The organism is Faecalibacterium sp. Marseille-Q4164 (assembly GCF_017377545.1).
GTDB lineage: Bacteria > Bacillota > Clostridia > Oscillospirales > Ruminococcaceae > Faecalibacterium > Faecalibacterium duncaniae.
Genome location: NZ_JAFREJ010000003.1, coordinates 1 through 115,343 on the forward strand (window position 1 = coordinate 1; position 115,343 = coordinate 115,343).

105 protein-coding genes, 1 other RNA gene, 2 pseudogenes and 2 riboswitches (1 of these 110 running past the window's edge) are annotated in these 115,343 nt (G+C 58.7%); of the genes and pseudogenes, 78 read left to right on the forward strand and 30 right to left on the reverse strand.

Features of this window, described 5'->3' with window-relative positions; translation table 11 throughout:
• Positions 1-749, reverse strand: a 749-nt coding sequence (locus J3352_RS05020; protein ID WP_207700493.1) for a relaxase/mobilization nuclease domain-containing protein, incomplete at its 3' end; no start/stop codon positions are given.
• Positions 721-1,155: a plasmid mobilization relaxosome protein MobC gene (gene mobC, locus J3352_RS05025; RefSeq protein WP_005935806.1), complete on the reverse strand. Its 435-nt coding sequence runs from the start codon at positions 1,153-1,155 to the stop codon at positions 721-723. The genes mobC and J3352_RS05020, both read right to left, overlap by 29 nt.
• A 1,340-nt stretch (positions 1,156-2,495) precedes the next feature.
• Between mobC and J3352_RS05030 the strand changes: the two genes are divergently transcribed.
• The 30 genes and pseudogenes from J3352_RS05030 to J3352_RS05180 all read left to right on the forward strand — a co-directional run bounded on the left by J3352_RS05030 (position 2,496) and on the right by J3352_RS05180 (position 33,302).
• Positions 2,496-3,263 carry an alpha/beta fold hydrolase gene (locus J3352_RS05030; protein WP_005935795.1) on the forward strand — a complete coding sequence of 256 codons (768 nt, stop codon included), beginning with the start codon at positions 2,496-2,498 and terminating at the stop codon, positions 3,261-3,263.
• Between the two features lie 101 nt (positions 3,264-3,364).
• Complete coding sequence (locus tag J3352_RS05035; protein ID WP_005935791.1) at positions 3,365-4,228, forward strand: MBL fold metallo-hydrolase; 864 nt, start codon at positions 3,365-3,367, stop codon at positions 4,226-4,228.
• A 90-nt stretch (positions 4,229-4,318) separates the two neighbouring features.
• On the forward strand, positions 4,319-5,116 hold the full coding sequence (locus J3352_RS05040) for an alpha/beta fold hydrolase (RefSeq protein ID WP_005935787.1): 798 nt from the start codon (positions 4,319-4,321) through the stop codon (positions 5,114-5,116).
• Between the two features lie 62 nt (positions 5,117-5,178).
• Entirely contained in the window at positions 5,179-5,673 is a 495-nt protein-coding gene (locus tag J3352_RS05045) for a hypothetical protein (RefSeq protein ID WP_005935784.1), read from the forward strand.
• Positions 5,674-5,783: 110 nt separating this feature from the next.
• Positions 5,784-6,275, forward strand: a complete 492-nt coding sequence (locus J3352_RS05050) for a hypothetical protein (RefSeq protein ID WP_005935781.1) — start codon at positions 5,784-5,786, stop codon at positions 6,273-6,275.
• A 44-nt stretch (positions 6,276-6,319) separates the two neighbouring features.
• Positions 6,320-6,472 (forward strand): hypothetical protein, encoded by a 153-nt coding sequence (locus J3352_RS05055; protein ID WP_005935779.1) that lies wholly within the window; start codon positions 6,320-6,322, stop codon positions 6,470-6,472.
• Positions 6,469-6,948: a hypothetical protein gene (locus J3352_RS05060; RefSeq protein ID WP_156060222.1), complete on the forward strand. Its 480-nt coding sequence runs from the start codon at positions 6,469-6,471 to the stop codon at positions 6,946-6,948. The genes J3352_RS05055 and J3352_RS05060 overlap by 4 nt, the downstream gene beginning before the upstream one ends.
• A 99-nt stretch (positions 6,949-7,047) precedes the next feature.
• A pseudogene (locus J3352_RS05065) lies at positions 7,048-7,265 on the forward strand (zinc transporter); the annotation flags it as partial.
• Between the two features lie 135 nt (positions 7,266-7,400).
• Entirely contained in the window at positions 7,401-8,378 is a 978-nt protein-coding gene (locus J3352_RS05070; RefSeq protein ID WP_005935772.1) for a helix-turn-helix transcriptional regulator, read from the forward strand.
• A 73-nt stretch (positions 8,379-8,451) separates the two neighbouring features.
• On the forward strand, positions 8,452-9,207 hold the full coding sequence (locus tag J3352_RS05075; protein ID WP_156066091.1) for a hypothetical protein: 756 nt from the start codon (positions 8,452-8,454) through the stop codon (positions 9,205-9,207).
• A gap of 69 nt (positions 9,208-9,276) precedes the next feature.
• Positions 9,277-11,046 carry an ABC transporter ATP-binding protein gene (locus J3352_RS05080; RefSeq protein ID WP_156066089.1) on the forward strand — a complete coding sequence of 590 codons (1,770 nt, stop codon included), beginning with the start codon at positions 9,277-9,279 and terminating at the stop codon, positions 11,044-11,046.
• Positions 11,047-11,049: 3 nt separating this feature from the next.
• On the forward strand, positions 11,050-12,777 hold the full coding sequence (locus tag J3352_RS05085; RefSeq protein ID WP_156059595.1) for an ABC transporter ATP-binding protein: 1,728 nt from the start codon (positions 11,050-11,052) through the stop codon (positions 12,775-12,777).
• A 19-nt stretch (positions 12,778-12,796) separates the two neighbouring features.
• Positions 12,797-14,321 (forward strand): annotated as a pseudogene (locus J3352_RS14480) (recombinase family protein); the annotation flags it as partial.
• A gap of 161 nt (positions 14,322-14,482) precedes the next feature.
• Positions 14,483-15,385 (forward strand): LysR family transcriptional regulator, encoded by a 903-nt coding sequence (locus J3352_RS05100; protein ID WP_097772697.1) that lies wholly within the window; start codon positions 14,483-14,485, stop codon positions 15,383-15,385.
• 166 nt (positions 15,386-15,551) lie between these two features.
• Positions 15,552-17,177: a nickel ABC transporter substrate-binding protein gene (nikA, locus tag J3352_RS05105; protein ID WP_082210804.1), complete on the forward strand. Its 1,626-nt coding sequence runs from the start codon at positions 15,552-15,554 to the stop codon at positions 17,175-17,177.
• Between the two features lie 60 nt (positions 17,178-17,237).
• Entirely contained in the window at positions 17,238-18,176 is a 939-nt protein-coding gene (opp1B, locus tag J3352_RS05110; RefSeq protein ID WP_035394948.1) for a nickel/cobalt ABC transporter permease, read from the forward strand.
• Between the two features lie 2 nt (positions 18,177-18,178).
• On the forward strand, positions 18,179-19,003 hold the full coding sequence (gene opp1C / locus J3352_RS05115) for a nickel/cobalt ABC transporter permease (RefSeq protein WP_005935744.1): 825 nt from the start codon (positions 18,179-18,181) through the stop codon (positions 19,001-19,003).
• Complete coding sequence (locus tag J3352_RS05120; RefSeq protein WP_005935743.1) at positions 19,000-19,833, forward strand: ABC transporter ATP-binding protein; 834 nt, start codon at positions 19,000-19,002, stop codon at positions 19,831-19,833. The genes opp1C and J3352_RS05120 overlap by 4 nt, the downstream gene beginning before the upstream one ends.
• The gene (locus J3352_RS05125) at positions 19,826-20,620 is read left to right on the forward strand and encodes an ABC transporter ATP-binding protein (protein ID WP_156066087.1); all 795 of its coding nucleotides are present in this window, start codon (positions 19,826-19,828) and stop codon (positions 20,618-20,620) included. The genes J3352_RS05120 and J3352_RS05125 overlap by 8 nt, the downstream gene beginning before the upstream one ends.
• A complete protein-coding gene (locus tag J3352_RS05130) occupies positions 20,617-21,549 on the forward strand; it encodes a M14 family metallopeptidase (protein WP_156066085.1) in 933 nt (310 codons plus the stop codon). The genes J3352_RS05125 and J3352_RS05130 overlap by 4 nt, the downstream gene beginning before the upstream one ends.
• Positions 21,550-22,086: 537 nt before the next feature.
• On the forward strand, positions 22,087-22,629 hold the full coding sequence (locus J3352_RS05135) for an RNA polymerase sigma factor (RefSeq protein WP_227622277.1): 543 nt from the start codon (positions 22,087-22,089) through the stop codon (positions 22,627-22,629).
• Positions 22,626-23,357, forward strand: a complete 732-nt coding sequence (locus J3352_RS05140) for a hypothetical protein (RefSeq protein WP_156066083.1) — start codon at positions 22,626-22,628, stop codon at positions 23,355-23,357. Before J3352_RS05135 ends, J3352_RS05140 begins: the two co-directional genes overlap by 4 nt.
• A 12-nt stretch (positions 23,358-23,369) precedes the next feature.
• Positions 23,370-24,251 (forward strand): ABC transporter ATP-binding protein, encoded by an 882-nt coding sequence (locus J3352_RS05145; RefSeq protein WP_156066081.1) that lies wholly within the window; start codon positions 23,370-23,372, stop codon positions 24,249-24,251.
• Positions 24,248-25,501, forward strand: a complete 1,254-nt coding sequence (locus J3352_RS05150; RefSeq protein WP_156066079.1) for an ABC transporter permease subunit — start codon at positions 24,248-24,250, stop codon at positions 25,499-25,501. Before J3352_RS05145 ends, J3352_RS05150 begins: the two co-directional genes overlap by 4 nt.
• Positions 25,502-25,750: 249 nt before the next feature.
• Positions 25,751-27,088, forward strand: a complete 1,338-nt coding sequence (locus tag J3352_RS05155) for a TrkH family potassium uptake protein (protein WP_156066077.1) — start codon at positions 25,751-25,753, stop codon at positions 27,086-27,088.
• Positions 27,089-27,099: 11 nt separating this feature from the next.
• Positions 27,100-27,747, forward strand: a complete 648-nt coding sequence (locus J3352_RS05160; protein ID WP_156066075.1) for a TrkA family potassium uptake protein — start codon at positions 27,100-27,102, stop codon at positions 27,745-27,747.
• Positions 27,748-28,026: 279 nt separating this feature from the next.
• Positions 28,027-29,910: a DUF4118 domain-containing protein gene (locus J3352_RS05165; protein WP_156066103.1), complete on the forward strand. Its 1,884-nt coding sequence runs from the start codon at positions 28,027-28,029 to the stop codon at positions 29,908-29,910.
• Positions 29,903-30,613: a response regulator gene (locus J3352_RS05170; protein ID WP_098923094.1), complete on the forward strand. Its 711-nt coding sequence runs from the start codon at positions 29,903-29,905 to the stop codon at positions 30,611-30,613. Before J3352_RS05165 ends, J3352_RS05170 begins: the two co-directional genes overlap by 8 nt.
• A 253-nt stretch (positions 30,614-30,866) precedes the next feature.
• Positions 30,867-31,151, forward strand: a complete 285-nt coding sequence (locus tag J3352_RS05175) for a DUF6110 family protein (protein ID WP_005935684.1) — start codon at positions 30,867-30,869, stop codon at positions 31,149-31,151.
• Positions 31,152-31,211: 60 nt separating this feature from the next.
• Positions 31,212-33,302 carry a heavy metal translocating P-type ATPase gene (locus tag J3352_RS05180; protein ID WP_242699885.1) on the forward strand — a complete coding sequence of 697 codons (2,091 nt, stop codon included), beginning with the start codon at positions 31,212-31,214 and terminating at the stop codon, positions 33,300-33,302.
• Between the two features lie 122 nt (positions 33,303-33,424).
• Here J3352_RS05180 and J3352_RS05185 read toward each other — a convergent pair whose 3' ends face one another.
• Complete coding sequence (locus J3352_RS05185; protein ID WP_156066073.1) at positions 33,425-35,686, reverse strand: glycogen/starch/alpha-glucan phosphorylase; 2,262 nt, start codon at positions 35,684-35,686, stop codon at positions 33,425-33,427.
• A 141-nt stretch (positions 35,687-35,827) separates the two neighbouring features.
• Here J3352_RS05185 and J3352_RS05190 point away from each other — a divergent pair, with 141 nt between their 5' ends.
• On the forward strand, positions 35,828-36,688 hold the full coding sequence (locus J3352_RS05190; protein ID WP_005935676.1) for an AraC family transcriptional regulator: 861 nt from the start codon (positions 35,828-35,830) through the stop codon (positions 36,686-36,688).
• 352 nt (positions 36,689-37,040) lie between these two features.
• Here J3352_RS05190 and J3352_RS05195 read toward each other — a convergent pair whose 3' ends face one another.
• From J3352_RS05195 to J3352_RS05205, 3 genes are all read right to left on the reverse strand, one after another.
• Complete coding sequence (locus J3352_RS05195; RefSeq protein ID WP_242699886.1) at positions 37,041-38,495, reverse strand: MATE family efflux transporter; 1,455 nt, start codon at positions 38,493-38,495, stop codon at positions 37,041-37,043.
• A 347-nt stretch (positions 38,496-38,842) separates the two neighbouring features.
• Positions 38,843-39,367: a nitroreductase family protein gene (locus J3352_RS05200; RefSeq protein ID WP_005935658.1), complete on the reverse strand. Its 525-nt coding sequence runs from the start codon at positions 39,365-39,367 to the stop codon at positions 38,843-38,845.
• A 45-nt stretch (positions 39,368-39,412) separates the two neighbouring features.
• The gene (locus J3352_RS05205) at positions 39,413-40,282 is read right to left on the reverse strand and encodes a patatin family protein (protein ID WP_005935655.1); all 870 of its coding nucleotides are present in this window, start codon (positions 40,280-40,282) and stop codon (positions 39,413-39,415) included.
• Positions 40,283-40,527: 245 nt separating this feature from the next.
• Between J3352_RS05205 and J3352_RS05210 the strand changes: the two genes are divergently transcribed.
• On the forward strand, positions 40,528-41,121 hold the full coding sequence (locus tag J3352_RS05210; RefSeq protein ID WP_035394911.1) for a xanthine phosphoribosyltransferase: 594 nt from the start codon (positions 40,528-40,530) through the stop codon (positions 41,119-41,121).
• A 48-nt stretch (positions 41,122-41,169) separates the two neighbouring features.
• Here J3352_RS05210 and J3352_RS05215 read toward each other — a convergent pair whose 3' ends face one another.
• A complete protein-coding gene (locus J3352_RS05215) occupies positions 41,170-43,041 on the reverse strand; it encodes a penicillin-binding protein 2 (protein WP_005935648.1) in 1,872 nt (623 codons plus the stop codon).
• 223 nt (positions 43,042-43,264) lie between these two features.
• Between J3352_RS05215 and J3352_RS05220 the strand changes: the two genes are divergently transcribed.
• The 4 genes from J3352_RS05220 to J3352_RS05235 all read left to right on the forward strand — a co-directional run bounded on the left by J3352_RS05220 (position 43,265) and on the right by J3352_RS05235 (position 47,994).
• Positions 43,265-44,413: an FtsW/RodA/SpoVE family cell cycle protein gene (locus tag J3352_RS05220; RefSeq protein WP_156066071.1), complete on the forward strand. Its 1,149-nt coding sequence runs from the start codon at positions 43,265-43,267 to the stop codon at positions 44,411-44,413.
• A 285-nt stretch (positions 44,414-44,698) separates the two neighbouring features.
• Positions 44,699-46,030 (forward strand): UDP-N-acetylglucosamine 1-carboxyvinyltransferase, encoded by a 1,332-nt coding sequence (locus J3352_RS05225; protein ID WP_156066069.1) that lies wholly within the window; start codon positions 44,699-44,701, stop codon positions 46,028-46,030.
• 89 nt (positions 46,031-46,119) lie between these two features.
• The gene (gene ftsZ, locus J3352_RS05230) at positions 46,120-47,292 is read left to right on the forward strand and encodes a cell division protein FtsZ (protein ID WP_005935636.1); all 1,173 of its coding nucleotides are present in this window, start codon (positions 46,120-46,122) and stop codon (positions 47,290-47,292) included.
• A gap of 72 nt (positions 47,293-47,364) precedes the next feature.
• A complete protein-coding gene (locus tag J3352_RS05235) occupies positions 47,365-47,994 on the forward strand; it encodes a hypothetical protein (protein ID WP_156066067.1) in 630 nt (209 codons plus the stop codon).
• Positions 47,995-48,047: 53 nt separating this feature from the next.
• On the opposite strand, the gene J3352_RS05240 is transcribed toward J3352_RS05235, so the two are convergent.
• The 10 genes from J3352_RS05240 to J3352_RS05285 form a co-directional block, all read right to left on the reverse strand.
• Positions 48,048-48,629 (reverse strand): hypothetical protein, encoded by a 582-nt coding sequence (locus J3352_RS05240; protein ID WP_005935632.1) that lies wholly within the window; start codon positions 48,627-48,629, stop codon positions 48,048-48,050.
• A 1-nt stretch (position 48,630) separates the two neighbouring features.
• Positions 48,631-48,852, reverse strand: a complete 222-nt coding sequence (locus J3352_RS05245; RefSeq protein WP_005935630.1) for a YdbC family protein — start codon at positions 48,850-48,852, stop codon at positions 48,631-48,633.
• Between the two features lie 193 nt (positions 48,853-49,045).
• The gene (locus J3352_RS05250) at positions 49,046-49,387 is read right to left on the reverse strand and encodes a hypothetical protein (RefSeq protein ID WP_156066065.1); all 342 of its coding nucleotides are present in this window, start codon (positions 49,385-49,387) and stop codon (positions 49,046-49,048) included.
• 222 nt (positions 49,388-49,609) lie between these two features.
• Entirely contained in the window at positions 49,610-52,066 is a 2,457-nt protein-coding gene (locus J3352_RS05255; RefSeq protein ID WP_156066063.1) for an AAA family ATPase, read from the reverse strand.
• Positions 52,063-53,202: an exonuclease SbcCD subunit D gene (locus J3352_RS05260; protein WP_156066061.1), complete on the reverse strand. Its 1,140-nt coding sequence runs from the start codon at positions 53,200-53,202 to the stop codon at positions 52,063-52,065. The genes J3352_RS05255 and J3352_RS05260 overlap by 4 nt, the downstream gene beginning before the upstream one ends.
• Positions 53,203-53,438: 236 nt before the next feature.
• Complete coding sequence (locus J3352_RS05265) at positions 53,439-53,918, reverse strand: peptidoglycan-binding protein (protein ID WP_097772679.1); 480 nt, start codon at positions 53,916-53,918, stop codon at positions 53,439-53,441.
• Positions 53,827-54,666, reverse strand: coding sequence for a stage II sporulation protein R (locus tag J3352_RS05270; RefSeq protein ID WP_242699887.1), 840 nt, complete (start codon positions 54,664-54,666; stop codon positions 53,827-53,829). The genes J3352_RS05265 and J3352_RS05270 overlap by 92 nt, the downstream gene beginning before the upstream one ends.
• 136 nt (positions 54,667-54,802) lie before the next feature.
• Positions 54,803-55,234: an endonuclease domain-containing protein gene (locus tag J3352_RS05275; RefSeq protein WP_242699888.1), complete on the reverse strand. Its 432-nt coding sequence runs from the start codon at positions 55,232-55,234 to the stop codon at positions 54,803-54,805.
• Between the two features lie 21 nt (positions 55,235-55,255).
• A complete protein-coding gene (locus tag J3352_RS05280; RefSeq protein ID WP_156066059.1) occupies positions 55,256-56,623 on the reverse strand; it encodes a PFL family protein in 1,368 nt (455 codons plus the stop codon).
• A 91-nt stretch (positions 56,624-56,714) separates the two neighbouring features.
• Entirely contained in the window at positions 56,715-56,984 is a 270-nt protein-coding gene (locus J3352_RS05285; protein WP_035394907.1) for an ACT domain-containing protein, read from the reverse strand.
• A 376-nt stretch (positions 56,985-57,360) separates the two neighbouring features.
• On the opposite strand from J3352_RS05285, the gene J3352_RS05290 reads away from it, so the two are divergent.
• Genes J3352_RS05290 through J3352_RS05305 form a run of 4 tightly spaced genes read left to right on the forward strand, consistent with a single transcriptional unit; the run spans position 57,361 to position 60,190 of the window.
• Positions 57,361-57,840, forward strand: coding sequence for an Lrp/AsnC family transcriptional regulator (locus J3352_RS05290; RefSeq protein ID WP_005935606.1), 480 nt, complete (start codon positions 57,361-57,363; stop codon positions 57,838-57,840).
• Entirely contained in the window at positions 57,840-59,027 is a 1,188-nt protein-coding gene (locus tag J3352_RS05295) for a pyridoxal phosphate-dependent aminotransferase (protein WP_005935603.1), read from the forward strand. The genes J3352_RS05290 and J3352_RS05295 overlap by 1 nt, the downstream gene beginning before the upstream one ends.
• Positions 59,028-59,039: 12 nt before the next feature.
• Positions 59,040-59,930 (forward strand): 4-(cytidine 5'-diphospho)-2-C-methyl-D-erythritol kinase, encoded by an 891-nt coding sequence (gene ispE, locus J3352_RS05300; protein ID WP_005935600.1) that lies wholly within the window; start codon positions 59,040-59,042, stop codon positions 59,928-59,930.
• Between the two features lie 56 nt (positions 59,931-59,986).
• Complete coding sequence (locus J3352_RS05305; RefSeq protein ID WP_227611521.1) at positions 59,987-60,190, forward strand: DUF378 domain-containing protein; 204 nt, start codon at positions 59,987-59,989, stop codon at positions 60,188-60,190.
• A gap of 49 nt (positions 60,191-60,239) precedes the next feature.
• Here the strand turns inward: J3352_RS05305 and J3352_RS05310 are convergent, their stop codons facing one another.
• From J3352_RS05310 to J3352_RS05320, 3 genes are all read right to left on the reverse strand, one after another.
• Positions 60,240-60,869, reverse strand: coding sequence for a hypothetical protein (locus J3352_RS05310; RefSeq protein WP_005935595.1), 630 nt, complete (start codon positions 60,867-60,869; stop codon positions 60,240-60,242).
• Between the two features lie 166 nt (positions 60,870-61,035).
• Positions 61,036-61,239, reverse strand: a non-coding RNA gene (ssrS, locus tag J3352_RS05315) — 6S RNA.
• 29 nt (positions 61,240-61,268) lie between these two features.
• Positions 61,269-61,583 (reverse strand): DUF1292 domain-containing protein, encoded by a 315-nt coding sequence (locus tag J3352_RS05320; protein WP_005935590.1) that lies wholly within the window; start codon positions 61,581-61,583, stop codon positions 61,269-61,271.
• 281 nt (positions 61,584-61,864) lie between these two features.
• On the opposite strand from J3352_RS05320, the gene J3352_RS05325 reads away from it, so the two are divergent.
• On the forward strand, positions 61,865-62,608 hold the full coding sequence (locus J3352_RS05325) for a peptidylprolyl isomerase (RefSeq protein WP_242699889.1): 744 nt from the start codon (positions 61,865-61,867) through the stop codon (positions 62,606-62,608).
• Positions 62,609-62,691: 83 nt separating this feature from the next.
• Here J3352_RS05325 and J3352_RS05330 read toward each other — a convergent pair whose 3' ends face one another.
• The 3 genes from J3352_RS05330 to J3352_RS05340 are packed head-to-tail and all read right to left on the reverse strand — an operon-like array spanning position 62,692 to position 64,835.
• Positions 62,692-63,516, reverse strand: a complete 825-nt coding sequence (locus tag J3352_RS05330; protein WP_156066057.1) for an SDR family oxidoreductase — start codon at positions 63,514-63,516, stop codon at positions 62,692-62,694.
• Between the two features lie 11 nt (positions 63,517-63,527).
• Entirely contained in the window at positions 63,528-64,550 is a 1,023-nt protein-coding gene (locus tag J3352_RS05335; RefSeq protein WP_347562987.1) for an NAD-dependent epimerase/dehydratase family protein, read from the reverse strand.
• A 42-nt stretch (positions 64,551-64,592) separates the two neighbouring features.
• On the reverse strand, positions 64,593-64,835 hold the full coding sequence (locus J3352_RS05340; RefSeq protein WP_156066054.1) for a hypothetical protein: 243 nt from the start codon (positions 64,833-64,835) through the stop codon (positions 64,593-64,595).
• A gap of 182 nt (positions 64,836-65,017) precedes the next feature.
• Between J3352_RS05340 and J3352_RS05345 the strand changes: the two genes are divergently transcribed.
• Together J3352_RS05345 and J3352_RS05350 are read left to right on the forward strand one after the other, a co-directional pair.
• Entirely contained in the window at positions 65,018-65,692 is a 675-nt protein-coding gene (locus J3352_RS05345; RefSeq protein ID WP_005935576.1) for a response regulator transcription factor, read from the forward strand.
• 4 nt (positions 65,693-65,696) lie between these two features.
• Positions 65,697-66,767: a HAMP domain-containing sensor histidine kinase gene (locus tag J3352_RS05350; protein WP_156066052.1), complete on the forward strand. Its 1,071-nt coding sequence runs from the start codon at positions 65,697-65,699 to the stop codon at positions 66,765-66,767.
• A 42-nt stretch (positions 66,768-66,809) separates the two neighbouring features.
• Here the strand turns inward: J3352_RS05350 and ruvX are convergent, their stop codons facing one another.
• Complete coding sequence (gene ruvX / locus J3352_RS05355; protein ID WP_005935569.1) at positions 66,810-67,241, reverse strand: Holliday junction resolvase RuvX; 432 nt, start codon at positions 67,239-67,241, stop codon at positions 66,810-66,812.
• 196 nt (positions 67,242-67,437) lie between these two features.
• Between ruvX and J3352_RS05360 the strand changes: the two genes are divergently transcribed.
• The 25 genes from J3352_RS05360 (at position 67,438) to J3352_RS05480 (ending at position 98,443) form a co-directional block, all read left to right on the forward strand.
• Positions 67,438-70,791, forward strand: a complete 3,354-nt coding sequence (locus J3352_RS05360) for a PD-(D/E)XK nuclease family protein (protein ID WP_156066050.1) — start codon at positions 67,438-67,440, stop codon at positions 70,789-70,791.
• The gene (locus J3352_RS05365; protein WP_156066048.1) at positions 70,788-74,489 is read left to right on the forward strand and encodes a UvrD-helicase domain-containing protein; all 3,702 of its coding nucleotides are present in this window, start codon (positions 70,788-70,790) and stop codon (positions 74,487-74,489) included. Before J3352_RS05360 ends, J3352_RS05365 begins: the two co-directional genes overlap by 4 nt.
• A gap of 242 nt (positions 74,490-74,731) precedes the next feature.
• Positions 74,732-75,283 (forward strand): translation initiation factor IF-3, encoded by a 552-nt coding sequence (gene infC, locus J3352_RS05370; RefSeq protein WP_005935558.1) that lies wholly within the window; start codon positions 74,732-74,734, stop codon positions 75,281-75,283.
• A gap of 18 nt (positions 75,284-75,301) precedes the next feature.
• A complete protein-coding gene (gene rpmI / locus J3352_RS05375; RefSeq protein WP_005935556.1) occupies positions 75,302-75,505 on the forward strand; it encodes a 50S ribosomal protein L35 in 204 nt (67 codons plus the stop codon).
• Positions 75,506-75,558: 53 nt separating this feature from the next.
• A complete protein-coding gene (gene rplT, locus J3352_RS05380; RefSeq protein ID WP_005935552.1) occupies positions 75,559-75,909 on the forward strand; it encodes a 50S ribosomal protein L20 in 351 nt (116 codons plus the stop codon).
• 80 nt (positions 75,910-75,989) lie between these two features.
• On the forward strand, positions 75,990-76,769 hold the full coding sequence (locus tag J3352_RS05385) for an RNA methyltransferase (RefSeq protein WP_005935549.1): 780 nt from the start codon (positions 75,990-75,992) through the stop codon (positions 76,767-76,769).
• On the forward strand, positions 76,766-77,911 hold the full coding sequence (gene dprA / locus J3352_RS05390) for a DNA-processing protein DprA (protein ID WP_156066046.1): 1,146 nt from the start codon (positions 76,766-76,768) through the stop codon (positions 77,909-77,911). The genes J3352_RS05385 and dprA overlap by 4 nt, the downstream gene beginning before the upstream one ends.
• A gap of 138 nt (positions 77,912-78,049) precedes the next feature.
• Positions 78,050-80,134 carry a type I DNA topoisomerase gene (gene topA / locus J3352_RS05395; RefSeq protein WP_097786436.1) on the forward strand — a complete coding sequence of 695 codons (2,085 nt, stop codon included), beginning with the start codon at positions 78,050-78,052 and terminating at the stop codon, positions 80,132-80,134.
• Between the two features lie 178 nt (positions 80,135-80,312).
• Positions 80,313-81,689 (forward strand): methylenetetrahydrofolate--tRNA-(uracil(54)-C(5))-methyltransferase (FADH(2)-oxidizing) TrmFO, encoded by a 1,377-nt coding sequence (trmFO, locus tag J3352_RS05400; protein ID WP_156066097.1) that lies wholly within the window; start codon positions 80,313-80,315, stop codon positions 81,687-81,689.
• 183 nt (positions 81,690-81,872) lie between these two features.
• Positions 81,873-82,874 carry a phosphate acyltransferase PlsX gene (gene plsX, locus J3352_RS05405; RefSeq protein ID WP_117476292.1) on the forward strand — a complete coding sequence of 334 codons (1,002 nt, stop codon included), beginning with the start codon at positions 81,873-81,875 and terminating at the stop codon, positions 82,872-82,874.
• 187 nt (positions 82,875-83,061) lie between these two features.
• The gene (gene rnc / locus J3352_RS05410) at positions 83,062-83,736 is read left to right on the forward strand and encodes a ribonuclease III (protein ID WP_005935533.1); all 675 of its coding nucleotides are present in this window, start codon (positions 83,062-83,064) and stop codon (positions 83,734-83,736) included.
• Positions 83,737-87,294, forward strand: a complete 3,558-nt coding sequence (gene smc, locus J3352_RS05415; protein WP_156066044.1) for a chromosome segregation protein SMC — start codon at positions 83,737-83,739, stop codon at positions 87,292-87,294. It begins immediately after the preceding gene.
• 149 nt (positions 87,295-87,443) lie between these two features.
• On the forward strand, positions 87,444-88,382 hold the full coding sequence (gene ftsY, locus J3352_RS05420; RefSeq protein WP_156066042.1) for a signal recognition particle-docking protein FtsY: 939 nt from the start codon (positions 87,444-87,446) through the stop codon (positions 88,380-88,382).
• Positions 88,383-88,395: 13 nt separating this feature from the next.
• Positions 88,396-89,028: an RdgB/HAM1 family non-canonical purine NTP pyrophosphatase gene (gene rdgB, locus J3352_RS05425; RefSeq protein WP_005932884.1), complete on the forward strand. Its 633-nt coding sequence runs from the start codon at positions 88,396-88,398 to the stop codon at positions 89,026-89,028.
• 14 nt (positions 89,029-89,042) lie between these two features.
• Positions 89,043-89,339 (forward strand): YhbY family RNA-binding protein, encoded by a 297-nt coding sequence (locus J3352_RS05430; RefSeq protein ID WP_005932885.1) that lies wholly within the window; start codon positions 89,043-89,045, stop codon positions 89,337-89,339.
• Entirely contained in the window at positions 89,336-90,022 is a 687-nt protein-coding gene (gene nadD / locus J3352_RS05435) for a nicotinate (nicotinamide) nucleotide adenylyltransferase (protein WP_005932886.1), read from the forward strand. The genes J3352_RS05430 and nadD overlap by 4 nt, the downstream gene beginning before the upstream one ends.
• Positions 89,976-90,563, forward strand: coding sequence for a bis(5'-nucleosyl)-tetraphosphatase (symmetrical) YqeK (gene yqeK, locus J3352_RS05440; protein WP_156066040.1), 588 nt, complete (start codon positions 89,976-89,978; stop codon positions 90,561-90,563). The genes nadD and yqeK overlap by 47 nt, the downstream gene beginning before the upstream one ends.
• A 126-nt stretch (positions 90,564-90,689) precedes the next feature.
• Entirely contained in the window at positions 90,690-92,120 is a 1,431-nt protein-coding gene (locus J3352_RS05445) for an LCP family protein (protein ID WP_227622307.1), read from the forward strand.
• Between the two features lie 21 nt (positions 92,121-92,141).
• Positions 92,142-92,522, forward strand: a complete 381-nt coding sequence (rsfS, locus tag J3352_RS05450) for a ribosome silencing factor (protein WP_005932891.1) — start codon at positions 92,142-92,144, stop codon at positions 92,520-92,522.
• 51 nt (positions 92,523-92,573) lie between these two features.
• A complete protein-coding gene (gene leuS, locus J3352_RS05455) occupies positions 92,574-95,120 on the forward strand; it encodes a leucine--tRNA ligase (RefSeq protein ID WP_005932892.1) in 2,547 nt (848 codons plus the stop codon).
• 247 nt (positions 95,121-95,367) lie between these two features.
• On the forward strand, positions 95,368-95,544 hold the full coding sequence (gene rpsU / locus J3352_RS05460) for a 30S ribosomal protein S21 (protein WP_005928271.1): 177 nt from the start codon (positions 95,368-95,370) through the stop codon (positions 95,542-95,544).
• Positions 95,545-95,768: 224 nt separating this feature from the next.
• Positions 95,769-96,272 (forward strand): YqeG family HAD IIIA-type phosphatase, encoded by a 504-nt coding sequence (locus J3352_RS05465; protein ID WP_035394104.1) that lies wholly within the window; start codon positions 95,769-95,771, stop codon positions 96,270-96,272.
• Entirely contained in the window at positions 96,269-97,123 is an 855-nt protein-coding gene (locus J3352_RS05470) for a TIM barrel protein (RefSeq protein ID WP_099357236.1), read from the forward strand. Before J3352_RS05465 ends, J3352_RS05470 begins: the two co-directional genes overlap by 4 nt.
• A 121-nt stretch (positions 97,124-97,244) precedes the next feature.
• A complete protein-coding gene (gene efp / locus J3352_RS05475) occupies positions 97,245-97,802 on the forward strand; it encodes an elongation factor P (RefSeq protein WP_005932902.1) in 558 nt (185 codons plus the stop codon).
• A gap of 68 nt (positions 97,803-97,870) precedes the next feature.
• The gene (locus J3352_RS05480) at positions 97,871-98,443 is read left to right on the forward strand and encodes a CD1247 N-terminal domain-containing protein (RefSeq protein WP_197036488.1); all 573 of its coding nucleotides are present in this window, start codon (positions 97,871-97,873) and stop codon (positions 98,441-98,443) included.
• Between the two features lie 54 nt (positions 98,444-98,497).
• Here J3352_RS05480 and J3352_RS05485 read toward each other — a convergent pair whose 3' ends face one another.
• Positions 98,498-98,785 carry a hypothetical protein gene (locus J3352_RS05485; protein ID WP_005932907.1) on the reverse strand — a complete coding sequence of 96 codons (288 nt, stop codon included), beginning with the start codon at positions 98,783-98,785 and terminating at the stop codon, positions 98,498-98,500.
• 150 nt (positions 98,786-98,935) lie between these two features.
• Positions 98,936-99,023, forward strand: a riboswitch (ZMP/ZTP riboswitch).
• A 51-nt stretch (positions 99,024-99,074) separates the two neighbouring features.
• Between J3352_RS05485 and J3352_RS05490 the strand changes: the two genes are divergently transcribed.
• Together J3352_RS05490 and J3352_RS05495 are read left to right on the forward strand one after the other, a co-directional pair.
• A complete protein-coding gene (locus tag J3352_RS05490; RefSeq protein WP_197036298.1) occupies positions 99,075-100,736 on the forward strand; it encodes a formate--tetrahydrofolate ligase in 1,662 nt (553 codons plus the stop codon).
• Between the two features lie 90 nt (positions 100,737-100,826).
• Positions 100,827-101,411, forward strand: coding sequence for a hypothetical protein (locus tag J3352_RS05495; protein ID WP_156066034.1), 585 nt, complete (start codon positions 100,827-100,829; stop codon positions 101,409-101,411).
• 479 nt (positions 101,412-101,890) lie between these two features.
• Here J3352_RS05495 and J3352_RS05500 read toward each other — a convergent pair whose 3' ends face one another.
• Positions 101,891-102,793, reverse strand: a complete 903-nt coding sequence (locus tag J3352_RS05500; protein WP_005932911.1) for a GDSL-type esterase/lipase family protein — start codon at positions 102,791-102,793, stop codon at positions 101,891-101,893.
• Positions 102,794-102,975: 182 nt separating this feature from the next.
• Between J3352_RS05500 and J3352_RS05505 the strand changes: the two genes are divergently transcribed.
• The 8 genes from J3352_RS05505 to J3352_RS05540 all read left to right on the forward strand — a co-directional run bounded on the left by J3352_RS05505 (position 102,976) and on the right by J3352_RS05540 (position 112,690).
• Positions 102,976-104,127, forward strand: a complete 1,152-nt coding sequence (locus tag J3352_RS05505) for a cysteine desulfurase family protein (RefSeq protein WP_156066032.1) — start codon at positions 102,976-102,978, stop codon at positions 104,125-104,127.
• Positions 104,128-104,302: 175 nt separating this feature from the next.
• Complete coding sequence (gene thiI, locus J3352_RS05510; protein WP_005932913.1) at positions 104,303-105,502, forward strand: tRNA uracil 4-sulfurtransferase ThiI; 1,200 nt, start codon at positions 104,303-104,305, stop codon at positions 105,500-105,502.
• A 5-nt stretch (positions 105,503-105,507) separates the two neighbouring features.
• Positions 105,508-106,827, forward strand: coding sequence for a competence/damage-inducible protein A (locus J3352_RS05515; RefSeq protein WP_156066028.1), 1,320 nt, complete (start codon positions 105,508-105,510; stop codon positions 106,825-106,827).
• 19 nt (positions 106,828-106,846) lie between these two features.
• Entirely contained in the window at positions 106,847-107,746 is a 900-nt protein-coding gene (locus J3352_RS05520; protein WP_156066026.1) for a CinA family protein, read from the forward strand.
• Positions 107,747-107,947: 201 nt separating this feature from the next.
• Positions 107,948-110,788 (forward strand): preprotein translocase subunit SecA, encoded by a 2,841-nt coding sequence (gene secA, locus J3352_RS05525; RefSeq protein ID WP_156066024.1) that lies wholly within the window; start codon positions 107,948-107,950, stop codon positions 110,786-110,788.
• 63 nt (positions 110,789-110,851) lie between these two features.
• On the forward strand, positions 110,852-111,106 hold the full coding sequence (locus tag J3352_RS05530) for a type II toxin-antitoxin system HicA family toxin (RefSeq protein ID WP_097770846.1): 255 nt from the start codon (positions 110,852-110,854) through the stop codon (positions 111,104-111,106).
• Positions 111,103-111,441, forward strand: coding sequence for a type II toxin-antitoxin system HicB family antitoxin (locus J3352_RS05535; protein ID WP_097772651.1), 339 nt, complete (start codon positions 111,103-111,105; stop codon positions 111,439-111,441). Before J3352_RS05530 ends, J3352_RS05535 begins: the two co-directional genes overlap by 4 nt.
• A 28-nt stretch (positions 111,442-111,469) precedes the next feature.
• Complete coding sequence (locus J3352_RS05540) at positions 111,470-112,690, forward strand: M20 family metallopeptidase (RefSeq protein WP_097772723.1); 1,221 nt, start codon at positions 111,470-111,472, stop codon at positions 112,688-112,690.
• Between the two features lie 122 nt (positions 112,691-112,812).
• On the opposite strand, the gene J3352_RS05545 is transcribed toward J3352_RS05540, so the two are convergent.
• The 4 genes from J3352_RS05545 to J3352_RS05560 form a co-directional block, all read right to left on the reverse strand.
• The gene (locus J3352_RS05545; protein ID WP_097772650.1) at positions 112,813-113,340 is read right to left on the reverse strand and encodes a QueT transporter family protein; all 528 of its coding nucleotides are present in this window, start codon (positions 113,338-113,340) and stop codon (positions 112,813-112,815) included.
• A gap of 7 nt (positions 113,341-113,347) precedes the next feature.
• Positions 113,348-113,448: riboswitch (PreQ1-III riboswitch) on the reverse strand.
• Positions 113,449-113,562: 114 nt separating this feature from the next.
• Positions 113,563-114,450, reverse strand: a complete 888-nt coding sequence (locus tag J3352_RS05550) for a DegV family protein (RefSeq protein ID WP_097772649.1) — start codon at positions 114,448-114,450, stop codon at positions 113,563-113,565.
• On the reverse strand, positions 114,441-114,947 hold the full coding sequence (locus tag J3352_RS05555) for a tRNA (cytidine(34)-2'-O)-methyltransferase (RefSeq protein ID WP_035394116.1): 507 nt from the start codon (positions 114,945-114,947) through the stop codon (positions 114,441-114,443). The genes J3352_RS05550 and J3352_RS05555 overlap by 10 nt, the downstream gene beginning before the upstream one ends.
• Positions 114,948-114,957: 10 nt before the next feature.
• Positions 114,958-115,343, reverse strand: partial view of a bifunctional hydroxymethylpyrimidine kinase/phosphomethylpyrimidine kinase gene (locus J3352_RS05560; RefSeq protein ID WP_242699891.1) — the end only. It continues 451 nt past the right edge of the window; 386 of the gene's 837 nt are visible here — the last part of the coding sequence; its start codon lies off the right edge, out of view; its stop codon occupies positions 114,958-114,960.

The following is a 115,343-nucleotide window of genomic DNA, read 5'->3' on the forward strand; positions in this document are numbered from 1 at the left end:
ACCGAAGAAATCTGTTTCCGCAAAGTGTCCTTCACGGTTTCAAACTTCTTCTGCTTGGGCGGCTGTCCGGTTGCGGCGAGGCCTGCGTTTTCACTGTCAAGTTTCAACTGGCCGCGCCTACGCGCCCAATACTCGGCTTCGCTCACACGCTCCTTCGAGCCGTTGAGCAGGTCGATCTGGTACAGACCAGCACCCTCACACATCTCCATGACCTCAACACGCAAGTGCCGCATGGTCTGGGCTGTGCTGGAGTGCTTCATACCCTCGCGCCAGTCGCGGGGCTTTTGCATATAGGGCTTACGTTCCACCTCTCGTGTGCGGATACTGCCGATCACAATGTGGACGTGGATGTTTCCCGAATGGTTATGCCCATCCGGGTGAGTGCAGACGATGGCGGGGTGACCGGAGAAGTTTTCTTCGCAGAATTTCAGGCCAAGTGCCTGTGCTTTTTCCATGGTCAAGCCGTTGTCGGCTGCATCTCTGGGGTCGAAGCTGATGATATACTGATGGCTCTTAATATCATCGCGTTGGGTGTTCTTGCCATACTTGCGGTTTGCCAGCAGACAGGCCGTTGCGAACGAGAAATCGCCGCACTCAAGGGTGTCGAGCAGGTACGAATCCCGCAGCTTCGGCTTGCCGTGCTCATCCAGAAGTTGCTTTCCGGTGAACGCGTTGTGCTGGTAAACGAGGTACGCTTCGATGGCGGTGTAGTCCGAATTCTTAGAGGCGATATGCTTGAGCGTTGCCATACAGTTCACCCAGAACTTTCTCGGCGCTGAGCCGGAATGCGGTCAGGTCTGCAAGTTCGTCAAGGAGTTTCGCCCGGATCTGCTCGGTGTCCGCACCGCCGGAATTGAAGTGCCTTGCAAGCTGGTTGAGATTGCTGCCCACCTTGCTGCACTGGGCAAGCAAAGTGGAAACAGCGGTCAGGGTTTCTTCTCCGCCGCCGGCAACGATGATTGTTTTCTCGATCTTGACGTTGTGGATGGCGCGGCGGATAAAAGTGGAGAGGGAGAGATTCAGGAGTTTGCAAGTGAGTTCCAGTGACGCTTTTTCCTCCGCTGTCACACGGAACTTGATGACGTGCGTTTTGTTGTTCGGCGTGTCGTGGTGCTGGGAATTGCTAGGGGTCGATTGAACATTCGTTTTGGTCATTGTACCTCCTGTCTGTTCGATAACTCCTCGGTGAAGTTATGTAAGCACGACACGCCGTTCCATTCGTGCCGCAAGGCACGAATGATGAGCAGGGTTTGGGGTGGGACCGCGTTTGCGAAGCGTAGCGGAGCAATGAAAGCCCCAGTGGGGCTTTTAAGCGGCAGCGCGGTCTGCGACAGCAGATGGAGGGGCGTTGCCCCGACAAGCGCTGCCCCAACAAGATCACTTAGAAAACTCGCAAGAGTTTGAGAAGTGAAGTCCCAGTGGAGCACAACATTTTCAAGAATTGAAAATTTGTGGCCACGGGACGGTTCTTGCCCTCTACCGCTGCGCTCAAAACCGTTTCTGGGTAATGGTTTCCGAATTGTTAAGACGCAAAAATAAGTAGAGAGTTCCGCTGCTTATGTAATGGGGTCACCGTTTGCTCCGAACGAAGTTCCTGCCCCTGTTTGTGCAGCGGCGTTGACGGAAAGTCGGTATCACGTCCGGTCGGCTCATGAAATTTTCAAGGTGCAGCTCCCGTAAAAGAAAAATACCGCCCATGCAGCATAGCGATGGATTTTGTCGGGTGAAACAGCGGCAAAATGAATCGGGTGTGTTGCGGGGCGGTAAATTCTTTCGTGGACTTTTCCTCACTGAAGTGGTGGGTCTCACGGTGATAACCAACCACTTTCTGTGGCTGTGTTCAAAATGAACACGACCACATCTTGTGGATGAATTTGAACCAATCCACAAAATCAATGGGATTTACAAGAAAAATACCACGGCATGTAGAATGCGTCAAGAGGGTTTTGAAAAATTTATTGAAGTGAAGCAAGAAAAGTATGACACATCTTGTAGCTTTAGGAAAAAATACGCTATGTGAATCAGAACAAACCCCATTTTCTGTCTGCGGTAGATCTTTCTATTGCCGGCAGCAACAGGATGTTGCTTTTTTGACCATTGTCTAACAATCGATGCAAAAAAATGCAGGGGAAAAACCCCTCAGATGGTTAGGCAAAACAAATTCACAAAGTAAAAATAGCACTCCCACCGGGCGTTGCCAAGCAGAAACAGACAAGTTTACAGGGACGAAATTTTTTCGATGCGGGAAACGTTTTGCCTCCTCTATGCCGCAGGGGAAGCTCCAATAACGAAATCTTTTTCAAAATCTCCGAAAATGCCTAAACTCCTTGACAGAGGAGACGGCAGGGCGTATTATTTTGGCAGAAGGACCGCTGAGAAGCGGCTTTTTATAGAACGAAAAGTTAGTTTTACCTAACTCAAAACTCTGCCCTATACGAAGAAATATATCTCTTCTATTTACAGGTGGAAAATAAATAGAGAAGGAACGTATCACGATGAAAATCTACACATTTGGTGCAGAGGATGCCCCGGTGCTGTTGCTGCTGCCGGGCACCTGTTGCCATTGGAAGAGCAATTTCGGTGCGGTGATCCCGCTTCTGGCTGACAGCTTCCGGGTGCTGTGCGTCAGCTACGATGGCTTTGATGAGACTGAACAGACCGAATTTCCCACCATGCTGGAGGAGACCGAAAAGATCGAGGCCTACCTCAAGACCCACTGCGGCGGTCACATCCGGGCGGCCTATGGCTGCTCTCTGGGCGGCTCGTTTGTGGGGCTGCTGGCGGCGCGGCAGAACATCCACATGGACTACGGCATTCTGGGCAGCTCCGATCTGGATCAGGCATCGCCGCTGGCGGCAAGATTGCAGACTGATTTTCTGCTGCCATTGATCTACCCTGTGGTGCGGGACGGAAAGTTTAAGGCAAAATTTCTCCAAAAGCGTCTGGATAAGCGTGCCAGAGAGTCGGGGGATTATGTCAAAGCCTTTCTGAAAATGTTCGGTGAGGCCCGCCCTTATGTGACCATGCAGAGCTGTAAAAATCAGTTCTACTCCGATCTTATCACTCCGCTGCCGGATAAGATCCATGTGCCCGGTACCGAGATCCATATCTTTTACGCCCTGAAGATGGGCAAAAAATACCGTGTCCGGTATCAGCAGCATTTTGCACATCCTGTTCTCCATGAGCAGAACTTGCAGCACGAGGAATTGCTGGCTTGTCACCCGGAGCAGTGGGCGCATCTGGTAAAAAGTATTGCATTGTGAACGGTAAAACGTATCTGGAGCAAGCAGGATTTTGTAAGATCCAGAACCACAAAAATAAAAAGGGCTGGCTGTGTATCACAGCACAGAAATGAGGTGCGATTATGTCAAAAAAGGCAACGGAATTCCAAAGAAAAGCAATGAGCCGGATGTACCGGGGCAAGGAAATCTTCAAGCCTTTGAACACCGGCTGGATCGATGAAAATGTCGCCTGTGTGCGGGAGTGGGTGGCAAATATCTTTTTCTACCGCAAGGGCGATACGACCATTATGATCGATGCCGGATACAACTATGACCGGCTGGCAGAGAAGATGAACTGGCTGGGAATCGACCCGTATTCCATCCGGCACATCCTCATCACCCATCAGGACACCGACCATGTAGGTGCGGTGGAAGCAGACAGTCCGGGGCTGTTCCAGAATGCGAAGCTGTACATTGGCGAGATCGAGAACCGGTATTTGACCGGAGAAGCACGCCGCAAGGTCATTTATCATCTCTATAAGCTGCCGCAGGTGACGATCAACAATGAAAAAGTGCTGCTGCACGATGGTGAGGTCTTTGATATTGACGGCATCAGGATCGAGTGTTTTCTCGTTCCCGGTCATACATGGGGGCACATGGTATACCTTGTGGACGGGAAATATCTCTTTACCGGCGATACCCTCTGGTTCGGTGCGGACGGCGGATACAGTTTTATTTCTTCGCTGGCAGAGGATAACAAGCTGGCGGTGAAGTCTTTGGCTTTGCTGGAGAAAAAGCTGAGAAAACGTGGGCTGCATCCGCTGTTCATTACCGGTCACACAGGTTGGACGGACAACATGGAGTTTGCCTTTGCGCACAAAAATGAGCTGTGCTCGCCTTTCAAGAAAAGAGCCCACGACCCCAATGCGCTTTACGATGCCTATGATGAATCCGATGATACTGAGGAAAACTCAAAAAGCGGGTACTTGAAGGGCGTGGGAAGATAAGGAAGTGCAGGCGGCGCACCGGCATTCTTTGGCGCGATGACGGAGCGTAATCCGAAAAAATAATGCTGCAAAAACCAAGGGGCGGATGGTATGAGAACTTTGGAATATGGAAAAGAACATGAAAAGACGCTGCTGTTTCTGCCGTGCACGGCGGAGCCGGAGTGGGCGTTCGCCGACTCGGTTGGCCTGCTTTCGCAGGATTACCATGTGATTCAGATCGTCTATGACGGTCACGGCGAAACGGGAGAAGACTTTATCTCTGTGGAGACGACAGTAGACGAGGTAACAGATTGGCTGCAAGCGCGCGGCATTACCCACTTGAACGCGGCATATGGCTGTTCTCTGGGCGGTGCGTGTCTGACACGCTTTCTCGCCTTGGGAAAAATCCCGGTCGAGCGCGCCGTTATTGATGCAGGCATTACGCCGTATCGGATGCCGCTGATTTTGCGCCGTCTCGCCTGCCTGCGTGACAATCTTGGTTTCAGGCTCATAGCGAAGAGCCGCAAGGTCCTTGAGACGGTCTATCCGCCAGAGCGCTGGACGATGCCGGGGCGCGATCCAGTGAAGGAGTATGATGCGCTGGCGGCGTATCTGAAAACCTATTCAAAACGCACCGTCCGCAACATTTTCTGGTCGGCGAACAATTATACTCTGCCGACGAAGCCGGCTGAAATGGGCTGCCAAATCACATATTGGTACGGCGAAGAGGAAAAGCAGGCGCGACACAGCAATATCTGCTTTATAAAGCAATATTTTCCACGGGCGCAACTGCATGAAATTCCGAAGATGGATCACGCGGAGCTTGTGATGATGTATCCGCAGGAATTTTACCGGAGAATCATGGCGTTCCTGACACAGGCACAGGCAGCTCAAAACGAAAGAGGCTGAAGAAAAGGAAGAATCAGAATGCTCTATCCGCAGCTTTTTGGATTCAACGGAGATATAGGCTTATGAAAATCATCGTTGCAATTGCTTTTTATTTTCTGTATTGGGGCGTATGTTTTCTTGGAACAGGCACGGACAAGAAAAATCTCATGGGGCTGCGTTCTTATCCCGAAGAAGTTCAAAACCGTGTGCGAAGCGACCATCAGCTTGGAAAGGCTGTTCCGAAGGGAAAATCCACCGCTGCCATTTTGCTCAGTAATCTTCTTTTGTTTACAGTGGTGTTTTCCGTTTTGGGGCTTGCGTTGAAAAGTGTGCTGGGCCTAAACAATTACCTGTCAGCATTTTGGTACTTCCTTGCATTCGGCGAGGGATTGGGCCTGTTCGATCTCCTTGTGATCGATCTGCTCTGGTGGCGCAGTACAAAACGCATCCGTTTCTCGTTTTTGCCGGAGAAGAAATACTATCAAAATCCGAAAAAGCATATCGAATCGTTTTGGCGCGGTATCCCGTTGTTTGCCGCAGCTGCCGCACTGGCAGCCTTGATCGTTACCGTGCTTTGAAACAATACATGGGAGATGCTCCTCGCTGTATGGCCTCATCAAATACCCCGACGCGGGAATGCAATGATCTGCCATATTTGCGGACGTGAAGGAGAGAAGGTAAAGTCGAAATGAAAATCACGGTTCTTGTAACGCTCATGGTATTTCTGGCATACTTTCTTGTTTTATACGGCGGGGTGGGTTTCATTCAGGACAAGCGTTTTTTCTCATCCGCACCAAAGGAAAATCTGGACGCAATCCCCGATACAAAGGAACGATTTCCCGGCGCACATAGTATCGGCTGGGTGATTGAGATCATTGCCATCCTGCTTTTTCTCGCTGCGGCGGCACTAAGCGTATGGGACGGCGTCAGAAACGGCTTCGGCTTCCTGGACTTCTTTGTGCGGTTTCTTACCGTGCTCTACGCCATGGAGATCTACGACATCATTTTCTTTGACTGGGTGCTGCTGTGTCACTCCAATTTCTTTCCGCATTTCTATCCGGAGCTGAAGGGCGTGGTCGGTCCGCATATGTTCGGCTATAACAAGCGAACACATATCCGGCACTTTGTAATCTACATTCCCGCCTCCGCTGTGGCAGCGTGGCTTTGCGCACTGCTTTGAGGACGTGTGACAGAAGCAATCGTTTTGGGAGGCAGAGATTTTCTATGCGTGTGATAAAAAAAGTCCTGCATGAAAAAAGAAAAACAACAGAAGCCCATATCCAGCAGCTTCAGCATAAGGGAAAACAAGGAATCCGCTACACCGCGATGATGCCAGATGCCCGATTCGCACGCAGACTGAGAGGAGAAAAACAATGATCGTACTGCAACTGCTGCTTTATTGTCTGCTGTTTACCGCAATGGTAAAAATCGCTGTGATCGGTGGTGCTGTCAATGGACTGTACTTTTATCCCAAGGAGGTGCAGGATCGCGCCATCGAACTGGGACTGATCGACCGCAATACGATGAACCGGAAACGAAAATGCTTTATGATACCGTTCTTTATCGTGATGCTTGCTGCTCTTGTGCTGATCATCGGTTTGTGGAACGAGGCTTCCTCCTTTGGTGAGGCCTATTGGCAGGCGCTGCTGTTTCTTGAGGTCATGAATATCTATGACGGCGTTGTAATCGACAAGCTATGGGTCGGGCACAGCCAGTTTTGGGTGCTGCCAGGGCTTGAAGATGCGCCGTTCGTGCAGACCTGGAGGCAGGTGCTGAAAAAGCGAAGCATACTGGCGCTGATCTGGGTTGCGGGAGCGGCAATTGTCGGCGGTATTGTCCATTTGATCTTCTAAGAAGTTGGAAATTGCCCAAATGAAAAGCAGAATCATGAACTGCAATCGGAGGCAAAAAAGATGAAGACGGAGAAACCGAAAAAGCTGATTCGATGGTACATTCTCGGTGCGATCGGGGCAGTACTGACGATCCTGGCGGCAGGCATTGTGGTGCCCGCTTTGTCCTATCTGCTCAGCTTTGCCGCCGGAGCCATGCTGTATGTGGTGGTGGAGGAGCTGATCCCGGAAATGTCGCAGGGGCAGCACTCTAACGTCGGCACGGTGTTTTTGCGGTAGGCTTCAGCGTGATGATGGTACTGGATGTGGCACTGGGATAGCGCATGGTTGAGAAAATTGCGATGCAAGGGGCGAAGAAAGGAAAAACATGAAAGACAGAGATCTGCCAGTTGACCACAGCTGCCATTCCAAGCCCTGCAAAAGACGGATTGTGGAGATCGGATTGAATAAACAGTATGATTGATATCATTTTTCATGACAAAACGGGGGTCACTCCCTATAATCCCGGACAAACAGGCGGCTTTGAAAATGCGGCCGGAAGTGGAGAAATTCACTATTACCGGCTGTTTGATGGCGTGGGGATCATGCTGCTGCGGCTGGAGATGGAGACCTATACGGAAATCCGCACGCAGATCGGTATGATAGAGATCAATTTCTGCATCAATGGCCGTTTTGAAACCAGCTTTTCCATGCGTGATAGCGTTCTGCTAAAGCCGGGGGATATGGCCGTCAGCTGCTACGACGGACGGCATGGAACACGTTCAGAGTCACGGTTCCCGCTGGGCTGTTACGAAGGGCTGTGTCTGGAAGTTGATCCAGCAGCCGCTCAGAACTGGCTTGAGAAGAACGCACCGGGCTTTTCGGTGGATTTTGCGGTACTGAAGCAGAATCTTCTGGGAAACCGATGGTTCATGTTCGGTACGGCAGGACCCCGCTGTGAGCACGTTTTCCGGGAATTGTACGAAAATGCGCCCTACATGGATCTCCGGTTCCTGCGGCTCAAGGTGGTGGAGCTGTTGATGCTGCTGAGCCGCATTCCGCAGGAGGAAGGAACGGACTTGTACTGTTCTACCGAACAGACCGAACTGGCACACCATCTCCGGGATCACCTTCTGACAAACCGGGAGGGGTATGTCTCCCTTGCGCAGCTGGCAGAAGAACACGGGATCTCGGTTTCGCACCTGCAAAAAATGTTCAAACAGGTCTACGGTGTGCCAGTATACCACTATATCAAGGAATACCGTCTGGAACAGGCTGCCGTAGAGCTTGTCCGGAGCGCAAAACCCATTACGCAGATCGCACAGAATGCAGGATATGACAACGCCAGCAAGTTTTCGGAGGCTTTCCGGAAACGATATGGAACGACCCCGTCGCAGTACCGCACCCACGCAAATGGACTCGCAAAACGGAGCAGGGAAATCAGAATGGAGTAGTCCACGGCCGAAAAATATGCTAAAGTACAGAGCGGTTAGAATAAACTTACTTTAAAACCGGAGGTACTTTCATATGATGATGAAAAAGAAATTTGTTGCAGTGGCCTTGTCTGCGGTCTGCCTGCTGTCTGCTGTCAGCTGCGGCCAGCAGAGCGCAAGCACAGCGTCTTCGGCATCCAGCGTTTCCTCCTCGGTGGCTTCTTCGGCTTCCGCAAGTCAGGTAATGGATGCGGAGGATTATCTGTCTGGTATCAGCGGGACTTATGTGGAACTGTTCCCGGAGATGGCAAAGAGTGAATACCGGAATTTGTGGATCGACGCTGCGACTCCACTGGTAGGCGAGGACAATGCGGAATCGGCTACGGATATGCTGCTGGGAATGTGCATGGCAGAGCCGTATGGCGAGGAGGCTGTTGAAAAATATGCAGCAGATCCGGACAGCACGGCGTTCAACTGCTATTTTCTGGGCGGCGTGGAAAAATTCGTGATGAATGGCGACACCATCACCGGTCTGGATGCGCAAGGACAGGAAGTGTTTGCACACACATACCAGAAACTGGATGTGGACAATGAAAACAGCTTCCTCTTCTACCAGAGCGAGGATGCGGATTCCGGGGAGTTTACCTACTTTGCCTTTGCGCCCGATACGATGGAAACGACGTATCATCTGGAATTCCGCTATGCAGAGGATCTCGACGACCTGCAGAGCTTGTATGAAGGAAATTATGCTTATTGGAATGCTGCCGCCATCGCAGAGGACTATGATCAGGCAACTATGGAAAATGTCATTGAACTTTTCGTCACGGAAAATTTGTCTGAGGCAGAATAAACGGCACATGCGCACCCGATCATGTCAGGCAGTTGCGCATGGCAATATTGCGGTAAGGATGTGATTTGATTGAAAAAACGATCGGACTTTTCCCGGCTGATGGGCTATGCAGGGAACTACCGATATTTCACCTACGCTTCGTGGGTGCTGTCTGCGGTCAGTGCGCTGGTGGCGCTGGTGCCTTTTGTGTACATCTGGAAGATCCTGCGGGATGTGCTGAACGCCGCGCCGGACTATGCGCAGGCGGTGAACATCCCCCATTACGGCTGGATGGCAGTGTTGTTTGCAGTGCTGTCTTACCTTATTTACATTGCAGCGCTGATGTGCTCCCACCTGTCGGCGTTCCGGGTGGCGACCAATCTGCGGCTGGCGGTGTCGGAGCATCTGGCGGTGCTGCCGCTGGGCTTTGCCGAGACCTTCGGCAGCGGTAAGCTGCGCAAGATCATCCACGAGAGCACCGGAGCCGCCGAGACCTATCTTGCCCACCAGCTGCCCGACCAGTACAACGCCATCGCCACCCCGGTGGGGCTGCTGGTTCTGCTGTTGGCGTTCGACTGGCGGCTGGGTCTGCTGAGCCTTGCGCCGGTGGTGCTGGCTTTCCTCATTATGACGACCATGACCGGCAAGCGGATGGCTGAAAAAATGCGGCAGTACGGCAACGCCTTGGAGGCTATGTCCAACGAGGCCGTGGAGTACGTCCGGGGCATCCCGGTGGTCAAGACCTTCGGGCAATCGGTATTTTCCTTCAAAAAGTTCAAGACCACCATTGATGAGTATGAAAAGTGGGTCATCTCCTACACCAAAGACCTGCGCCTGCCCATGATGTTCTACACCGCCGCCGTCAACGGCGTGTTCGCCTTTTTGATCGCGGGCGGGCTGCTGTTCACGACCCACGGTGTCACCCCGGAATTTCTGCTGAACCTGCTGTTCTATATCATCATCACGCCGGTGATCTCCCTGACTTTGACCCGCATAATGTACATGAGCGAGAACAAGATGGTGGTAGCGGATGCGCTGGCACGCATCGACTCGGTGCTGGAGGCAGCACCCATGCAGGTTCAGGCTGTTCCGCAGCACCCACAGGATGCATCTGTCGCGCTGCAGGACGTGCATTTCAGCTATGACGGAAAAACCGAGGTCATCAAGGGCGTTTCGCTGGAGATCCAACCGGGACGGACTGTGGCTTTTGTAGGCCCCTCCGGCGGCGGAAAATCCACGCTGGCAAACCTTGTCTGCCGGTTCTTTGATGTGCAGAGCGGCAGCGTCCGGGTGGGCGGAGCGGATGTGCGGGATATCCCCAAGGAAGAGCTGATGGATACCATCTCCTTTGTGTTTCAAAACAGCCGTCTGCTCAAGGGCAGCATTCTGGATAACGTCCGTCTGGGCAGACCGCAGGCCACCGAAGCTGAGGTGCTGGCAGCGTTGAAAGCAGCGCAGTGCATGGATATTATAGAAAAGTTCCCGGCGGGTATCCACACTGTTATTGGCACCAAGGGCGTGTATCTGTCCGGCGGCGAGCAGCAGCGCATTGCCATTGCCCGCGCCATGCTGAAAAATGCGCCCATCCTGATTCTGGACGAGGCCACCGCTTTTGCCGACCCGGACAATGAAGCTAAGGTGCAGGCAGCCTTTGCCCGGCTTGCCAAGGGCAAAACCGTGCTGATGATCGCGCACCGCCTGTCCACCGTCGCCAACGCCGACTGCATCTATGTGGTGCAGGATGGGCAGATTGCAGAATCCGGCACAAAGGACGAACTGTGCGCGCAGAACGGCCTGTTTGCCCGGATGTGGCAGGATTATCAGGCCTCGGTGCAGTGGAAGGTCGCAAAGGAGGGGTAAAGGATGATCGAAAAAATTCAACACGCCACGGCCAGCTCCCCGGAGGGCGCAAAGGGGCTTGTAAAGGGCGTTCTGGCCTGTGCGTTCCAGAATATAGCGTTCATGCTGCCCACCGGGCTGCTGTATCTCCTGGTAAAAGATCTGCTGGCAGGCTCCGCGAGCGGGAGAACCGCCTTTTATCTGCTGGGGTGTGCGGCCTGCTTTGCGCTGATCTTGCTGACCACATGGTTCCAGTACAACGGCACCTATTTTACGACCTATAAAGAGAGCGGCACCCGCCGCCTGACCCTTGCGGAGCGGCTGCGCAAGCTGCCCCTGTCCTTTTTCGGCAAGCGGGACCTTGCCGACCTGACCAGCACCATCATGGCGGACTGCGAGGTGTTGGAAAAGACCTGCTCTCACTTTATTCCCGGCCTGTTCGGTTCCTTGATCTCCACCGTGATTATTGCGCTGAGCCTGTTTGCGTTCGACTGGCGGATGGCACTGGCAGCTCTGTGGGTCATCCCGGTATCCGCTGCCATCGTGGTGGGCAGCTACCGGGTGCAGGACAAGGTGCAGGGCAGGACCATGGCGGCGAAAATGGCCTGTGCGGACGGCATTCAGGAGTACATCGAGACCCTCCGGGACCTGAAAGCCAGCAATGCGGAGCAGCGTTATCTGTCCGGCCTTTCCAAAAAGATTCGTGCGGTGGAAAAACAATCCGTTGCGGCAGAGCTGGAAACAGCGCTGTTCGTGTCCTCTGCGGGCATGGTGCTCAAGCTGGGCATTGCATCGGTGGCGCTCACTGGCTCGGTGTTGCTGGTACAGGGCAGCATCGACGTATTGACCCTGTTTCTGTTCCTGATGGCGGCATCCCGGATGTACGACCCCATGCAGGGCGCTTTGCAGAATCTGGCGGCGGTCATCGCCATGCGTACCAATGTGGGGCGGATGAATGAGATTCTGGACGCTCCCCTGCAGACCGGCAGCGAGCAGCTGACCAATCAGGGCTGCGATATCGTGTTCGACCATGTGGGCTTTGCCTATAACTCTGGCGAGACGGTTCTGCGGGATGTTTCCTTTACCGCAAAGCAGGGCGAGGTCACGGCACTGGTGGGACCCTCCGGCGGTGGCAAGACCACCGTTTCCCGACTGGCGGCACGGTTCTGGGACTACCAGAAGGGCAGCATCACCGTGGGCGGCATGGAGGTTTCCCAAATCGACCCGGAAAAGCTCATGAGCCTGTATTCCATCGTCTTTCAGGATGTGACCCTGTTTGACAACACGATCCTGGAAAACATCCGTCTGGGGCGCAAAGGTGCCACCGACGAGGAGGTTCTGGCAGCGGCAAAGCTGGCAAACTGCGAGGAATTTGCCGAAAAGCTGCCGGACAAATGGAACACGAACATCGGCGAGAATGGCTGTGCTCTTTCCGGCGGCGAGCGTCAGCGCATTTCCATTGCCCGTGCCTTCCTGAAGGATGCGCCCATCATCCTGCTGGACGAGGCCACAGCCAGCTTGGATGTGGAAAACGAAACTGCCATTCAGGAAGCACTGTCCCGGCTCATAAAAAACAAAACCGTCCTCATCATCGCCCACCGGATGCGCACCGTAGCTGGTGCGGATCAGGTGGTGGTGCTGTCGGGTGGCATCGTGGCCGAGCAGGGCAGCCCGGCAGAGCTGTACGCCCGGAAGGGACTGTATGCCCACATGGTGGATCTGCAGTCGGCAAGCCGGAATTGGACGATCTGAGAATGAGGGCGGCTTTTATAAAGATAGCGACAAAAAGCTGTTCGACATCGTTCTGGTCTGGAAGCTAGATCGCTTCGCCCGGAACCGCTACGACAGCGCACGGTACAAGACCCAGCTGAAACGCAATGGTGTGAAGCTGGTATCGGCTACGGAAGTCGTCATTTCGGCTGGCCCGGAGGGCATCATTCTGGAGTCTGTTCTGGAGGGCTATGCGGAATACTACTCGGCTGACCTGTCTGAAAAGGTCGTGCGTGGCATGACCGAGAATGCTCTCAAGGGTATTTATAATGGTGGCACGATTCCGTTCGGCTACATGATCGATGAGACCCGGCATTACCAGCCCGACCCGCTGCTGGCCCCGTATGTGGAGCAGACGTTCCAGAAGTATGCGGACGGTGCGACCATGACTGACCTGCGGGATTGGTTAAAGGCACACAACATCAAAAATTCAATGGACGGGGAGATGTCCTACAATACGATTCAGCGGATGCTGAGCAGCCGCCGGTACATCGGCGAATTGTGTTTGCGGGATGTGGTACAGCCCAATGCGATTTCGGCGTTGGTGTCAGGTGAACTTGTCGGGGCAAGGCCCCTCCATCTTGCTACGCAAGACCGTTCTGTCGCTTAAAAGCCCCACTGGGGCTTTCATTGCTCCGTTTCGCTGCGCAAACGCGAACCTGTTCAATAAGGTGCAGGAAAAGCTGGCGAAAAATAAAAAGGCCCCTGCCCGTCATAAGGCAGAGGAAAGCTATCTGCTCACCACTAAGCTGTACTGCGGTAAGTGCGGAGCGCTGATGTTCGGAGAAAGCGGTGTCAGCCACACCGGGAAAATGTATACCTATTACAAGTGTGCCGCCGCCAAGAAGAAAAAGACCTGCGATAAAAAGGCCGTGCGGAAACAGTGGCTGGAAGATCTGGTGGTCAACGAGACCATGAAGCTGGTGGAAGATGACGCTTCCATGAATGCCATCATTGCCAAAGTCATGGAATTGCAAAATCAGGAAAGCACGGATTTGCCCATCTATGAAAAGCAGTTGAAGGAAACGGGAGTCGGCATCACCAATATGCTGAACGCTATCCAGATGGGCATTCTGACCAGCTCCACCAAGGAGCGGCTGGAAGCGCTGGAAGAGCAGAGGAAGGAACTGCAAGCCCGCATTGCAGAGGAACGGCTGGCCAAGCCGAAGATGAAAGAAGAGTTCGTCCGGTTTTGGCTGCTTCGCTTCCGCAAGCTGGATATGACCCAGCCGGAGCAGCGGCAGGCACTGGTGGATACCTTCATCAATGCCATCTATCTCTACGATGATAAGGTTCTCATTACCTTTAATTATAAGGAAGGTACGGAAACGGTCGCTTTTGGGGAAGCCGTGAAAGCGGAGAAAAGTTCGGATATGAGTGCGCGAGGTGCACCACAACAACAAAATCCGAACTTTTTTCCGATAGGAGAAGGGTTCGGATTTTTTGTTTTCTTTGGAAAACAAAATGAATCCCTTGCTTCCATCGAAAAATGTAGCTGGAGGTCATGGACTAAAATCATAAGATAAATCAATAAACACCCAAAACGGAGACCTTTTATAAGGTGCTCCGTTTTTTAGGTTGCGTAACGGTGATTTTAATCTTGCACTGCACTGGAAAGAATGCTATACTAGGTAAGCTAAAACTAACTGCGGTATATTTGACCGGATTCAGGAGATCGCGAAAGAAGATGGAACTTAAACAGCTAGAGTATTTTACCATTGTATGTGAAAAAGGCAGCTTCAGCCAAGCGGCAGAATGCCTTTATACATCGCAGCCCAATGTCAGCAAGGTGATCTCCTCGCTGGAAAAAGAGCTGGGGCGAAAACTGGTGGAGCGGAGCAGCCGAGGGCTGCGAATCACGCCCTATGGGGAAACGGTGCGCGATTATGCAAAAGTCATTCTGAAACACGCTTCTCTGATCAGCTCGATGGCGACGCACCACAATGGCAAAAAATTTACGTTGGCAACTTACCCCAGCAATATGATCACGAATCTTCTGGTGGATTTTTATCGGCACTGGGGCAGAGAGTACATTGTCGAGCATCAGGAGGGCAGTGTCGAAGAGGTCAGCAACTGGGTGGCCAGCGGGCAGACGGAAATCGGCATCGTCTATATTGCACAGCGTCAACTGGCGGCGTTTCGGCATATCCTTGGACATAAGAATTTGGAATTTGAACCGCTCGATGTAAAAGAGGCTTGTGTCTATGTGGGACCCAATCACCCATATTACGAGAGAGACTGCGTGGATTTCTCGGAGCTGTCCAGCTTGCGCTTCATCGGGGCGGTACGGGACTACTTTTCTATGGAGCATCATCTGGACCGGGTCTCATTGGGTGCTATCAGCACCAAAGATTTGAATTATTCCATTTACTCGAATAGCGACCACATGACCATCAATGCGCTGATGCAGACCGACCTGTGCAGCCTTGGCATCAATTTTATGCACCAGCCGTATAAACACTATGACATTAAGAATCTGAAAATCAACGGATGTGAGCCATTTTTGCTGATTGGAATCGTTCGACCAGAAGGTGATGAACTAAGTGAAGCAGCACAATGGTTTATCGAAAATTTCAAAAAGTTGCTCTGAGAAAAGGCTTGATTTTCCATAACGATTTGTTATGGAAAACCATGCCGATTTCATCACTGGTCAGGCAGGACAAACTGTGGTATCCTATGGGAGCGCCGCGCAGCAAGCGTGGGGCTCCTTTTTCGTTATAACTGATGTTTTTTGATACCACAGGAGGAAACACACTATGAAAATCTCTCGCAGAAACTTCTGCCTGCTGATGGCAGGTGTCTGCTGCACCGGCGTGCTGGCTGCCTGCGGCTCCAGCTCTTCGTCTACTGCTTCGTCCAGCGCTGCATCTGCTTCCGCTGCGGCATCCGGGGAGGTCCGCGATGAGCTGATCTTTGTCAACTATCGTGATATTCGTGATCTGAACCCGCATCTGTATGCAGGCGAAATGTATGCCCAGAGCATCCTCTACGATACATTGGTCAGCATTACGGCAGATGGCTATGAAGGCTGTCTGGCGGAAAGCTGGGACATCAGCGAGGATGGCTGTACCTACACCTTCCACATTCGTCCCAATGTTCTGTTCTCGGATGGCGAAAAGTGCGATGCCAATGCCATTCTTGCCAACTTCAACGCCATTCTGGAAAACCGCGAACGCCACACTTGGCTGGAGATGATGAACCTGCTGGTGGGCGTGTCGGCTCCCGATGAAAACACTTTCGTCATTGAGATGAGTGAGCCTTACTACCCCATGCTGACGGAGCTGGGCTGCATCCGTCCCTTTGCCATGATCTCCCCCAACTGCATGATCAACGGCAGCACGAAGGATGGCGTCAATGGCCACATTGGCACCGGCCCCTATGTGCTGACGGATTTCGTGACCGATGAATACGCCGTGTTTGAGCGGAACGAGAATTACTGGGGCGAAGCGCCGGCCATCCGCAAGATCACGGTCAAGGTCATTCCCGACAACCAGACCCGTATTATGGCTCTGGAATCCGGCGAGATCGACCTGATTTTCGGCAAGAACATGATCGATGCCGATGCGATCAGCCAGTATCTGGACAGCGACAGATTCACGGTCGGTCTGTCTGACCCCACCTCTACCCGCCATATCGTTATGAACACCACCCATGAGATTCTGGGCGACCCGGCGGTTCGTAAGGCATTGCAGCACGCTACCGACCGTCAGACCATCTCTGATGGCATCTTCTACGGTCTGGAGCAGCCTGCGGATACGCTTTACGCCACCACGGTTCCCTACTGCAATGTCGGCCTGAAGCCGTATGAGTACAGCACGGAGACTGCGGCGCAGCTCCTTGACGAAGCTGGATGGGTCCTTGGCAGCGACAAGATGCGCGCCAAGAATGGCAAGCAGCTTGCACTCGACCTGCTCTACAACAGTGACAGCGTGACGGAAAAGACCATCGCCGAGTATCTCCAGAGCGAGTACCTCAAGCTTGGCATTTCCATGACCATTCACGGTGAGGAAGAGCAGTCCTACCGCGATAACATGAAGGCTGGCAACTTCGATATGGTGTTCAATATCTGCTGGGGTATGCCGTATGACCCGCAGTCTTCGCTGGCTGCAATGCGTGCCCCGGTCTATGGCGACTATGCCGCTCAGCAGGGTCTTGAGGACAAGGCGGAAATTGACGAAGCCATTACCAAGATCCTGACCTCTACGGACGATGCCGAGCGTCAGGAGCTGTATAAGTCGGTTCTGACCAACCTGCACGAGGACGCAATGTATCTGCCGCTGACCTATGAGTGCAACAAGGCTCTGTACACCTCTGCTCTGCACGGTGTCCACTTTGGCACCGACCAGTATGATGTGCCCTTTGCGGATATGTATTTTGAATAAGAATTGACAGGAAAAGCCGCTTCGGGTATGGAGCGGCTTTTCTTGAAGAAAGGACTGCCCATGAAACGCTATGTTGTACGCAGGCTGTTGATGGCGATTCCGCTGCTGCTGGCCATTTCGTTCGTCTGCTTCTGCTTTATCAATCTGATTCCCTCCAACCCGGCGGAGGTCGCACTGCGCATCCAGCAGACCCCCGTGATCACGGAGGAGATCATTGCTGCGATGGAAGAGCAGCTTGGTCTGAATAAACCCTTCTTTGTCCGTTATTTTGACTGGGTGCTGGGCTGTCTCCACGGTGACTTTGGTATCAGCTATGTCAACCCGAAACGCACCGTGGCGGGCGAGCTGCTGCGCTGCCTGCCTGCGACCCTCCAGCTGGCAGGAACTTCTTTTGTCATCGTGGCGGTGCTCAGTATCCCCATCGGCTTCCTCTGTGCAGTTTATAAGGGCGGCTGGTTTGACAAAATTATGCGCGGACTGGTCTTTGTAACGACTGCCATGCCTGCCTACTGGGTGGGTCTGCTGCTGATGTGGGGCATTGGCGTTCAATTGAACTGGCTTCCCACCAACGGTAACGGAACATGGCGGCATCTGATCTTGCCGTCCTTCACGGTGGCATTGAGCTATATTTCGACGTATATCCGTCTGATCCGCAACAATATGCTGGAAAACATGAAACAGGACTATGTGCTTTACGCCAATGTGCGCGGGCTGCCACAGAAGTCGATTCTGGTCAAGCACATTCTGAAAAACTCCATGCACACCTGCATCGTGGCGATGGGCATGAGCATCCCGCAGCTGATCTCCGGCACCATCGTGGTCGAAAATGTTTTTTCGTGGCCGGGACTTGGTACGCTCTGCATCAGTTCCATCTTCAATCGGGATTACCCGGTCATCCAGACCTATGTTTTGCTGATCGGGGTACTGTTTGTCCTGTTCAATCTGCTGTTTGATATTTTGCAGACCGTCTCCGATCCCCGTCTGCGCAAGGAGGACTGACCATGAAAGAACGATTCTTCCGCAACCGCACGGCAGTGTTTACCGTTGTATTTGTATTGCTGGTGGGTCTTGTAGGCATTCTGGCTCCTGTCATTGCGCCCAACGACCCCTATGAGACCAATATCCTGAACAAATTTGCATCCTACAGCCTGCAATATCCGCTGGGCACCGACCAGCTTGGCCGCTGTGTCCTTTCCCGCATGATCTATGGCATCCGTCCTACCCTCGGCCTTGCCCTGCTGACCATGTTCGGCACCATCAGTCTGGGTGCAATCCTTGGCATCATGGCGGGTTATTTCCGGGGCATTGTAGAAGAAGTTATCATGCGTGTGGTGGATGTGATGCTCTCTTTTCCCAGCCAGATCATGGTGTTCGCTGTGGTGGCACTGCTGGGTGTCAGCGTCCAGAACGTCATCATTGCAAATGTTTTCATCAAGTGGGCGTGGTATGCCCGCATGATCCGCACGGGCGTAATGCAGTACCGCGACCGCAACTTTGTCCAGTTTTCCCGCTGCGTAGGAATGCCGGAGCGGTTCATCCTGTTCCGTCATCTGCTGCCCTCCATCACTTCCGACCTGGTGGTTCTGGCTTCGCTGGATGTGGGCTGGGCAATCATCAATATTTCCACGCTGTCGTTCTTGGGACTGGGCGTACAGGCCCCCACGCCGGAATGGGGCGCAATGCTCAATGAGGCAAAAAATGTGATGACGTCGAACCCAGTGCAGATGATCGCTCCCGGTATCGCCATTGTGGTGCTGGTCTGTGTGTTCAACCTGATGGGCGACGCCCTGCGCGATGTGCTGGACCCCAAGGAGGTGCAGAAATGAACCCTGTTTTTGAATTGAACGATCTGCACGTTTCTTTGCAGAGCCACCATAAGGAAATCGAATTGGTGCGCGGGGTGTCCTTCGCAGTTGCTCCCGGCGAGTGCCTCGGCATTCTGGGGGAAAGTGGTTCCGGCAAGTCAATGTCGATGAAAGCGGCGATGGGCCTGCTAGACCACAGCTTCCATGTCAAGGGCAGCGCACAGTTTCAGGGGGAAGAACTTTTGGGTAAGAGTGCTGAGGAACTGCGCCGTCTGCGCGGCGGAAAGGTGGGCATCATTCTTCAGAACCCGATGACCTGCTTTGATCCGCTGTACCGCATTGGACAGCAGATCGCTGAGACGTTTTCGGCGCATAATAACTGGACAGCAGAGGAAATCCATATCCGCTCACTGGAACTGCTGGAAAAAATGCGCATCCGAAACCCGGAGGAAGTGCTGGAAAAATATCCGCATCAGCTTTCCGGCGGTATGCTCCAGCGCATCATGATCGGCATTGCAACGGCCATGAAACCAGCTCTTCTGATTGCAGACGAACCTACCACGGCGATCGATGCCATCACCCAGTATGAGATTCTGAACGAACTTCTGCATATCAAAGAAAATCATAACACGGCCATAATCTTTATTTCACATGACCTGAATGCCATTTCTCGCGTGGCAGACCGTATCGTGGTGCTGAATCACGGAGCAGTGGTGGACCGCGGCGATTTCCAGCATATCCTGCATCATGCACAAGACCCCTATACGAAACTGCTGGTGGAGAAGCGCGCGGATGTTATGCGCAGGTACACCGCTGTTTTGAATGGCAAAAAGGAGACTGCCCATGCTTGAACTCAAAAATATTAATGTAAGCTTCCGCAGTGAGCGGCAGGATAAAATTTTTGGTCATACCCGGCAGCAGGTGTTGTTTGATGTGTCACTTACCGTAAAAGAGGGCACCTGTCTCGGTATTCTGGGGGAAAGCGGCTCCGGCAAATCCACGATGGGCCGTGTGCTCTGCGGACTGCTCAAACCAGACAGCGGTGAAGCCGTTCTGGATGGCGTTTCGGTCTACGCTTCCCGTGCCGGACGACGAAATCTGCAAAACAAACTCAGTATCGTGTTTCAGGATTACACAACCTCCGCAAATCCCCGGTTCCGCATCCGGGATATTATTGGGGAAGGGCTGACCGTACAGGAACGCAGAGAGGGCAAAAAACTGGATCGGAAAGCCGAAACGAGCCGATTGCTGGAGTTGGTCGGCCTGCCTGCCGATTTTGCAGACCGGTTTCCCCATGAGCTTTCCGGCGGACAGCTGCAGCGTGTCTGCATCGCCCGCGCAGTGGCCTGCAAGCCGGAAATCATTCTGTTTGACGAAGCGATTTCCTCGCTGGATGCACACACGCAGGTACAGATCATGGACTTGCTGCGGGAACTGAAAGATCGCCTTGGCTTGACGTACATCTTTATCACCCATGACCTGACTTCCATTACCTATCTTTGTGATGATGTGTTGTTCCTGTATCAGGGCCGGGTAACAGAGAACCTGCCGGTAGAGCGCATCAGTGAAACGAAGGACGAGTATGCCCGTAAACTGCTGGAATCTATTGTCGTCTTTGATACGGAGGAATCGGCATGACACTGTGCGGCTTTGAGATCGCCCCCGGTGAAAAACGACAGGTGAAACTGCCTGTTCCTGGCGGTGTACCGCTGGAAGCATGGCTGCTGTGCGGGGCGCACCCCGGAAAGACGCTGGTGGTCACAGCTGGGGTGCATGGCTGTGAGTACGTCGGCATTCTGGCTCTGCAAAAATTAGTGGAAATGCTGGACTGTGCTACTCTTTTTGGACAGGTCATTTTGCTGCCGCTGGTCAATTCCAAAGGATTTTTTGCAGGGGTAAAACAACTGAATCCGGCAGATGGCAGGAATCTGAACCGGGAATTTCCCGGCAAGGAGGATGGAACGGAAACACAGCGGATGGCATGGACGATCGAAAAACTCCTTTACCCGGAAGCGGATTTTCTTCTGGACCTTCACGGCGGAGACTGGAATGAAGAACTGGCCCCGTTGGTATTCTTTCCCTGCGGAGCCGGGCAAACAGTGGAGCAGGAGACCCGCAGAGCGGCACAAGCTCTTTCTGTTTCCATGCGGGTCTGTTCAACAGCCCGAAATGGATTGTATAGCTGGGCAGCACAAAAAGGAATCCCTGCTTTGCTGTTGGAGCGAGGCGGAAATGGCCGCTGGACTTCCGAAGAGGTGGAAGCAGATTGCGAGGATGTACTCCGTCTGATGAACCATCTTGGAATCATAAAAGAAGATTTCAAAGTGATCCGTCAGACAGAAATCTCAAAAGCCGTCTACGAAGAAGCATCGGCAGATGGATACTGGTTTCCGCAAGTCTGTGCTGGGCAGGAAGTATTAAAGGATGCACTGCTGGGCAGGTGGAAAAGCTCCGATGGGATGCAGAACTGCGAGGTCCGTGCAAGATTTGCAGGGCGGGTTTTGTACGAGACCACTGCACTGGGCGTTCGCAGAAATGACCCGCTCGTTGCATATGGAACAGCATGAGTTTCCATAAAAACAAAAACAGGGTGCGCCCCGGAATAGGACACACCCTGCCACCGCAATTCACAATTTGATTTGTTGGCAACAACCGTGAATTGCATATCGCAAATACGTTGTTGAGAATTGCACTGCTTGAAAAACTTGCGATTAAATCCGCATACGACAGCGATATGTACAACAGGGCGTTCCTCGTCGGGAACGCTCTGTTTCTCTTTGCTGGGGGCATGATGAGCCTGTTCCGCCTGCCAAGGCAAGCTCGCGTTTGCGCAGCAACAAAAGCCCCACTGGGGCTTTCATTGCTCCGCTGCGCAAACGCGCACTTTTGAAAACATGACACTTTCAGCAGCATACAAGAAAAAACAATGAAAACTTTGGCGAAAAGAGAGAGGGCCGGACGGTGCCAGCCCTCTTGACAAGGAAAAACACAAGGCTCTTTATTATAATAAAGCTATAAGAACATAATAAAGGAAATTATTTGAAATTTTTGAAAAAACAGAAATCATTTTGATGATATGGGACGTTTTAATAGACAGGAAGGGGGTGAACCGTATCCAGACAGAATTATTGCTGCGGAAAGTGCAGAGCGGAGATACGGGTGCGCTGGACACTCTGATTACAGCGTACTATCCACAAATTCTGAACTATTGCCGTTGGCATACAGCGGACGAGCAGCAGGCGCAGGATGCAGCACAGGAAACCTTTTTGAAAGCGGTGCGCTGGCTGGATTCCTGTGGTGGATTTCAGGGGGCATTCCGTCCCTTTCTGTACAAAATCGCAAAAAACATTTGCATCGATCTGAACCGTACGATGGAGCGGACGGAGGTATCGCTGGAGAGCTTGCCGGGCGAACCCGCCTATCAGGAAAGCGGCTTTGCTGCGGCAGAGGAGAAAGCAAACCTGCGAGCGCTGACGGCCCAGCTGGAGCCGGAACAGCGGGAACTGGTATTGCTGCGGTTCGCACAACAGCTTAAATTGCGGGAGATCGCGCAGATTACAGGTCTGCCCCTGCGCACAGTGCAGTCCCGCCTGCGTGCCGCATTGAAAACCTTGAAAATGCAATTGGAAAAGGAGGACTGGAGATGAATCGAGCCTTTGAAAAAGAACTGTCCAGAGCACTGGCGACAGAGCTTGACACAGCCGCACCGAAAACGCTGCTGCGCCGCTGCCGGGCGGAATATGTCGTAAAACAACGGAGTGATTGGCGCAATTTGCTGCACTGCCAGTTCAAATTGCTGGGCTGGAAGGTCTGGGCGCTGGAAGCAATGGCGGCACTGGCGTTGTACAGTGTGGGGCGGGAACTTGCCCTGTGGGAGAAGGCATGGACATTACGCAATGCACTGTTTGGTCTGAGCACACTTGCCATGCTGACAGCTCTGCTCGGTCTGCCGTTTTTATACCGGGCAAGTCAATATAAGATGCTTGAACTGGAACGTGCCACATATGCAGGAATCGGTCGTCCGCTGGTGATGCGTTTTTTGCTGCTGCTGGCGGGGGAAACGATCCTGCTGGGAGTGCTGGTACTCAATGTGCGGGCAGCCGTGCCATGGAGCATCGGGCAACTGCTGGCGGTGTTGACCGTGCCATTCCTGACTGCAAACAATGAGCTGCTTCTGCTGCTGCGCTGGGTGCGCCCGGAATGGATGATGACCGGGGCTGTACCACTGTTTGCAGGGCAGCTGTGTTTGCTGCGGTTCGTGCAATTATCGGAACTGCCGAAAGGTCTGCCACTGGCGGCGGGCGTGCTGATGCTCTGTATGGTGTTGCAGTGCATCCAGCTTGCCGCCCGGTCAGAATATATTGCAGAAGCTTGAAAGGAACAAGTCATGGAACTGAAAATTCAGAATATTACAAAGCGATACCGGGATAAAACGGCAGTGGATGATGTGTCCATCACTCTCACGCCGGGTGTGTGGGGGCTGCTGGGGGCGAATGGTGCAGGCAAAACAACCTTAATGCGGATGCTGGCGGGCATTCTGCGGCCCAGCAGTGGCCGGATTTTGTGCGATGGGGTGGAGATTGGGACGCTTGGTGCGGCCTACCGGGAAAAGCTGGGGTATCTGCCGCAGGAATTCGGGTTTTACCCGGAATTCACGGTGCAGGACTATCTGGAATATATGGCGGCGCTCAAGGGCCTGCCGCGCACAGAGGCTGTCCGGCAGATCGACGCACTGCTGGAGCGGGTAAGCCTCACTGAGGTGCGCCGCAAAAAGATCATAAAGCTTTCCGGCGGTATGAAGCGCCGGGTAGGCATCGCACAGGCACTGCTCAACGACCCGGAAATTTTAATTCTAGATGAGCCCACGGCAGGGCTGGACCCCGGAGAACGGGTGCGCTTCCGCAATCTGCTGTCGGAGTTTGCGCAGGAACGGATCGTTCTTATTTCAACGCATATCGTTTCGGATGTGGAATACATTGCAGCTGAAAATGCCGTGATGAAAGCTGGCAAAATCATTGCACAGGACACCACCGAAGGGCTGGTAAAGCAGATCGAAGCCAAAGTCTGGCAGGGAAATATCCCGATGGAACAGCTTGCCCGGTGGGAATACCGGCTGCGGGTAGTAAACCTGCGCAACGAGCCGGACGGAACGGTAACATTGCGGTATCTGGCGGATGCACCGCAGCTGCCGGACAGCGTCCCGGCACAGCCCCGGCTGGAAGATCTGTATCTGTGGCTGTTCCCGGAGGAAATGGAGGAAGCAAAATGAACCTGTATCGTTTGGAATTGAAACGTGTGTGCAAAACTCGTATGACAGCTATTCTGCTGGCCATTGCGCTGGTGCTGGCTGTGGTCATGGCATATCTGCCGGTGACCTTTATCGGCTGGACGGAACTGGATGCCAGCGGAAACGAAGTGCGTTACACGGGTCTGAAAGCAATCCGGAAACGGCAGGAGCAGCAGGTATCCGGTACCATCACGCCGGATGTCATGCAGGAAGCACTGGAAGTCTATCAGCGGGTGTACCGGCAGTATGATGCAAGCTCCATCAACGATATCCCGGTCGAGGTATTTTATAAAGAACTTGCCCGGTATCAGCCTCTTGTGAACAACGCAAAGGAAGCCTTTGCAGACTCGAAAACCGGCATGGCACCGGGCGTGATGGGGCTGACCGCAGAGGATATGCAGAACTTTTACAGCCAGCTCCCCAAACGGTTGGAATCGGTGATCTGGCTGGAACAAAGCGGAAAGCCCGGCTATGAGCAGGCGCAGGCCATTGCACAGAAAAAGTTCGATGCTGTACAAAAACCGTTCACCTATTCATTTGGGGTCAGTTCAGACGCAATGGATTACCAAACCCTGTTGAGTTTGCTGCTCACCCTGCTGTGCGCGGTGATTGCGGCCCCGGTGTTTGCATCGGATGCACAGACCGGGGCGCAGGACATCCAACTGTGCACAAAAAACGGCGGTCTGCGGCTAGCAGCGGCAAAGCTAGCGGCGGCGTTTAGTATCACAGGGGCGGCGTATCTGCTCTGCGGCGTGGTGTGGATCCTGGTCACGAATGCTCTATTTGGCTGGGAAAGTACCCAAACTTCCGTGCAATGGCTATTTTCTGTGACCAGCCTGCTGCCGTATACCGTTGGCCAGATGGAGTGGGTCATGCTGGTGGCAAACTTCCTGCTCTTCTTTGCGGAGGTGGCCTTTGTGCTGATGGCATCCGTATGGGCCAAGAACAACCTGACCGCTTTGTCTGTGGCGCTGATCAGTGTGGTGGCACCGCTGATTGTTTATATGGTCGTGCCGGGCTCCTTTGGAGAATGGCTGTCCACCCTGATTCCGGCAGGGGGCATTGGGCTTTCCAATGCATTGCTGTATAAAATGATCAGCTTTGATTTTCTCTATGCAGGCGGGCATGCTTTCTTTCAGGCAGATGTACTGCTGGCATCGGCACCGATCAAGATCGTTCTGCTCGTTGGATTGGCAGCATGGGGGTATCTGCGAAAGACCAAGGTGGCTTAAGCTGGGCTATGCGGATTTGATTCTGAACGGTGACCCGGAGGAATATTAAAATGTAGCTGGGAGCCATGGGTTAGAAATCTGAATGAATGCTGGACATTACCGTTTTTTGCGCTGGTGATGTCCAGCATTTGTTATTTGGTGTTGATCGATCAATTTTAATGAAATCTTTATACCTCTACAATTTTCTTTACGGCTCTTTTATTTATTCCATGCTAATCTTTATGCACACGGATAGGTAAAGGAGCTTTTATGATTCAATATCCTCGTTACAGGCAGCACCGTTTTTCTTCTTTTCAGGTCATTATTGCAGGTTTTGCGGCAGTTGGTCTGGTGGGCGCATTACTTCTGATGCTCCCGATTGCTACACAACAGCGGTGCGTCACACCGTTCCATGAGGCACTGTTTACCTCCACTTCTGCCCTTTGCGTGACCGGCCTTGTGGTACAGGATACCGGCAGCTACTGGTCGGCATTCGGGCAGAGCGTGATTCTTCTTCTGATCCAGATTGGAGGATTGGGCGTCATTACAGTGGGCGCTGCCTTTGCGCTGCTTTCCGGGCGAAAGATTTCCCTCAAGCAGCGCAGCACGATGCAGGAAGCTACTGCTGCCCCACAGATGGGCGGCATCGTGCGGCTGACAGGCTTTATTCTGCGGATCACCGCCCTGTTTGAATTGGGCGGTGCTGCACTGCTGCTGCCGACGTTCTGCGCTGATTATGGTTTGCGCGGGATTTGGTACGCGCTGTTTCATTCCATTTCGGCGTTCTGCAATGCCGGCTTTGACCTGCTGGGAACAGAGGGGGCAAAATTTGTTTCGCTGACACGGTATGCAGGAAATCCATTGCTTACCACAGTGATCGCGGCCCTGATCGTCTTTGGCGGCCTTGGCTTTCTGACATGGGAGGATATTTGTACATATCGCCTTGATTTTCACCGTTACCGGATGCAGAGCAAGGTGATCCTTGTCACAACGGCATTTCTTCTGGTACTGCCGACGCTGTACTTTTATTGTTTCGAGTTCACGGCAGGCTCTGCCCGACAGCGCATTTTATTGTCGATGTTCCAATCCGTCACACCCCGTACTGCCGGTTTTAACACCGCGGATCTTGCTGCGATGGGCAGCGCTTCACAGGCGTTGATGGTGGTTCTGATGCTGTTGGGCGGTTCGCCCGGCTCTACGGCAGGCGGCATGAAAACCACAACATTTGCCGTTCTGCTGGCCAATATGTGGGCGACCTTCCGCCGCAGAGAAGATGCCGAATTTTTCGGGCGGCGCATAGATGGTTCCGCGGTCAAGAATGCTGCCACGATCGCAGGGATGTATTTGACGCTGTTCTTCCTCGGAGCTTTTGTCATTGCTGCGGCCGAGCAGCTGCCGATGTCGGTCTGTCTGTATGAGACCGCTTCGGCTGTGGCAACGGTAGGTCTGACATTGGGCATCACGCCGCAGTTGGGCATCCTTTCGCAGGGGGTGCTGATCGCACTGATGTTTTTGGGACGTGTTGGCGGATTGACGTTGATCTATGCGGCATTTGGCAGCAGCCCTGCCCACTCTCGTCTGCCGCAGGAGAAGATCGCAATCGGATAAAGGAGACAAGTATGAAATCGATTCTTTTGATCGGGCTTGGCCGTTTTGGCCGCCATATTGCGCAGGAACTGAATGAGCTGGGTCATCAGGTCATGGCGATCGACAGCAACGAGGACCGTGTAAACGCCGTGCTTTCCTATGTGACGAATGCACAGATCGGTGACAGCACCAGCGAATACTTTCTGCGCTCCCTTGGTGTCGGCAATTTTGATGTGTGTATCGTAACCATCGGCGGCAATTTTCAAAGCTCACTGGAAACAACATCACTGCTCAAGGAACTGGGTGCAAAGCTTGTGGTCTCGCGTGCAGAGCGGGATGTACAAGCCAAGTTCCTGCTGCGCAACGGTGCGGATGAAGTGGTCTATCCGGAAAAGCAGCTGGCAAAGTGGGCGGCGATCCGATATAGCTCCGAACACATTCTCGATTATATCGAGCTGCAGGACGACCACGCCATCATGGAAGTGACCATTCCGCCGGAATGGATGGATCGTACGATCGGTGAGATCAATATCCGAAAAAAGTATAACATCAATATTCTTGCGCTGAAAAAAGACGGAAAGCTTGATATGAACATCACGCCGGATACGCGGCTGTGCCGGGATGAAAGTATGCTGGTTTTGGGAAAATACGCATCGATCCAGAAGTGTTTCCGGCTCTGAAAAGATAGGACAGATCATATGGATGTCGCTTTGTTATTGATGGTTCTTGGAGTCATGTTGAGTGGTTTCCGGGCAGCAGATGCGCTGGATCACATGCGGAAGGAGATCATTCGACAAGAAGGAAAAAGACGTGGCTGGTGGTCGTGACCATCAAATTGTGCTATACTGTGGGCAAGGCAGGTGATCTTTATGAATCAGAACGACCCACCCACTGAACATATTCTGGCGTGTCTGTCGTCCTCTCCCTCCAATGCAAAGATCGTGAGGACGGCAGCAACGATGGCAAAGGCGTTCGGCGGGACCTTTACAGCCCTGTATGTCCGGACGCCTGACTCGGATCAGATGGGAAAAGAAGACTGTCGGCGCTTGCAGCAGCACATTCGTATGGCAGAGCAGGCAGGTGCCGACATTTCTACGATCTACGGGGATGACATTCCGCAGCAGATCGCAGAGTTTGCCCGCATCTCCGGCATTACAAAAATCGTGCTGGGGCGCTCCAGCGTACATCGCCGCCATTTCTGGAGTGGACCGTCACTGACTGAAAAATTGACGCTGACTGCGCCTAATCTGGATATTTACATCATCCCGGATGCTTCTGCAGAGAACGGCTACGGCTCAGGAAGAAAGCTGTTCATCCGTCCGTTTCTGCCTTCTGTTCGCGATTTACTGGTCACCGCAGGCATTTTGAGCTGCATCACGCTCATCGGCTTTCTTTTTTTACAATTGGACTTTGCGCGCTATAACATTATTACGTTCTATATGCTGGGGGTGCTGTTCACCGCATTGTGTACCAGCGGTTACACCTGCGGTGTGCTGGGCTCCATTGCCAGTGTTGCGCTATACAATTTTTTCTTGACGGAACCGCGCCTGACATTCCATGCGTATGATCCCGGTTATCAGGTTACATTTGCCCTGATGCTGACCTCTGCAATCATTACCTGCACCCTGACAACGCGGTTGAAGGATCATGCAAAAATGTCCGCGCAGGCAGCGTTCCGTACAAAAATACTGTTTGACACAAATCAGCTTTTACAGAGAGCAAAAAGCGAGGAAGAAATCCTCTCTCAGACAGCGTCCCAGTTGATGAAGCTGCTGAACCGGAGCCTGATCGTTTACCCGGAACAAAACGGAGGTCTTGGTTCAGAACAGATTTTTTCGGTTGACGGGGAAACGGCGCAAAACATCTTTTCTGTACCGGAAGAACGGAATGCAGCAAACTGGACGTTTGCCAACAAAAAGCGTTCCGGTGCAAGCACGGATAGCTACCCGGACGCAAAGGGGCTTTATCTTGCACTTCGGACCGGAGGCGGCGTGTTTGGAGTGATCGGAATCGACCTGTCTGAAAAACCGCTGGATGCCTTTGAAAACAGTGTGCTGCTTTCCATTCTGGGCGAAGGTGCGCTGGCCATCGAAAACCGCAGAAACGCGCTGGAAAAAGAGCAAGCTGCATTGCAGGCAAGGAATGAAGAATTGCGGGCAAACCTGCTGCGCACGATCTCCCATGATCTGCGCACCCCGCTGACCTCCATTTCCGGCAATGCCAGCAATCTGCTTTCCAACGGAGAAACGCTGGATACAGAGACCCGGAACAAGATCTGCACCGATATTTTTGACGATGCACAATGGCTGATCGGTCTGGTGGAAAATCTGCTTTCCATCACCCGCATTGAAGATGGGCGGATGAATCTGCAGATCTCACCGCAGCTGATGGATGAGATGATCGAAGAAGCACTGCATCATGTCAACCGGAAAAGCTGCGAACACACCATCACAACACAGTATGGGGACGAGATCCTCCTGGTCAATGTGGATGCACGGCTGATCATGCAGGTCGTTGTCAATCTGGTGGATAACGCCATCAAATACACCCCCGTGGGCTCGGTCATTCAGATCTCGGCTTACCGGAAAGACCATCAGGTCGTAGTGGAAGTTGCAGATAACGGTCCCGGCATTCCGGATCGCGCAAAAGCACAGGTGTTCGAGATGTTTTATACCGGGCAGAGCCGCATCGCAGACAGCCACCGCAGCCTTGGACTGGGCTTGCCCCTCTGCCGTGCGATCCTGACGGCTCACGGCGGAACATTGACCCTGCGTGACAACATTCCCAATGGCAGTGTCTTTTCCTTTGCATTGCCGCAAAGCGAGGTGAATATCCATGAATAAGCCGACCATTCTGGTCGTAGAGGATGATGTTCCTGTACGGTGTCTGATCACAACAACCCTGAAAACCCACGGCTATAAATATCTGACTGCTTCCAATGGGGAAACGGCAATCATGATGACTACCAGCCACAATCCGGACATCATGCTGCTGGATCTTGGGCTGCCCGATATAGACGGCATCGAGGTCATCCGCAGCGTCCGCACATGGTCGAACCTGCCCATCATCGTCCTGAGTGCCCGGAGCGAGGATTCTGATAAGATCGAAGCACTGGACAATGGCGCAGACGATTATCTGACGAAGCCGTTTTCCGTGGATGAGCTGCTGGCAAGACTGCGTGTAACGCAGCGCCGATTGAATCTGCTGGCTTCTGACGGCATAAACAGCCCGGTTTTTGTCAATGGTCCTTTGAAGATCGACTTCTCGGCAGGCTGCGTCTGGTTGAGCGAGAATGAATTGCACTTGACCCCCATCGAGTACAAACTGCTGTGTGTGCTGGCGCATAATGTGGGCAAAGTGCTGACGCATACCTCCCTCACGCAGAAAGTATGGGGCAGTACGCAGGAAAATGACATTGCCTCCTTGCGAGTTTACATGGCATCCCTGCGCAAAAAATTGGAACGATGCCCGGATGCGCCGCATCTGATCCAGACTCATGTTGGTGTAGGATACCGGATGCTGCGCGTGGAAAATGATGAATCATAGTAAAAAAACAGGGTGCGCCCCTGAATGAACACGACCACATCTTGTGGAGGGGTTCAAACCAATCCACAAGAACAAGTGAGCATGACGAAAATGGTCCTCCGTATCAAGCTTCTGCTAACAATGTTAATACGTCCTAACATCATCAAAAACCATTGAAAAAGTCCGAAAGCGTGCTACAATACAGAGATAAAGAGCCTGCCCCCGCTCAAGGGGATGGGCGCTCAGATAGGAAACACAGAAATGAGGGGTAAATATGTTTGATACAAAAAAGCTTGCACTGTTTTTGGGCGGTGTGGTGTTCGGCTCTGCCGGCTTCAAGGTGCTGTCCAGCAAGGATGCCAAAAAGGTCTACACCCAGACCACCGCTGCGGTGCTGCGGATGAAGGACTGCACCATGCAGACTGTGAACAAGGTGCAGGAAGAGGCCGGTGACATCCTTGCCGATGCAAAGGCCATCAACGAGAGCCGCGCCGCCGAGGCTGCACAGGAGGTCATCGAGGATACGGCTGAACAGCCCGCAGAGCAGACTGCACAGTGATACAACGCAGCGGAGCCGCCCTTGGGCGGCTCTTTTTTACGCAGAGGGGTAAGAAAAGCAATGAAATGTACGATCTTACATGAAGGTAAGGGACGGATGCGGGTGCACGTCTGCGCCGTGCGCATGACCCTGCACCGGGCAGATGTGCTGGAAGCCTACCTGAACGGGCAGGACAACATTCAAAAAGCCACCGTCTACGAGCGCACCGGAGATGTGGTGCTGACCTACCGGGGCAGCCGGAAGGATGCCGTCGCCCTGCTGGCGGCCTACCGCTTTGACAACGAAGAGTTAGAGGTGCTGGTCACTTCCCACGATAGCCGGAAAATCAATCAGGAATATCAGGAAAAGATGGTCAACCTTGTGGCGGGCCGGGTGTTCCGCAAGGTGTTCCTGCCCGCGCCCATCGCGGCGGCATATACGGTGTGGCGCTCCATCGCCTTTGTCTGGAAGGGCATCCGCTGCCTGCTGCACCGCAAGCTGGAGGTAGAGGTGCTGGATGCGCTCAGCATCACCGCCTCCCTCCTGCGGGGGGATTACAACACCGCAGGTTCGGTGATGTTCCTGCTGACTGTGGGCAGTCTGCTGGAGGAGTGGACGCGGAAAAAGAGCTTGGACGACCTTGCCCGCAGCATGGCGCTGAACGTGGATAAGGTCTGGGTGCGCACCCCGCAGGGCGAGGTGTTGGTGCCATTGACCCGCGTTCACGCCGGGGATGAAGTGGTGGTGCGCTCCGGCAACATGATCCCGCTGGACGGCACGGTGCTGGAAGGCGAAGCCATGGTGAACCAAGCTGCCCTGACCGGCGAGTCCATGCCGGTGCGCAAGACCACCGGTGCTACCGTTTACGCCGGAACAGTGGTGGAAGAGGGCGAATGCGTCCTTGTGGCCAAGGCAGAGGGCGGTGCCAACCGCTACGATAAGATCGTGGCCATGATCGAGGAATCGGAAAAGCTCAAGTCCGGCACCGAAAACCGGGCTTTGCAGCTGGCCGACCGTCTGGTGCCGTGGTGTCTTGCCGGTACGGTGGCTACCTATGCCTTTACCCGCAACGTCACCCGGGCCATCTCCATCTTGATGGTGGACTTCTCCTGTGCGCTGAAGCTTTCCATGCCGCTGGCGGTGCTCTCTGCCATGCGGGAGTGCGGGGAATATCACATCACTGTAAAGGGCGGCAAGTATCTGGAAGCGCTGGCAAAGGCGGACACCATCGTGTTCGATAAGACCGGCACCCTTACCCGTGCCACCCCACAGGTGGTGCAGGTAGTGCCTTTCTCCGGCTGCGGGGAGCAGGAGGTATTGCAGCTTGCCGCCTGTCTGGAAGAGCATTTCCCCCATTCCATGGCAAACGCCGTCGTCCGTGCTGCCAAGGAGCGGGGAATCTCTCACGAAGAGATGCACTCCGAGGTGGAGTACATCGTGGCCCATGGCATTGCCAGCCGGGTAGGGGGCAAGCGGGTGGTCATCGGCAGCGCTCACTTTATTTTCGAGGACGAGGGCTGCACCATCCCGGCAGGGGAACAGGCAAAGTTCGATGCGCTGGACCCCCAGTACTCCCACCTGTATCTGGCCGCATCCGGGGTGCTGGTGGGGGTCATCTGTATTGCAGACCCCCTGCGCCCGGAGGCGGCACAGGTGCTGCGCCAGCTCCAAAAGCTGGGCATCACTCAGACCGTCATGATGACCGGCGACAGCGATCGCACCGCCCGCGCCATTGCGGCGCAGGTGGGGGTAGACCGTTGCTTTGCGGAGGTGCTGCCGGAGGATAAGGCCGCCTTTGTCCGCGACGCCAAAGCCGAGGGACATACAGTTGTGATGATCGGCGACGGCATCAACGATTCGCCCGCTTTGTCGGCGGCAGATATCGGCATCGCCATCCATTCCGGTGCCGCCATCGCCCGGGAGATTGCCGATGTGACCATCCGCGCGGATAGTCTGGAAGAGCTGGTGACCTTAAAAGCCATTGCCAACGCCCTGCAAAAGCGGGTGGGCAGCAATTACCGCTTTGTGCTCAGCTTCAACTCGGCCCTCATCCTTCTGGGGGCTCTGGGCATCCTGCCCCCTGCCACCAGCGCCATGCTGCATAACCTTTCCACCCTTGGCATCAGCCTGCGCAGCATGACAGACCTGTTGGAGCAGAAGCCTTCCCTGTAAAAATGGCACGCCGGAGCGTCCGCAGATGCTCCGGCGTACCGAAATGATAGCTCTTCCCACAGAAAGCAGTGCATCTTCTACAAGAAACTGCTGGATGCTGGGATGACGTAAAGTAAAAACGATTACTTCCCCAGATGCCAGATGTCGCGGTCATACTCGGCAATGGTGCGGTCGGAGGAGAACATCCCGGCTTTGGCAATGTTCACCAGACACTTGCGCCGCCAGCCCATGGGGTCGCAGGCGTAATCGCTGAGGGCCTGCCCTTTGCGGACGACATAGGCGTTGAAGTCCGGCAGGGTCTGGAACCAGTCCTTGTGGATCAGCTCATTGTGCAGGCGGGTCAGATTTTCGGCATGGCCGGCAGCCAGCATCTCCGGGCCGGTGAGGAAGCTGATGGCGCGGCGGATGTTGGCATCGCCCTCCACCCACTGGGCCGGGTCGTAATCGCCCACGGCGTAGCGGTGGATGACCTGATCCGAGGTCTGGCCGAAGATATAAATGTTCTCTTCGCCCACCTGCTGGCTGATCTCCACATTGGCACCGTCCATGGTGCCAAGCGTCAGCGCACCGTTCAGCATGAACTTCATATTGCCGGTGCCGGAGGCCTCCTTGGAGGCAAGGCTGATCTGCTCAGACAGGTCACAGGCAGGGATGAGCTTTTCGGCAGCGGTGACGTTGTAATTTTCCACAAATACCACCTGCAGCCACTTGGACACCTCCGGGTCTGCGGCGATGACCTTGGAGAGGGTCAGCAGGGCATGGATGATGTCCTTGGCAATGGTGTAGGCAGGAGCAGCCTTGGCACCAAAGATGCTCACCAGTGGCATGGCAGGCAGATGCCCTGCCTTGATCTCGTAATACTGATGGATGAGATAAAGCAGGTTCAGCTGCTGACGCTTATACTCGTGCAGCCGCTTGGACTGGATATCGAACACGGCATCGGGATTCACTGCCACCTTCTGGGTGCGCAGCAGCCAGTCTGCCAGCGCTGCCTTGTTGGCCTTTTTTACGGCGGTCAGCTCGCCCAGCACGGCTTCGTCGTCGGCGAAGGCCAGCAGCTTCTCCAACTCGGCAGCGTCCTTGCGGAAGCCGGAACCGATGTGCTTTTCCAGCGTGGCGGTCAGGCGCGGGTCACATTCCAGCAGCCAGCGGCGGAAGGTGATGCCGTTGGTCTTGTTGTTGAACTTTTCCGGGTACAGCTCATAGAAGCCGTGCAGCTCGGAATTTTTCAGGATCTCGGTGTGCAGTGCTGCCACGCCGTTGGTGGAATGGGTGAAGTGGATGTCCATGTGGGCCATGTGTACCCGGTCATCCTTGTCGATGATGGCAAGGCTCTCGTCCTCGGTGCGGGTGCGGGCCAGTGCGTCCAGCTTTTCAATGATGGGCATCAGCTGGGGCACCACTGCATCCAGATAGGCGCGGGGCCACTTTTCCAGTGCCTCAGCCAGAATGGTGTGGTTGGTGTAGGCGCAGGTCTTGGTAACGATCTCCACAGCTTCCTCAAACTCAATGCCCCGCTGCCCCAGCAGCCGGATCAGCTCCGGGATGACCATGCTGGGATGGGTGTCGTTGATCTGGATGGCGGCGTAGTCGGCCAGATCGTGGTAATTGCAGCCCCGGGCGGCGCACTCTGCCAGAATGAGCTGGGCACCGGCAGAAACCATGAGGTACTGCTGATACACCCGCAGACGGCGGCCTGCCTCATCGGAGTCGTCCGGGTAGAGGAACAGGGTCAGGTTCTTGTCGATGGCGGTCTTGTCAAAGGCAATGCCGTCATGGACGATGCTCTCGTCGATGGTATCCAGATCGAACAGATTCAGGGTGTTGGTGCGGCCCTCGTAACCGGTGACAGCCAGCTTGTACAGCCGGGCAGTATATTCCTTGCCTGCCAGCTCCACCGGGTAGGTCACATCGGTCTTTTCGGCCCAGCTGTGGGCGGTGAGCCAGGGGTCGGGCTTTTCGTTCTGCACACCATCCTCAAAGGACTGGTGGAACAGGCCAAAGTGATACCGCAGGCCCACGCCGTCGCCGGGCAGGTTCAGCGTTGCCAGCGAATCCAGGAAGCAGGCTGCCAGACGGCCCAGACCACCGTTGCCGAGAGAGGGCTCCGGTTCCACCTCTTCAATATCGGAAAGGCGCTTTCCGGCAGCGGCCAGTGCATCCCGGGCTTCTTCGTACAGTCCCAGATTGATGAGGTTGTTAGACAGCAGCTTGCCGATAAGAAATTCGGCGCTGATATAGTACAGCTTGCGGCCGGTAACGGGCTGCACGCGGTCGGCACTCTTCTGCCGCACCAGCTCCAGCAGTGCCAGATACAGCTCCTGATCGGTGCAGTCCGCCAGCAGCTTTCCGGTGAGGCTCTGTAATGTTTCGGTAAAGCTCATAATGGATCCTCCTTTGTTTTCAGATACACACCTTACGGAAAACAGGTTTGACATTTATAATGCAAGATATACCAGATAAAACAATCGAAATCTTGCCTTAAAGGAGCAAATTATGGTACAATCCTATCATCTGGAGGTGAGATGATGCATAATCAGGCTTCTTTGCAGGAAACCAAGCAGCACGGTGCCGTGCGGTTCCCCTTCAATCTGTATCCCTGCACCATTCCGGGAGATTTTCCGCAGGTGGCACTGCACTGGCAGGAGAGCATGGAGCTGGTCTTTGTCAAGCGGGGCGCGGGGCTGGTGCAGGTGGGCGCTGCGTCCTGCCCGGCCTATCAGGGGGATATCTTTATTTTTACGCCCGGCACCCTCCACGCCCTGCGGCAGGCAGAGGGGCAGCGCATGGAATACGAGAACATCATCTTTGAGCTGGAGCTTCTGGGCGGTGCGGAGGACCTTTGCGCCGAAAAATACCTGCTTCCGCTCCAGAGCGGGCGGCTGCTGCTGCCTGCGCGGCTGACTCCCAACGACCTGTGTTATCTCCAGGCCGCCGCCTGCCTGCGGGAGGTGGAGGAAGCCAACCGTGCCAAGCTTCCCGGCTATGAGCTGCTGGTCAAAGGAGCGCTGCTGCGCTTTCTCTCCCTGCTCATTGCGCAGGGGAAACAGCAGCTCCCCGCGGAAACTGCCGATACCCGGCGGCTGAAAGCCGTTCTGCAATGGATCTCTGTCCATTATGCCGAGGGGCTTCGGGTCGCCGATGCCGCCGGGGTCTGCTCCTTCAGTTCCAGCCACTTCATGCGCTGGTTCCGGCAGATGACAGGGCAGAGCTTTGTTGCCTTTCTGAACGAATACCGGCTGAATGCCGCCGCCGAAGCGCTGCATGCTACGGACGAGACGGTGCTGACGATCGCTTCCCGGTGCGGGTTTGAAAACCTCTCCTATTTTAACCGGGCATTCAAGGCGCATTTTGGCATGACTCCGCGGGAGTACCGGAAAAAATAAACAAAATGAGGCCGTTCCGCTTCTCTGAGAAAGAGAGGGAACGGCCTCATTGTTTTGAGTAGCTTGAGCGAGCGACAACCACCAGCTCCGCTGGTGGAAAAGAAAATGCTTTAGCTATAAGATTCAAGCGAAGCGAGATGACAAAGAAATTGTCATCTTAGAAGATGCACTTTATGATACTGCTCGTTAGAGCAGTAGGGCAAGTAATGCAGATGAAAGATGCTTGCTCGTGGCCCCTTGCAGGGGCTTTGCTAGTAAGGAGCCCTTCTAGGGCTTACTCAAGCCACCGGCTCAGCCGGTGGTTTTGACTTCTGGATCAGTGGCAGCCGGATGGCGGCAGACTCCGATTCATTCAAACCAGGCTTTCCATGATCTCCGCGCACTTTTCAATGCCGATGACACCGCTATCCAATGCAATATGATAATTGAATTCATGGTAGGTCTTGTGAATCAGATAGCCTGCGATCAGGAAGGTCAGGATATCCGACAGCGGCATGGAGTACAGCACACCATCCAGCCCGAAAAACCGGGGCAGCAGCAGGGCAAAGCCCACGCCGAACACCACCTCACGCACCATGGAAAGGGCAGTGGATTCTGCTGCCTTGCCCATGGCCTGCAGGAAGATGAAGCAGGCTTTGTTGACACAGGCCAGAATGATCATGCACAGGTAGATGCGGAAGGACTTCACGGCAAAATCGGTGTAGTACACGCTCTCATTGGCGGCACCGAACAGGGCGATGAGCTGCCGGGGAAGCAGCTCCACCAGCACCAGTGCGACCACACCGACAGCGGCTTCTGCCAGCAGCAGTTTCGTGAACAACTCCTTCACACGGGCGGGCTTTTTTGCACCCATGTTGAAGCCCACCACGGGGATGCAGCCGGCTGCCATGCCCACCACGATGGAGATGACGATCTGGAAGAACTTCATCACGATGCCCACCACCGCCATGGGGATCTGGGCGTACTGTTCCTGCCCGAATACCGCATCCAGTGCGCCGTATTTGCGGATCATGTTGTTGATGGCTGCCATGGCTGCAACAAGGCTGATCTGAGAAAGAAAGCTGGTCATGCCAAGGGTCAGGGTGCGGCCGCAGATGGAACCCTTCAGCCGAAGGTCAGCCCACGCCGGGCGAATGATCTTCATGTGCAGCAGATACCACACTGCCAGCGCTGCGGTGACCACCTGACCGATCACAGTAGCCACCGCCGCGCCCATCATGCCCCAGCGGAAGCCGAAGATAAAGATGGGATCCAGAATGATGTTCAGCACCGCACCCGCAAGGGTGGACACCATGGCAAACCGGGGGCTGCCGTCGGCACGGATGATGGGGTTCATGGCCTGCCCGAACATATAAAAGGGGATACCCAGCGTGATGTAGAAGAAATATTCTTGGGAATGATGATAGGTCTCGGCGTTGACCGTTCCGCCGAACATGGCGAGAATGGTATTTGCAAAGATCAGATACACAGCGGTCAGAACGATGCTGCTGACCAGACACATCACCACCGCGTTGCCAACGCTCCGCCTTGCCTTGGGGACTTCGTTCTGGCCAAGGCTGATGCTGACAAAGGCGCAGCAGCCGTCACCGATCATCACGGCAATGGCCAGCGCCACCACCGTAAGCGGGAACACGACCGTATTGGCGGCGTTGCCGTAGGAGCCGAGGTAGCTGGCATTTGCAATAAAGATCTGGTCCACGATGTTGTACAGTGCGCCGACCAGCAGAGAAATAATGCACGGAATCGCATACTTTTGCATCAGCTTTCCGATGCGTTCCGTGCCGAGAAATTGATTGGAACTTTCCATGGGATTCACCTTACCTTTCCATTTTAGGACAAACAAAAAAACGAGTGGCACTCATGCAACCGGTCTTACGCATGAGTGCCACTCGTTGTACGAAATCATTATACCGATTCTCTGCCCAATTTGCAAAGGTACTTTTGCACAAGAAATCTGCGGGTCATTCTGCGCATATTGCACGATGCAAACTTTGTGGAAAATCACCTTTGAAGCCATGGAGTGGTTTGTGTTATAATAGAAAAGAACGAAAACGCGCTGGAAAGTCTGTTTTGCACAGTCTGTTCCACTTGGATGAAAGAGGAGCAATATGGTAAAGTATCAAGCAGGAACGCTCGTGGTTTCGTCTGGAAAATTTACCACTGGTTAAAATGTATCCGGTCATCCTCATAGCGGCTCTCACGCGGGGCAGTAAGGTCTGCTTCCGGGTAGCCAAGGGCGATGATGGAGTGGGGCACAATGGTCTCCGGCAGAGCGAAGAGCTTTTGCTGGGCCTCTACCCGGTCCATCTGGGGCCAGGTGCCCAGCCAGACTGCGCCAAGCCCCAGCTCCTGTGCGGCGAGGCAGATGTTCTGGGCGGCAATGGCTCCGTCGATCACCCAGTAGTCCTTTGCAAAGCGGAACGCACGGTCAAGGTCGCCGCAGACGAGGATACCGGCGGCAGCTTTCCGCAGCGGCTCGGCAGGGCGGCCGTTGGCATCGGCCATCTGTGCCAGCTTTTCCGGGTCGGTCACCACCACGAAGGACCAATCCCGCGCATTGACGCAGCTGGGTCCGCTCATGGCCGCTTCCAGCAGCTGGTGCAGTGTTTCGCTTTTGATGGGCTTGTCGGTGAATTCCCGGCAGCTGCGCCGGGTGAGAATGGCATCCAGAGTGTTCATAGATCAGTGCCTCCTGTTTTGATTTGCCCCAGTATAGCACAGTGATCATTCCTCGGCTTCGGCCTTTGCAGTTTCAAGGAAGGCCCGGATCTTATCCACCTGGATCTGTGCCACGGCCCGGCCGGTTTCGTAGACGCGGCGCAGCTGGTCGGGGTCACGCTCCATGGCACCGATCTCCAGCGGGATGGGCGGGCGGATAACGTAATCCTTGCCGGACTGCTCCAGCATGGAGATGTAGCTCAGGGTTTCGTTGTAGCGCTCGTGGCGGTCGGCCACAGCCTCCACAAAGGCAGGATAGCGCAGATACCGTGCCCGGATGGCGGGCAGCATGGGATTCTTCTTTTTCACAAACCCCTTGGGCTGGGTCAGGATGATGAGGTTCCGCTTGTAGCCGATGGACTCAAAGAAGCGGATGGGGATGGAATCGGCAACGCCGCCGTCCAGCAGGCCGTAATGGCCGATCTTGACGATCTTTGCGGCCAGTGGCATGGAAGCCGAGGCTTCCATCCAGCGCACATCCTCCGCATCACCGGTGCGGCACTTATGATAGATAGGGTCGCCGGTGCGGACATCGGTGCAGACCACAAAGTAATCCATGGGGGATTCCCGGAAAGCCTTGTCATCGAACGGGTCGAGCTTTTCGGGCACCTCGTGGTAGCAGAAATCCTCGCTGTACAGGTTGCCGGTGCGCAGCAGGTTGCGGAAGCTGGCATAGCGTTTGTCGTTGCAATAGGTGGTGTTGTAGCGGATGGTCCGCCCGATCTGGTGGGATTTGTAGTTGCAGCCGAACACTGCTCCCGCCGAAACACCTACCATGCCGTCTACCGTGATGCCCTGCTCCATCAGAACATCCAGAACACCGGCAGTGAACATGCCCCGCATGGCACCGCCTTCCAGGATCAATCCGGTCTTCATACGCGTGATACTCCTTCTCCTCACAATGCATCCCGCCCGAACAGGCGGCAGGATGCAGAAAACGGGCACCTTTCCCTGTGCCCGGAGCGCCCCGGAAATCCACCCGGAGCCGTTGCTTCCAGTATACTCAAATTTTGCTGAAAAACAAGAGAGAAAATGCCAAAAGACCTTGAAAACAGGGGGGCAAATCCGGTATACTAGGTAAAATCAAAATGCAGTACCAAAGCTTGGAGGAAGAGACGGATATGAAACTGCTGGAAGAACGCATTCAGAGAGACGGGATCGTGCGCGAGGGCAATGTGCTGAAGGTGGATAGCTTCATCAACCACCAGATGGACATCCCCCTGTTCCGCGAGATGGCAAAGGAGTGGAAGCGCCTGTTTGCAGGCAAGCCCGTCAACAAGGTGCTGACCATTGAGGCCAGCGGCATCGGCATTGCCGCTGTGGTTGCCAGCGAGTTCAATGTTCCTGTGGTGTTTGCCAAAAAGTCCATGAGCATCAACCTGGATTACGACAACTATGAGACCAAGATCCAGTCCTTCACCCACAAGAAGATCTACAACGTCATTGTCTCCAAAAAGTTCCTCACCGCAGAGGACCATGTCCTGATCATCGATGACTTCCTGGCAAACGGCTGTGCCCTGATGGGCCTGCTGGATCTGGCCAAGGAGGCCGGAGCTACGGTTGAGGGCATTGGCATTGCCGTGGAGAAGGGCTTCCAGCAGGGCGGCGAGCTCATCCGCAGCAAGGGCATCCAGCTGGAGAGCCTTGCCATTGTGGAATCCATGAACAGCGAGACCGGCGAGATCAAGTTCCGCGAGCAGCCGCACCAGAATTGAAAACAAGCAATTCAAGACCGCTTCGGCGGTCTTTTTTGCTGCCCATTTTCAGGCCCCGTCAAAACTGTCGCCGTCAGCGGGGAGGTCGGCGGCGGTCTCTGCTGTGGAGGCAGCCGGGGCTTCCGTGGTGCGGAGCACGCCCCTGTACACCAGCGTCTGCTCCAGCACTTCGGCACAGACCGGGGCCGACAGGCTGCCGCCCGCGGTCGTCCAGCTGTGGGGTTCGTCCAGGCAGACCAGACAGAGAAACTGCGGGTCGTCGATGGGAGCCACCGCCACAAAGCTGGCAATGCGGGCTTTTTCGTCGGCGCTGTCCAGCTTCTGGCTGGTGCCGCTTTTTCCGCCTACCCGGTAGCCCGGGATCTGAGCGTTCCGTCCGCCGCCGTGGAGCACCACGGCCTCCATCATCTCCCGCATGGTCTGACTGGTCTCTGCCTTGAGCACCTGCCGTTTGCAGACAGGGGAGAACTGCTCAATGGTACTGCCGTCCGGGGCCAGGATCTCCGAGACGACGTAGGGATGCATCAGCTTTCCCCCGTTGACCACGGCGCAGACTGCCGCCGCCATTTCCAGATAGGAGATTTTGCTGCTCTGCCCAAAGGCACAGGAGGCCAGCTCCACCGGGCCCATCCGGTCGGCGGTATAGTACAGGCTCTTTTTCGGCTCGGCGGGCAGGTCGATGCCGGTGGGCTCCCGCAGGCCGAAGGCGGCAAAATAATCGCAGAAGGCCTCCCTGCCCAGTCGGCCCCCGATCTGGATGAAGCTCTGGTTGCAGGAATTTTCCAGCGCCTGGGTCACGCTCTGGGCCCCATGGCGCTTGTGGTTGGCACAGTGGAAGCGGGTGCCTGCCACCGAGATGGATTCCCCGCAGTAAAAGCTGGAATGCTTTGTGATGGCTCCGGCATCCAGCGCCGCCGCGCAGGTGATGAGCTTGAACACGCTGCCCGGCTCGTACAGGTCGCTGACGGCCTTGTTCCGCCACTGGGTCTGCTGGGCCAGCTGCAAAGCGGCCTTGCGTGCATCACCGGTCAGGGCCTCCACGGCGTTCCGGGCGGCGGTGTCGGCAATGACGCGGGGTTCGTTGGGGTCGTAGGAGGGCGTGGTGGACATGGCCAGCACGGCCCCGGTGTTCACATCCATGACGATCCCCACGGCCCGCGCCGCCACATGGTGCTCCTGCACAGCGTAGGACAGCGCGTTTTCAAGGTAGTGCTGGATACAGCTGTCGATGGTGAGCCGCAGGCCGTCCCCCTCGGTGGGAAAACGCTCGGTCTCGTAGCTCTGCTCCAGTGTGTAGCCCCAGGCGTTGACAGCTGTGAGCACCACGCCGTTTTCTCCGGTGAGCAGATCGTCATATTTCAGTTCCAGCCCGGCCACCCCTGCGTTGTCCACATTGGTGAACCCCAGCACCGAAGCCAGAAACGCGCCCTGCGGATACCAGCGCTTGCTGTCCTGATTGATGCGGATGCCGGTGATGCTGTTTTCTTCGCAAAAGTCCCGCACGGCATCGGCTGCGGCGCGGTCCACCCGGTAGCGGAGCAGGCAGTCGTTGGAGCGGCGGTCGCTGAATTTTTCCAGCAGGGCCGCTTCGTCCAGCGCTAAGATCTCCGCAAGGCCGTGGGCGGCAAGGGTGATTTTCTCTTCCGGCATCTCCCGGGGCGAGGCCCGCAGGGTCCAGCAGCTGCTGTTGGCGGCCAGCAAAAGGCCGTCGGCGCTGTAAATGCGCCCCCGGTCTGCGGGGACCACGGTGTCCCGCAGCTGCTGGCCCTGTGCGCGGTCGGCATAGAAGCCGTCGGTGCGCACCTGCAGGAAAAAGAGCCGCACGGCCAGCCCCAGGCAGACGGCACAGAACAGCACCGCCACGGCCCGTGCCCGGCGGCGGAATCCCCGCTCGGGCAGGGTGCGGAGAACTTTGGGCATAGAAACTCTCCCTTCTTGAATAAGCCCTGCTCTGTCCAACCTCTCAGTCGCAGGCTTCGCCGCGACAGCTCCCCTAGTAGGGGAGCCCTTGGCATAAGATTTACTTTTCAATCTGGTCGCTGACGCTCCAAAACCAGTATCTGCTTATCCTTACGCAGAACCTCAAGAAAATAGACTAGCAGCCCCGGTTTTGACATACAATAGTGAAACTGGGGGTGACGAGATGAAAGAAGCTGCGGCACTGCCGCGGGGCGGGCGGCACAAGGCACCGCTGCGGCCGCTGCCGGCCATGGACCTGCCGTTTCTGGTGCTGGTACTCACGCTGGTGGGGTTCGGGCTGGTGATGCTGGGCAGTGCGTCGGGGGCGGTGGCCCTTTACCGTCGGGGCGATGCCTTTGCCTACCTGCGCCCCCAGCTGCTCTACGCTGCCATGGGCATTGCGGGGCTGTGGCTGGCCAGCCGGGTGGACTACCACATCTTCCACAAATTGGCCTGGCCGCTGCTGGGGGTCTCGCTGGTGCTGCTTGCGGTGGTGCTTTTTATGCCGGAATACAACGGCTGCAAACGGTGGCTGGTGCTGCCGGGGGTGGGTACCCTGCAGCCAAGCGAGATCGCAAAATTTGCCGTGGTGCTGGTGTTTTCGCACATCATCTCGCTGAACCATGACAGGATGCGCAGCTTTGCGGTGGGGGTGCTGCCCTTTGTGCTGGTGCTGGGGGTGGTGGCGGCGCTGATGCTGCTGGAACCCCATCTTTCGGGCACTTTGCTGATCCTGGGCATCGGGGCAGTGTTGATGTTCGTGGGCGGCACAGGTCTGCGGTGGTTCGTGCTGGCGGGCGTGGGCGGGGCGGCCGCCATCGGGGCGGCGGTGGTCGTTATGCCGGACCTTGTGCCCTACGCCGCCGACCGCCTGCGCTCCTGGCAGGACCCTTTTGCCGACCCGCTGGGGGACGGCCACCAGACCATCCAGAGCCTGTACGCCATCGGCTCCGGCGGAGCCACCGGCCTGGGGCTGGGGAACAGCCGCCAGAAGCATCTGTTTGTGCCCGAACCCCAGAACGACTTCATCTTCTCCATCGTCTGCGAGGAACTGGGCTTTGTGGGGGCCTGCGCCGTGGTGCTGCTGTTCGTGCTGCTGCTCTGGCGGGGCATTACCATTGCCGCCCATGCTCCCGACCGTTTTGGGGCGCTGCTGGTGGTGGGCTTTACCGTGCAGGTGGCCCTGCAGGCTGTCCTCAATGTGGCCGTGGTCACCAATACCATCCCCAACACCGGCATCAGCCTGCCCTTTTTCTCCTCCGGAGGAACGAGCCTGATGATGTTGCTGGGCGAAATGGGTATTGTCCTATCCGTATCAAGAGGTGAGACCTGACGGAATAGAAAACATAAAGTTGAATTGCCAAAGGCTCTCCCTTTGGGAGCAACGACGACGACCACCGCCTGCGGCGGAATGAGGGAGGAGTTGTTGGGGCCGCGGCCAGCAGGACGCAAGCGCAAGGGTTTGCGCGAAGCGGATGCTGGGAGCCGCAACCCGGTGCTGGCGCAAAGCGCCTGAGAGGGCGAGGATGCTATAAATTACAAAACAAACTTGTCCGCCTCACACTCCGGCCCTGTTTTGCATACGGTGGGGTATCTTTTGCGGAATGGGGGCACGGACATGGAGGAACGGATCGTGGTGACAGGGGGCCGCCCGCTGAACGGAAGCGTAAAAATTCCGGCAGCGAAAAACAGCGTTCTGCCGCTTTTTGCGGCATCGCTGCTCTGCACGGGAGAGGTGCGGCTCCAGGCTGTGCCCCGCCTTGCGGATGTGGAGCACTGCATGGCGCTTTTGCGGGGTGTGGGCTGTGCCGCCCGGTGGGAGGGCAGTGATGCAGTACTCTCCGGCCCGCCTGCCAACAGCACCTTGCCGGGGCAAACAGCGGGACAAATGCGGGCCTCCATTCTGTTCTGCGCGCCCATGCTGGCAAGGTTGGGCCGCGCCGAGACCAGCCTGCCCGGCGGCTGCCGCATCGGGGCCCGGCCCATCGACCTGCATCTGGCGGGGCTGGCAAAAATGGGGGCGGTGGAGCTGGAAGCTGGGGAAGGGCGGCTGGTGCTGACGGCTCCCTCCGGCCTGCACGGGGCCGAGATCACCCTGCGTTTTCCCAGCGTAGGGGCCACCGAGACGCTTCTGCTGGCCGCTGCCTGTGCCAGAGGCAGGACCATCCTGCGGGGGGCGGCCCGGGAACCGGAAATCGCCGACCTTGCCGCTTTTCTGAACCGGTGCGGCGGCTGCATCGAGGGGGCAGGCAGCTCCACGATTCGCATCGAAGGGCGGCGGGGGCTTTCCGGGTGCTGTTTTTCGCCCCTGCCCGACCGTATTTTTGCTTCCACGCTGGCCTGCGGCTGTGCGGCGGCGGGTGGCCGGGTGGAACTGACCGGCTGCGCCCCTGCGCTCTATGCGCCGGTGCTGGAAATTCTGGGACAAATGGGGTGCCGGGTGGAACCGGCAGGGGATACGGTGCGAATTTCCCGCTTTGGGCGGCTGCACGGGGCAGGCCGGGTGTTCACCGGAGCCTATCCGGCCCTTGCCACCGATGCTGCCCCGCTGCTGGCGGCGGCAATGCTCTGTGCCGACAGCGAGAGCAGCATCGAGGACGTGATCTTTGAGCGCCGGTTCGGCTGTGCCGAGGGTTTTTGCCGCCTGGGCGCACAGGCCGGAAAGGCGGGCAGGGTGCTGACCATTGCACCGGGCGGCCTTTTGCGCGGCACCGTGGTGGAGGCCCCCGATCTGCGGGGCGGGGCGGCACTGGTGCTGGCGGGGCTTGCGGCCCGGGGAACCACGGTCATCACCCACCCGGCGCATATCGACCGGGGCTATGCCGGATTTACAGAGATTTTGGCCGGTTTGGGGGCGCAAATTCGGCGGGAATCGGCCCCGGAAAACGGGTCGGCCAAAAAAACCTCTGCAAAAAAACAAATTTGTCTTGCAATCGGGGCAAAAAGATGATACGATACAGTTATATAAGTATAGTATCGAACTCTTCTTGTGCGAAAAGCGCAGGTTTACGATAACATATCCGATGGAGGACAAAAGTTATGGCACTCATGCTCGACGAAGAAATGGATGAAAACGTTACGACGATCAAGGTCATTGGTGTGGGCGGCGGCGGCGGCAACGCAGTCAACCGCATGGTCAGCGACGGTCTGCAGGGCGTAGAATTTATTGCAATGAACACCGACCAGCAGGCGCTGGCCAAGAACCATGCTGCCACCAAGGTGCAGCTGGGCTCCAAGCTCACCAAGGGCCGCGGCGCGGGCGCTGATCCTGAGATCGGCCAGCGTGCTGCCGAGGAAAGCAAGGACGAGATCGCAAATGCCCTGAAGGGCTCCCAGATGGTCTTTATCACCGCCGGTATGGGCGGCGGCACCGGCACGGGTGCGGCTCCCGTTGTGGCTGAGGTGGCACATGATCTGGGCATCCTGACCGTGGGCATCGTCACTAAACCCTTCTCCTTTGAGGGCAAGCGCAAGATGGGCCTGGCAGAGCAGGGCATTGCAAACCTGCTCATGCACGTTGACAGCCTGATCGTTATCCCGAATGAGCGTCTGAAGATGATCAGCCAGGAAAAGATCACCCTGATGAACGCCTTCCAGGCCGCCGATAATGTGCTGCGTCAGGGCGTGGAATCCATCTCCGCTCTGATCAATGTGCCCGCCTTCATCAACCTGGACTTCGCAGACGTGCGCTCCATTATGAAGGATGCCGGTTACGCCCACATGGGCGTGGGCAGCGCCAAGGGCGCAGGTAAGGCAGAGAACGCCGCCAAGGCTGCGATCTCCTCTCCGCTGCTGGAGACCAGCATTGCCGGTGCACACGGCGTGATCATCAACATCACCTCCAGCCCCGATATCGGCCTGGAGGATGTCGAGACCGCTGCCGGCCTCATCACCCAGAGCGCTCACCCCGATGCAAACATCATCTGGGGTACTGCGTTCGATGAGAACCTGTCCGATGAGATGCGCGTTACCGTTGTGGCCACCGGCTTTGACAACAAGGCCGCCGATGGCCTGCGCAGCAGCCTGAACAACGCCGCCGGTGCCGGTGCTTCCACCCCCAGCGCAGTGTTCAGCTCTGATGTGTCCGGCGCGGGTGCCGCAAAGCAGCAGCCTGCTGCCGCCGCAAACAGCGCTGCAAAGCCGGTGGAGGAAGAAAGCAGTGACAACCGTTACTACGATGAGCTGCTGGCGATCCTGAATAAGCGCAAGTAAGTTTGTAAGTTACTGTGTGAACCGCCCGGGAGGGGGCGTGGTCTCTTGCGCGCGTGAGCGGGAGGAGCAGAGATGGTACCAAACGACATCTGGCTGCGCACCGAATGGCTGAGCTGCCGCAGGACCAGTGTGCTGCGCTGTGTGGAGCGTTATTGTGCCGCCGCTGCCCGTGAATACCGCCGCGCTCTGCGCAGGGTGCAGGAAGTGGAGGAAATGATGGCGCAGGTCGAACCGGAAACCGGGAGACGGCTCCCGAGCCAGCCCGCTCAGGCGGAGCTGTTGAACCGCCGTCTTGCTGCTGCCAATGCGGAGATCCGCCGCTACCAGACCCGGCTTTACGCCTGTGAGCGGGAGATGGTGGCACTGCGGCAGGAGAACGCTGAGCTGGAAGCTCTGTGTGAGCAGGCGCGGGCAAACAGTTTGCTGCCGCCCGTGCCCCCGCAGCCCAAGGTGCTGGAACAGCCCGGCCTGCCGGTGATCGTGTTCCACCCGGCGGCGGATGCCCCCAAGGCAGAGCAGCTCCAGCCGGATGCTGTACCGGAGCAGAGGGCACCGGAGCAGGAGCCTGCCCCGCAGGCCGCACCGCCGGAACCGGAGGAGGAACGCTGCCCCTTTGCGCAGCCGGACTGGAAGCCCACCACGGCGCTCGACCATCAGGCGGTGGATCTGGTACATCAGCTGGAAAGCTTAATGACTGTATAACAAAAAGACGATGCACAAACGCTGTGCATCGTCTTTTTTGCGTCTTGGGGATGTTACCGCACGGCGCTGGTGCGGTGTTCCATGAGGTAGGTGGCCTTCAGGTCGGCAATGTGGAGCTTGACGGCAAGCGGGTATTTGTCGTAGGCCTCCGAGATGGCAAAGCAGCCGCCCTTGGCCGCATCGTCAAAGCCGCCCATGTGCCAGCGGATGGCTACCGCTTCCTCGACCTTCAGCTTCATAAACCGCTCGATCAGGAACACGCTCTTTTCGCCGTGGCCATAGGGGAACAGATCCTCCACGCTGTAGCTGGGCACCTTTTCCCACTGGCCGGTGGCATCGTTCTTTACATTGCGGGTGCCCTTTTTGTAGTAGTTGGCCTTGCACAGATCGTGCAGCAGAGCACAGATGGCATAGCTCTCCTCACTCTCGCCCTCGGTGAAAAAGCCATCGTGGAGGGCATGGTAGACGTTCAGGCTGTGCATGCACAGCCCGCCGTCACAGGCCCCGTGGAACCGGGTGGAGGCCGGAGCCGAGAAGAAATCCGTCTTGTTGTCCAGCCAGTCCAGCAGCTTTTCGCTGCCCGGGCGGGAGACATGCTGGTGCCAGATCTGCAAAAACTCCTCGCGGTAGTCCATCTTACAGCTCCAGATCTTCCAGAATGCCCTTGAGGATGGCCAGCTCTTCGCCGCTCAGGGAAATGCCCTTGCCCATGCGGGTACCGTCCGGGGACCAATCGCGGATGTCGTACTTGGGTTCGCCGTCGTTCCAGCTGATGAGATTGAGCTGGCGCTCCCAGCCGCGGGGACGCTGAGACAGCACTGCAATGCGCTGGACCACTTCGTATTTGATTTCTGCCATGTTTCCTTACCTGCCTTTGCTTTGTTTGTTATCATAATATAAGAACGCGGCGAAGATTTCAACAGGTAATTGGAAAATAATTTGAAAATTTTAAATTTACTTGCAGGAGCAGTAAGCGATATTCACAGAATGGCACGTCCTGCCAAAGGCTCCCCTGCGAGGGAAGCTGGCACGCGGAGCGTGACGGAGGGGGTCAACCATAAGGCTCCTCTTCCCGCAGGCGAACCAGTTCTTTTACCGCCTCCGGGTCATCCGGTGCGGGCTGGCGGCTGTTTCGCTTCTGCTCAGTGCTGAACAGCCCGGGGGCATACTGCGCCATTACCCCGGGTGTATTTCCTGCCAGAAATTCCCTGGCGTTTTTCTGCATACAGGCTGCCGGTGTGCCGTCTGTCATAGGGATTGCCTGGATTGGCGGCAGATCCGGTTCCGGCGGCGGCAGCTGCACCTCCGGGCTGTCCGGCTGGCTGGGCAGTGCCCCCAGCGGCGGGCTCACCCGGCTGGATGTGGGGCCGACATGCTTTTGCTTGTGGGACATAAGAAACACCTCCGCACTTAATGTGTGCGGAGGTGTAGTCGTTTATGCGGGAAAGGGGTGAAACCCCTCAGTCAATGCTTCGCATTGCCAGCCCCCCTAGTAGTGGGGCCTCTGGCGTTGCATGGAGTTTGGTGAGTTCCCCTTTGTGCGCAGGCTGAACCGCTCCGCCAAGGCCTCCCCTACCAGGGGAGGTGGCAAAGCCGATAGGCTTTGTCGGTGGGGTTACGTCACAATCTCCACCCAGCTGCCCCCGCTCCGCTCCTTATGCACGACCACCTGCCGGTCGATGCGGTCCTTCAGGGCGGCGACATGGGAGATGATGCCCACCAGTCGGTCGCCTTCGGTCAGGCCGGAGAGCACCCGGATGGCCTGTTCCAGCGATTCCTCATCCAGCGAGCCGAAGCCCTCATCGAGGAAGAGGGTGTCCAGCCGGATGCCGCCTGCGGTGCTCTGGACTTCATCGGAAAGGCCCAGGGCCAGCGCCAGCGAGGCCTTGAAGCTCTCGCCGCCGGACAGGGTCTTGACACTGCGGCGGGTGCCGTTGTAGTGGTCGATAACTCCCAGGTCAAGGCCCGACTGGCTGCGCTGGTTCTCGGCACCGATGCGCTCCAGCTCGTACTGGCCCGCCGTCATCTGCATCAGGCGGGTGTTGGCGTGGACAAGGATGCGGTCGAGGTAGTTCATCTGGATGTAGGCCTCCAGCCGGATCTTCTGCTTGCTGCTCAGGGTGCCGCCTGCCGTGGAGGCCAGTGCGTTTACCCACTGCCAACGGGCATCCAGCGCGTCCCGCTGGTCGGCAAGCTTCCGGTGATCGGCCAGCGCCCTCCGGTTGGGGAGCAGCCGGGCGTTCAGGTCTTTCTCCTGTGCGGCAAGGACTTTGCGCCGGGCCAGCAGCTCGTTCTGCTCTGCCTTGAGCGCCGCGATCTTCTGGGGCTGCGCGATCTGCTCCGCAGCCTGCCGGGCTTCCAGTGTCTGCACCGCAGCTTGGGCGGCGGCAGCAGCCTGCTGGGCTGCCGTCACCTGCGCTTCCAGAGCGGTGCGCTGCTCTGCCTGCGCTTTGCGCTGGGCTTCCAGCTCTTTTTTGCGGCGGCAGTCGGTATGGTTTTTGGTCTGGCGCTGCTTCAGGTCAGTCTGTGCGGTGTGCAGAGCATCATTTTCCTCGGCCAGCGCAGTCTTGAGCAGGCTCACGGTCAAGGGCACCGGCCCCTCGGGCGAAGTGAACCGTTCGGGCAGGAGCGCTTCGGCATCCTTCCGCAGCTGGGCACGGCCCTCCTGCTCCCGCGTCAGCGCTTCCCGTGCGGCGGCACTGGCCTCCTGTGCGGCGCTGTCGGCCTGGGCGGCGGCCTGCTTGGCTTTGTTCACCTGCACTTCGGTGGGAGCGGTGCGGGGCAGGTGGGCTTTGGCCGGGTGGTGGGTGCTGCCGCAGACAGGGCAGGCGGCTCCCTCTTCCAGCGTCTGAGCCAGCAGGCCCGCCTGCGCATCCAGAAAAGCACGCTCCAGTGTGTCACGGGCAGAATGGGCCTCGGTCTGTCTGCCCGCCGCCTGCCGGTAGGCCTCCTGCGCGGCGCGTGCGGCGGTGTTCCGGTGCTGGCACTCTGTCAGGCTCCGGGCCAGCTCGTTCAGTGCGGTTTCCCGCTGGGCAAGGCGGGCCGCTTCGGCCTCCAGCTCCACCCGGCGGGTGTCGGCATCGGCCAGAGCGGCAAGCTCTGCTTCAGAGGCCGTGAGTGCCGCATCCAGTGCTTCCAGCGTTTTGCGCCGGGTGCTGGCCTTGGCGGATTCCAGCTGGGCGGTGCTTCGGGCCTTGGCCAGCTCTCCGGCAACCTCCTGTCGCTGGCGCTCTGCCTGCTCTGCCGCGCCCAGCGTGGTCTGTAACCTGCTCAATTGCTTGTCCAGCGCAGCCAGCGCGTCTGCGGCCTGTGCGGCGGCGGCTTCCTGCCGGGCGGTCAATCCCTCCAGCAGGGTGGCCACTGCGTCCGGCGGCATCTGCGCCGAGAGTGCCCCCAGTGCTTCTGCCTCCGGGTCTGCGGCATCATACGAGATGCCCGCAAGCACTGCGTCCAGCTTTGCATTCAGGGCGGCGCGTTGGGCTGTGAGGGCGGAGTTTTCCTCGGCCAGCGCTTCCTGCAGTTTCTGGTAGCGCTGGGTGCGGAACAGCTTCCGGAAGATCTTGCTCCGCTCCTCAGTGGTGGCGTTGAGCAGCCGGGTGAACTGCCCCTGCGCGATCATGGCGATCTGGGAAAACTGGTTGTAGTCCAGCCCGATGATATCAATGACAGCGCAAGTTACCTCCTTGGCTTTGGTCACAGGCGGGCGGCCGTCGGCATAGGTCAGGGCGGCATCCGCCTTTTCAGTGGTGAATCCCTCGCCCCGTGCCTTGGGGCGCAGATACTCCGGGTTGCGCCGGACGGTGTACCGCTGCCCCCGCACCTCAAATTCCAGCTCCACAAAGGTGGGGGTGCCGGGGTCTGCATATTTGCTGCGGAGCATGGCCCCATCCCGCACGCCGCCGCTGGAATGATCATACAGGGCGTAGGTGATGGCATCGAACAGGGTGGTCTTGCCCGCGCCGGTGTCGCCGGTGACAAGGTAGAGCCCGCCTCTGCCCAATTGCTCCAGCGGCAGGGTGGTGGTGCCTGCATAGGGGCCAAAGGCCGAGAGGGTCAGCTTGAGCGGTCTCATGCGTCCTCCTCCTTCCAGATACTTTCAATGAGCTGCTGGCAGAAAGCCGTCTGCTCATGGGTCAGGGGCTGGTTGTTCTGCAGCTGGTAAAAATCTGCAAAGTGCTCCAGCGGCGTTTTCTGTTCGGCCTTTGCAGGGGCGTCCAGCTCCTGCCGGGTCTGGGTGCGGCGGTTGTCGTAATCCAGCCGCATCAGGTTGGGGTAGATGACCCGCAGGCGGGCCAGTGCCTCGGGGATGTCCTGCTCATCGGTCAGGGTGATGTGCAGGTAGTCGTCCACGGCGGTGCCCTCGTAATTGCGGCGGTCGGTCAGCTCCATATAGCTGCCGCGCAGCTCCCGCAGATCGTGCCGGGGCACCAGCGGTTCGGCGGCAATGGTCACGCTGCCCTTTTCGCCCAGATCCACAAAGGTCACGCTCTTGTGCTGGCTGGCCTCCGAGAAGGAATACTTCAGCGGCGTTCCGCAGTAGCGCAGGGTGTCCCGGCCCACCTTCTGGGGGCTGTGCAGATGCCCCAGCGCCACATAGTCGAACTTGTCGAACAGGGCGGCATCCACCCAGTCGATGCCGCCCACGCTGGGCTCCTCGCTCTCGCAGGAGGCAGCTCCTGCCACGAACTGGTGTGCCACCAGCACACTGCGGCGGGCCGGGTCAGGCGAACAGTGATCCAGCACACAGGCAAGGGCATCGTTGTAGCTCTCAATGGGCGCGTCCGGCCAGACGTGCCGCACCATGGCGGGCTTCAAAAAGGGCAGTAAGTACAGATCGACCGGGCCGTGTGCGTCGGTGAGGGTGATGGGCTCCGGCGGGCCGGAAAACACCGGTGAGACGTAGACCCTGCTTTCGGCCAGCAGGGCAGAGCCAAAGGCCACCCGGTCGGCGGAATCGTGGTTGCCCGAGATGGCGAACACCGGCAGCTCCCGGTGGGAAAGCTCGGTGAGGAACCAGTCCAGCAGGCGGACCGCCTCGGCAGGCGGCACGGGTTTGTCGTACAGGTCACCGGCCAGCAGCACGGCATCCACGGGGTGGGAATCGAGCAGGGATAAGATCTGCTCCAAAATATAGCGCTGGTCGTCCAGCATGGAGAACTCGCAGACCCGTTTGCCCAGGTGCAGGTCGGAGAGGTGGAGAAAACGCATGGGGAAGCCCCCTTTCTAAAAGGATGGCTCTATTATACCACGGAATGTTCTCTTTTGCGTGCCAAAAGAGAACCAGAAAAGCACCCGCTACTTTCGAAGCGCGGGAGGCACGAACTAGGGGCTGCTCGCCCCTAGTAACCCCAAAGCAGAGGGCTCCGAACAAAAATGCTGGAGATTCCCGCCTGTCGGCGTGAAGATCTCTTAACCGCATTTTTGCCCGGAGCCGATTGAAATTTTTAACTAGCGGGGAACAGCTTCTCCCAGGTGGCTTTACCCACAGCACCGTCAGCGTTCAGGCCGTTGCGGCGCTGGAACCGCTGAACAGCGGCGGCAGTCCGGGAGCCGAACTTTCCGTCCGTGCCGATCTTCTCCCCCAGCGTGTTGAGCTTCTGCTGGATGAGCCGGATGGTGCCGCCGGACATGCCGGTGCGCATCACGATGCCGGGATAGGGCACCGCCAGCCCGTGCTTTGCGGTGTACTTTGCGTAGAGGACGTTCCAGGTGTTGGCCCCGACTTTGCCGTCCATGTTCATATTGTTCCGGAGCTGGAATTCTTTCACGGCGTTTTCGCTCCTGGTGCCAAAGCGGCCGTCTATGGTCAGTGCGGGGTAATAGCTGCACTGGTCACGCACGCCGTTCAGCCAGGTCTGCACCAGGGCCTCGTCCGGGCCGTAGGAGCCCTTTTGGATCAACGAATAATAAGCGGGGATCGCCATTGTGGTCACACTCCTTCCACGACAGCGTATGCAGCGCTGTGGGGAGGTGTGCCATAGCGTTTTTGCCCTCTCCGTCTTTGCTTCGCGCCTGAGAGGGCGAGGCTGTTTCGACCAGCACCTTATCCTCCCGGCTTGCCGTCACCCGCTGCCACCACTCCACACACTTGAACCGCACCACATACGACCCACACACCAGATCGTTTTCCTCCGGCAGGGCGTAGGTGCCGCAGGCAGAGCGGCACAGGCCCGGGTAGAGCACGCACCACCAGTTTTTGCCGTGGCGGGCGTTGCCGCCCAGGTCGATGCGCAGAGCCTGATACCGCCCGGCGGGCAGGATGCCGGTGGAATAGCGGGTGGTATCAAAGTACATTTCCACCAGCTGTACCGTAACGGTGGAAAAGATCCCTCGTCTTGCCAGCACAGCCCGGGCCGTCAGCTCCAGCGCGGGCAGGTTCTCTGCCGCCCAGCGCAGGGCGGCAGGCTTGTCCTGTGCGGTGCAGCGGGCATCGGCGTAGGCCAGAACAGCATCCCGCACGGCGAGCTTGACGGTCTGGTCGGCAGGGGAATCGCTGTCGGCCCGGATGTGGAAGCGCAAGGTGTCGGCACAGAGGAGAGCCCCGGTGTCCAGCTGTGCCTGCCCCCAGCGCAGGGCAGCAGGCAGGGTGCTCAGAAGCAGCGCAAGGGAAAGCACGGCGCACCCCAGCGCCATCTCACGGCGGGTGAGCGTGCGGGCAAAGAATGGCAGCATAAAAAACAGGCCCCTTTTCTGGAAATGATAACCAGAGAATGGGCCTGTTTGACACATTTTATTCTGGAAGCAACCCTCTCAGTCGCCAGCGGCGACAGCTCCCCCGAAGGGGGAGCTTGGGTACAGAAGGGATACGTCATAAACGAGATTGGATGCTTCGATCAATTTCAGCACAGACAGCATCAAAATTTAACTGAATTTCCGTATTGGAAAAACGCAAAACCTGAATGCCGTATTCAGCAAAAACTGCACTCCGTTCGCGATCGTAAGCCTGCCCTTGCTCAGAAAAATGCTGTACGCCGTCTACTTCGATTACAAGCATGGCTTTTGAACAATAAAAATCCGCAATAAAAGCTTCGATAATCCGCTGCTTATAGACTTTTACGGGATAATGACGTAAAAATTGATACCACAATTTTGCTTCCTGTGGTGTCATGTTGCGTCGGAGTTCCCGGGCAATGGGAAGCATACAATGTTTTTTCGGAACGATATCAAGTTTCATAACAAAGATGATAGTATCGGCAATTGCAAAAGCTCCCCCTTCGGGGGAGCTGGCAATGCGAAGCATTGACTGAGAGGGTTGTTCCTTTTAGTTCTTCAGAGACTGCATGGGAGCCGGCAGGCGGCCGCCGCGGTTGATGAACACCGAGGGGTCACGCTGATTGACCGGCATGATGGGGCCATAGCCCAGCAGACCGCCGAAATCCAGGATCTCGCCTGCCTTGCGGCCGATGGCGGGAATGACGCGGACAGCGGTGGTCTTGCTGTTCACCATGCCAATGGCGGCTTCGTCGGCGATCAGGGCACTGATGACAGCGGGGGTAGTGTCGCCGGGGATGATGACCATATCGATGCCCACCGAGCAGACAGCTGTCATGGCTTCCAGCTTTTCGATGGTCAGGCATCCGCACTCGGCGGCGTGGATCATGCCGTCGTCCTCGCTGACGGGGATAAAGGCACCGGAGAGGCCGCCTACATGGTTGGAGGCCATCACGCCGCCCTTCTTCACAGCATCGTTCAGCAGGGCCAGGCAGGCCGTGGTGCCGCAGCAGCCGCAGGTCTCAAGGCCCATCTCTTCCAGAATGTTGGCCACACTGTCGCCCACAGCAGGGGTGGGGGCCAGCGAAAGGTCAATGATGCCCGCGGGCACGCCCAGAGCCTTGGAGGCCAGATTGGCCACCAGCTGGCCCACGCGGGTGATCTTGAAGGCGGTGCGCTTGACCAGCTCCGCCACCTCGTCGATGGGAGCATCCTTGGGCAGCTTTGCCAGTGCGGCGCGCACAGCGCCGGGGCCGGAAACGCCGATGTGGATCTCACAGTCGGGCTCGCCGGGGCCGTGGAATGCACCGGCCATGAAGGGATTGTCCTCGGGTGCATTGCAGAACACCACCAGCTTTGCCGCGCCGATGCACTGGCGGTCGGCGGTCAGCTCGCTGGCCTTCTTCACGGCTTCGCCCATCAGCTTGATGGCATCCATGTTCAGGCCCGCCTTGGTGGCACCGATATTCACCGAGCTGCACACGATGTCGGTCTCGGCCAGTGCGCGGGGGATGGACTCGATCAGGCGGCGGTCACCGGCCGAGAAGCCCTTGTGCACAAGGGCGGTGTAGCCGCCCACAAAGTTCACGCCCACCTTCTTGCCTGCGGCATCCAGTGCCTTGGCAAAGTCCACGGGGTCTGCATCGGGGCAGGCACCCAGCAGCATGGCAATGGGGGTGACGCTGATCCGCTTGTTGATGATGGGAATGCCGTACTCGGCGCTGATATGCTCCACGGCGGGCACCAGATCGGCTGCCTTGGTGGTGATCTTATTGTAGATTTTTTCGCAGGCCTTCTTCGGGTCCGGATCAATGCAGTCCAGCAGGCTGATGCCCATGGTGACCGTGCGCACGTCCAGATTGTCCTGCGTGAACATCTCGATGGTCTCGAGGATGTCGCCGGTATTCATCATGCTCATAAGAGTATCCTTTCTGAACCTCTCCGTCATTGCTTCGCAATGCCGCCTCTATTCAGGGAGCTGGCGCAAAGCGTCTGAGAGGTCTTGTCTATTAGATGGTATGCATCGCGTCAAAAACTTCCTGACGGGTCAGATTGATCTGCATCCCCATCTCCTTGGCCAGAGCATCGGTGCGGGTGTGCAGCTCCTCATGGCTGACGCTGCACTTGGAGATGTCCACCAGCATGATCATGGCAAACATGCCCTGCAGAACACTCTGGGTCACATCCTCAATGTTGATGTTCAGCTCACAGCAAAGGGCGGCCACTTTGGCAACAACGCCCACGGTATCGTGTCCGATGACAGTGATAAACGCTTTCATATTCCTTACCCCCATTGTTTCTGGTAAAAACCCCTCAGGCGCTTCGCGCCAGCCCCCCTGGTAGTGGGGCCTCTGGCGTTGCGTGGAGTTTTGCAAGTTCCCCGTTCCGCACAAACTGTATCATTCTGCCAAGGCCGCCCCTATTAGGGAAGGTGGCAAAGCCGTCAGGCTTTGACGGAAGGGTTTAATTTCAGTATAGCAGATTTGCCGATTTTTGAACACTCTTTTTGGAAAAAAGAGCAGTTTTCAGGCGGAAAAGACATTCTATACTGCTTTGATGTAAAAAACAAGATGCAAAGCGGCGATTCTTGTGCTATACTGAAAAATAACAGCGGGGCGGGTACGCCCACCCGCGCAAAACAAAGGAGAAACGACCATGGAACAGCTTTTGAAGATTCTGGAAGACAATGCGCGGCTGCCCATTGAGGACATTGCCACCATGCTGAATAAATCCCCCGCCGAGGTGGCGGCTATGATCGACCTGGCCCGGGCGCAGGGCATCATCAAGGGCTACAAGACCCTTGTGGACTGGGAAAAGGCCGGGGTGAACCGGGTGGAAGCCGTCATCGAGCTGAATGTCAGCCCCAAGAAGAGCCGCGGCTTTGATGAGATCGCAGCCACCATTGCCGCCTTTGACGAGGTGGAGAGCGTGCTGCTGATGAGCGGCGGCTATGACCTGCAGCTGGTCATCAAGGGCCAGACCTTCCAGGAGATCGCCCTGTTCGTGGCAAAGCGCCTGAGCCCGCTGGACGATGTGCTGTCCACTGCCACCCATTTTGTCCTGCGCACCTATAAAAAAGAGGGCCGCCTGTATCAGGACGAAGAGATCGATGAAAGAGAGTGCACGGTTCTGTGATGGATTACGATAAACTGATCGCGCCTGCCGCACGGGAGATGCGCCCCTCCGGCATCCGCAAATTCTTCGATCTGGCCGCTGATATGCCCGAGTGCATCAGTCTGGGCGTGGGCGAGCCGGATTTCAAAACACCGTGGGCTGTGCGGGAAGCAGGCATCGAGAGCCTGGAGCATGGCCGCACCCGCTACACCGCCAACGCAGGCCTGAAAGAGCTGCGGGCGGAGATTTGCAGATATCTGGAGCGCCGGATGCACCTGCACTACGACCCCCTGCGGGAGGTGCTGGTGACCGTGGGCGGCAGCGAAGCTATTGATATGTGCATCCGCGCCATCGTGCAGCCCGGGGATGAGGTGATTATCCCGGAGCCCTGCTTTGTCTGCTATGAGCCCATCACCACCCTGTCCGGCGGTGTGCCGGTGCATGTGCCCTGCCGCCAGGAGGATGAGTTCCGCCTCAGGCCCGAGGCCCTGAAAGCCGCCATCACCCCCAAGACCAAGCTCCTTATCATGCCGTTCCCCAACAACCCCACCGGTGCGGTGATGGAGCGGGAGGATCTGGAAGCCATTGCGGAGGTCCTGCGGGATACCAACGTCATGGTGCTTTCGGATGAGATCTACGCCGAGCTGAACTACGGCCTGCGGCCCCATGTCTCCATTGCCACCCTGCCCGGCATGGCCGAGCGGACCATTGTGGTGAATGGTTTTTCCAAGACCTATGCCATGACCGGCTGGCGCTTGGGCTATGCCTGCGGCCCGGCTCCCATCATCAAAATTATGACCAAGATCCACCAGAGCGCCATTATGAGCGCCCCCACCACCAGCCAGTATGCGGCCATCACCGCCCTGCGGGAGTGCGACGGTGAGATCGACAAGATGCGGGACGAGTACAACATGCGCCGCCGCCTGGTGGTGCACGGCTTTAACTCTATGGGCCTGACCTGCTTTGAGCCGCGGGGTGCGTTCTACGCCTTCCCCTGCATCAAGAGCACCGGTATGACCAGCCAGGAGTTCTGCACAAAGCTGCTGGAGCAGAAGCATGTTGCGTTGGTGCCCGGCGATGCCTTTGGCGCATCCGGCGAGGGCTACTGCCGTGTTTCCTATGCTTACAGCGTGGAGCACCTGACCGAGGCCATGAAGCGCATCCGGGAGTTCCTGAAAGAAAACGGCATCAACAGCGGAGAGCAGTGAGGAGGAAGACCGATGGCAAAACTGAACTGCGTGACCGTTCTGGCCCCGGCCAAGCTGAATCTGGCGCTGGATGTAGTGGGCCTGCTGCCCAACGGCTACCATAACCTGGATATGACGATGCAGGCCATTACCCTGTATGAGCGGGTGGTGCTGCGCCGCAGCCAGAACCTGAGCCTGACCCTGCCGGGCAGCCCGGTGGCCGCCAACGATTCCAACACGGCCATCAAGGCGGCGCTGGCCTTCTTCCACTACACCGGCCTGCTGGCGGGTGTAGAGATCACCATTTACAAGAATGTGCCGGTGCGTGCCGGCATGGCAGGCGGCAGCGCCGATGCCGCTGGTGTGCTGGTGGGCCTGAACGTCCTTTACGGCGCAAAGCTCTCCATGAGTGAGCTCTGCGCGCTGGGGGCAAAGATCGGCGCGGACGTGCCCTTTGCCCTGATGGGCGGCACCTGCCGGGTGCAGGGCGTGGGCGATGTGATGAAAGCCCTGCCGCCCTGCCCGGACTGCTGGTTCACGGTGGTCATGCCCGATTACGGCGTTTCCACCCCGGAAGCCTTTGCAGCTTATGACAAAGTGGGCAGCAGCACCCACCCCGACTGCGAAGCCCAGGAAAAGGCGATCCGCGCCGAGGATCTGGCGGGTGTGTGTGCCGCCGCAGGCAACGCGCTGGAGGAATGCAGCGGAGCCAGAGACAACGAGGCCATCAAGACCGCGCTGAAAGAGAACGGCGCTGTCACTGCCCTGATGACCGGCAGCGGCGCGGCTGTGTTTGGCATCTTTGAGAGCGAAGAAGCTGCCCGAAGCGCCGCCGAGGCTGTCAGGGCGCAGTGGCCGCAGGTGTATGTGGCCCGGCCCGATCGGGGCGGCGCGCGGGTCATCAGCCCGAAGTGGATGCTGTAATATGCATAACCTCCTTTCCAATGGGGAAAACTGCCCAAAGGAAAGGAGGTCTTTTTGTGCAGACCTTTTATAAAGTGTGCCTGATCCTGATGATCATTGGCGGCATCAACTGGGGGCTTGTGGGCCTGTTCCAGTTTGACTTTGTGGGCTGGCTGCTGGGCGGCAGCAGCTCCATCTGGTCGCGCATCGTGTTTACGGTGGTGGGCGTGGCCGCTGTCTGCGGCATCCCGGGGCTGTTTGCAGAGGAAACGGAAGAATGAAAAACGGCTGCTGCACGGAAAATGTGCAGCAGCCGTTTTTGTGGATCATTCAGTTATCCCACCCCACCAGATCGGGCAGGGTAAGGGTCTCGTCCGAGCAGTGGGGGTCTGCGGGGCCGTCGGTGGGGGAAGTGGCCTTTTCCACAGCCCGCACGATCTCGCTGATGGCGGCGCAGTCCTCGGGCAGGTCGGTCTGGCTGCGGCCCGAGTGGGTGAACAGGATCTTGCCCAGATGGCCCACCACCAGCGTCAGCGGCAGCAGCTGAGGGGCTTTGGTGTCGTAGTGGTAACCGGCATCTCTGGCGGCCTTGTAGATCTTCTGGGCCGCAAAGCTCCAGCTCAGCAGGCCGCGGGTCTGCTCTACGCCCAGATAGCCGTACAGTACGCCGGGGCCGTCGCAGATGACAGGAAAGGGGAAATCTGAGCCGTGGGTGGCCTTAGCCACCGCCTGCGCCGAGGAACGCACCACACAGACAAGCCGTGCGCCCTTGAGCTGGGGCAGCGTTTTCAGGTAGCGGGTGATATATTCGCGGCTGACAGGGTGGTCGAACCCGGGCAGGAAGATCATGCACAGCGGATGCTCCCCCTCGCACAGGGCGTAAAAATCATTGCCCGGCACCGTGGGGGTGTCGTAGGTGAAACGGGGGATGCTCGTCCCCACAAGATGTTCGCTTTTCATACCGCAATGCACATCCTTTCCATCATCACCAAAACCTCTCCGTCATTGCTGCGCAATGCCACCTCTCCTAATAGGGGAGCGGGGGCATCAGTGCCTGAGAGATCGTCCTATAAAAAAATCCACACACTGGCCTTGTGGCAGGCCAGCGGTGGATGCAATGCTATAAAAAGATCCCGCCCGGTCGTCTGCGGCAATCAAACCTACCCTTACGGACAGGTGGGTGCCCTGTCGCCGGATTCACGCTTCCTCATCGAACCTCCATGGTCGACCCATGGCGGGGAGGTCTGCAATCCGCCGGAGAACTCCGGGCTCCCGTTGAATGATTAGTAGGATCATATAAACCGCAACAAATCGCGCCGGGCAGGAAGTCTTGCCTGGGAATCTGTCTGTGCTGGGGAATTACTCGATCTCGAACTGGTCGCTCAGGCGCTGCTCAAACAGCTTGCTGACTTCCATCAGAGTCTCGTCATCCTCCACAACGTCCAGATATTCGCCCTCGCTGTCCTCGCCCACGCTCAGGATGACCAGCTGTGCGTCCTCGTTGACATCCTCTTCATCCTCTGCGTATTCGACAACTGCAAGGTAATGCACGCCCTTATGGTCCAGTGCATCGATCACTTCAAACGTGACCTCATTGCCGTCCTCATCCTCAAGAGTCATCAGATCGGGCTGATATTCCTCTTCGGTGTTCGGGTTCTTGATCTCTTCTGCCATAAGATACGTTCTCCTGTCTATCCAAACCCAATCAAAGGGATGGTACTCAAATAAAATTACGCACACAGCCCGGGATCTGCTGCGTTCCCGCCGTCCCTTGCTGTGCTTATAGTGTAGCGTTTTTTTGCCTGCTCGTCAAGATGTTTTTCGCACAGAAAATGCACGACAAATTTTCACGCATTTCCCTCTCGCTTCCCGGGCAGAAATATGCTATACTGAACTCTGTGCATCTCCCGCGTGCGGGGGAACTGCTATCAGAATATGAACGGAGGGATCTGTTTATGAATAAGACCCGTGTCCGGCTGGCGGCGCTGCTGATGGCCGTGAGTTTTGCACTGTCCGGCTGCAGCCTTGTGAAAAACATCGGCGGCAGCAGCGGAGCCGGAACAAAGACCATCACCCGCCCGGCGGTGGAATCGGCCGAGCTGCAGTTCACCCACCCGGCGGCGGGGGAACCCGTGGCGGTGTTCGATACCACGGCGGGTGTGTTCCGGGCGGTGCTCTTCCCGGAGCAGGCCCCGCAGGCCTATGATAACTTTGTGGGTCTGGTGCAGGCGGGCTACTATAACGGCCTGACCGTGACCCGTGTGGAGCAGGACTTTGTGGTGGAGGCCGGTCAGGGTGCTGACGGCAAGGGCACCACCATCTGGAACGGCAGCCGCTACCCGGCTGAGGCCACCGACAAGCTCCACCATTATTCCGGTGCCCTCTGCATGGCGGCGGACTCCTCCGGCAAGTGCGCCAGCGTCTTTTATATCATGTCCACTCTGCCCGGCGGGGATTCCATCACCCAGGAACTCACCGACCAGATGAACAGTGCAGGCTACCGCGCTGAGGTCGTTTCGGCCTATCAGACCGCCGGCGGCGCGCCCTACCTCGACTACACCGATACCGTGCTGGGCCAGGTGTACGAGGGGATGGACGTGGTGGACACCATCGCTCAGGCCGCCGTGGATGAGAACCAGAAGCCCACGGAAACGATCACCATCAACAGCGTCAGCATTGAGACATATCAGGCGCAGTAACAACTGAAAATGACAAAACCGGCTTTCCCGTGGCAGCAGGAAAGCCGGTTTTGTGCTGAATGGAGAGAATGGGGATATATCGGTCAGCGGGAAAGGCCGTTGATCCCACTGGCAATGACACCGCCGTCCATGACGATGTCCGTGCCGGTGAGATAACCGAGCCGTTCGTCCAGCAGCAGGGCATACAGCGCGGCGATCTCTTCTGGTCTGCCGTTCCGCTTGAGGGCGGAATGGGCGGTAAAAGTCTGGGCTTCGGCGCTTTCCAACTGGCCCATGGGGGTATCAAAGTTGCCGGGGGTCACACTGAGGCAGCGCACCCCTTTGGCACCAAAGCGGGCGGCATCGGTTTTGGCAAACCAGATGACGAAATGCTTGCTGATGGAATAGGCCACACCGGTGCGGGCGCTCTTGGGCATCAGGTTGATGCGGGCCATCATCTTTTTCAAAAATTTTTCCCGGTCGGTACGGGCGAGGGGATAGACCCGCTTTGGCATGATGAAGGAGGGGGCCAGATAGGCACTCATGCTGGAAGTATCGATGACACAGCCGCCCGGGGCCATGACCGGGTAAAAGGCATCATTGATGTTGACTGTGCCCAGCGCGTTGGCGCGCAGGATGGCTTCCGGGCTGCCCATGTGGGGACTCATGCCAGCAATGTGGAGCAGAGCTTTCACCTGCCCACGTTCCACGGCGTGCCGTGCCAGCTTTTCGCAGCTGGCACGGTCAGAGAGGTCACAGGCAAAGGCTTCGGCTTCGTGTCCGGCTTCGGTCAGCTCGGCCACGGCGCTTTCCAGTTTTGCGGCAGTGCGGCCTACCAAAATCACATGATATCCGGCTTCACAGACCAGCTTGGCCGTGGCGCGGCCCATGCCGCTGCCGCCGCCGGTAATCACACAGACAGGTTTCATGGTGTACCTCCTCAGTGAATCTTGCCGGTGGTTTTGAGCCAGGCGGCGGTGTCGTGGAGTGTTTCGGCGTAGGGACGGGGGGCAAAGCCCAGCTCGTTCATGGCTTTGGAGCAGTCAAAGGCGTTGTTGCGCTCCAGGTTGTAGACCGCAAATTCGGTCAGCACGGGCTTTGTGCCCTTTTTGGCGGCCGACTTTTCCATCTGCTTTGCGGCAAGGTGGGCGAAGGAAAGGGGAAGGTAGAACTTACAGCCCTTGCAGCCGGTATCCTCTTTAAGCATCCGGCACATTTCCTTCAGGGTGACCTCATCATTGCTCAGGATGTAGCATTCACCTTTGCGGCCCTTGTCGGCGGCGGCGATGGTGCCTGCGGCCAGGTCCCGGACATCCACCATGTTGAAGCTGCCCGCCATGCCGATGGGCATTTCACCGTTCAGGATCTGGGTCAGGGTGCGGGTGGTCTGGCCAATGGCCGGATCGTTGGGGCCGATGATGCCGCTGGGGTGGACAACGCAGGCGTTCAGGCCCGCGTGGGCGGCATCCAGTACCTTCTGGGTGGCCATGGCCTTGCTGCGGCTGTACCAGCCTACCACCTTTTCCTCTTCATAGGGGACGAACTGATTCACTTCCCGGATGGGTTGCCCGGCGGGCAGCTCAGGGATGGCACCGGTGGAGGAAACGTACACGAACTTCCTGCATTCCGGGTGGTGCTTGGCGGCGGCAAGCATATTCTCGGTGCCGCCCACATTGACGGCGATCAGCTTCTCGCTGTAACCCGGGTCGATGGTGACCATGCTGGCACAGTGGATGCAGACGCTCTGGCTGCCCTCGGGGATGTTGAAGAAGGCTTCGCAATCCTCGGCACTGCACAGATCGCCCTCAAAAACCTCGACCTCAGCGGGCAGATACTTGCGGGCAGGATCCCCCTTGAGGACGAAGGCCCGGATGTGCTCGCCCCGTTCGATCAGCTGCGTGCAGATGTTGATGCCCAGGAAACCGGCCGCGCCGGTCAACAGATAAATGGTGTTGATGTTCATATTCATTTCCTCCCGCTTTTCTCTCAAAGTGTACGATACGGTTTACAGCATTGCGGCCAGACCCAGACCCATGCTGTCGAACCCCTCAGAGACAGCCAGATAGGCATCCATCGTGTCCTCGTCGATACGGACGGGAGAAGAGGTGTTCCGGTTTTTGAGGCTGTTCAGAGTGGCAGCGAGTGCCAGACCGATGCCGTAGTTTGCACCGCCCTCAGTCAGGGTGTAGTAAGTATCCAGCGCAGTCTCGTCCAGGGTGGAAGCGGTCATGTTCTTGCGGTTCATCATGGTAAGTATCCTCCGTTTTATGTTTGAATGTTTGTTGTTTGTTCTGTTGTGGAGCTCCGTGCTCCCTTGCGATGGCTAAAGGATACCCGACCAAGGTAAACGCAAGGTGAATATTTCTGTTTATCTTTTGTTTATCTTTGGGTGTATAATAGAGCCATACCATAGAAAGTGAGGAGAACGCCATGCTGAAAATTCTGGTTGCGGAAGATGACGTGAGCACCAACAAGCTGCTCTGCGCCATTTTAAAGATCAACGGCTATGAAGCGATCCCGGCCTTCAACGGCGAAGCGGCGCTGGACATCATCGACCACCAGCACATTGACCTGCTGCTGTGCGATGTGATGATGCCTAAAATGGATGGCTTTGCCCTGACCCAGGCCATCCGGGACGGCGGCAGCATGATGCCCATCCTGATGCTGACGGCCAAGGCCCTGCCCGAGGACAAGCACACCGGTTTTCTGGTGGGCACGGATGACTACATGACCAAACCGCCGGATAAGACCGAGCTGCTGCTCCGCATCAAGGCCCTGCTCCGCCGGGCACGCATCGTGGATGAGCATAAGATCACGGTGGGGGATGTGGTGGTGGATATGGACAGCCGCACCGTGCGGCGGGGGATGGAGGTGCAGACCCTGCCGCCCAAGGAGTTTGAACTGCTGTACAAGCTGCTGGCCTACCCGGAACGCACCTTTACCCGGATGGAATTGCTGGACGAGATCTGGGGCATCGACAGCGAGAGCGACGACAAGACCGTGAATGTCCACATCAACCGTCTGCGCAACCGTTTTTATGATTGGCCGGAGTTCGAGATCCAGACCGTCCGTGGCCTTGGCTACCGGGCCGTGAAGAAAGTGTGACCCAATGAAAAACGCATTCAACCGTCTGCGCAGCGGCATGGAGACCTTGAACCTGACCATGCTTCTGATCCTGAACCTCTTTTTCATGGTCTTTCTGCTGCTGGCCGTCTGCACCGTGCTGGTCCTGGCCGGTGTGGACGAGGGATTTCTCTATCACGATGGACAGGTCGAGCTCGGTGGTGCACTGGCCTTTGTCTATACCGTCTGCATCCTGATCGCTGTGAGCATGGTGGTGATGATACGGATGGTTTTTATCCACCCATTGCAGCGGAACATTGAGGCTATGAAAAAATTGGCAAATGGGGACTTTACCGTGCGTGTAAATCACGCGGAACACGGCTATGTGCCCCGGGAGATGGTCGAGTTTGAGCAGAGCTTCAACAAGGCAGCGGAGGAGTTGGGCGGCACTGAGATCCTGCGGAAGGATTTTATCAACAACTTCTCCCACGAGTTCAAAACGCCCATCGTCAGTATCAGCGGTTTTGCCGACCTGCTGCTGGAAGAGCAGCTGCCGCCCGAGGATCAGAAGGAATACCTGACCATCATCCGGGACGAGAGCAGGCGGCTGGCCGACCTGGCAACGAATATTCTGACCCTGAACCGGGTGGAGAGCCAGACGATCCTGACCGACAAAGCAGCCTTCCCGCTGGATGAACAGCTGCGCCAGAGCGTGCTGGTGACCCAGCAGAAGTGGCGGCAGAAGGAGCTGGATTTTGATGCCGATCTTGCCCCGGCAGAGTACACCGGCAGCGAGGGGCTGCTGAAAGAAGTCTGGCTCAATCTGCTGGACAACGCCGCCAAGTTCAGCCCTGAGGGCGGCACCGTGGCCGTGAACCTGCGCAAAGAAAAAAGCGCCCTGATGATCTCGGTGACCGATCAGGGCGAGGGGATGCGCGCCGACACGCAGGCGCACATCTTTGAACAGTTCTATCAGGGCGACACCAGCCACACCACCCAGGGCAACGGTCTGGGCCTTGCCATGGTGAAAAAGGTGCTGGAGCTCCACGGCGGCAGTATTCAGGTGAACAGTGCCCTCGGGCAGGGCAGCTGCTTTACCGTGACACTACCCATATAAACGAAAAAGAGGCGCTGAAAAGCGTCTCTTTTTGCTTCCGGTTCAAATTTCGCCGGGGTGCTCCTTGCGCCAGGCGAGGTAATCTTCCAGAATGACCGTGGCGCTGACGGAATCCAGAATGGCCTTGCGGTGGGCACCAAAAGTCCCCACCTCGTCCAGGATATCGGCGGCTTCACAGGTGGACTGCCGCTCGTCCCACATCCGCACGGGCAGGCCGCTCCAGATCTGCAAAGTCTTGCCCAGCTTGCGGCTCTTCTCGGCGCGCTCGCCCTCGGTGCCGTCCATGTTGAGCGGCAGGCCCACCACAATGAGCTCTGCCTTCTGCTCCTGGGCAATGCGGCAGACCTCGGCGGCTACCTTGGGCCGGGCCTTCAGGGTGATCTGGGGGGTGATGGGCGTGGTCAGGAACTCGGTGGGGTCGCAGACCGCAAGCCCCGTGCGGCTGGCACCGTAATCAACTGCTAGAATCTTCATGGGGAAGTGCCCCTCCTGTTTTGCTGTTTTTCCTCAGTTTACCACAGAATAGATTTTTCTTCAATTTTGCGGTAAAATAAAGTGATTAAACCTCTCAGTCTCGCCTTTGGCTCGCCAGCTCCCCTAGTAGGGGAGCCCTTGGCATATTGGGTCAGTTCGGTGGCTTGGGCTGAGATGCAGAGAAAGTGAGAAAACAATGTTACAGCTACTTCTGGGCGGCTCCGGCAGCGGAAAAACAACGCTGTTGTACCAGCGCATCCGCACCCGGGCCGAAAAAGGGGAAAAAAGCATCCTGCTGGTGCCGGAACAATTCACTTCCAGCACCGAGGGCCGCATCTACCGTGAACTGGGGGATGCCCTGTCCGGCATGGTGGAGAGTTTTTCTTTTACCAGTCTGGCAGAAAAGATCCTTTCCACCGAGGGCGGCGCGGCGGTGCAGACCCTCTCTGACGCAGGCCGTGCCGTGCTGGTGCGCCGGGCGCTGGAGGAGCTGCAGGACAATGTCCACTATTATCACCGCCACCGGCGCAGTGCGGCCTTTTGCCAGATGGCGGCTCAGACCATCGACGAGCTGAAGAGCGCGGGCCTTTCTGGCCGGCAGCTGGCACAGCTGGCCGGTGCCTGCGGAGCCGAGAGCGGTAAGCTCAGTGAGCTGGCCCTCATCTTTCAGGGCTACGAGACCCTGCTGGCCCGCAGCGGCATGGACCCCTCTGACCGGCTGGAGCTGGCCGGAGCCCGGCTGGAGGAAGCGCTGGCCCGGCACAGCCTGCCGGAGTTTCTGCGGGACCGGGCGGTGTTCATTGATGAGTTCGATACCTTCAACGCCCCCAAAAAGCGGCTGCTGGGGGCCATGCTGGCGGCGCTGCCCAGCGTGACGGTGGCCCTCTGCGATGATGGTGCCCCCCTGCTGCCCGGTGACCTGAGCCTGTTCTCCGGGGCCAAGCAGGTGGCGGCACAGCTGCGCCAGCTGGCCCGGAAAAATGGGGCGGAGGTGGCCGTTCCGCAGCTTTTGCGCAAGGATCTGCGCCACCGGAACGCCCCGGGCCTTGCCGCAGTGGCAGAGCTGCTGGAAACCGGCAGCTGCACCGCGGATGCCCCGGCGGGCGAGGTGCGGCTTTTTGCCGCGCCCAGCCGGGAGGAGGAGGCCCGTGCCGCTGCCGGTGCCATCCGGCGGCTGATGCGGCAGGGCGTGCGGTGCGGAAAGATCGCTGTGGTCTGCCGCGATATCGCCAAGTATCGTGCCGCAGTCCGGTATGAGTTCCGGATGGCGGAGATCCCCCTGTACTGCGATGAACCCACCACACCGGAATTCAGCGCCCCGGCCACGGCGGTGCGGGCCCTGCTGGAGATCGCCCGGGGAGCCGACCTGACCGAGAACCTGACCACCCTTGCCAAGACCGGCCTGTGTGCCCTGAGCGAGGAGCAGGTCTGCGCGCTGGAAAACTATGCCTACACCTGGGCCCCTACGGCGGCGGCCTGGCGGGAGAAGTTCGAGCGCAGCCCCAAGGGCTTTGGGGAGCAGGAGCTGACCGAAGAGGACCTCCGCAACCAGGAGCGGGCAGAACATGCCCGTGCCCTGCTCGTGGGGGCGGTGGATGCATTCCGGGCCAAGGTGCGCGAGGTCAATGCCGAGGCCATCAGCCGGGCGGTGTATTTCTGCCTGAAAACGCTGGGGGCTGAGGAACAGCAGGCTGCTCAGGTAAAGGCCATCCGCGCGGGCCGGGGCATCCCGGCGGCGGAGGAAGCCGCCCGGGAGTGGAACATGGTCATGGGACTGCTGAACGAGATGGCCCATCTGCTGGGGGAGCAGACCGTTACCGTGGCCGAATACGAGGATCTGTTCGGGCTGCTGCTCCGCTCGTCCGACCTGGGGCACATTCCCCAGACCCTGGACGCGGTGGTGCTGGCCAGCGCAGGCAAGATGCGTCTGGACGCGCCGGACTATGTGTTCGTGCTGGGGCTGGCCGAGGGGGAATTCCCGGCCGCGCCCGGCGAGGTGGGTCTGCTGACCCACGCCGACCGCGATGCCCTGATGGCGCAGGAGATCGACCTGCCCGACTGCTTTGAGAACCGTGTGGTGCGTGAGCAGGTCTGCTTCTACAAGGCCCTGACTGCCCCTGCAAAGGGGCTGTGGCTCAGCTGGCCCAAGGGGCAGGGGCAGACCCTCTGCGCTGCGCTGGAACCCCTCGTGGAAGCGCTGGCCCCAGCTGCCCCGGAGCTGGAACTGACGGACCTTGCGGCCACTCCCGCAGATGGGCTGGACTGTCTGGGCGGCGGCTGGCCCCTGACGGAGACCGAGCGTGCCAGCCTGACAGAAGCCCTGCACACCCCCGGCGAGACCGAGCCGCAGGGCCTTGCCCTGCTGCGCCGGATGGCCGACACGGCCCCCCGGCAGGTGCATGACCTGCCTGCGCTGGAAGCGCTGCTGGGGCGGAAGCTGCGCATTTCGCCCAGTCAGCTGGAAAAATATTATACCTGCCGCTACGGCTACTTTTTGCAGTATGTGCTGGGGCTCAGGCCCCGCCGCCGGGCCGAGCTTTCCGCCGACCAGAGCGGCACTCTGATGCACTGGGTGCTGCAGATGGCGCTGGACCCTCACCCCGGCCCGGACAACCCCATGGCGGCGCTGCAGCCCTTTATGGAGCTGGACGATGAGGCCATGGCGAGCCTTGCCGCGCTGCTGGTGGACGAGTACGCCAAGCGCTATCTGCCTGAGGATACCGCCCGCTTTGCCTATCTGCTCTCCCGCCTGAAAAAGAGCATGACAAGCCTGCTGCTCTACCTGCGGGATGAGCAGCGGCAGTCCAGCTTCAAGCCCGTGGCCTGTGAGCTGAAGATCGGCCGGGGCGAGGATGCCGTGCCTGCCCAGGTGTATCACCTGTCGGACGGGCGCACCGTCCAGCTGGTGGGCACCGTGGACCGTGCCGACGAGTGGGTGGAGGAGGACGGCACCCGCTGGGTGCGGGTGGTGGACTACAAGACCGGCACCAAAAAACTGGACCTGAAGGAGGTCTACTGCGGTCTGGACTGCCAGATGCTGCTCTACCTGTTCAGCCTGACCCGGGATAAAAGCGGCCGCTTTACGGGGGCGGAACCGGCGGGTGTGCTCTACCTGCTGGCCGACCCGGCCCCTGAGGCCACCACCCGCGAAAAGGCGGCCCACAGTGTGGAATACAAGCTGGACGGTCTGGTGCGGGACGAGCAGAAGCTGTTCGATGCCATGGATGCCGACGAGACCGGAAGATACCTGCCCTTCTCCTATTACAAAGGCGCGCCCAGCCCCTACCAGAAGGACAAGCGGGCAGACATCGCCAAGCTGAACCGCATCCAGCTGCATCTGGATGATCTTGTGACCCGGATGGGCCAGCAGCTCTACGAGGGTCAGATCGCCGCCGAACCGCTGGTCACGGGCCGGAGCCCCTGCCAGTGGTGTGATTACGGCTTTGTCTGCTGCCACGAGACCGGCATCGGGGAGCGGGCGCTGGAGGCCCCCGCAAAGCCATTTGAGGCTCCCGGGCAGCCCGAAGAAGGAGAGGAGGAACAGGCATGAGTGAACCCAAGTGGACCCCCGCCCAGCGGGCCGCCATCGAGGACCGGGGCGGTGCACTGCTGGTGAGCGCGGCGGCGGGCAGCGGCAAAACGGCTGTTCTGACCGAGCGGGCTGTCCGGCTCATCACCGACCCGGAGCATCCCGTGGATGCGGACCGTCTGCTCATCGTCACCTTTACCAATGCGGCGGCGGCAGAGCTGCGGGCCCGCATCGGGCAGGCGCTTCTGAAGCGCAGCCAGGCGGAACCCGGCAATGGCGCGCTGCGCCGCCAGCGGATGCTGCTGCAGCGCGCGCCCATCTGCACCATCGATGCCTTCTGTCTGGACCTGCTGCGCAAGCACTTTCAGGCGCTGGATATCCCGCCGGACTTTTCCCCCGCAGACCCAGGCAGTGTGGAGCTCCTGCGGGCCTCTGCCCTGAGCGAGACGCTGGAAAATGCCTACCGCGACCCGGATTTCTGCGCCTTTGCCGACCTCTATGGCAAGGGCCGCACCGACCGTGCGGCGGGCGAGACGATCCTGCATGTCTACGATTTTCTGCGCGCCCTGCCCGATTACGACAAAAAGCTGGACGAATTTCTGGCTCCGTGGCAGGAGAAAAATGGATTTGCTGCCACCTGTTGGCATGATCTGCTGCTGGCCGAAGCTGCCCGCAGTGCCAGGGCAGCAGGAGAACTGTTCCGCGCCGCGCTGGCCGACTGCCCGGGCGACCGGGAGCAGGAGCTGGCCGATGCCGAGGAAAAGAAAACGCCCTCTGCCCGGGAAAAGGCAAAAAATGCCGTGCTGGAAAAATATACCGATGCACAGGAACGGCTGGACAAGGCTGCCGCCCTGCTGGGCAGGGTGGAACAGCTGGCCGTGGCGGGGGAGTGGACCCCGCTTTACGATCTGCTGACCCCCTATGTGCTGGGTATGGAGGAGCTGCCCGGCCTGAAAGGGATGAAAAAGCGGCTGAACGGCGAACACAAAAAAGTCATCCGCACACGCGCCGATGAAGGCGCGGCCCTGTTTGCGCAGATCCTTGAGCTGATCCCCTGCAGTGAGGAAGAGGCTGAGGCAGACCGCAGGGCCGCAGAGCCCCGCCTGCGGGCCCTGTTCGCGGCGGTGCGGGATTTCGATGCCCGGTTCTCGGCCAAAAAGCGGGACCGGAAGCTGCTGGAGTTCAGTGACTTTGAGCATCAGGCCCTCCGCCTGCTCCGTGACCCGGACGGCACCCCCACCGCGCTGTGCGGGGTCATCCGGCAGAACTACGCCGCCGTGATGGTGGATGAATATCAGGACACCAACGCCCTGCAGGATGCCTTGTACCGGTGCCTTGCATCCCCGGCGGGGGACGACCTCTTCCTGGTGGGAGATCTGAAGCAGAGCATCTACCGCTTCCGGCAGGCAGACCCCAGCATCTTCCGGGAAAAGCTGGACAGCTGGCCCGCCCTGCCCGGCGGCGCAGCGCGGCCCTGCCCGGCAGAGGGTACCTCCGGCACCGATGCCATGCTGGCGCTGGATGCCAACTTCCGCTCGGCTCCGCAGGTGGTGGAAGGAATCAATTTCCTGTTTGAGCGGCTCATGTCCCCGGAACTCGGCGACACGGCCTACGGCGACGGCCAGCGGCTGGTCTGCGGGGCACCCGGGGAATACACGGGCAGCGTGGAGGCGCATTTCCTGCCCGATGACACCGCCGAAACGGACGCGGGCTGGATCGCCCGGCGCATCGAGGAGATGGTGCAGAGCGGCGAGCCGGTGCGGGACGGCAGTGCCACCCGCCGGGTGCAGTACGAGGACTGCTGCATCCTGCTGGCGGCGCGCAATGATTTTCCGGCCTATGTGGAAGCGTTGACCGCCCGGGGCATCCCGGTGTATGCGGATGCCCGCGAAAACCTGCTGGATGCCCCCCACATCCGGCCCCTCATCGCCCTGCTGAAGGTCATTGACAACCCGGCGCAGGATATCTATCTTGCCGCCGCCATGCTGGGTCCGCTGTTCGGTTTCTCCGATGACGACCTTGTCCGCCTGCGGGCCAGAGCCGAAGAGATCCAGAAGCAGCAGGGGGAAAACGCCCCCCAGCGCATCAGCCTCTATGGTGCGCTGCTGCTCACCGTGAACAGCGGGGAAGACACCCCTTTTACCGGAAAAGTCCGGGCGTTCTATGCCCGGCTGACCGAGCTGCGCCGGATGGCCCGCAGTGCCCCGGCAGAACAGCTGCTGGAGGAGATCTTTGCTTCCACCGGCTACCTTGCCGCACTGGGCGTGATGGAAAACGGTGCCCGCCGCCGGGAGGATGCCCGGCGGTTTGCTTCCTTCTGTGCCGGGGCCGGCTCCGGCGGCATCTCGGCGCTGGTGCGGGCCATTGACGCTGCGGCGCTGGCAGGCTCCACGGGGCAGGATACCGTGCCCGGCGGCTCCCGCCCCGGCTGTGTGACCGTGATGACCATCCACCGCTCCAAGGGCCTGCAGTTCCCGGTGGTGTTCGTGGCCGACACGGCCCGTCGCTTCAATGCCGCCGATACCCGCCAGCCGGTGCTCCTGCATCGGATGTATGGGGCGGGCCTGCGCCTGCGCCCCGAGGAGGGCGAGGGCGCTTACAAGACGGCGGCTTACACGGCGCTCTCCAATGTCCACGCCGCCGAGATGCGCAGTGAGCAGATGCGCCTGCTCTATGTGGCGCTGACCCGCGCGCAGGATAAGCTGATCCTGACCGTGCCGCTGGGCATCGGGAAGACCTCCAACCCCTTTACCAGAGCGGCGGCCTTCCTTGAAGCCGGGGCGGGGCAGACGCTCTGCCGGCAGGCAAACAGCTTTGCCGACTGGCTCCGCGCGGCCCTGCTCGTCCACCCCAACGGCGGCCCTCTGCGCCGGCTGGCCGAGGATCTGGAACTGCCCTTTGCGGATACCGGGAGCACCATTACCCTGACGGTGCAGCAGGCGCTGCCCGAGGGCGTGGAGCCACCCGACCCGGAACTGGAGGAAAGGCCGCTGGCCCAGGCTGACCCGGCCCTGACCGAGACGCTGCGGCAGGGCTTTGCCTGGCAGTACCCTGCGGCGGAGCTGGCCCAAGTGCCCGCCAAGGTCAGCGTGACCGGCATCGTCCACAAGGCAGAGCAGACCACGCTGGAACGCCCGGGCTTTCTGGCAAAGGACGGCCTGACCGCCGCCGAGATGGGCACGGCCCTTCACGCCTTCCTGGAGCACGCCGATTTTGCGGCCCTTGCGGCGGCAAAACAGGCAGGTACGCTGGAAACGGCGATCCCCGCCGAGCGCGACCGGCAGGTGGAAGCAAAGCTCACCGCGCCCGAAATTGCGGAGAAGCTGGATGAAAAGCGCATCTGCCGCTTTGTGGAGAGCGAAGCCTTTGCGCGCATCCGTGCCGCAGATGAGGTGCTGCGGGAGCTGGACTTCATCACGGCCCTGCCTGCCGCCGAGGTGCTGATCGCCCAGGGCACTGCCCCCGCCGACAGCGCTGCCGTGGCACAGGCAAAGGTGCTGGTGCAGGGCATCGCTGACCTGGTGCTGGTGTTCCCGGATCACCTGGAGCTGCTGGATTACAAGACGGACCGCCGAAAATCCGAGGATGACTTCCTTGCCGCCTATCGCGCCCAGCTTGACCTCTATGCCCTTGCCATCAGCAAGCGCTTTGACCCGAAACCGGTGACCTATAAGGGCATCTACTCGCTGGAGCTGGGGAAGCTGATTGAGGTTAAGTAATATTTTTCCCTGAAATCGCGTAAAAGTGCTTGACAGGGCTTTGTGGGTGTGGTAAACTGTTCCGGTAAAGAAAGCAGCTACGGCCTGTGCCGCGCTCGCCTTGTGGGGTCGGAATCCCCGGGCTATACCCAAACACGGTTCGATTCTTTGAACGAACTGCGCTTTTGTGTGAAATTTCGCGCGGCTGTCCTGCAAATGGGCGGCCGCGTTTTCTATGCCAAATATTGCAACACTATGGATTATTGTTTGGAGGTGCATTCATTATCGCTACCGCTGGAAAGTCGAAGGAACTGGAGATCAACGGTCAGATCCGTGATCGTGAAGTTCGCCTGATCGGTGCCGATGGCGAGCAGAAGGGCGTTGTGTCCATTCAGGTGGCCATGCGCGCTGCAGAAGAAGCCGGGCTCGATCTGGTCAAGATCGCACCGCAGGCTACCCCGCCTGTGTGCAAGGTGCTGGATTACGGCAAATACCGTTTTGAACAGCAGAAGAAGGAGAAGGAAGCCAAGAAGAACCAGAAAGTGGTCGAGGTCAAGGAGACCCGCCTTTCGCTCAATATTGACACCAACGACTTCAACACCAAGCTGAACCAGACCGCCAAGTTCCTGGCCGCTGGTCATAAGGTGAAGGCTTCGATCCGCTTCCGCGGCCGTGAGATGGCGCACAGTGCTCTGGGTGCTGACGTGCTGAAACGCTTTGCCGAGGCTCTGCCCCAGGCAAGCATGGATAAGCCGCCGGTGCTCGAGGGCCGCACGATGTCCATTCTGCTGATCCCGAAACCCAATAAGGACTAATTTTAGGAGGAAACTAAAATGGCTAAGATGAAACTGAAGACGCATTCCGGCGCTAAGAAGCGCTTTAAGCTGACCAAGAACGGCAAGATCAAGCGCGGCCACGCATTCCGCAGCCACATCCTGACCAAGAAGACCACCAAGCTGACCCGTGGCTACCGTCAGCCCAACTACGTTGACAAGACCAACGCCGCTACCATCAAGAGCATGCTGCCCTACGCCTAAGTGCGAGCCGCAGGCAAAGACATTCTAAGAGATAACTAAAGGAGATATAAAAAATGGCACGTATCAAGGGCGCAACCATGACTCACAAACGTCGTAAGAAGATGCTGAAGCTGGCTAAGGGCTTCTATGGCTGCAAGAGCAAGCACTTTAAGATGGCCAAGCAGCAGGTCATGAAGAGCGGCAACTACGCTCTGGCTGGCCGCCGCATGAAGAAGCGTCAGTTCCGCAACCTGTGGATTTGCCGCATCAACAATGCAGTTCGTCCCCTGGGCATGAACTACTCCACCTTCATGGCTGGCCTGAAGAAGGCAGGCATCGAGCTGAACCGCAAGATGCTGAGCGAGATGGCCATCAACGATCCTCAGAGCTTTGCTGCTCTGGTCGAGACCGTGAAGAACGCCTGATAAAGACCTGAAAGACGCCCGCGCGTAGTAAAATACGCGGGCGTCCTTTTTGTATATTTTTGTATCTTCTGGAGGACCGCATGGAAAAGATCACCAGCCGGGAAAACGCAAAGATCAAATATGCCTGCCGCCTTGCTTCCAGCGGGGCGTTCCGGCGCAGTGAGGGGAAATTTCTGGCCGAGGGCCGCAAGCTCTGCCCGGAGCTCTGCCGCGGCGCGGCGCTGGAGACCCTGTTCTGCACCGAGGCAGCGCTGGAAAAGTGCCCGGAGCTGGCCGGGCTGCCCGGGGAGCACTATCTGGTGGAGGACCATGTGGCCGATAAGCTGGCCGATGTGGGCACCCATCAGGGCGTGTTCGGCATCTTCCGCACCCCGGTGCACACGCTGGACGAGGCAAAGACCGGCGGGCGGTATCTGGCGCTTGAGCGGGTGCAGGACCCCGGCAACGTGGGCACGCTGCTGCGCTCTGCCGCCGCGTTTGGCTTTGACGGTGTGCTGCTGAGCGATGGCTGTGCCAGCGTGTTTGCCCCCAAGACCCTGCGGGCCTCCATGGGGGCCGCCGTGCGGGTGCCGGTGATGGAGGTGGGGGCAATGCCTGCCGCCATTGCCGCCCTGCGGGCAAAGAATATCACCTGCCTTGCGGCGGCACTCTATCAGAGCCAGCCCCTGAGCGCGGCCCGGCCCGGCTACCCGGGCGGTGTCTGCGTAGTCATCGGCAGCGAGGGCCAGGGCCTGACAGAAGAGACCATTGCCGCCTGCAGCGGCACTGTGCGCATCCCCATGACCGACCGGGTGGAAAGCCTGAACGCCGGCATTGCGGGCAGCATCCTGCTGTGGCATTTCCGGGAGGAGAGCCTGTGACCGGGCCCGGCTTCGGCCAGACCAGTCTTTTCCCGCCCGAACCGGCCCCCGACCCGCTGCTCTGCTGGCTCTGGCTGGCTAACACGCTGGGGGCGGGCAGCAGCCATGCAGGCCGGGTGCTGGATGTGTTTGGCGGGGCGCAGGAGGCCTGGGAGAACCGGGATTCCGATGCGTTCCGCAAAGCGGTGGGCAGCCCGGCCTTTGCCCGGGCCAACCTGCCCGACAACACCCCAGCGCATTACCGGGCCTTTGCACGGCGGTGTGCGGCGCGGAATATCCGCATCCTGCCCTATGACGACCCGGATTACCCGCTGGCGTTTTCCCGCATTCCCGATATGCCGCTGGTGCTCTACTGCACCGGCGACCCCCTCTGGCTCAATGAGCCGGGGGCTGTGGGGATGGTGGGCAGCCGCAGGCCCACCGAGTACGGCCTGCAGGCGGCGGCAGATCTGGGCAGCGGGCTGGCCAAAAACGGGGCCATCATCGTCAGCGGTCTGGCCGATGGGCTGGACAGCGCCGGGCACCGGGCCGCGGTGAAAGAAAACTGCCCCACCATTGGGGTGTTGGGTGTGCCCATTGACCGCACCTACCCGGCCTCCAACCGGGAGCTGCGGAAAAAGATCGAGCAAAAAGGCTGCGTGATCAGTGAGTACCCGCCCGAGAGCGGCCCCGTTGGCCCCAATGGCTTTTTGCAGCGCAACCGGCTCATTGCGGCGCTGTCCTCGGCGCTGGTGGTGGTGGAAGCGCAGGAAAAGAGCGGCACCATGTCCACAGTCAACCATGCCGAGCGGTATGGCAAGCCGGTGTTCGTGGTGCCGGGCAGCATCTACTCGCCCAACTCGGCGGGCACCAACGCCCTGCTGCGGGAGGGCCGGGCCAAAGCCGTCTGCAAACCCGGCGACCTGTTCGGGGTGCTGGGCCTGCGGGGTGCGGCGGCTCCGGCAGTGGTGCGCTCTGCGCCTGACCCCATGAGCGAGACCGAGCGCAGGGTGCTGGCCTGTATCGGCCCCAAGGCAAAGGGCGTGGAGGAGCTGGGTGCTGCAAGCGGCCTGCCCACCGGCCTGTTGCTGGGCACCCTGATGAAGCTGGAGCTGGCGGGCCGTGTGACCTGCCTGCCCGGCAAGCGGTATATTCTGCGCTGAACTGCGCAATTTAAGTTGAATGAAACCTCTCAGTCTCGCTGACGCTCGCCAGCTCCCCTAATAAGGGAGCCCTTGGCATTTCGTTGGGTTTTACTACCACCGTCAGGCTGGGAGTTTATAATATAGGAGAAGAGAACCATGGCAAAACTGGTAATCGTGGAGTCGCCGGCAAAGGCGAAGACCATTGGCAAATATCTGGGCAAGGATTACGAGGTCACGGCCAGCATGGGCCACATCCGGGACCTGCCTAAGTCCCAGCTGGGCATCGACGTGGAACATGACTACGCCCCCCAGTACATCAATATCAAGGATAAATCCAAGCTCATCAAGGAGCTCAAGGCAAAAGCCAAGCAGGCCGACGGCGTTCTGCTGGCAACCGACCCGGACCGTGAGGGAGAGGCCATCAGCTGGCATCTGGCCAATATCCTGGGGCTGGACCCCCACGAGCCCAACCGCGTGACCTTTGACGAGATCACCAAAAAGGGCGTGCAGAAGGGCATGGCCAATCCCCGTGCCATCGATGAGGATCTGTTCAACGCCCAGCAGGCCCGCCGCATCCTCGACCGTCTGGTGGGCTATAAGCTCAGCCCTTTTCTGTGGCGGAAGGTGCGCCGGGGCCTGTCGGCGGGCCGTGTCCAGAGCGTGGCGGTGCGGCTGATCGATGACCGCGAGAAGGAGATCGAGAACTTCAAGCCCGAGGAATACTGGAACGTGGATGCCACGCTGGGCACCGGCCACAAGAGCTTTACCGCCCGCCTGGCCTCCGACAGCACCGGCAAAAAGCTGCTGCCCAAAAACGAGGCAGAGGCCCGGGCCATCGAAAAGGGTCTGGAGGGTGCCGAGTATACCGTGGGCGAACTGAAAAAAGGCAAGCGGGCCAAGCAGCCCACCCCGGCCTTTATCACCAGTACCCTGCAGCAGGAGGCCTCCCGCCGTCTGGGCTTTACGGCTACCCGTACCATGCGTGCCGCCCAGACCCTGTACGAAGGCGTGGACATCGCGGGCCACGGCACCATGGGTCTGATCACCTATATGCGTACCGACAGCCTGCGCATTTCCGATGAAGCGGTCACCGCTGCAAAGGAGTATATTGCGGACGCTTACGGCGAACAGTATATCTGCACCTACAAGCGCACCTGGAAGACCAAGAGCGCGACCGCTGCGCAGGATGCCCACGAAGCCATCCGTCCCTCGGTGCCGGGGCTGACCCCTGACGAGGTGGACAAGAGCATCAGCGGCGATACCGCCAAGCTCTACCGGATGATCTGGAGCCGCTTTATGGCCAGCCAGATGGCAGACTGCCAGCAGGATACTGTGAGCGTGACCGTGTACGCGGGGGACTACCGCTTCAAGGCCAGCGGCTACACCGTGACCTTTGATGGTTTTACCGTGCTGTACGAGGAAGCCACCGATGAAAAGGAAAAGAAGGAGACCAGCCTGCCCCCGCTGGAACAGGGCCAGCTGCTCAAGCTCAAGGAGCTGAAGAGTGAGCAGAAATTCACCCAGCCCCCCGCCCGCTACACCGAAGCGACCCTGATCAAGGCGCTGGAGGAAAATGGCATCGGCCGCCCCTCCACCTATGCGCCCATCATCACCACCATCATCGACCGCGGCTATGTGGAGCGGGAGCAGAAAAAGCTCAAGCCCACCCTGCTGGGCCGCGCCGTGGACGGCCTGATGCTGGAGCAGTTCCCCCATATCGTGGACGTGGACTTCTCGGCAGAGATGGAGAAGAACCTGGATAAGATCGAGAGCGGCAAGGCCGATTGGCACAAGACCGTGGATGATTTCTATCAGGGCTTTGCCGCCAGCCTGGAACAGGCCGAAAAGAACATGGAGGGCAAGAAGGTCAAGGTGCCGGACGAGCCTTCCAGCGAGGTCTGCGACCTCTGCGGCCGCCCCATGGTCATCAAGGTGGGCAAGTACGGCAAGTTCCTGGCCTGCTCCGGCTTCCCCGAGTGCCGGGGCACCAAGCGTCTGGTCAAGGACACCGGCGGTGTCTGCCCCAAGTGCGGCAAGGGCCGGATGCTGGAGCGCAAGAGCGCCAAGGGCCGCATCTACTACGGCTGCGAGCGCTACCCCGACTGCGACTTTATGACCTGGGATACCCCGGTGCCCACCAAGTGCGAAAAGTGCGGCTCCACCCTGTTCCGCAAGGGCTCCAAGCTCTACTGCGCAAAAGAAGGCTGCGGCTTTGAGATGCCGGTGCCGAAGAAGGATTGATCAAACCGATAAACTGTCTCGCCCTCTCCGGCATCGCCTGCGCGATGCCACCTCTCCCAAAGGGAGAGGCAATGGCGGCAAACGGGCAGCTGCTGCTGACCGGGATGCTGCACAGGCTCCCCCTTTGGGGGAGCTGGACGCAAAGCGGCCTGAGAGGGCGAGGATGCTGAAGGATGAAATTATGAGTTACAAAGTAACTGTACTGGGTGCCGGTCTGGCAGGCTGCGAGGCGGCGCTGTGGCTGGCGGGCAAGGGCGTTCAGGTAACGCTCTACGAGCAGAAACCCACCCACTTTTCCCCGGCTCACAAGAGCGCGGGCTTTGCGGAGCTGATCTGCTCCAACAGCCTGAAGGCCGAGCGTCTGGATTCTGCTTCCGGCCTGCTGAAAGAGGAGATGCGCCGAATGGGCAGCCAGCTGCTGGAAGCCGCCGAGGAGGCCCGTGTGGCCGCGGGCGGCGCATTGGCCGTGGACCGGGACGCATTCAGCGCCGCCGTGACCCGGCGGGTGGAGGAGTGCCCCAACATCACTGTGGTGCGGGAGCAGGTGGAGCACATCGATGAGAGTGCACCCATTCTGGTGGCCACCGGCCCCCTGACCGATGGTGCGCTGGCCGACGAGATCGGCCGCCTGACCGGCGATGAGCGGCTCCATTTCTATGATGCCGTGGCTCCCATCGTCACGGCCGAGAGTCTGGATTACAACAAGGTGTTCGCCGCTTCCCGGTACGACCGGGGCGAGGCCGATTACCTGAACTGCCCCTTCAATAAGGCAGAGTATGAGGCTTTCCATGCCGCGCTGGCTTCGGCAGAGCGTGCCCCGCTCCATGCCTTCGATGCCGGTGCGGAACAGGGTGCGCAGCCCGACCCCGATGCCCACGGCAAAAAAGCAGATACCGTCACGGTCTACGAGGGCTGTATGCCCATTGAGATCATGGCCGCCCGGGGTGCTGATACCATGCGCTTCGGCCCCCTGCGCCCGGTGGGTCTGGTGGACCCCAACACCGGCCACCGCCCCTGGGCCAATGTCCAGCTCCGCGCCGAGAATAAGGAACGCACCCTCTATAATATCGTGGGCTTCCAGACCAACCTCAAGTGGGGCGAGCAGAAGCGGGTGTTCAGCATGATCCCAGGCCTGGAAAATGCCGAGTTCGTGCGGTACGGTGTCATGCACCGCAACACCTTCCTGGATGCGCCCCGTGTGCTGGACGCGGGCCTGTTCCTGAAGGAGCACCCCAACGTGTTCTTTGCGGGCCAGATCACCGGCTTTGAGGGCTATATGGAGAGCGCCGCCTGCGGCCTGCTGGCAGCCCGGAGCATCTACGCCCGGCTGGAGGGCAGGCAGCTGCCCCCGCCGCCGGTGGATACCATGTGCGGCGCGCTGATCCAGTATCTGACCACTGAGAACAAACATTTCCAGCCCATGGGCGCGAATATGGGCATCCTGCCCCCGCTGCCGGCCGAGAGCCGTCCCCGTGACAAGCGCCTGCGTTACATGGCCGTGGCCGAGCGTGCCGTGGCCAGCTTCCAACAGTGGCTGGATGCAACTGAATTCTAAACGGGAAACGGGCTTGCCCTCTCCGTCATTGCTTCGCAATGCCACCTCTCCCGAAAGGGAGAGGCAACGCATATCCCAGATTCAGCAGGTGCTGACCATGGGCCGCAATCGGCTCTCCCTTTGGGAGAGCTGGCGCGAAGCGCCTGAGAGGGTGAGGACGCTGACCAAGAAAGGACGACGTTTATGAAAATTATCGTTGATATGATGGGCGGCGACAACGCCCCGCTGGCTGTGCTGGAAGGCACCGCACAGGCTGTGAAGGAGTACGGTGTGCAGGTCATCGGCGTGGGCAGCGAGGAGCTGGTGCGCAAGACGGCCGCCGAGCACAATATCCCGCTGGACGGCATCGAGCTGGTCAACTGCACCGAGACCATTGAGATGTGTGATGAGCCTGCAAGGGCCATCCGCAGCAAGAAGGATTCCTCCATCGTGGTGGGCCTGAACCTGCTGAAGGAGGGAAAGGGCGATGCCTTTGTCTCTGCCGGAAGCACTGGCGCGCTCCATGTGGGCGCAAGCCTCATTGTGCGCACCCTCAAGGGCGTAAAGCGCCCGGCCCTGGCCACCATGGTGCCGGCCAAAAACAAGGCCTATCTGCTGCTGGACTGCGGCGCGAACGTGGAGTGCCGCCCCGAGATGCTGGCAGCCTTTGCCGTGATGGGCAGCTGCTATGTCAACAAGGTGGAGGGCCGCACCGCACCCACCGTGGCGCTGGCAAACAACGGTGCCGAGGAGAGCAAGGGCACCCCGATGCTCCGGGAAGCCCACCAGCTGCTCAAGGCAACACCGGGCATCCGGTTCGTGGGCAACATCGAGCCCCGTGACGTGCCCAACGGTGATGTGGATGTGGTGGTCTGCGACGGCTTTACCGGCAATGTCATCCTCAAGCTGACCGAGGGCGTGGCCAAGATGCTGCTGGGGATGCTCAAGGAGATGTTCCTGGCAAACCTCGGCGGCAAGATCGCCTACCTGCTGCTCAAGAGCGGCGTGGGAAGCCTCAAGCACCAGATGGACAGCGAGGAGTACGGCGGCGCACCCTTCCTGGGCGCAAAGCAGCCGGTCATCAAGGCCCACGGCTCCTCCAAGGCCAAGGGCATCAAGAACGCCATCCGGCAGGCCAAGATCTGCGTGGAGAACGACCTGTGCGGCACCATGCAGAGCGCGCTGGATGAGCTGAACAAGGAGTAAGGAAAGCGGCCTTGCCCTCTCCGTCATCGCTGACGCGATGCCACCTCTCCCAAAGGGAGAGGCAATGGCGGGTGACGGTCAGCTGGTGCTTTCCAGGGTGCTGTGCAGGCTCCCCCTTTGGGGGAGCTGGACGCGAAGCGGCCTGAGAGGGCGAGGATACCAAAAAGATTCAAGGGAGCAAAGAGATATGAGCCATCAGTTGGAAACAATTATTGGTTACAAGTTCAAGAATCCGAAGCTGCTGGAGACGGCGCTCACCCACACCAGCTACGCCAACGAGAGCCGCACGCCGGTGCAGCACAACGAGCGGCTGGAATTTCTGGGCGACAGCGTGCTGCAGATCGTCTCGGCAGATTATCTGTTTCACGCCTACGCCGACCGGCCCGAGGGCGACCTGACCCGCATCCGTTCCAGCCTGGTCAGCGAGGGCGCATTGTTCCAGTTTGCGCAGGAGATCAATCTGGGCGAGTATCTGCGCCTGGGCCGGGGCGAGGAGCGCTGCGGCGGCCGCACCCGCCCCAGCGTGGTGTCCGATGCCTTTGAGGCCGTCATCGCTGCCCTGTATCTGGACGGCGGCATGGAGGTGGCAAAGAGCTTCATCCTGCCCTTCATCACCGAGGGCAAGCACGCTGAGGCCGATTACAAGACCCGCCTGCAGGAGATCGTCCAGCAGAACCCCGAGGAGCGGCTGAGCTATGTGGTGGAGCAGGAATCCGGCCCCGACCACGACAAGCATTTCGTGGTGGCTGTCCGCTTCAACTCCGATAAGGTCGCCCGGGGTGAGGGCCGCAGCAAGAAGATGGCCGAACAGCACGCCGCCCGCGAAGCCCTCAAGCTCCTGGGCGTGATAAAGGAAAAGTAAATGGTATTCAAGGAACTGGAGATCCAGGGCTTCAAGAGCTTTCCCGATAAGGTCAAGATCACCTTTGACGAAGGCGTGACCGGCGTGGTGGGCCCCAACGGTTCGGGTAAGTCGAACCTGTCCGATGCCGTGCGCTGGGTGCTGGGCGAGACCAGCGCACGCCAGCTGCGCGCCGCCGGAAAGATGGAGGATGTCATCTTTGGCGGCACCCGGCGGCGGGGGGCCATGGGCTTTGCTCAGGTGCGCCTGACGCTGGACAACAGCAGCCACGCGCTGGATGTGGAAGCGGACGAGGTGACCATCGGCCGCAGGTATTACCGCTCCGGCGAGAGCGAGTACAGCATCAACGGGCAGATCTGCCGCCTGAAAGATGTGTATGAACTGCTGCTGGATACCGGCATCGGCCGCGATGGCTACTCGGTCATCGGGCAGGGCCGCATTGCCGAAATCGTGGCGGCCAAGAGCAGCGAGCGCAGGGAGATCTTTGAGGAAGCCTGCGGCATTGCCAAATACCGCTACCGCAAAAACGAGGCCGAGCGCCGCCTTGCCGCCGCCGCTGAAAATCTGGAACGCCTGCGGGATATCCTGGGCGAGCTGGAGGCCCGGGTGGGCCCGCTGGAAAAAGAGAGCGAAAAGGCCCGGAAGTTTCTGGAACTGAGCGCCCGGCGCAAAACGCTGGAGGTGACCCTGTGGACGGACGGCGTGCACCGGGCCAAGGAAGCCGTGCGCCGTCAGGTGCGGGATTACGAGACAGCCCAGGCCGATTATGAGCGGTTCGACCGCCAGACCAAAGCCGCCGAGAGCGAGGCTGAGGAGATCCGGATGCAGGCACAACAGCTGACCATTGCGGTCGAGCGCCTGAATGGGGATATCCGCAGCATCACCGAGCAGATCAGCGGCAGCGAGAGCCGGATCGCCGTGCTGGAAAACGACATTGCCCGCAACGAGGAAAGCGCCGCAGACCTGCGGGCAGAGATCGCCGCCGGGCAGCAGGACAGCACCGAGGCCGCCGCCGCGCTGGAACGCCACCGCGCTGTGGCAAAGAGCATGGAGCTGGCGGGCCGGAAACTGGCCGCAGAGCTGGATGCCCTGAACGACGAGCTGGTGCGCCTGACCCGGGAAAACGACCAGAGCGGTGCCCGCCGGGATACCCTGCGGGGCGAGGTGGCGGCCCTGACGGCCCGGCACACCGAAGCGCAGGTGGCTCAGGCCGCCGCCGAGGCTGCTGCCGAGACGGCCCTGAGCCGTCTGCCTGCGTTGGAAGAAGCCGCCGAGGTGCTGGCGGTCCAGCGGGACGACGCAAAGCAGGATCTGGAGGATACCGTGCGGTACCTCACTACGCTGGCCGAGAATGAGCAGCAGCTCAAAAATATCCGGGCCGGTCTGGAACTCAAGCTGAAGAACCGCCGCGCCGCGCTGGAGGAAGCCGACCGTGCCGAACAGCAGCTGAACCGGGAGCTGGATGCCGCCCGTCAGCGGCTTTCCGTGCTGCGGGAGCTGGAAAAGAACATGGAAGGCTACCAGAACTCCGTCAAGACCGTGATGCGGGCGGCATCCGCCCGGCGGCTGCGGGGCATCATCGGGCCGGTGTCCTCCATCCTGCGGGTGGAGCCGGGCCGGGAGGTCGCCATTGAGACCGCGCTTGGCGGTGCCCTGCAGAACATCGTGGTGGAGAACGAAGCCGCCGCCAAGGCAGGCATCGCCCTGCTGCGGAGCGAGAACGCGGGCCGCGCCACCTTCCTGCCGCTGGACACAGTCCAGCCCGGCGTGTTCCGGGGAAAACTGTCCGGCTCGGCAAGGCTGGCAAGCAGTCTGGTCCAGGCCGATGCACGGTACAGTGACATCGTGTCCAATCTGCTGGGCCGCATCATCGTGGTGGATGATATCAACGAGGCCTCCCGTGTGGCCCGGGACAACGGTTTCCGCAGCAAGGTCGTCACGCTGGATGGTCAGGTGGTCAATGCGGGCGGCAGCTTTACCGGCGGCAGTGTCCAGCGCAGCGCGGGTTTGTTCACCCGCAAGCAGGAGCTGGAGGAGCTGCGGGTCAAGGCTGCGAAATTGCAGAAGGAGTGCCTTGCCGCTCAGGAAAAGACCGACCAGTGCAAACAGCAGGCAGATGCCCTGAACGCAGAGCTGACTGCCGCCAGCAGTGAGCAGATCACTGCCGCCAACGACCGTGTGCGGGCCGAAGCAGAGCGCAAGCGGCTGGAAGCCGCCATGGAGCAGGCCGAGACGGCCCTTGCCGCGCGGCAGAAGGAGATCGACACCCTGAACACCCAGCTGGCTGACAGCCGGGAAAAGGCCGCGCAGGCCGAAGCACAGGAAGCTGCGCTGGCCGGGGAGATCGAAGCAAAATCGGGCGAGCTGAACCGCATTGCCGAGGGAGACGATGCGTTTCTGACCCGGCAGCGGGCGCTGGCCGAGCAGGTGAGCGCCAAGCGGCTGGAACAGGTGGGCCGCCAGAAGGATGCCGAGCTGGCGCAGGCGCAGATCGAAGCGCTGGAACAGCGCACCCGGGATGCCGAGAGCCGCCGGGCCGCTCTGGAAGAGAGCCTTGCCGCCCTTGCCGCCCGCAGTGATGCCTGCCGGGCCGAGATCGAGGCCATCCGCAAGGCCAAGACCGACAGCCGGGCGGAGATTGAAGCGAAGGAAGCCGAGATCCGGAAGGCCACCGAACAGCGGCTTTCCTGCCAGCAGGCCGAGACCGAGGCACTGGCCCGGGCCCGCACTGCTGCCGACAGCCGCGAGGAGATGGGCCGGGAGATGGCCCGTCTGGCCGAGCGGAAAGCGGCCGCTGAGAGCGAATACGATGCCACCGCCGCCAAGCTCTGGGATGAATACCAGCTGACGGTGAGCCAGGCCGAGGAACTCTGCGTGGAGTTCGACAGCCTGCCCGCCCTGCGGGCGCAGGTGGCCGATCTGCGCAACCAGATCCGGGCGCTGGGCAATGTAAACGTCAGCGCCATTGAGGAATATCAGGAGGTCAGGGAGCGGTACGATGCCCTGAGCGCTCAGGTGGCCGATGTGGAGGGCAGCAGGAACGAGCTGACGCGGATGATCGCCAGCCTGTCCGGCCAGATGAAGGAGATCTTCACCGACAGCTTCCGGGCCATCAACGAAAATTTCGGACGCATCTTTGCCGAGCTGTTTGGCGGCGGCGAAGCCAGCCTTGTGCTGGAGGATGAAAGCGATGTGCTTTCCTGCGGCATCGGCATTCAGGTGGCACCGCCGGGCAAAGTCATCAAGAACCTGGAAGCCCTTTCCGGCGGCGAGCAGGCGCTGGTGGCCATCAGCATCTATTTTGCGATCCTGGCCGTCAACCCGGCACCGTTCTGTATCCTGGACGAGATCGAAGCCGCCCTGGATGATGCCAATGTCAGCCGCTTTGCACAGTATCTGCGCCGGGTGAGCGACAAGACCCAGTTCATCGTCATCACTCACCGCCGCGGCACCATGGAGGCCGCCAACGTCCTGTACGGCGTGACCATGCAGGAGGACGGCGTGTCGAAATTGCTCAAGCTGGATCTGGAACAGGTTGACGCGACGCTGGTTTCGTAGGTATAATAGATTAAACCTCTCAGTCTCGCTTCGCTCGCCAGCTCCCCTAGTAGGGGAGCCCTTGGCATACCGGGCAGCACTGAGCGCAAATCGTGAAATGGCGGGTTTTGCCATCACGGATAGAAACAGCAAAACAAAGGAGAGAACCAATGGGCCTCTTTGGATTTGGCAAAAAAGAAAAAGATAAGATGAAAGACGGCCTCGAAAAGACCCGCACGGGCTTCTGGGGCAACATTATGAATACCCTCACCGGCAGCAAGATCGATGATGATCTTTACGATGAGCTGGAAGAGCAGCTCATTCTGGCCGATGTGGGCGGTGAAGTGGCCATCAAACTGGTGGACAAGCTGCGGGACCGGGTGAACGAGAAGGGTCTGAAAACCGGTGAGCAGGCCAGCGATGAACTGCGCGACCTCATTGCCGATGAGATGCGCCCCGAAGCTGAGATGGACCTGAGCGGCAGCCCCGCCGTCATTCTGGTCATCGGCGTGAACGGGGTGGGCAAGACCACCAGCATTGCCAAGCTGGCCGATTTCTATACCCGTCAGGGCAAAAAGGTCATGCTGGCTGCAGGCGATACCTTCCGTGCCGCCGCCAGCGAGCAGCTGGAGATCTGGGCCGACCGGGCGGGTGTGCCCCTTGTCAAGGCGGGCGAGGGCGCAGACCCCGCCGCTGTCATTTTTGACACGGTCAAGTCGGCCACCGCGCGCGGCTATGATCTGGTCATTGCAGATACCGCAGGCCGCCTGCACAACAAGGCAAACCTGATGGCAGAGCTTTCCAAGATCAGCCGCAGCGTCAAAAAGGCCAGCCCCGAGGCCAGTCTGGAGACCCTGCTGGTGCTGGATGCCATCACGGGCCAGAACGCCATCAGCCAGGCCCGGGAGTTCTGCAAGGCGGCAAACGCCACCGGCATCATCCTGACCAAGCTGGACGGCACCGCCAAGGGCGGCTGTGTCGTGGCGGTCAAGCAGCGGCTGGGCCTGCCCGTGCGGTTCATCGGCGTGGGTGAGGGCATCGATGACCTGATCCCCTTCACCCCGGAGGGCTATGTGGAAGAGCTGCTGCCCCGGCAGTGGAAGCATTGAGGAGGCGCGGAAGATGAAAATTTGTGCAGCGACCGGCAACGCCGGTAAGCTCCGTGAACTGCGGCGCATTCTGGAAGCGCAGGGCCACGAGGTGGTCAGCCAGAAGGAGCTGGGCATCACCATTGAACCCGATGAGACCGGCACCACCTTTGAGGAAAACGCCCTCATCAAGGCCGAGACCATCTGCAAAGCCAGCGGCCTGCCCACCATCGCCGATGACTCGGGCCTCTGTGTGGATGCGCTGGAGGGTGCCCCCGGTGTGTACAGCGCCCGCTACTGCGGCCGCCACGGCGACGATGAGGCCAACAACGACAAGCTGCTGGAGAATATGCAGGATGTCCCGGCGGAACAGCGCGGTGCAAAATTTGTGGCCGCTGTCTGCTTTATCCTGCCCACCGGCCGGCACCTGACCTGCCGGGGCGAGTGCCCGGGCAAGGTGGCCTTTGCGCGCCTGGCGGGTGATTACGGTTTTGGCTACGATCCGCTGTTCATCCCAGATGAATGCGGCGTGGGCAAGGCGGAAAAGCGCCCCAATACCGAGGGACGCAGCTATGCCCAGCTCACCCCGGACGAAAAGGATGCCATCAGCCACCGTGGTGTGGCGCTGGCAAAGCTGGAAAAAGAATTACCTGAATTTCTGAAATAAAAGGAGAAAAAATTATGTTGACGAGCAAACAGCGCGCCATTCTGCGCGGCAAGGCAAACACCATGGACCCCGTTTTCATCGTGGGCAAGGGTGAGATCGACGAGACCATGATCCAGGGCGTGAAGGATTGCCTGGATGCCCGGGAGCTGATCAAGCTCAAGGTGCTGGAGAGCAGCATGTACAACGCCCGTGAGGCTTCTGTCAAGCTGGCAGAGGCCACCGGTGCCGACTGCGTGCAGGTCATCGGCTCCAAATTCGTGCTCTATCTGCAGAAGAAGAAGGACAGCGCCTACGCTGACCTGCTGAAATGAGGCTCCTGCTGTACGGCGGCACCTTTGACCCGCCCCACAACGGCCACCTGAACAATCTGCGCGCCGCCGCTGCCCGGGTGCGCCCGGACAGGGTGGTGGTGATGCCTGCGGGGCTTTCCCCCTTCAAGCAGTCCACCGCCGCCCCCGGCAGCGCCCGGGTGGAGATGTGCGCGTGCTTCCGTGCACTGGAAGCGGAGGGGGCTGTCCCGGCGCTGTGTGTCAGCGGCTGGGAGGTGGAGCAGGCCGCGCTGGGCAGGCGCAACTATACGGTGCTCACGCTGGAAATGCTGGCCCGGACTTACCCGGAGGCCGAGCTGTACATGGCCATGGGCAGCGATATGCTGCTGAGCTTTGACAGCTGGCACCGCTGGCAGGAGATCCTGCGGCTGGCCCGGCTGGTGGTCACGAGCCGGAATGTCGGCGACGCGCCGGAGCTTCACGCCAAGGCAAAGCAGATGGACCCCACCGGGGCCCGCATCCTGTTTGCACAGGTCGAGGCTCTGCCCATGGCCAGCAGCAACCTGCGTGCCCGCCTTGCAGCAGGGGAAGCGTGTGAAAATGAACTGCCCGCCCTCGTGCGCCGGGTCATCCGGCGGGAGGGGCTTTACCGGGCAGACAGAGGGGAAAGCGGAAACCATGAATCTGAAACAGGCAAAGGAGCTTGTGCGCGGCCGGTTGAGTGACAAGCGTTACGAGCATACCCTGAACGTGAGAAAAATGGCCGTCAAGCTGGCAAAGCGGTATGGCGTGGATGAGGACAAGGCCGCGCTGGCCGCCCTGCTGCACGACTCGGCCAAGGAGATCAGCAAGGACGAGATGCGCGCCATCATGCGGGCCCACCCGGAACTGGCCGAGGGCGGGGAAGAGCGCCCCACCCCGGTGTGGCACGGCATCTGCGCCGCCATCCTGGCCCGCACCGAGTGGGGCGTGGAGGATGAGGCTGTGCTTTCGGCCATTGCCTGCCACACCGCGGGCAAGCCCGGCATGAGCAGGCTGGATAAGATCGTCTATCTGGCGGATATGTCCAGCAAGGAGCGGGACTGGCCCGGGGTGAACAAGCTGCGCAAGCTGGAGCTGAAGGATCTGGATCTGGCCATGCTGGCAGCCCTCAGGCAGACGAATGACTTTGTGCTCTCGCAGGACAAGCCCCTGGATCCCATGTCCAAGGCGGCCTACGATGAGATCAAAGCAGAGGTGGATGCCCGGGCTGCAAAGGCCGGGTGAGCCTGTTTTTCTGCACACACCCTGCTCCGGAAAAGAATACCGATTGCAGATTGTGGGTAAGAATGTTATACTATGGAACATGACGACAGTCTCTGTCGGAATAAAAAAGCTGGAGGAACCGAACGAATGAGTCAAGGTCCGCGTCATATCAATACAGACCGCTCGCTGAACCGTCCCACGGAGCAGCGCCCCACGGAGGCCTCAGCCCTGCATCAGGTGTCGCTGTCCGGGCAGCCGGATTTCTTCCAGAACGAACAGCCCGCACCCCAGCGGCCGGAACCGCCCCGCCAGAGCGCGGGCGGCGGACGCGGCGGCAACGGCGGCAGTCAGCCGCCCCGGCACGCGGCCCCCGCTGATGCCCCCCGCCGCCGCAAAAAGAAGAAAAAGACCCCCGTGTGGCTGCCGATGGCTGTGACGCTGGCGGTGCTGGCCGTGATCTCGGGCGTGGTGGTCTACGCCGTGAACATGGTGAACAAGGTGGAGGATAATCTGAAGCCCGAGGAGAACGCGACCTCGCTGGTGGAGGAGATCCAGACGCTGGAGGAGTATAAGGGCGATGTGGTGAACATCCTTGTCTGCGGCATCGACTATGAGGAGGGCCGCGCCTATTCCTCGGACGGTAGCAACGACGGCATGACGGATATGATCCTGTACTGCCAGTTCGATATCAAGGGCGGTGCCCTGCGGATGCTGCAGATCCCCCGCAACAGTCTTGTTGCGACCCAGAACCGCAAGATCACCCTTTCCAACGGCAAGACCTACGCGGCTACCAACTATCAGATCAACTCGGTGGCCCTCTCCAACGGCGGCGACATTGCCGCGCTGGCGGAGGTCATCTATGATCAGTACAAGCTGCCCATCGACTACTATGTGACCATTGATATGCAGGCACTGGTGGAAATGGTGGACAACTTCGGCGGCATCGAGGTGTATATCCCCCACGATATGTCCTTTGCGGGCAGTGTCCTGAAGCAGGGCTACCGCAACCTGGACGGCGCATCGGCAGAGTTCTTTGTCCGCTGCCGCCACGGCGAGGGCTACGCCAACTCGGATATCGACCGCCTGAACATGCAGCGCTACTTCTATGCCGGCCTGTTCAAGCGGGTACGCAGCATGGGCGTGACCGATGTCATTGCGCAGCTGCCCCTGATCTTCAACAACTATATCCACACGGATATGGATCTGACCACCATTGCCAAGATGCTGGTGTCCTTTACCCGCATCGACAGTGGGAACATCATGCTGGCCCAGACCCCTGTGTTCATGGGCGTGCCCAATGTGGGCAAGACCAGCAGCTTTGACGGCTACTCCTGCGTGGTGCCGGATGCCGGTTCCATTGCAGAGCTGCTGAACACCTATTTCCGCAATTACACCGGCCCCGTGAGCGCCGAGGAAATGAACCTTGTGACCAACAACTGGCCCCACGGCACCGCTTCCACCAGCGCCAATGTCCAGTTCGTGGGACAGCTGGACAAGGAGTCCGATGATGCCATCCTGAGCGGCGATACCGACGTGGCAGGTGCGACCACCACCGACGGCCAGGCCGCGGGACAGTAACAAACCAGAGAGGAGACTTTTATGGAAAACAAGATCGACAGCAAGACCCTTGCCATTGAGATCGCAAAGATCCTGGATAAGAAAAAGGCCGTGGATGTCCGCGTGCTCAAAGTGGAGAGCCTGACCGTTCTGACCGATTACTTCGTCATTGCTTCCGGCACCTCCACCACCCAGGTGGGTGCTCTGGCCGACGAGGTGGAGTACGAGCTTTCTCAGAAGGGCATCGAGCCCTACACCACCGAGGGCTTCGACTCCAAGAACTGGGTGCTGCTGGATTATTCCAGCGTCATCGTGCACGTCTTTGTGCCCAACACCCGCACCTACTATGATCTGGAACATCTGTGGGCCGATGGTGAGCCCATGGATATCTCGGAATATCTGACCCCGGAAAACAGTCTGTAAGCTTCCCTGCCTGCAAGGGCGGCTGCCGAATATGAGGAGTGATTGAAAGCTATGAAGTATGATTACAAGGCCGTTGAGGCCAAGTGGCAGAAGGTGTGGGAGGACGAAAAGACCTTCCATGTCGAGATCGACCACAAAAAGCCCAAGTTCTATGCGCTGGTGGAGTTCCCGTATCCCTCGGGTGCGGGCCTGCATGTGGGCCACCCCCGCAGCTATACTGCCCTGGATGTGGTCAGCCGCAAGCGCCGCCAGAACGGCTACAACGTGCTGTACCCCATGGGCTGGGATGCCTTCGGTCTGCCCACCGAGAACTTTGCCATGAAGAACCACATCCACCCGGCCATCGTCACCAAAAAGAATGTGGATCACTTCCGTGAGCAGCTCAAGGCGCTGGGCTTCTCCTTTGACTGGGATCGCGAGATCAACACCACCGACCCCGAGTACTACAAGTGGACCCAGTGGATCTTCCTGCAGCTGTACAAGCACGGCCTGGCCTACAAGAAGGAAATGAACGTCAACTGGTGCACCGGCTGCAAGTGCGTGCTGGCAAACGAGGAAGTTGTCAACGGCGTGTGCGAGCGCTGCGGCAGCGAGGTCGTGCATAAGGTCAAGAGCCAGTGGATGCTCAAAATCACCGCTTACGCCGACAAGCTGATCGACGGCCTGGATGGTCTGGATTACATCGAGCGCGTTGCCACCCAGCAGAAGAACTGGATCGGCCGCAGCCATGGTGCAGAGGTGAACTTCGGTACCACCGCAGGCGATACCCTGACGGTTTACACCACCCGCTGCGATACCCTGTTCGGCGCTACCTACATGGTCGTCTCCCCGGAGCACGCCATGGTCAAGGAGTGGCTGGAAAAGGGCCTGCTCAAGAATGCGGATGCCGTTACGGCCTATCAGGCAGAGGCTGCCCGCAAGAGCGATTTCGAGCGCAGTGAGCTGAACAAGGAAAAGACCGGCGTGAAGCTGGAGGGCGTGATGGGCATCAACCCCGTCAACGACAAGCAGATCCCTATCTTTATCTCTGATTATGTCCTGTCCACCTACGGCACCGGTGCCATCATGGCTGTGCCCGCCCACGATACCCGCGACTGGGAGTTCGCCAAGAAGTTCGGCCTGCCCATCATCGAGGTGGTCAAGGGCAATACCGAGTCCAATCTGGACGAGGCTGCCTTTACCGATGTTGCCACCGGTACGCTGGTCAACTCCGGCTTCCTGGACGGCCTGTCTGTGACCGATGCCAAGAAAAAGATGATCGAGTGGCTGGAAGCCAACGGCAAGGGCTGCGACAAGGTGAACTATAAGCTGCGCGACTGGGTGTTCAGCCGTCAGCGCTACTGGGGCGAGCCGATCCCCATGGTCAAGTGTGAAAAGTGCGGCTGGCAGCCCCTGCCCGAGAGCAGCCTGCCCCTGACCCTGCCCGACATCACCGACTTTGAGCCGGGCCCCGATGGTGAGTCCCCGCTGGCCCGCCACACCGACTGGGTCAAGACCACCTGCCCCTGCTGCGGCGGCCCCGCCACCCGCGAGACCGACACCATGCCCCAGTGGGCCGGTTCCTCCTGGTACTTCCTGCGCTACATGGACCCCCACTGCAAGGACGCTCTGGCCTCCAAGGAGGCGCTGGAGTACTGGTCTCCCGTGGACTGGTACAACGGCGGCATGGAGCACACCACCCTGCATCTGCTGTACAGCCGTTTCTGGCACAAGTTCCTGTACGATATCGGCGTGGTGCCCACTGCCGAGCCTTACCAGAAGCGCACCGCCCACGGCATGATCCTGGGCCTGAACCCCCACAGCTTTGTCAACCTGCCCGCTGACGAGCAGGAGAAGCTGCTGAAGGAGTATGGCAGCCAGAAGGCCGCCGAAAAGGCACTGGAAGAGAAGTACGGCGAGATGGCACGCCATCCCATCGTCAAGATGTCCAAGAGCCTGGGCAACGTCATCAACCCCGATGAGGTGGTGGACCAGTACGGTGCCGACACCATGCGTCTGTATGAGATGTTCATGGGCGACTTTGAGCAGGCCGCACCCTGGCAGACCTCTGCTATTGCCGGCTGCAACCGCTTCCTCGACCGCGTGTGGGCGCTGTCCGACAAGCTGGTGGAGGGCGAGGGCTATCGCCCCGCCATTGAGACCCTGATGCACCAGACCATCAAGAAGGTGGGCGCTGACATCGAGGGCCTGAAGATGAACACCGCCATCGCCCAGCTGATGACGCTGGTCAACGCCCTGTACGACAACGGCGGTGCGACCAAGGCCGAGCTGGAGACCGTTGTTCAGCTGCTGAACCCGTTTGCTCCCCACATGACCGAGGAGCTGTGGGAGAAGCTGGGCCACAGCCACAATGAGCAGCTGGCCTACTACCCCTGGCCCCAGTACGAAGAGGCCAAGTGCGTGGAGAGCACCGTGGAGATCGCCGTGCAGGTGAACGGCAAGGTGAAGGCCCGCCTGAAGGTGGCTGCCGACATCGATGCTGCTGCCGCCATTGCCGCCGCCAAGGCTGACCCCGCTGTTGCCGCCGCTCTGGAGGGCAAGCAGGTCGTCAAGGAGATCTACGTCAAGGGCCGTCTGGTCAACCTGGCCGTGAAGTAAACCTCTCAGTCACGCTTCGCGTGCCAGCTCCCCTAATAGGGGAGCCCTTGGCATGCCGGTGGGGCTGTGCTGGACGCACAAAGTGTTGTGTTGCGTAAACCAGCTGGGCCCTGCGACAGAGGCAAACAAAATCTCAAAAAAGTTTTCAAAAAAGGTTGACGAACGCATGAAAATGCGCTATACTGTCTACTGTTAGTTACCATGTAACAACGAAATTCCTGCCTCACGGTCCAAGGGAGGGAATAAGATGTCGGAAATTCGTGTTAAAGAGGGCGAGTCGCTGGAAAGCGCACTGCGTCGCTTCAAGCGCAGCACCGCTCGCAGCGGTGTGCTCGCAGAGGTTCGTAAGCGCGAGGCTTACGAGAAGCCGTCTGTTAAGCGCAAGAAGAAGTCCGAAGCAGCCCGCAAGCGCAAGTTCAAGTAATTAACTGCTTGAAATCGCACGTTGCTTTAGATTTCAAACGCGTTGCTAACGCCGATGTAGGAGAGCCTGAAACTCAGGCTCTCCTATTTTCATTTTAACCTCTCAGTCTCGCTCTGCTCGCCAGCTCCCCTAGTAGGGGAGCCTTTGGCATACCGGTGGAGTTTACCTTCTGAGAAAAAATGCTGGTCTTGCGCTCTTACCAAAATCTCAATGAGGTCAAAACTATGCTCATTACCCCCGAATATGTTTTTAAGGATGTGACCCACATCACGCCGGAGTGGCTGGCCCAAAAGGGCATCCGGGCGCTGGTGCTGGATATCGACAACACCCTGACCGCCGACCGCAGTCAGGAGCTGCCGGAAGAAGTGGCCGGGTGGCTGGAAGCCATGCGCAGGGCGGGCGTAAAGCTGACCATCGTTTCCAACGGTGCCGAAAAGCGGGTGCGCCCCTTTGCGGAAAAGCTGGGCCTTGCCTACCTCTACCGCAGCGCCAAGCCCCTGCCCTTTGCGCTGGGGGTGGCCCGCCGCCGGATGCAGGTGAAGCGCAGGGAAATGGCCATGGTGGGCGACCAGCTCTATGCCGACCGGATGGCGGCGGCGCTCTATGGTATTCCGGGCCTGATGGTCATCCCCCGCGGACCGGATCTTGGGGCACAGGTGGTGCTCAAGCGCAAGTGGGAGAAAAAACACTGGCAGGAATACTACGACCGGGGAGGTAAGACCCTGTGAGTGAGTGGAAGATCCGGTTCGGCACCGCAGGCACCAGCGACAGCTTCACGGCCATGGGGTATAAGAACAGTCTGGACATTCCGGCCTATACCGAAAAAATGGGGCTGGATGCCTTTGAATACCAGTGCGGCCATGGAGTCCGGCTGGGGCTGGACAAGGCCCGGCAGATGGCTGACGATGCCGCCGCCCGGGGGATTTTGTTCAGCGTCCACGCGCCTTACTATATCAGCGCCTCCAGCCTGGACGAGGAAAAGCGGCTGAACAGCGTGAACTATCTGCTCCAGAGCGCGGCGCTCTGCAGGGCGCTGGGCGGCAGGCGGGTCATCTTCCACTCCGGCAGCTGCGGCAGGCAGAGCCGGGAAGCTGCCCTGGAAAAAGCGCTGGACACCCTGAAACGGGCGCAGGACGCGCTGGATGAAGCGGGCTTTGCCGAGATCACCCTCTGCCCTGAGACGATGGGAAAGATCGGCCAGCTGGGTACGCTGGAAGAGGTGTTGGCTCTCTGCGGGGTGGACAGACGCATCACCCCCTGCATCGACTTCGGCCACCTCAACGCCCGGACGCTGGGCGGCATTCGGTCCAAGGCGGATTATGCCGCTATCCTTGACCGCATCGGGGAGGCGCTGGGGGATGCGCGTGCCCGGCAGTTCCATGTCCATTTTTCCCGCATCGAGTATTCCAAGGGCGGTGAAAAGCGGCACTGGACCTTTGCCGAGACCCAGTTCGGCCCCGAACCCCAGCCCCTGATGGAGCTGCTGGCCGAGCGCGGGCTTGCGCCAGTCATCATCTGTGAGAGCGCCGGTACGCAGGCAGAGGATGCACAGACGATGCAGAGAATGTATTGTGGATGAACTTTTTTCTGATTTTATCGTCTTTTTTGCTCAAACCCCTTGCCAAACCATGCAGGATTGAGTAAAATAAATAGAGATATGCATTAAGCATCAATGAGATTTTACTAATGGAGGAATTCCTATGATTTCTGCAGGCGAGTTTCGCAACGGCGTGACCTTTGAGCAGGACGGCCAGGTTCTTCAGGTCGTTGAGTTCCAGCACGTGAAGCCCGGCAAGGGCGCTGCCTTTGTCCGCACCAAGACCAAGAACGTGATCACCGGCTCTGTGGTTGAGACCAGCTACAACCCGACCGCAAAGTTCCCTCAGGCTTTCATCGAGCGCAAGGACGTGACTTACAGCTATGAGGATGGCGATCTGTACCACTTCATGGACAACGAGACCTACGACGATATCCCCGTCAACGCTTCCGATGTGCCCGATAACTTCAAGTTCTGCAAGGAGAACGAGCCGTGCAAGCTGCTGAGCTATAAGGGCAAGGTCTTCAGCGTCGAGATCCCCAACTTCATCGAGCTGGAAGTCACCCAGACCGAGCCGGGTGTCAAGGGCAACACCGCCACCAACACCCTGAAGCCCGCTACTGTCGAGACCGGTGCTGAGATCCGCGTTCCTCTGTTCATCAACGAGGGCGACCACATCCGCATCGATACCCGCACCGGCGAGTATATGGAGCGCGTCTAATTTACCGACAGACCGGGCAGCGGGCAACCGTGTGCCCGGTTTTTTGATTAAGATAGGAGGTCATTCTTATGAAGGAAAAGGCTGCATACCTGCGGGGCCTGATCGAGGGCCTGGGCATCGACGAGACCACCAAAGAGGGCAAGGTCATCAAGGCCATGAGCGAACTGCTGGGCGAACTGGCAGAGGCTGTGGACGGCATCGATGAAGATGTGACCCGCGCCTACGACCAGATCAACGACCTGAGCGAGGAGCTGGAGGATCTGGAAGCCGACCTCTATGAGGACGATGAGGATGACGAGGAGCCCGAAGAAGAGGAAGAGGATACCGAAGAGGACGACAATGACGATGATATCGCCAGTGAGCCGTTCTATGAGGTGGCCTGCCCCAACTGCGGCGAGACCGTTTACGTCAGCGAGGACGACCTGGACGCGGGCGAAGCAAACTGCGCCCACTGCGGCGTGACCTTTGAGGTCGCGCTGGAGGATGAGGACGAGGAGCAGGAAGAAGGCCCCGTGAAGTACGAGGTGACCTGCCCCGCCTGTGGTCAGACCACTGTGTTTGAGGAGGACGACCTGCTGGATGGCGCACCCAAGTGCCCCGGCTGCGGCAAGCCCCTGGACTTTGAAGTGACCGAAGAGTAAAGCACAACAAAAAGGACCGTCTCCTCAGCGGGAGACGGTCCTTTTTTATGCCGTTCAGCGGGTCTCGTTTGCCTTCTGCAGCCAGATGCTGCCAATGTCCAGTGCGTTGTACAGGCCATTCTTGGTGGTCTGGCGGAACACGCGGGCCTCAGGGGCCAGGCTGTCGTTGGTGGAGAAGACCTGAATGTGTACCTTATCGGCCACGTCCATGCCGCCCACGGATTTGGTGCTCAGGATCTGCATCCGCAGCACATAGGGGTCGGTCATACGGCCGTAATACAGCTCGTTGTCCTTACGGACGAGGGGCTTGCCTTTATAAGTCAGTTTCGGTGTAAATGGCATCGTGAAAGCCTCCCTATCGTTTGATACACTTTAGTATAACACATCTGGCAGGATGGATGCAAGCCGCAGGGGCCGTACAGGCAGATTTTTCTTTGCGGACAGTTTCTGCTTGACAAACCACGGGCAGATGTGATATCTTTGACCCAGAAGAACGGGTTTGCCTGCTGACGGAACGTTGTGGAGCACCACAGTGCAGACAGAACCGGGTTTTGTTACGCCGACCGTCTGGGCAGCCTTGCGCTATTGGTGCGCAAAGCTGTCCTTTTTGCATTTCAGGGAGGATTTGAGCATGAAGTCTGATATCGAGATCGCACAGGAAGCCAAAATGAAGCCCATCACCGAGATCGCTGCCTCGCTGGGGCTTGCCGATGAGGACGTGATCCCCTATGGCCGCTACAAGGCCAAGATCAACCACCGCCTCATCCACAAGGCATCCAGGCAGGGCAAGATGGTCCTGGTCACGGCCATCAGCCCCACCCCGGCAGGCGAGGGCAAAACCACCACCAGCGTGGGCCTGGCCGATGCCATGAACGCTCTGGGCAAAAAGACCATGCTCTGCCTGCGTGAGCCCAGCCTTGGCCCCGTGTTCGGTGTTAAGGGCGGCGCGGCCGGCGGCGGCTATGCCCAGGTGGTGCCCATGGAGGATATCAATCTCCACTTTACCGGTGACCTGCATGCCATCGGCACCGCAAACAACCTGCTGGCTGCCATGATCGACAACAGCATCCAACAGGGCAACCCCCTGAACATCGATCCCCGCCGCATCACCTGGAAGCGCTGCATGGATATGAACGACCGCCAGCTCCGCTTCATCGTGGATGGTCTGGGCGGCAAGGTCAACGGTACCCCCCGTGAGGACGGCTTTGATATCACCGTTGCCAGCGAGGTCATGGCGATCTTCTGCCTGGCCACCAGCATCTCCGACCTGAAGGAGCGGCTGTCGAAGATCGTCTGCGCCTACACCTACGAGGGCAAGCCCGTCACGGCTGGCGACATCGGTGCCGCCGGTGCCATGACCGCGCTGCTTAAGGATGCCCTTGACCCGAACCTCGTTCAGACGCTGGAAAACAACCCCGCTATCATCCACGGCGGCCCCTTTGCCAACATTGCCCACGGCTGCAACAGCGTCATGGCCACCAAGCTCAGCCTCTCGCTGGCCGATTACGTCATCACGGAGGCAGGCTTCGGTGCAGATCTGGGTGCCGAGAAGTTCCTGGATATCAAGTGCCGCTATGCCGGCATCGCCCCCAGCGCCTGCGTGCTGGTGGCCACCGTCCGTGCCCTCAAGAGCCACGGCGGCGTTGCCAAGGCTGACCTGAACCAGCCGAATCTCGAGGCTGTCAAGGCCGGTGCCTCCAACCTTGTGCGCCACATCGACAACCTGAAGAACGGCTTTGGCCTGCCTGTGGTGGTGGCCATCAATGCCTTCCCCACCGACACCCCGGAGGAGCAGGCATACGTTGAGCAGGTCTGCGCCGAGCAGGGCGTGCCCTGCGTCCTGAGCGAGGTGTTCGCCAAGGGCGGCGAGGGCGGCAAGGCTCTGGCCGAGAAGGTGCTGGAGGTCATGGAGGATCGTCCCATCCAGTACGTCTACCCGCTGGAGATGCCCCTGAAGCAGAAGGTGGAAGCCATCGCCAAAAAGATCTACCGTGCCGATGGTGTGAATTTCAGCGCCGCCGCTTCCAAGACGCTGGCCGAACTGACCGAACTGGGCTACGGCGACCTGCCGGTCTGCATCGCCAAGACCCAGTACAGTTTCAGCGATAACGCCAAGCTGACGGGTGCGCCCACCGGCTTTACCATGGAGGTGCGGGAAGTCCGCCTTGCCGCCGGTGCCGGTTTCGTGGTGGTCATCTGCGGCAACATTATGACCATGCCCGGCCTGCCCAAGAAGCCCGCCGCCGTCAATATCGACGTGGATGCCGAGGGCAAGATCACAGGGCTGTTCTGATTGAAAAAATATGAAGTCCCATGTCCGCACCGTTAAGTTGCTGGGTATGGGACTTTTTAGCTCAACAAATCGGAAGCGGTGGAGAAAAAGATGAAAGCTTACCACATGAGTCAGACACTACAAGTTGGGGATAAATTAAAAGCTGGATACAAGAGAAATGAAATTCGTTGTAGAGAGGTTATCAGCACATTAGAACAATCTGAACAGTGTCTCGAAACAACGATTGCGTCGATGAAATTGCAAGGTGATGAATGGCGTGAATATGTAAAATGGTGTGTTGAAGGAATCTTTGAATTTGTAAGAGAAACCGAATTTTCTTTTCTTCCAAGCCGTTTAAATTGCAGCTACTATTTCGACAATATTGAATATTATAAAGTGTTATATGAAGCTGGCTGGGCTCAGAAATCGGAAGAAGAGAGAGCACAAATTCGACTTTTTGAGGTTGACCTTGAAGAAGAGAAACCTACAAAATATGATATGCTTCTTTTCGATGAAGCTTTTGATGTTATGTTGAACACAAAAAATATAAAGGGTGTAGTAGAATGCGCCCGAAAATATTTTTCTGGAGAATGTAGCAATGACCCTGTTTGGGAAATTATGAGTGACAAACCGGCGATAGCAACAAAAGATATAACGGAAATCTTACTTGATTGCCTTGGCCTGGTCAAACAATGAAAAGTTTTAGTTTTATTGTTTGGCAGATCAAAATACCATTCTATGAAATCCCTGTGTTAGGCCACTCTCCCTTTTCTATATACAAATCAACTATAAGATGTTATGCAGAAATTATTCTGAGGCTGAAAGTTTCCAGTGATCCGGAAGAATACAAAAACTCTATTATCACGATGTGGAGCATCAGCCAGAAACGCTTCCGTCGTCTTTTGCGTCAGAGTGAGATACTTTACAAAAAGGGATAAATGTGGTATCCTAAACATAGGATAAGAAAGGTATTTGAGGTGGTCAATTTCGTGGCAGCCACACGCCGATGGTAACGACAAGGGCTTAGGCTCTGAGAGATGCAGGAGAACGCCACGCCTGCCAAATACCAATCGATGGGGAACGGTTTAGATGCCGTTCCCCGTTCCTGTTTGTATGACAAAACCGCCCTTCCAGTTTGATACCGGAAGGGCGGTTTTTCTATGTGAGTATTCAGCTTAAGCCGTCTGTTGGCCCACGGTGTGGGTGGCGAGATATTCCACCCAGGCGGGGTAGCCCTCGGGCTTGATGTGGATGCCGTCGGGTTGGGCGTATTCGGCTTTCAGGTCACCGTTGTCGTCGGCAAGGGCTTCCCACAGGTTCAGAAAAGCGCAGTTCTTTTCCAGCGCAATGGCAGCCAGCTCATTGTTGATCTCGCACAGCCGCTCTTTGTACAGGCCGGGATGGCTGCTGCGCACCTCGGGCCGGACAGGCGTGATGGACTGCACGTAGATCTGCGTGTTGGGCAGGGCCTGGGAGATCATATCCAGCATGAGCCGGTAGTAGGTGAGAAAGCTGGAATAATCTCCGTCCCGGTTGAGCACGTTGGTGCCCAGCAGGATATACAGCACCGGGGGCTGCCGGGCTGTCAGCACCTCCATGGGGACCTCGGTGCCGCCATCGGAGCGCTTGCAGGTGGTGCCATTGACCACAACGCTGGGGTTTGCGCCCCGGTAGGCGCAGAAAGAGGCCTCCGGCAGGCCGCTGGAATAGATCTGCATCCCCTGCGTCAGGCTGTCGCCCAGAAAACAGACGTTGGCAAAATAACTGCGGTCCACGGCGGTGGTGCGGTCCAGCGCGGCCAGCCGGAAATCCATGGCGGTGGACCCTGCAGAGGTGGTCTGCACGGTCAGCCGCCGCGCGGGCGTGTAGCTGATGGTGTTCCACTCGCTGCTCTGCAGCTCCTGCTGGAAGATGGTCGGGCCCTGCACGGCGGCAGGGCTCTGCTCCCGGTGGAGGTGCTTCCACAGCAGGCCTACGGCGCTGAGCAGGATGAGCAGCACCAGCAGCCCGGCAACGGCAAAAGTCCTGCGCCAGCGCTTGCGCAGGATGCGGCGGCGGTATTCCTGATAATCGGCCATAAAAACACCCGGCTTTCTTTGTGTTCGTTACCCTCATTATACAGCACCCGGCGGGGCCGTGCAAGTGGGCCGTGCTACTTTACGGCGGCAGATGCTTTGTGGTATAATCATCATGGTTTAGTATGAAATCCTGTCGGCGGCGGGTGCCGCTGGCGTAACTGAGAAAGCAGGAATCAAAATTTATGCTGCAAAACCCTGAATTGCATTATCTGGACAACGCCGCCACCACCATCGTGGCCCCGGAAGTGGCGGATGTCATCAACAAGGCCATGCGGGAGCACTGGGCCAACCCGTCCAGCCTGTATGCCCCCGGTGCCCGGAGCGAGGAAGCACTGAACGCCGCCCGCGCCGCCGTGGCCCGCACCCTGGGCTGCAAGAGCCGGGAGCTCTATTTTACCTCCTGCGGCAGCGAGAGCAACAACATGGCCCTGCTGGGCGCGGCCCTGACCCGCAGGTTCGGCAAGGGCATCGTGGTGTCCGGCTTTGAGCACCCCAGCGTGCAGAAGCCGCTGGAGCGTCTGGCCGCCATGGGGTATGATGTGACCGTGGTGGACCCCGGCCCGGACGGCACGCTGGACATCGACCGGATGCTGGACCATGTGGACAAAAACACCATCCTTGTGGCCTGCATGATGGTCAACAACGAGGTCGGCACCCGGAACGATGTGGAGCGTCTGGCCGCAGAGGTCAAGCGCCGCAACAGCCGCACCATCGTCCATGTGGATGCCGTGCAGGCCTGGATGCGGGTGCCCATCAAGTTGGCGAACATCGACACGCTGGCTGTCAGCGGCCACAAGATCCACGCACCCAAGGGTATTGGTGCGCTCTACCTGAGCGACAGCCTGTATCAGGCGTTCCAGGCTCCCTATCTGGGCGGTGAGCAGGAGCGGGAGAAGCGTCCCGGCACCGAGAACATGCCCTATGCGCTGGGCCTTGCTGCCGCGGCCACCCGCCTGAACAAGACCATGAAGAGCCGGGATGCTGCTGTGCGCGCCCTGAACCTGCGCCTGCGGGAAGGGCTGAAAACCTTTCCGGAGGTGGTCATCAACAGCCCGGACAATGCGGTGCCCGAGGTGCTGAACTTCAGCGAGAACTGCATCAAGAGCGAGACCATGCTGGCCCATCTGGCGCAGCAGCAGGTCTATGTCTCCTCGGCCAGTGCCTGCGGCCGGGGCCAGCCCAGCCACACCCTTGCCGCCATGGGCAGGGACCCGCTGGCCATTGATACGGCCATCCGCGTGTCCTTCTGTGCGGACAACACCCCCGAGGATGTGGATGCGTTCCTCAACGCCTTCGAGGACGGAATGAAGCATTTGCAGAGAATCAAAAAGTAAAAAAGGAAAGCATCCTCACCCTCTCAGGCCGCTCCGCGTCCAGCTCCCCCAAAGGGGGAGCTCTTGACAAAACCGGAAACTTTGCGTGGAATGCCAAGGCCTCCCACTTTGGGGGAGGTGGCAGCGCGTCAGCGCTGACGGAGAGGGTGAGCCAGCTATAATTAAGGAGAACTCTATGCGTGAAATTATTATGGGCTATCAGGGCGAGATGTCCCTGAAGGGCCTGAACCGCAACCAGTTTGAGTCGGCTATGATGAAGATTCTGCGCTACCGGCTCAAGACCGTGGGCAAGTTCAAGGTGTACTGCACCCAGTCTACCTTTTATATGGAGCCCGAGGAAGAAGACGTGGACATGGATCTGGCCTTTGACCGGGTGCGCACCGTGTTTGGTCTGGCGGCGCTGAGCCGTGCCGTGGTCTGCGAAAAGGACTTTGATACCATCTGCCGGACTGCGGAGGAGTATCTGGGCGACAGCCTGCACGGCATCAAGACCTTCAAGGTGGAGGCCCGCCGTTCGGATAAGACCTACCCCATGACCAGCCCTGAGTTGATGCGGGAGCTGGGCGCTTACCTGCTGGGGCTGCACAACTACCTGCGGGTGGATGTGAAGAACCCCCAGTTCAAGGTCATTGTGGAAATTCGGGATTACGGCGCGTATATTCATGGCCCGAAAATACCCGGAGAGGGCGGCCTGCCTGTGGGTACCTCCGGCCGTGCCCTGAATATGCTCTCCGGCGGCATCGACAGCCCGGTGGCTGCCTACCGGATGGCAAAGCGCGGTTTGGCCCTGGATCACATCCATTTTGCGTCCCCTCCGTATACTTCTGAGCGCGCAAAACTGAAAGTTAAAGCTCTGGCCCAGAAGATCACCCCCTATACCGGCAGCTCCAACCTGTTTGTGGTGCCCTACACCAAGCCGCAGGAGTATATCCGGGACAACGCCCCCGATGTGCTGTTCACGGTGCTGATGCGCCGCAGCATGATGCGCATTGCCAATCGTATTGCCACCAGACAGGGCTGCGAGGCCCTCATCACCGGCGAGAGTCTGGCTCAGGTGGCAAGCCAGACCGTCAAGGCCCTGCAGTGCACCGATGCCGCCCAGGATCTGCCCATCCTGCGCCCGCTGATCGGCATGGACAAGACCGAGATCATCGAGACCTCCCGCCACATTGGCACCTACGAGACCAGCATCCTGCCCTATGAGGACTGCTGCACCATCTTCACCCCGCCGCACCCGAAGATCCGCCCCGAGCTGGCGGAGATCCTGGAGGCAGAAGCCGCCATGCCCGGTTTGGCAGAGCTGGAGGCCGAAGCTGCTGAGAACACCGAGCGGATCCGCATCCGCATTACGGACGAGATCGAGTTTGAGGGGTGAGCGGCATGACAGCGGAGATCATCAGTGTGGGCACCGAGCTGCTGCTCGGCAACATCCTCAACACCAATGCCCAGTACCTGAGCCGGGAGCTTGCTGAGCTGGGCATTACGGTCCAGCGGGAGAGCACCATCGGCGACAATCAGGGGCGGCTGGCGGACTTTGTCAACGAAGCAAAAAGCCGCTGTGACCTGCTGGTGTTCACCGGCGGTCTGGGCCCCACGGCAGACGACCTGACCAAGGAGACCGTTGCCGCCTGCTATGGCGATACGCTGGTCTTTGACGAGAGCGAGTGGGAGAAGATTATCGGTTATTTTGCCCGCTCCGGCCGGGTGACCACCCCCAACAACCGCAAGCAGGCCATGGTGCCCGTAAAGGGGCATAAGATCATCAACCACCACGGTACTGCCCCCGGTGCATGGTTTGAGCAGGAGGGCCGCTGTGCTGTCCTGATGCCGGGCGTGCCCAGCGAGATGAAGGCCATGTGGAACGAGAGCGTCCGCCCCCTGCTGATGAAGCGTCAGAACTGCACCCTGCACTCTGTCACCCTGCGGGTGCTGGGCGGCGAGAGCAGCCTGGAATATCAGGTGCGTGATCTGCTGGAAAACGCCAACCCGACTGCTGCCATCTACTGTAAGACCGGTGAGTGCGAGATCCGCATCACCGCCCGGGCTGCTTCCGATGCGGAAGGCGAAAAAATGTGCCGGGAATATGCCAAAAAGTTCTATGATCTGCTGGGCGATGCGGTGTATGATGAGGATGTGGCCGGGCTGGAGGAGACACTGGTGCGCACCTTAAAGGAAAAGGGGCTCACCCTCTCCACCGCCGAGAGCTGCACCGGCGGGCTGATCGCACAGCGCATCACCTCGGTGCCGGGCTCCAGTGAAGTGTTCGGCTACGGCTTTGTGACCTATTGGGAGGCCGCCAAGGCAAGGCTGGTGGGCGTGGAACCGGATGTCATTGCAAAGTACAATGTGGTGTCGGCCCCCGTGGCCGCCCAGATGGCGCTGGGGGCCGCGCAGGCCGCCGGTGCTGAGATCGGCATCAGCGTGACCGGCGTGGCCGGACCGACCGGTGGAGATGCCCTCCGCCCGGTGGGCACGGTGTATCTGGGCGCGGCCCGGGGCGAGACGGTGTATGTGAAAAAGCTGTCCGTCTCCCGGCCCGACCGTGCATTGGTGCGTGCCCGTGCCGCGCAGGCCGCCCTGGAGCTGGCCCTGCGGCTGGCACAGGGAAAAGTTCCTGCAGGCACAGAGCCCCTTGCCCGGAACGCACAGCACAGCGCCGAAGCGCTGGACAAGCTGAACGAGGTGTTCCTGGGCCACTAAAAGGCAGGGGGAATGCAGGTTGACACAGCAACAGGAGACCGGGTGTGTGCTGCGGTTGTTCGGTGCGCAGTCCACAGCGGTGGGCAAAACGGTGGAAAACTTTCCGCCCCAGTGGCGGGCCGCAGCCCAGTGGAAGAGCCGGGGCGCGGAAACGCTGGTGGCCCTGCAGGCGCAGAGCCCTTCCGGGCTGAAAAAGGCTGCGCAGGCCCTGCGGCAGGCGTTTTCGGCAGACCTGTACGGGGCAGGGGAGACCACTCTGCCTGCCGCCGTGGTGGAGGCGCTGGAACGGCACGATAAGCTGCTCATCTGCGCGGATGCTGCCGCCGGTGCCCTGCTGGAAGCCCGGCTCGAGAACCTGCCCGGGGCCGAGAAGGTCTTTGATTTTGGTGCGGTGAGCTATGCCAACCCCAAGACCGGCCCGCTGATCGAAAAGCGTGCCCGTGCCCGCCTGCCCAAAGACTGTACCGACCCGCTCCGGCAGGCGCTGGCCCGGGCTCAGGCTGCCCGCCGCGTGGTGGGGGCAGATCTCTCCGCCGCCTGTGCCGAGCGGGAAAGTGACTGTGTGCTGGTGCTCAGCTGCAGGAAGGGCTGCTTTCTGCGCACCGTCCCGGCGGGGGAGAACCCTGCCCTCTGGCTGCTGGATATCATCCGGCGCACGGCGGCAAACAAGCCTCAGGCTGAAGGGACAGGCTTCCTGCCTGCCCGCAGGGCTGCAAAGAAGGATGTTCTGCCCGGCCCCCAGCCCAGGCGGCATCCCCTGCGCCGGGTGTGCATGACGCTGCTGGTGCTGGCTCTGCTGGCGGCTCTCGCTGCGGTCGGGGCGTGGGAATATACCAACGGCAATTTCTACGCTCTGCCGGAACAGCTGCACACCCTGCTGACGGAGCACATTCCCCGCCCGGGGGCGACATTGGTATAGGACCGACCTTCTCCGTCATTGCTGCGCAATGCCGGAGAGGGTCTTTTTTTCTAAATTAACAGAAAGTTCACCCAAAAAACGGATAAAATCTATCCATCGGGTTTGACGGGTTTTCAGCTTTGGTGTATCATATAAACAGTATGTGGTTTTTCCGCTGTTGGGCGGCCTGCCGCCCCGATTTTTGATAGATGAGGTGTAACAATGTCCCTTGCTGAAAAACTCTTTGGCAGCTTCTCTGACCGGGAGCTGAAAAAGATCAATCCCATTACCAAAAAGGTGCTGGCACTGGAAACAAAGTATCAGCCGATGTCCGATGCCGAGCTGCAGGCGCAGACCCCGGCCCTGAAAGAGCGGCTGGCAAACGGCGAGACGCTGGATGATATCCTGCCCGATGCCTTTGCTGTCTGCCGCGAAGCTGCCTGGCGTGTGCTGGGCATGAAGCACTTCCCTGTGCAGATCATGGGCGGCATTGCCCTGCACCGCGGCTCCATTGCCGAGATGCAGACCGGTGAAGGCAAGACCCTGGTGGCCACCCTGCCCGCCTACCTGAACGCCCTGACCGGCGAGGGCGTGCACATCGTCACCGTCAACGATTACCTGGCCAAGCGCGACAGCGAGTGGATGGGCAAGCTCTACCGCTGGCTGGGCCTGAATGTCGGCCTGATCGTGCAGGGCATCGATGGCGATGCCCGCCGCCGTGCCTACAACGCCGATATCACTTACGGCACCAACAATGAGTACGGCTTCGACTACCTGCGCGACAACATGGTGACCTATAAGGACAACATGGTGCAGCGCGGCCACGCCTTTGCCATTGTCGATGAGGTGGACTCCATCCTGATCGATGAGGCCCGCACCCCTCTGATCATCTCCGGCAAGGGCGAGGATTCCTCCAGCCTGTACACCCAGGTGGACCGCTTCGTCCGCACCCTGCACAAAAGCGTGGTGGTCGAGCTGGAAGATAAGGTGGAGGCCGATGAGCAGACCGACGGCGATTATGTCGTGGACGAAAAGCACAAGACCTGCACCCTGACCGCAAAGGGCATCCAGAAGGCCGAGGAATACTTCAAGGTCGAGAACCTGGCCGCCGCAGAGAACATGACCCTGGCCCACCACATCGATCAGGCCATCAAGGCTTACGGCGTGATGCAGAAGGATATCGACTATGTCGTGAAGAATGGTGAGGTCATCATTGTGGACGAGTTTACCGGCCGCCTGATGATCGGCCGCCGCTACAACGAGGGCCTGCATCAGGCCATTGAGGCCAAGGAGGGTGTGAAGATCGCCGCCGAGAGCAAGACGCTGGCGACCATCACCTTCCAGAACTACTTCCGCATGTACAAGAAGCTGTCCGGTATGACCGGTACCGCCAAGACGGAAGCCACCGAGTTCACCGAGATCTACGGCCTGAACATCGTCACTGTGCCCACCAACCGCCCCAACATCCGCAAGGATTACCCGGACGCGGTCTACAAGACCGTCAACGGCAAGTACAAGGCTGTCATCGAGCAGGTGCTGGAATGCCACAAGAACGGCCAGCCGGTTCTGGTGGGTACCGTCAGCGTGGAAAAGAGCGAGACGCTGGCCAAAATGCTGCAGAAGTACACCCGCGATTTCAATGTTCTGAACGCCAAGAACCACGAGCGCGAGGCTGAGATCGTGGCGCAGGCCGGCAAAAAGGGTGCCATCACCATTGCAACCAACATGGCAGGCCGTGGTACTGATATCATGCTGGGCGGCAACGCCGAGTTCATGGCCAAGGCCCAGATGCGCAGGGAACACTTCTGTGAGAACCTGCTCGACCCCGAAAAGCCGCAGGATGCCGACCCGAATGCGGTGGAGCTCCTGCTGACTGAGGCCGACGGCCACGGCGACACCAACGATGAAAAGATCCTGGCGGTGCGGAAACGGTTTGAGGAGCTGTATGCCCAGTACAAGCCGGCCATCAGCGCCGAGGCAGAGGAAGTGCGCAAGGCCGGTGGTCTGTTCATCATCGGTACGGAGCGGCACGAGAGCCGCCGCATTGATAACCAGCTGCGCGGCCGTGCAGGCCGTCAGGGCGACCCCGGCGCGTCCCGCTTCTACCTGAGCCTGGAAGATGACCTGATGCGCCTGTTCGGCGGTGACCGCGTTTCCAACCTGATGGATACCCTCAAGCTGGACGAGGATACCCCCATTGAGAACCGGATGATCACCAATACGCTGGAGAGCGCCCAGAAAAAGCTGGAGGGCCGCAACTTTGAGATCCGTAAGAACGTGCTGAAGTACGACGACGTGATGAACCAGCAGCGCGAGATCATCTATGGCCAGCGCCGCAAGGTGCTGGACGGTGAGGATATCAGCACCGAGATGCACAACATGCTGCGGGAGAACATCGATTCCAGCTGCAAGCAGTTCCTGGCCGGAGATGTGAAGGACGAGTGGGACTTTGGTGCCCTGCGCCGCCACTATCAGGGCTGGCTGACCACCGATGCCGACTTCCACTACACTGTGGCCGATTACGACAGCCTCTCCCAGAAGGGCATCGCCGATCTGCTCTACGACCGCGGAATGCAGATCCTGCAGGCCAAGGAAGTGCGGTACGGCGCACCGGTCATGCGTGAGCTGGAGCGCATCTGCCTGCTCAAGTGCGTGGACCGGATGTGGATGGATCACATCGACAACATGGACCAGCTGCGGCAGGGCATTTCCCTGCGCGGCTACGGCCAGAAGGACCCCGTGGTGGAGTACCGCATCGAGGGCTTTGACATGTTCGACCAGATGGTGGATTCCATCCGGGAGTCCAGCATCAAGATGCTGCTGACCATCGAGGTGCGGCAGGCCGGTGCAGCCCCCAAACGGGAGCAGGTGGCCAAGCCCACCGGCGAGGGCTTTGTGCCCGGCAACGGTGCGCCCGGTGTCAAGGGTGCCCCCAAGGGCCAGCCTGTCCGGGTCATCAAGATCGGCCGCAATGACCCCTGCCCCTGCGGCAGCGGCCTCAAGTGGAAAAAGTGCACCTGCGCCCAGTATCACCCCGAAGGGAGCAACGGTGGGGAAAATTGAGGTTGTAACTAAAAATAGTTGCAAATAAAGAAAAACGTGCTATACTGGAAGTAGGATGAGGATATGGGGCAGAAAGAAAAGCTGATCGAGCGGCTGAAAGCCAAGCCAAAGACTTTTACCTTTGATGATGCCGAAAGCCTGCTGCGATATTTTGGGTATGAGCGCTCCAACAAGGGCCGTACCAGCGGTTCCCGCATTGTGTTCGTATCGGAACAGTATCCACCGATCTTGATGCATAAACCCCATCCCCGAAAAGAACTGCTGGAATATCAGGTCAAGCAATTGATTCAAATTCTGGAACAGGAGGGACTTCTGTGAATAACACGATGGAGTACAAGGGCTATGTTGGCAGTGTGGAGTTCTCGGAGGAAGATGGCCTGTTTTATGGCAAGGTCATGGGGATCCGGGCTCTGATCTCTTATGAGGGCAGCACCGCTGCAGAGCTGGTAAATGATTTCCACGGTGCAGTGGATGATTATCTGGCATTGTGCGAGGAAAACCACAACGAACCGGAACGTGCCTATAAGGGGAGCTTCAATGTCCGCATTTCCCCGGAATTGCACAAGCAGGCGGTCATTTTTGCAATGGCCCACAATATGAGTCTGAACAGTCTGGTGGAAAATTCCATTGAACAGGCTGTCCATGCAGGCTGAAAATCAAACAGAACGGGAGCTGACTGATATGTTGACTGCAAAAGAACTGCTGGGCCGTGCCCAGGCGCTGGAACCCCAGCTGGTGGAGTGGCGGCGCACCCTGCACCGTCACCCGGAGGTGGGCTTTGATCTGACCCAGACCAAGGCACTGGTGAAAAAGGCCCTGACCGAGATGGGCTACGAGCCCAAGGACTGCGGCAAGGCCGGTGTCATTGCGCTGGCAGGCGGCAAAAAGCCCGGCAAGACCATCCTGCTGCGGGGCGATATGGATGCCCTGCCCATTCAGGAGGAATCCGGCGTGGATTACGCTTCCGAGGTGTCGGGCAAGATGCACGGCTGCGGCCACGATATGCACACGGCAATGATGCTGGGTGCTGCCCAGCTGCTCAAGGAGCACGAGGATGAGATCGAGGGCACCGTCAAGCTGGAGTTCCAGCCCGCCGAGGAGATCTTCCAGGGCTCCCCCGATATGATCGCCAACGGCCTGCTGGAAAACCCCAGCGTGGATGCGGCAGTCATGTTCCATGTGCTGGGCGGAATGCCCATTCCCGCCGGTGTGGTACTGGTGCCTGCCTGTGGCGGCATCACCATGGCAAGCTGTGAGCAGTATCACATCATCGTCCACGGCAAGGGCGGCCACGGTTCCATGCCGGAAAAGTGCATCGACCCCATCACGGCGGCGGCACACATCCACATTGCCCTGCAGGAGATCAACAGCCGTGAGCTGGATGCCCACAGCTTTGGCGTGTTCACCACCGGCCGCTTCCAGGCAGGCGCGGCCTCCAATGTCATCCCGGACAGCGCGGAGATGTGGGGCACCATCCGCACCACCGACCCCGAGGGCGCGGTGACGGAGCTGCTGCACAAGCGGATGACCGAGATCGTGCAGGGGGTGGCCACGGCTTACCGCTGCACCGCCGAGATCACCTTCAGTGATTACTGCCCCTGCATGGTGGTGGACAAGGAGCTTGCCGGCAACGCCCTGACCTATATGGGTGAGCTGCTGGGTAAGGGTGCAATGGATATGACCCCGATGACCGGCGGCAAGCCCGGCGGCGGCAGCGAGGATTTCGCGTTCGTCAGCCATGAGGTGCCCACCGTGAGCATGTTCCTGACGGCGGGCAACGCCAACGAGGGCTACACCTACGGCCAGCATCATCCCAAGGTGAAGTTTGATGACAGTGTCCTCTTTGAGGGCAGCGCGGCCTATGCCTATATGGCCCTGCGCTGGCTGCAGGAGCACAAGTGATCGGATAAAAACAAAGACCTCCTCTGGAAAACGGCCAGAGGAGGTCTTTCTATATTATGGGCAAAAAGGCCGAGCAACGGAAAAGCCTTTGCCTTATGAATCTGTCTTGTCTGCCTGCTCGATCAGGCTTCCAGGAACACTTTGCGCAGGGAGGTGTTGGTCTCCACGATCTTCACCAGCAGCACGCCCAGCACGGTGCAGCTGATGAGCTCACCGATGCCGACGGAGATGCCGTTGGTGATGCAGGCCAGCCACAGCGGAGCGGAGGAAGAGGGATCGGGGAACATGACGGCGATCTCAATGCCGATGATGACCGCATTGAAGAGCACGGGCGGCAGGGAAGGCACGATGGCCAGACCCTTGAAGCGGACGTTCCGCAGTTTGTAAGTCACAATACAGGCCAGCAGGGTGGCCAGAGTGCCAAAGATAACATCCACGATGGTGGAGCCCAGCAGGTTTGCCAGGAAGCAGCCCAGCACCACGCCCACGATGTACTCGGCACCGAACACGGGCAGCAGGCAGAGGGCCTCGGCAACACGCACCTGCACCGCACCGTAGGAGAACGGCTGCAGCGCCATGCAGAGCACCACATAGAGAGCTGCGACCACAGCGCAGCGGGCCAGTTTGCGGACAGTAAAATTCTGATTCATAACAATACTCCGGCGGATGAATTTTGACCGCACAGGGACCGCCAGCCCTATGGGTTTGGCCCGGCACGGTTCGAGACACGCCGGGGAGCCTAAAATCCTAAGTTGCTCTTTCAGGTTGCCGCGAAAAAACGCAGCAAAAGGGAGTATAGCATAAATTGCCGCAAAATGCAACGGCCTGCAAACAAAAAAGAACTGCCGCGGCGGGCAGTTCTCAGAAAAAACTCAGCGTGCGTGGCCAACGTAGACCAGAGCAATGGTGTCGGGGCCGGTGTTGGCGGAAACAACGCCGCCCAACGGGAAGGTGATGAGCGGGTCTTTGCCGAACGCCTTGCGGCAGGCCTTGATCAGATCATCCTTCTGGGGGATGTTGGTGTGGCCGATCATATAATCAAAGTCCTCCACACCCTCGCTGCGCTTTTTGGCCAGCTCCACCATGGCGGGCACGACCTTGTCATCGCCGCGCACCTTGGCCTCCACCTTGGTCTTTCCGTCGATCAGGGTGATGATGGGGCGGATGCCCATCAGCTCGCCCATGACAGCGGCGGCGGCAGAGATGCGGCCGCTCTTCTTCATCTGCTTCAGGCTGTAAGGTCCGAGAACGATCTCCATCTTGTCCATCTGGGTCTCGAACTCCTGAATGACGTGGCTGATCTCCGCGCCGTTCTGCAGCTTGCGCGCCATCTCGCAGACATACCAGCCAAAGGGCATGGAGTAGGTGTGCGGGTCCAGCAGATGGATCCGCAGGTGGTGCTCCGGGCGCTCTTCCCGCAGCATCCCCTGGGCCATCACAGCGTTGTTGTAGGTGGAGGAGCCGCTGCGGTTGATGGGTACATGGATCACATCGGTGTAGCCCTCGTCCACATACTGGCAGTACTTTTCGCAGAACTGGATGGGGGTGATGGCAGCCGTGGAGGGAATGCCCTTGGCGGCGCGCATCTTTTCGTAGAACTCCTCATTGGTGCAGCTCTCACGCTCGATATAGTCTACATCATCCAGCAGGATGTGAAAGCTCATAATATCAATGCCGTACTTCTCGGCCAGCTCCTGCGGAATATCGCAGGAGGAATCGGTCAGGATCGCGATCTTGCTCATAATGTCCCTCATTTCCATTCGTATTCTCGCAGGCGGCCATGGTCCAGCAGCTCCGGGAAATCCCACTGGCGCAGGACCTCGTACACACCCACAGCTACACTGTTGGACAGGTTCAGGCTGCGGCAGGTATCCCGCATGGGCATCCGGATGCAGTGCTCCTGATTGGCCGCCAGCAATGCCTCAGGCAGGCCGGCATCCTCCCGCCCGAACACAAGGTAGGCCCCGTCCGGGTACTGGATGTCGGTGTAGCGCTGGGGCGCTTTGGTGGTAAAGTAGTAGAACGGGCCTTTGTTCCGGGCAAAGAAATCCTCCAGCCCATCATAGTAATTGATGTCGAGGTAGTGCCAGTAGTCCAGCCCGGCATGCTTGAGCTTTTTGTCATCGATGGCAAAGCCCATGGGCCCCACCAGATGCAGGCGGCAGGCCGTGCAGGCACAGGTGCGGGCCACGTTGCCGGTGTTCTGGGGGATACGCGGCTCTACCAGAACAATGTTCAGGGTCGGTTTTTCGCTCATGGAGGCCTCCTCAGTCATTCCAGCTCACCGGGCAGAGCCGGGGCAGCAGGGGCTCGAACCAGACACCATACCGGGTGTCCTGATCGGCGGGGGTCTGCTGAATGGCCAGCGAGACGAACTCGGCGGCGTTGTCGGCAGCGGCGCTCAGGGCGTTGCCCTGGATCAGCGAGCCAATGAGCACGGCACCGTACAGGTCACCCGTGCCCGGGAAGCTGCGGCTGATGTGCAGCTTTTTGATGACGAAGCGCTCGCGGCCGGAGCCTGCGCAGCCGATGTACTTGCCCAGTGCGAGGCCGGTGACCACCGCGCTGGGGGCCAGCGTCAGCAGCTCGTCGGCCAGCGCCTGAGCGGAAGCGTCATCGAATGCGTCGGTCTGGGGCTCCCGCTCCAGCAGCA

Coding starts and splice junctions, on each gene's coding strand:
- J3352_RS05045 (WP_005935784.1), top strand. CDS start 5,179: ATGAAAATCATCGTTGCAATTGCTTTTTATTTTCTGTATTGGGGCGTA.
- J3352_RS05555 (WP_035394116.1), bottom strand. CDS start 114,947: ATGAGCGAAAAACCGACCCTGAACATTGTTCTGGTAGAGCCGCGTATC.
- J3352_RS05330 (WP_156066057.1), bottom strand. CDS start 63,516: ATGAAACCTGTCTGTGTGATTACCGGCGGCGGCAGCGGCATGGGCCGC.
- J3352_RS05290 (WP_005935606.1), top strand. CDS start 57,361: ATGGAACAGCTTTTGAAGATTCTGGAAGACAATGCGCGGCTGCCCATT.
- J3352_RS05130 (WP_156066085.1), top strand. CDS start 20,617: ATGACACTGTGCGGCTTTGAGATCGCCCCCGGTGAAAAACGACAGGTG.
- J3352_RS05175 (WP_005935684.1), top strand. CDS start 30,867: ATGTTTGATACAAAAAAGCTTGCACTGTTTTTGGGCGGTGTGGTGTTC.
- ftsY (WP_156066042.1), top strand. CDS start 87,444: ATGGGCCTCTTTGGATTTGGCAAAAAAGAAAAAGATAAGATGAAAGAC.
- J3352_RS05485 (WP_005932907.1), bottom strand. CDS start 98,785: ATGCCATTTACACCGAAACTGACTTATAAAGGCAAGCCCCTCGTCCGT.
- ruvX (WP_005935569.1), bottom strand. CDS start 67,241: ATGAAGATTCTAGCAGTTGATTACGGTGCCAGCCGCACGGGGCTTGCG.
- J3352_RS05150 (WP_156066079.1), top strand. CDS start 24,248: ATGAACCTGTATCGTTTGGAATTGAAACGTGTGTGCAAAACTCGTATG.
- J3352_RS05235 (WP_156066067.1), top strand. CDS start 47,365: ATGGTACCAAACGACATCTGGCTGCGCACCGAATGGCTGAGCTGCCGC.
- nadD (WP_005932886.1), top strand. CDS start 89,336: ATGAGGCTCCTGCTGTACGGCGGCACCTTTGACCCGCCCCACAACGGC.
- J3352_RS05055 (WP_005935779.1), top strand. CDS start 6,320: ATGCGTGTGATAAAAAAAGTCCTGCATGAAAAAAGAAAAACAACAGAA.
- J3352_RS05195 (WP_242699886.1), bottom strand. CDS start 38,495: ATGGAAAGTTCCAATCAATTTCTCGGCACGGAACGCATCGGAAAGCTG.
- J3352_RS05480 (WP_197036488.1), top strand. CDS start 97,871: ATGAAGGAAAAGGCTGCATACCTGCGGGGCCTGATCGAGGGCCTGGGC.
- ispE (WP_005935600.1), top strand. CDS start 59,040: ATGGCAAAACTGAACTGCGTGACCGTTCTGGCCCCGGCCAAGCTGAAT.
- J3352_RS05320 (WP_005935590.1), bottom strand. CDS start 61,583: ATGGCAGAAGAGATCAAGAACCCGAACACCGAAGAGGAATATCAGCCC.
- J3352_RS05165 (WP_156066103.1), top strand. CDS start 28,027: ATGGCAAAGGCGTTCGGCGGGACCTTTACAGCCCTGTATGTCCGGACG.
- J3352_RS05310 (WP_005935595.1), bottom strand. CDS start 60,869: ATGAAAAGCGAACATCTTGTGGGGACGAGCATCCCCCGTTTCACCTAC.
- J3352_RS05545 (WP_097772650.1), bottom strand. CDS start 113,340: ATGAATCAGAATTTTACTGTCCGCAAACTGGCCCGCTGCGCTGTGGTC.
- J3352_RS05500 (WP_005932911.1), bottom strand. CDS start 102,793: ATGGCCGATTATCAGGAATACCGCCGCCGCATCCTGCGCAAGCGCTGG.
- plsX (WP_117476292.1), top strand. CDS start 81,873: ATGAAAATTATCGTTGATATGATGGGCGGCGACAACGCCCCGCTGGCT.
- J3352_RS05285 (WP_035394907.1), bottom strand. CDS start 56,984: ATGAAAGCGTTTATCACTGTCATCGGACACGATACCGTGGGCGTTGTT.
- J3352_RS05250 (WP_156066065.1), bottom strand. CDS start 49,387: ATGTCCCACAAGCAAAAGCATGTCGGCCCCACATCCAGCCGGGTGAGC.
- J3352_RS05035 (WP_005935791.1), top strand. CDS start 3,365: ATGTCAAAAAAGGCAACGGAATTCCAAAGAAAAGCAATGAGCCGGATG.
- opp1C (WP_005935744.1), top strand. CDS start 18,179: ATGAAAGAACGATTCTTCCGCAACCGCACGGCAGTGTTTACCGTTGTA.
- nikA (WP_082210804.1), top strand. CDS start 15,552: ATGAAAATCTCTCGCAGAAACTTCTGCCTGCTGATGGCAGGTGTCTGC.
- J3352_RS05495 (WP_156066034.1), top strand. CDS start 100,827: ATGAAAGCTTACCACATGAGTCAGACACTACAAGTTGGGGATAAATTA.
- J3352_RS05085 (WP_156059595.1), top strand. CDS start 11,050: ATGATCGAAAAAATTCAACACGCCACGGCCAGCTCCCCGGAGGGCGCA.
- J3352_RS05275 (WP_242699888.1), bottom strand. CDS start 55,234: ATGCTTCGCATTGCCAGCTCCCCCGAAGGGGGAGCTTTTGCAATTGCC.
- J3352_RS05530 (WP_097770846.1), top strand. CDS start 110,852: ATGGGGCAGAAAGAAAAGCTGATCGAGCGGCTGAAAGCCAAGCCAAAG.
- J3352_RS05140 (WP_156066083.1), top strand. CDS start 22,626: ATGAATCGAGCCTTTGAAAAAGAACTGTCCAGAGCACTGGCGACAGAG.
- J3352_RS05185 (WP_156066073.1), bottom strand. CDS start 35,686: ATGAGCTTTACCGAAACATTACAGAGCCTCACCGGAAAGCTGCTGGCG.
- ftsZ (WP_005935636.1), top strand. CDS start 46,120: ATGGCACTCATGCTCGACGAAGAAATGGATGAAAACGTTACGACGATC.
- J3352_RS05030 (WP_005935795.1), top strand. CDS start 2,496: ATGAAAATCTACACATTTGGTGCAGAGGATGCCCCGGTGCTGTTGCTG.
- J3352_RS05360 (WP_156066050.1), top strand. CDS start 67,438: ATGTTACAGCTACTTCTGGGCGGCTCCGGCAGCGGAAAAACAACGCTG.
- J3352_RS05505 (WP_156066032.1), top strand. CDS start 102,976: ATGCTGCAAAACCCTGAATTGCATTATCTGGACAACGCCGCCACCACC.
- mobC (WP_005935806.1), bottom strand. CDS start 1,155: ATGACCAAAACGAATGTTCAATCGACCCCTAGCAATTCCCAGCACCAC.
- J3352_RS05225 (WP_156066069.1), top strand. CDS start 44,699: ATGGAGGAACGGATCGTGGTGACAGGGGGCCGCCCGCTGAACGGAAGC.
- J3352_RS05340 (WP_156066054.1), bottom strand. CDS start 64,835: ATGATGAACCGCAAGAACATGACCGCTTCCACCCTGGACGAGACTGCG.
- J3352_RS05155 (WP_156066077.1), top strand. CDS start 25,751: ATGATTCAATATCCTCGTTACAGGCAGCACCGTTTTTCTTCTTTTCAG.
- rdgB (WP_005932884.1), top strand. CDS start 88,396: ATGAAAATTTGTGCAGCGACCGGCAACGCCGGTAAGCTCCGTGAACTG.
- J3352_RS05465 (WP_035394104.1), top strand. CDS start 95,769: ATGCTCATTACCCCCGAATATGTTTTTAAGGATGTGACCCACATCACG.
- secA (WP_156066024.1), top strand. CDS start 107,948: ATGTCCCTTGCTGAAAAACTCTTTGGCAGCTTCTCTGACCGGGAGCTG.
- opp1B (WP_035394948.1), top strand. CDS start 17,238: ATGAAACGCTATGTTGTACGCAGGCTGTTGATGGCGATTCCGCTGCTG.
- J3352_RS05245 (WP_005935630.1), bottom strand. CDS start 48,852: ATGGCAGAAATCAAATACGAAGTGGTCCAGCGCATTGCAGTGCTGTCT.
- J3352_RS05220 (WP_156066071.1), top strand. CDS start 43,265: ATGAAAGAAGCTGCGGCACTGCCGCGGGGCGGGCGGCACAAGGCACCG.
- J3352_RS05050 (WP_005935781.1), top strand. CDS start 5,784: ATGAAAATCACGGTTCTTGTAACGCTCATGGTATTTCTGGCATACTTT.
- J3352_RS05490 (WP_197036298.1), top strand. CDS start 99,075: ATGAAGTCTGATATCGAGATCGCACAGGAAGCCAAAATGAAGCCCATC.
- rpmI (WP_005935556.1), top strand. CDS start 75,302: ATGGCTAAGATGAAACTGAAGACGCATTCCGGCGCTAAGAAGCGCTTT.
- J3352_RS05200 (WP_005935658.1), bottom strand. CDS start 39,367: ATGAACACTCTGGATGCCATTCTCACCCGGCGCAGCTGCCGGGAATTC.
- J3352_RS05145 (WP_156066081.1), top strand. CDS start 23,370: ATGGAACTGAAAATTCAGAATATTACAAAGCGATACCGGGATAAAACG.
- J3352_RS05070 (WP_005935772.1), top strand. CDS start 7,401: ATGATTGATATCATTTTTCATGACAAAACGGGGGTCACTCCCTATAAT.
- J3352_RS05060 (WP_156060222.1), top strand. CDS start 6,469: ATGATCGTACTGCAACTGCTGCTTTATTGTCTGCTGTTTACCGCAATG.
- leuS (WP_005932892.1), top strand. CDS start 92,574: ATGAAGTATGATTACAAGGCCGTTGAGGCCAAGTGGCAGAAGGTGTGG.
- J3352_RS05170 (WP_098923094.1), top strand. CDS start 29,903: ATGAATAAGCCGACCATTCTGGTCGTAGAGGATGATGTTCCTGTACGG.
- J3352_RS05540 (WP_097772723.1), top strand. CDS start 111,470: ATGTTGACTGCAAAAGAACTGCTGGGCCGTGCCCAGGCGCTGGAACCC.
- J3352_RS05270 (WP_242699887.1), bottom strand. CDS start 54,666: ATGCTGCCATTCTTTGCCCGCACGCTCACCCGCCGTGAGATGGCGCTG.
- rnc (WP_005935533.1), top strand. CDS start 83,062: ATGAGCCATCAGTTGGAAACAATTATTGGTTACAAGTTCAAGAATCCG.
- J3352_RS05240 (WP_005935632.1), bottom strand. CDS start 48,629: ATGGACTACCGCGAGGAGTTTTTGCAGATCTGGCACCAGCATGTCTCC.
- J3352_RS05160 (WP_156066075.1), top strand. CDS start 27,100: ATGAAATCGATTCTTTTGATCGGGCTTGGCCGTTTTGGCCGCCATATT.
- J3352_RS05205 (WP_005935655.1), bottom strand. CDS start 40,282: ATGAAGACCGGATTGATCCTGGAAGGCGGTGCCATGCGGGGCATGTTC.
- J3352_RS05125 (WP_156066087.1), top strand. CDS start 19,826: ATGCTTGAACTCAAAAATATTAATGTAAGCTTCCGCAGTGAGCGGCAG.
- J3352_RS05325 (WP_242699889.1), top strand. CDS start 61,865: ATGAATAAGACCCGTGTCCGGCTGGCGGCGCTGCTGATGGCCGTGAGT.
- J3352_RS05040 (WP_005935787.1), top strand. CDS start 4,319: ATGAGAACTTTGGAATATGGAAAAGAACATGAAAAGACGCTGCTGTTT.
- J3352_RS05365 (WP_156066048.1), top strand. CDS start 70,788: ATGAGTGAACCCAAGTGGACCCCCGCCCAGCGGGCCGCCATCGAGGAC.
- J3352_RS05385 (WP_005935549.1), top strand. CDS start 75,990: ATGGAAAAGATCACCAGCCGGGAAAACGCAAAGATCAAATATGCCTGC.
- thiI (WP_005932913.1), top strand. CDS start 104,303: ATGCGTGAAATTATTATGGGCTATCAGGGCGAGATGTCCCTGAAGGGC.
- smc (WP_156066044.1), top strand. CDS start 83,737: ATGGTATTCAAGGAACTGGAGATCCAGGGCTTCAAGAGCTTTCCCGAT.
- J3352_RS05350 (WP_156066052.1), top strand. CDS start 65,697: ATGAAAAACGCATTCAACCGTCTGCGCAGCGGCATGGAGACCTTGAAC.
- J3352_RS05515 (WP_156066028.1), top strand. CDS start 105,508: ATGACAGCGGAGATCATCAGTGTGGGCACCGAGCTGCTGCTCGGCAAC.
- rsfS (WP_005932891.1), top strand. CDS start 92,142: ATGGAAAACAAGATCGACAGCAAGACCCTTGCCATTGAGATCGCAAAG.
- J3352_RS05120 (WP_005935743.1), top strand. CDS start 19,000: ATGAACCCTGTTTTTGAATTGAACGATCTGCACGTTTCTTTGCAGAGC.
- J3352_RS05335 (WP_347562987.1), bottom strand. CDS start 64,550: ATGAACATCAACACCATTTATCTGTTGACCGGCGCGGCCGGTTTCCTG.
- J3352_RS05190 (WP_005935676.1), top strand. CDS start 35,828: ATGATGCATAATCAGGCTTCTTTGCAGGAAACCAAGCAGCACGGTGCC.
- J3352_RS05180 (WP_242699885.1), top strand. CDS start 31,212: ATGAAATGTACGATCTTACATGAAGGTAAGGGACGGATGCGGGTGCAC.
- J3352_RS05345 (WP_005935576.1), top strand. CDS start 65,018: ATGCTGAAAATTCTGGTTGCGGAAGATGACGTGAGCACCAACAAGCTG.
- J3352_RS05260 (WP_156066061.1), bottom strand. CDS start 53,202: ATGCGTTTTCTCCACCTCTCCGACCTGCACCTGGGCAAACGGGTCTGC.
- J3352_RS05445 (WP_227622307.1), top strand. CDS start 90,690: ATGAGTCAAGGTCCGCGTCATATCAATACAGACCGCTCGCTGAACCGT.
- J3352_RS05255 (WP_156066063.1), bottom strand. CDS start 52,066: ATGAGACCGCTCAAGCTGACCCTCTCGGCCTTTGGCCCCTATGCAGGC.
- rplT (WP_005935552.1), top strand. CDS start 75,559: ATGGCACGTATCAAGGGCGCAACCATGACTCACAAACGTCGTAAGAAG.
- rpsU (WP_005928271.1), top strand. CDS start 95,368: ATGTCGGAAATTCGTGTTAAAGAGGGCGAGTCGCTGGAAAGCGCACTG.
- J3352_RS05075 (WP_156066091.1), top strand. CDS start 8,452: ATGATGATGAAAAAGAAATTTGTTGCAGTGGCCTTGTCTGCGGTCTGC.
- yqeK (WP_156066040.1), top strand. CDS start 89,976: ATGAATCTGAAACAGGCAAAGGAGCTTGTGCGCGGCCGGTTGAGTGAC.
- efp (WP_005932902.1), top strand. CDS start 97,245: ATGATTTCTGCAGGCGAGTTTCGCAACGGCGTGACCTTTGAGCAGGAC.
- J3352_RS05265 (WP_097772679.1), bottom strand. CDS start 53,918: ATGGCGATCCCCGCTTATTATTCGTTGATCCAAAAGGGCTCCTACGGC.
- J3352_RS05550 (WP_097772649.1), bottom strand. CDS start 114,450: ATGGAAATGAGGGACATTATGAGCAAGATCGCGATCCTGACCGATTCC.
- J3352_RS05280 (WP_156066059.1), bottom strand. CDS start 56,623: ATGAGCATGATGAATACCGGCGACATCCTCGAGACCATCGAGATGTTC.
- J3352_RS05100 (WP_097772697.1), top strand. CDS start 14,483: ATGGAACTTAAACAGCTAGAGTATTTTACCATTGTATGTGAAAAAGGC.
- J3352_RS05210 (WP_035394911.1), top strand. CDS start 40,528: ATGAAACTGCTGGAAGAACGCATTCAGAGAGACGGGATCGTGCGCGAG.
- J3352_RS05295 (WP_005935603.1), top strand. CDS start 57,840: ATGGATTACGATAAACTGATCGCGCCTGCCGCACGGGAGATGCGCCCC.
- topA (WP_097786436.1), top strand. CDS start 78,050: ATGGCAAAACTGGTAATCGTGGAGTCGCCGGCAAAGGCGAAGACCATT.
- J3352_RS05215 (WP_005935648.1), bottom strand. CDS start 43,041: ATGCCCAAAGTTCTCCGCACCCTGCCCGAGCGGGGATTCCGCCGCCGG.
- J3352_RS05430 (WP_005932885.1), top strand. CDS start 89,043: ATGTTGACGAGCAAACAGCGCGCCATTCTGCGCGGCAAGGCAAACACC.